General features: G+C 61.3%; 96 protein-coding genes and 4 pseudogenes (2 of these 100 cut by a window edge). 49 read left to right on the top strand and 51 right to left on the bottom strand.

Going from position 1 to position 115,343, the window contains the following annotated elements; translation table 11 throughout:
* The 13 genes and pseudogenes from hutH (E3Z29_RS04795) to E3Z29_RS04730 form a co-directional block, all read left to right on the top strand.
* A protein-coding gene (hutH, locus tag E3Z29_RS04795; protein WP_134785260.1) for a histidine ammonia-lyase crosses the window boundary here: on the top strand, positions 1-758 show its 3' portion. 787 nt of this gene lie to the left of the window's left edge; only the last 758 of its 1,545 coding nucleotides appear in the window; its start codon lies beyond the left edge, outside the window; its stop codon occupies positions 756-758.
* Positions 751-1,176 (top strand): thioesterase family protein, encoded by a 426-nt coding sequence (locus tag E3Z29_RS04790; RefSeq protein ID WP_027611337.1) that lies wholly within the window; start codon positions 751-753, stop codon positions 1,174-1,176. Before hutH (E3Z29_RS04795) ends, E3Z29_RS04790 begins: the two co-directional genes overlap by 8 nt.
* Entirely contained in the window at positions 1,173-1,775 is a 603-nt protein-coding gene (locus E3Z29_RS04785; RefSeq protein ID WP_096794707.1) for an outer membrane lipoprotein carrier protein LolA, read from the top strand. Before E3Z29_RS04790 ends, E3Z29_RS04785 begins: the two co-directional genes overlap by 4 nt.
* Entirely contained in the window at positions 1,759-4,098 is a 2,340-nt protein-coding gene (locus E3Z29_RS04780) for an MMPL family transporter (RefSeq protein ID WP_134785259.1), read from the top strand. Before E3Z29_RS04785 ends, E3Z29_RS04780 begins: the two co-directional genes overlap by 17 nt.
* Positions 4,095-5,258: a sodium:proton antiporter gene (locus tag E3Z29_RS04775; RefSeq protein ID WP_134785258.1), complete on the top strand. Its 1,164-nt coding sequence runs from the start codon at positions 4,095-4,097 to the stop codon at positions 5,256-5,258. The genes E3Z29_RS04780 and E3Z29_RS04775 overlap by 4 nt, the downstream gene beginning before the upstream one ends.
* Complete coding sequence (locus E3Z29_RS04770) at positions 5,245-6,492, top strand: NAD(P)/FAD-dependent oxidoreductase (protein ID WP_134785257.1); 1,248 nt, start codon at positions 5,245-5,247, stop codon at positions 6,490-6,492. Before E3Z29_RS04775 ends, E3Z29_RS04770 begins: the two co-directional genes overlap by 14 nt.
* Positions 6,489-7,214, top strand: coding sequence for a class I SAM-dependent methyltransferase (locus tag E3Z29_RS04765; protein ID WP_134785256.1), 726 nt, complete (start codon positions 6,489-6,491; stop codon positions 7,212-7,214). The genes E3Z29_RS04770 and E3Z29_RS04765 overlap by 4 nt, the downstream gene beginning before the upstream one ends.
* Positions 7,214-7,808: pseudogene (locus tag E3Z29_RS04755) on the top strand (hypothetical protein). The gene E3Z29_RS04765 and the pseudogene E3Z29_RS04755 overlap by 1 nt, the downstream one beginning before the upstream one ends.
* Complete coding sequence (locus E3Z29_RS04750) at positions 7,805-9,001, top strand: beta-ketoacyl-[acyl-carrier-protein] synthase family protein (protein ID WP_134785255.1); 1,197 nt, start codon at positions 7,805-7,807, stop codon at positions 8,999-9,001. The pseudogene E3Z29_RS04755 and the gene E3Z29_RS04750 overlap by 4 nt, the downstream one beginning before the upstream one ends.
* Positions 8,998-9,462 (top strand): hotdog family protein, encoded by a 465-nt coding sequence (locus tag E3Z29_RS04745; RefSeq protein WP_134785254.1) that lies wholly within the window; start codon positions 8,998-9,000, stop codon positions 9,460-9,462. The genes E3Z29_RS04750 and E3Z29_RS04745 overlap by 4 nt, the downstream gene beginning before the upstream one ends.
* On the top strand, positions 9,455-10,183 hold the full coding sequence (fabG, locus tag E3Z29_RS04740; RefSeq protein WP_134785253.1) for a 3-oxoacyl-ACP reductase FabG: 729 nt from the start codon (positions 9,455-9,457) through the stop codon (positions 10,181-10,183). Before E3Z29_RS04745 ends, fabG begins: the two co-directional genes overlap by 8 nt.
* Positions 10,183-11,409 carry a beta-ketoacyl-ACP synthase gene (locus tag E3Z29_RS04735; RefSeq protein ID WP_134785252.1) on the top strand — a complete coding sequence of 409 codons (1,227 nt, stop codon included), beginning with the start codon at positions 10,183-10,185 and terminating at the stop codon, positions 11,407-11,409. Before fabG ends, E3Z29_RS04735 begins: the two co-directional genes overlap by 1 nt.
* 25 nt (positions 11,410-11,434) lie before the next feature.
* A complete protein-coding gene (locus tag E3Z29_RS04730; RefSeq protein WP_177416186.1) occupies positions 11,435-12,475 on the top strand; it encodes a hypothetical protein in 1,041 nt (346 codons plus the stop codon).
* Here the strand turns inward: E3Z29_RS04730 and E3Z29_RS04725 are convergent.
* Complete coding sequence (locus E3Z29_RS04725; RefSeq protein WP_115985328.1) at positions 12,453-12,836, bottom strand: type II toxin-antitoxin system PemK/MazF family toxin; 384 nt, start codon at positions 12,834-12,836, stop codon at positions 12,453-12,455. The two genes, E3Z29_RS04730 and E3Z29_RS04725, sit on opposite strands and share 23 nt — an antisense overlap.
* A 208-nt stretch (positions 12,837-13,044) precedes the next feature.
* Between E3Z29_RS04725 and E3Z29_RS04720 the strand changes: the two genes are divergently transcribed.
* Positions 13,045-13,482 (top strand): hypothetical protein, encoded by a 438-nt coding sequence (locus E3Z29_RS04720; RefSeq protein WP_003220915.1) that lies wholly within the window; start codon positions 13,045-13,047, stop codon positions 13,480-13,482.
* A 104-nt stretch (positions 13,483-13,586) separates the two neighbouring features.
* Here E3Z29_RS04720 and E3Z29_RS04710 read toward each other — a convergent pair whose 3' ends face one another.
* Complete coding sequence (locus E3Z29_RS04710; RefSeq protein WP_134785251.1) at positions 13,587-14,489, bottom strand: LysR family transcriptional regulator; 903 nt, start codon at positions 14,487-14,489, stop codon at positions 13,587-13,589.
* A 118-nt stretch (positions 14,490-14,607) separates the two neighbouring features.
* On the opposite strand from E3Z29_RS04710, the gene E3Z29_RS04705 reads away from it, so the two are divergent.
* Complete coding sequence (locus E3Z29_RS04705) at positions 14,608-15,885, top strand: MFS transporter (protein ID WP_134785250.1); 1,278 nt, start codon at positions 14,608-14,610, stop codon at positions 15,883-15,885.
* A 1-nt stretch (position 15,886) separates the two neighbouring features.
* On the opposite strand, the gene E3Z29_RS04700 is transcribed toward E3Z29_RS04705, so the two are convergent.
* The 12 genes from E3Z29_RS04700 to E3Z29_RS04640 all read right to left on the bottom strand — a co-directional run bounded on the left by E3Z29_RS04700 (position 15,887) and on the right by E3Z29_RS04640 (position 32,387).
* Complete coding sequence (locus E3Z29_RS04700; RefSeq protein ID WP_098968473.1) at positions 15,887-16,399, bottom strand: cytochrome b; 513 nt, start codon at positions 16,397-16,399, stop codon at positions 15,887-15,889.
* A gap of 188 nt (positions 16,400-16,587) precedes the next feature.
* Positions 16,588-17,655: a uroporphyrinogen decarboxylase gene (gene hemE / locus E3Z29_RS04695; RefSeq protein WP_097087025.1), complete on the bottom strand. Its 1,068-nt coding sequence runs from the start codon at positions 17,653-17,655 to the stop codon at positions 16,588-16,590.
* Positions 17,656-17,897: 242 nt separating this feature from the next.
* A complete protein-coding gene (locus E3Z29_RS04690; RefSeq protein ID WP_134785249.1) occupies positions 17,898-19,316 on the bottom strand; it encodes an FAD-dependent oxidoreductase in 1,419 nt (472 codons plus the stop codon).
* A gap of 33 nt (positions 19,317-19,349) precedes the next feature.
* Positions 19,350-23,795, bottom strand: coding sequence for a glutamate synthase large subunit (gene gltB, locus E3Z29_RS04685; RefSeq protein WP_134785248.1), 4,446 nt, complete (start codon positions 23,793-23,795; stop codon positions 19,350-19,352).
* Between the two features lie 350 nt (positions 23,796-24,145).
* Complete coding sequence (locus E3Z29_RS04675) at positions 24,146-25,735, bottom strand: AAA family ATPase (RefSeq protein WP_098966820.1); 1,590 nt, start codon at positions 25,733-25,735, stop codon at positions 24,146-24,148.
* A 10-nt stretch (positions 25,736-25,745) separates the two neighbouring features.
* A complete protein-coding gene (gene aroB / locus E3Z29_RS04670) occupies positions 25,746-26,846 on the bottom strand; it encodes a 3-dehydroquinate synthase (RefSeq protein ID WP_027611317.1) in 1,101 nt (366 codons plus the stop codon).
* Between the two features lie 151 nt (positions 26,847-26,997).
* Complete coding sequence (aroK, locus tag E3Z29_RS04665; protein WP_134785247.1) at positions 26,998-27,516, bottom strand: shikimate kinase AroK; 519 nt, start codon at positions 27,514-27,516, stop codon at positions 26,998-27,000.
* Between the two features lie 4 nt (positions 27,517-27,520).
* The gene (pilQ, locus tag E3Z29_RS04660; protein ID WP_134785246.1) at positions 27,521-29,599 is read right to left on the bottom strand and encodes a type IV pilus secretin PilQ; all 2,079 of its coding nucleotides are present in this window, start codon (positions 29,597-29,599) and stop codon (positions 27,521-27,523) included.
* A gap of 13 nt (positions 29,600-29,612) precedes the next feature.
* Complete coding sequence (locus tag E3Z29_RS04655) at positions 29,613-30,140, bottom strand: pilus assembly protein PilP (protein WP_134785245.1); 528 nt, start codon at positions 30,138-30,140, stop codon at positions 29,613-29,615.
* Positions 30,137-30,760: a type 4a pilus biogenesis protein PilO gene (gene pilO, locus E3Z29_RS04650; RefSeq protein ID WP_098966813.1), complete on the bottom strand. Its 624-nt coding sequence runs from the start codon at positions 30,758-30,760 to the stop codon at positions 30,137-30,139. The genes E3Z29_RS04655 and pilO overlap by 4 nt, the downstream gene beginning before the upstream one ends.
* Entirely contained in the window at positions 30,757-31,323 is a 567-nt protein-coding gene (locus tag E3Z29_RS04645; RefSeq protein ID WP_134785244.1) for a PilN domain-containing protein, read from the bottom strand. Before E3Z29_RS04645 ends, pilO begins: the two co-directional genes overlap by 4 nt.
* Positions 31,323-32,387 carry a pilus assembly protein PilM gene (locus tag E3Z29_RS04640; protein ID WP_096794691.1) on the bottom strand — a complete coding sequence of 355 codons (1,065 nt, stop codon included), beginning with the start codon at positions 32,385-32,387 and terminating at the stop codon, positions 31,323-31,325. Before E3Z29_RS04640 ends, E3Z29_RS04645 begins: the two co-directional genes overlap by 1 nt.
* A gap of 219 nt (positions 32,388-32,606) precedes the next feature.
* Between E3Z29_RS04640 and E3Z29_RS04635 the strand changes: the two genes are divergently transcribed.
* Positions 32,607-35,051 (top strand): penicillin-binding protein 1A, encoded by a 2,445-nt coding sequence (locus tag E3Z29_RS04635; RefSeq protein WP_372241217.1) that lies wholly within the window; start codon positions 32,607-32,609, stop codon positions 35,049-35,051.
* 262 nt (positions 35,052-35,313) lie between these two features.
* Here the strand turns inward: E3Z29_RS04635 and E3Z29_RS04630 are convergent, their stop codons facing one another.
* The 3 genes from E3Z29_RS04630 to rpmE all read right to left on the bottom strand — a co-directional run bounded on the left by E3Z29_RS04630 (position 35,314) and on the right by rpmE (position 37,804).
* Positions 35,314-36,582: a malic enzyme-like NAD(P)-binding protein gene (locus E3Z29_RS04630; RefSeq protein ID WP_003220889.1), complete on the bottom strand. Its 1,269-nt coding sequence runs from the start codon at positions 36,580-36,582 to the stop codon at positions 35,314-35,316.
* Positions 36,583-36,764: 182 nt separating this feature from the next.
* Positions 36,765-37,547 carry a thermonuclease family protein gene (locus E3Z29_RS04625; RefSeq protein ID WP_134787545.1) on the bottom strand — a complete coding sequence of 261 codons (783 nt, stop codon included), beginning with the start codon at positions 37,545-37,547 and terminating at the stop codon, positions 36,765-36,767.
* A 41-nt stretch (positions 37,548-37,588) separates the two neighbouring features.
* Complete coding sequence (gene rpmE, locus E3Z29_RS04620) at positions 37,589-37,804, bottom strand: 50S ribosomal protein L31 (protein WP_007968345.1); 216 nt, start codon at positions 37,802-37,804, stop codon at positions 37,589-37,591.
* A gap of 286 nt (positions 37,805-38,090) precedes the next feature.
* On the opposite strand from rpmE, the pseudogene E3Z29_RS04615 reads away from it, so the two are divergent.
* The 10 genes and pseudogenes from E3Z29_RS04615 (at position 38,091) to E3Z29_RS04570 (ending at position 51,231) form a co-directional block, all read left to right on the top strand.
* A pseudogene (locus E3Z29_RS04615) lies at positions 38,091-40,313 on the top strand (primosomal protein N').
* Positions 40,314-40,552: 239 nt separating this feature from the next.
* Complete coding sequence (gene argS / locus E3Z29_RS04610) at positions 40,553-42,289, top strand: arginine--tRNA ligase (protein ID WP_098966806.1); 1,737 nt, start codon at positions 40,553-40,555, stop codon at positions 42,287-42,289.
* Position 42,290: 1 nt separating this feature from the next.
* A complete protein-coding gene (locus E3Z29_RS04605) occupies positions 42,291-42,998 on the top strand; it encodes an SPOR domain-containing protein (protein WP_041074932.1) in 708 nt (235 codons plus the stop codon).
* 289 nt (positions 42,999-43,287) lie between these two features.
* Positions 43,288-43,818 carry an ATP-dependent protease subunit HslV gene (gene hslV, locus E3Z29_RS04600; protein ID WP_007968352.1) on the top strand — a complete coding sequence of 177 codons (531 nt, stop codon included), beginning with the start codon at positions 43,288-43,290 and terminating at the stop codon, positions 43,816-43,818.
* Between the two features lie 55 nt (positions 43,819-43,873).
* Positions 43,874-45,211 (top strand): ATP-dependent protease ATPase subunit HslU, encoded by a 1,338-nt coding sequence (gene hslU, locus E3Z29_RS04595; RefSeq protein ID WP_007968354.1) that lies wholly within the window; start codon positions 43,874-43,876, stop codon positions 45,209-45,211.
* A 153-nt stretch (positions 45,212-45,364) separates the two neighbouring features.
* Complete coding sequence (locus E3Z29_RS04590) at positions 45,365-45,742, top strand: gamma-butyrobetaine hydroxylase-like domain-containing protein (RefSeq protein WP_098966804.1); 378 nt, start codon at positions 45,365-45,367, stop codon at positions 45,740-45,742.
* A 257-nt stretch (positions 45,743-45,999) separates the two neighbouring features.
* Positions 46,000-47,679 (top strand): class II poly(R)-hydroxyalkanoic acid synthase, encoded by a 1,680-nt coding sequence (gene phaC / locus E3Z29_RS04585; protein ID WP_027611304.1) that lies wholly within the window; start codon positions 46,000-46,002, stop codon positions 47,677-47,679.
* A gap of 224 nt (positions 47,680-47,903) precedes the next feature.
* Positions 47,904-48,758, top strand: a complete 855-nt coding sequence (gene phaZ / locus E3Z29_RS04580) for a poly(3-hydroxyalkanoate) depolymerase (RefSeq protein WP_027611303.1) — start codon at positions 47,904-47,906, stop codon at positions 48,756-48,758.
* Between the two features lie 139 nt (positions 48,759-48,897).
* The gene (phaC, locus tag E3Z29_RS04575; protein ID WP_134785242.1) at positions 48,898-50,580 is read left to right on the top strand and encodes a class II poly(R)-hydroxyalkanoic acid synthase; all 1,683 of its coding nucleotides are present in this window, start codon (positions 48,898-48,900) and stop codon (positions 50,578-50,580) included.
* A 30-nt stretch (positions 50,581-50,610) separates the two neighbouring features.
* Complete coding sequence (locus E3Z29_RS04570) at positions 50,611-51,231, top strand: TetR/AcrR family transcriptional regulator (protein ID WP_027611301.1); 621 nt, start codon at positions 50,611-50,613, stop codon at positions 51,229-51,231.
* 256 nt (positions 51,232-51,487) lie between these two features.
* On the opposite strand, the gene E3Z29_RS04565 is transcribed toward E3Z29_RS04570, so the two are convergent.
* The 3 genes from E3Z29_RS04565 to E3Z29_RS04555 form a co-directional block, all read right to left on the bottom strand.
* A complete protein-coding gene (locus E3Z29_RS04565) occupies positions 51,488-52,399 on the bottom strand; it encodes a phasin family protein (protein WP_098966799.1) in 912 nt (303 codons plus the stop codon).
* Positions 52,400-52,409: 10 nt separating this feature from the next.
* Positions 52,410-52,832, bottom strand: a complete 423-nt coding sequence (locus E3Z29_RS04560) for a phasin family protein (protein ID WP_027611299.1) — start codon at positions 52,830-52,832, stop codon at positions 52,410-52,412.
* A 244-nt stretch (positions 52,833-53,076) separates the two neighbouring features.
* Positions 53,077-53,352 carry a polyhydroxyalkanoic acid system family protein gene (locus tag E3Z29_RS04555; protein WP_003220859.1) on the bottom strand — a complete coding sequence of 92 codons (276 nt, stop codon included), beginning with the start codon at positions 53,350-53,352 and terminating at the stop codon, positions 53,077-53,079.
* A gap of 154 nt (positions 53,353-53,506) precedes the next feature.
* Here E3Z29_RS04555 and ubiE point away from each other — a divergent pair, with 154 nt between their 5' ends.
* From ubiE to E3Z29_RS29870, 11 genes and pseudogenes are all read left to right on the top strand, one after another.
* Positions 53,507-54,277 carry a bifunctional demethylmenaquinone methyltransferase/2-methoxy-6-polyprenyl-1,4-benzoquinol methylase UbiE gene (ubiE, locus tag E3Z29_RS04550; RefSeq protein ID WP_007961779.1) on the top strand — a complete coding sequence of 257 codons (771 nt, stop codon included), beginning with the start codon at positions 53,507-53,509 and terminating at the stop codon, positions 54,275-54,277.
* Positions 54,277-54,900, top strand: a complete 624-nt coding sequence (locus tag E3Z29_RS04545) for an SCP2 domain-containing protein (RefSeq protein WP_134785241.1) — start codon at positions 54,277-54,279, stop codon at positions 54,898-54,900. The genes ubiE and E3Z29_RS04545 overlap by 1 nt, the downstream gene beginning before the upstream one ends.
* Entirely contained in the window at positions 54,897-56,501 is a 1,605-nt protein-coding gene (ubiB, locus tag E3Z29_RS04540; RefSeq protein WP_134785240.1) for a ubiquinone biosynthesis regulatory protein kinase UbiB, read from the top strand. The genes E3Z29_RS04545 and ubiB overlap by 4 nt, the downstream gene beginning before the upstream one ends.
* An 80-nt stretch (positions 56,502-56,581) precedes the next feature.
* Positions 56,582-56,983 (top strand): phosphoribosyl-AMP cyclohydrolase, encoded by a 402-nt coding sequence (hisI, locus tag E3Z29_RS04535; protein ID WP_003220851.1) that lies wholly within the window; start codon positions 56,582-56,584, stop codon positions 56,981-56,983.
* Positions 56,976-57,308, top strand: coding sequence for a phosphoribosyl-ATP diphosphatase (locus E3Z29_RS04530; protein WP_007909355.1), 333 nt, complete (start codon positions 56,976-56,978; stop codon positions 57,306-57,308). The genes hisI and E3Z29_RS04530 overlap by 8 nt, the downstream gene beginning before the upstream one ends.
* A gap of 25 nt (positions 57,309-57,333) precedes the next feature.
* Entirely contained in the window at positions 57,334-57,615 is a 282-nt protein-coding gene (locus E3Z29_RS04525) for a twin-arginine translocase TatA/TatE family subunit (protein ID WP_003220847.1), read from the top strand.
* A 9-nt stretch (positions 57,616-57,624) separates the two neighbouring features.
* Positions 57,625-58,080: a Sec-independent protein translocase protein TatB gene (gene tatB, locus E3Z29_RS04520; RefSeq protein WP_134785239.1), complete on the top strand. Its 456-nt coding sequence runs from the start codon at positions 57,625-57,627 to the stop codon at positions 58,078-58,080.
* Entirely contained in the window at positions 58,077-58,868 is a 792-nt protein-coding gene (tatC, locus tag E3Z29_RS04515) for a twin-arginine translocase subunit TatC (RefSeq protein WP_134785238.1), read from the top strand. Before tatB ends, tatC begins: the two co-directional genes overlap by 4 nt.
* The gene (locus E3Z29_RS04510; protein ID WP_134785237.1) at positions 58,865-59,572 is read left to right on the top strand and encodes a 16S rRNA (uracil(1498)-N(3))-methyltransferase; all 708 of its coding nucleotides are present in this window, start codon (positions 58,865-58,867) and stop codon (positions 59,570-59,572) included. The genes tatC and E3Z29_RS04510 overlap by 4 nt, the downstream gene beginning before the upstream one ends.
* Before the next feature lie 205 nt (positions 59,573-59,777).
* Positions 59,778-60,791: pseudogene (locus E3Z29_RS29875) on the top strand (methyl-accepting chemotaxis protein); the annotation flags it as partial.
* A 30-nt stretch (positions 60,792-60,821) separates the two neighbouring features.
* Complete coding sequence (locus E3Z29_RS29870) at positions 60,822-61,694, top strand: methyl-accepting chemotaxis protein (protein ID WP_371917811.1); 873 nt, start codon at positions 60,822-60,824, stop codon at positions 61,692-61,694.
* A gap of 146 nt (positions 61,695-61,840) precedes the next feature.
* Here E3Z29_RS29870 and E3Z29_RS04500 read toward each other — a convergent pair whose 3' ends face one another.
* The 18 genes from E3Z29_RS04500 to hutC form a co-directional block, all read right to left on the bottom strand.
* Positions 61,841-62,575: an amino acid ABC transporter ATP-binding protein gene (locus E3Z29_RS04500; protein ID WP_007961769.1), complete on the bottom strand. Its 735-nt coding sequence runs from the start codon at positions 62,573-62,575 to the stop codon at positions 61,841-61,843.
* A complete protein-coding gene (locus tag E3Z29_RS04495; protein ID WP_027611292.1) occupies positions 62,568-63,527 on the bottom strand; it encodes an amino acid ABC transporter permease in 960 nt (319 codons plus the stop codon). Before E3Z29_RS04495 ends, E3Z29_RS04500 begins: the two co-directional genes overlap by 8 nt.
* A gap of 132 nt (positions 63,528-63,659) precedes the next feature.
* Complete coding sequence (locus E3Z29_RS04490; protein WP_003220833.1) at positions 63,660-64,457, bottom strand: transporter substrate-binding domain-containing protein; 798 nt, start codon at positions 64,455-64,457, stop codon at positions 63,660-63,662.
* Between the two features lie 372 nt (positions 64,458-64,829).
* Positions 64,830-67,400: a glucans biosynthesis glucosyltransferase MdoH gene (mdoH, locus tag E3Z29_RS04485; RefSeq protein WP_134785235.1), complete on the bottom strand. Its 2,571-nt coding sequence runs from the start codon at positions 67,398-67,400 to the stop codon at positions 64,830-64,832.
* Positions 67,393-69,177 carry a glucan biosynthesis protein G gene (locus E3Z29_RS04480; RefSeq protein ID WP_167734086.1) on the bottom strand — a complete coding sequence of 595 codons (1,785 nt, stop codon included), beginning with the start codon at positions 69,175-69,177 and terminating at the stop codon, positions 67,393-67,395. Before E3Z29_RS04480 ends, mdoH begins: the two co-directional genes overlap by 8 nt.
* A gap of 352 nt (positions 69,178-69,529) precedes the next feature.
* On the bottom strand, positions 69,530-69,967 hold the full coding sequence (gene dtd / locus E3Z29_RS04475) for a D-aminoacyl-tRNA deacylase (RefSeq protein WP_134785234.1): 438 nt from the start codon (positions 69,965-69,967) through the stop codon (positions 69,530-69,532).
* Positions 69,964-70,935 (bottom strand): prolyl aminopeptidase, encoded by a 972-nt coding sequence (gene pip, locus E3Z29_RS04470; RefSeq protein ID WP_003220824.1) that lies wholly within the window; start codon positions 70,933-70,935, stop codon positions 69,964-69,966. The genes dtd and pip overlap by 4 nt, the downstream gene beginning before the upstream one ends.
* 227 nt (positions 70,936-71,162) lie before the next feature.
* On the bottom strand, positions 71,163-71,966 hold the full coding sequence (hutG, locus tag E3Z29_RS04465; protein WP_096794678.1) for an N-formylglutamate deformylase: 804 nt from the start codon (positions 71,964-71,966) through the stop codon (positions 71,163-71,165).
* 10 nt (positions 71,967-71,976) lie between these two features.
* Positions 71,977-73,182, bottom strand: a complete 1,206-nt coding sequence (hutI, locus tag E3Z29_RS04460; RefSeq protein ID WP_134785233.1) for an imidazolonepropionase — start codon at positions 73,180-73,182, stop codon at positions 71,977-71,979.
* Positions 73,183-73,427: 245 nt separating this feature from the next.
* Positions 73,428-74,960 (bottom strand): histidine ammonia-lyase, encoded by a 1,533-nt coding sequence (gene hutH, locus E3Z29_RS04455; RefSeq protein WP_134785232.1) that lies wholly within the window; start codon positions 74,958-74,960, stop codon positions 73,428-73,430.
* Positions 74,961-75,076: 116 nt separating this feature from the next.
* On the bottom strand, positions 75,077-76,600 hold the full coding sequence (hutH, locus tag E3Z29_RS04450) for a histidine ammonia-lyase (protein WP_134785231.1): 1,524 nt from the start codon (positions 76,598-76,600) through the stop codon (positions 75,077-75,079).
* Positions 76,601-76,779: 179 nt separating this feature from the next.
* Positions 76,780-77,610 (bottom strand): glycine betaine/L-proline ABC transporter ATP-binding protein, encoded by an 831-nt coding sequence (locus E3Z29_RS04445; protein ID WP_047601084.1) that lies wholly within the window; start codon positions 77,608-77,610, stop codon positions 76,780-76,782.
* Positions 77,607-78,458, bottom strand: coding sequence for a proline/glycine betaine ABC transporter permease (locus E3Z29_RS04440; RefSeq protein ID WP_027611284.1), 852 nt, complete (start codon positions 78,456-78,458; stop codon positions 77,607-77,609). Before E3Z29_RS04440 ends, E3Z29_RS04445 begins: the two co-directional genes overlap by 4 nt.
* Positions 78,459-78,542: 84 nt before the next feature.
* Positions 78,543-79,511 (bottom strand): ABC transporter substrate-binding protein, encoded by a 969-nt coding sequence (locus E3Z29_RS04435; protein WP_134785230.1) that lies wholly within the window; start codon positions 79,509-79,511, stop codon positions 78,543-78,545.
* 69 nt (positions 79,512-79,580) lie between these two features.
* Positions 79,581-81,053, bottom strand: coding sequence for a cytosine permease (locus E3Z29_RS04430; protein ID WP_115988392.1), 1,473 nt, complete (start codon positions 81,051-81,053; stop codon positions 79,581-79,583).
* Between the two features lie 174 nt (positions 81,054-81,227).
* Positions 81,228-82,925 (bottom strand): urocanate hydratase, encoded by a 1,698-nt coding sequence (gene hutU, locus E3Z29_RS04425; RefSeq protein ID WP_098966777.1) that lies wholly within the window; start codon positions 82,923-82,925, stop codon positions 81,228-81,230.
* A gap of 458 nt (positions 82,926-83,383) precedes the next feature.
* Positions 83,384-83,953, bottom strand: a complete 570-nt coding sequence (locus E3Z29_RS04420; RefSeq protein ID WP_134785229.1) for a HutD family protein — start codon at positions 83,951-83,953, stop codon at positions 83,384-83,386.
* Positions 83,950-84,618: a histidine utilization repressor gene (hutC, locus tag E3Z29_RS04415; RefSeq protein ID WP_230679353.1), complete on the bottom strand. Its 669-nt coding sequence runs from the start codon at positions 84,616-84,618 to the stop codon at positions 83,950-83,952. Before hutC ends, E3Z29_RS04420 begins: the two co-directional genes overlap by 4 nt.
* 188 nt (positions 84,619-84,806) lie before the next feature.
* Between hutC and E3Z29_RS04410 the strand changes: the two genes are divergently transcribed.
* The gene (locus tag E3Z29_RS04410) at positions 84,807-86,171 is read left to right on the top strand and encodes a formimidoylglutamate deiminase (protein WP_134785228.1); all 1,365 of its coding nucleotides are present in this window, start codon (positions 84,807-84,809) and stop codon (positions 86,169-86,171) included.
* A 121-nt stretch (positions 86,172-86,292) separates the two neighbouring features.
* On the opposite strand, the gene E3Z29_RS04400 is transcribed toward E3Z29_RS04410, so the two are convergent.
* Both E3Z29_RS04400 and E3Z29_RS04395 read right to left on the bottom strand, forming a co-directional pair.
* Positions 86,293-86,862 (bottom strand): lipocalin family protein, encoded by a 570-nt coding sequence (locus E3Z29_RS04400; protein ID WP_134785227.1) that lies wholly within the window; start codon positions 86,860-86,862, stop codon positions 86,293-86,295.
* Positions 86,863-86,893: 31 nt separating this feature from the next.
* Positions 86,894-87,148 carry a hypothetical protein gene (locus tag E3Z29_RS04395; RefSeq protein ID WP_003220802.1) on the bottom strand — a complete coding sequence of 85 codons (255 nt, stop codon included), beginning with the start codon at positions 87,146-87,148 and terminating at the stop codon, positions 86,894-86,896.
* Positions 87,149-87,430: 282 nt separating this feature from the next.
* Between E3Z29_RS04395 and E3Z29_RS29865 the strand changes: the two are divergent.
* Both E3Z29_RS29865 and E3Z29_RS29860 read left to right on the top strand, forming a co-directional pair.
* Positions 87,431-88,417 (top strand): annotated as a pseudogene (locus E3Z29_RS29865) (cache domain-containing protein); the annotation flags it as partial.
* A gap of 141 nt (positions 88,418-88,558) precedes the next feature.
* Positions 88,559-89,323, top strand: a complete 765-nt coding sequence (locus tag E3Z29_RS29860; protein ID WP_371917810.1) for a methyl-accepting chemotaxis protein — start codon at positions 88,559-88,561, stop codon at positions 89,321-89,323.
* A 202-nt stretch (positions 89,324-89,525) separates the two neighbouring features.
* Here the strand turns inward: E3Z29_RS29860 and E3Z29_RS04385 are convergent, their stop codons facing one another.
* The 5 genes from E3Z29_RS04385 to E3Z29_RS04365 form a co-directional block, all read right to left on the bottom strand.
* Positions 89,526-90,128: a DUF924 family protein gene (locus tag E3Z29_RS04385; protein WP_134785225.1), complete on the bottom strand. Its 603-nt coding sequence runs from the start codon at positions 90,126-90,128 to the stop codon at positions 89,526-89,528.
* 3 nt (positions 90,129-90,131) lie between these two features.
* Entirely contained in the window at positions 90,132-91,142 is a 1,011-nt protein-coding gene (locus tag E3Z29_RS04380) for a class 1 fructose-bisphosphatase (protein ID WP_007961744.1), read from the bottom strand.
* 329 nt (positions 91,143-91,471) lie between these two features.
* Positions 91,472-92,836 carry a DUF3999 domain-containing protein gene (locus E3Z29_RS04375; protein ID WP_134785224.1) on the bottom strand — a complete coding sequence of 455 codons (1,365 nt, stop codon included), beginning with the start codon at positions 92,834-92,836 and terminating at the stop codon, positions 91,472-91,474.
* Complete coding sequence (locus tag E3Z29_RS04370; protein ID WP_134785223.1) at positions 92,833-96,429, bottom strand: DUF2339 domain-containing protein; 3,597 nt, start codon at positions 96,427-96,429, stop codon at positions 92,833-92,835. Before E3Z29_RS04370 ends, E3Z29_RS04375 begins: the two co-directional genes overlap by 4 nt.
* Before the next feature lie 256 nt (positions 96,430-96,685).
* Positions 96,686-99,136: a glycogen/starch/alpha-glucan phosphorylase gene (locus E3Z29_RS04365; RefSeq protein WP_097086973.1), complete on the bottom strand. Its 2,451-nt coding sequence runs from the start codon at positions 99,134-99,136 to the stop codon at positions 96,686-96,688.
* A 257-nt stretch (positions 99,137-99,393) separates the two neighbouring features.
* Between E3Z29_RS04365 and E3Z29_RS04360 the strand changes: the two genes are divergently transcribed.
* Entirely contained in the window at positions 99,394-99,831 is a 438-nt protein-coding gene (locus tag E3Z29_RS04360) for a YkgJ family cysteine cluster protein (protein WP_016985748.1), read from the top strand.
* Positions 99,832-100,159: 328 nt separating this feature from the next.
* Here the strand turns inward: E3Z29_RS04360 and typA are convergent, their stop codons facing one another.
* Together typA and thiI are read right to left on the bottom strand one after the other, a co-directional pair.
* Positions 100,160-101,980, bottom strand: a complete 1,821-nt coding sequence (gene typA, locus E3Z29_RS04355) for a translational GTPase TypA (protein WP_007961739.1) — start codon at positions 101,978-101,980, stop codon at positions 100,160-100,162.
* 139 nt (positions 101,981-102,119) lie between these two features.
* The gene (gene thiI, locus E3Z29_RS04350) at positions 102,120-103,574 is read right to left on the bottom strand and encodes a tRNA uracil 4-sulfurtransferase ThiI (protein ID WP_027611269.1); all 1,455 of its coding nucleotides are present in this window, start codon (positions 103,572-103,574) and stop codon (positions 102,120-102,122) included.
* Between the two features lie 328 nt (positions 103,575-103,902).
* On the opposite strand from thiI, the gene glnA reads away from it, so the two are divergent.
* From glnA to ntrC, 5 genes are all read left to right on the top strand, one after another.
* Positions 103,903-105,309 carry a glutamate--ammonia ligase gene (glnA, locus tag E3Z29_RS04340; protein ID WP_003220788.1) on the top strand — a complete coding sequence of 469 codons (1,407 nt, stop codon included), beginning with the start codon at positions 103,903-103,905 and terminating at the stop codon, positions 105,307-105,309.
* A gap of 285 nt (positions 105,310-105,594) precedes the next feature.
* Positions 105,595-106,107, top strand: coding sequence for a DUF4124 domain-containing protein (locus E3Z29_RS04335; protein WP_134785222.1), 513 nt, complete (start codon positions 105,595-105,597; stop codon positions 106,105-106,107).
* Entirely contained in the window at positions 106,104-106,721 is a 618-nt protein-coding gene (locus tag E3Z29_RS04330) for a DUF4124 domain-containing protein (protein ID WP_134785221.1), read from the top strand. The genes E3Z29_RS04335 and E3Z29_RS04330 overlap by 4 nt, the downstream gene beginning before the upstream one ends.
* A 231-nt stretch (positions 106,722-106,952) precedes the next feature.
* Positions 106,953-108,038 (top strand): nitrogen regulation protein NR(II), encoded by a 1,086-nt coding sequence (gene glnL, locus E3Z29_RS04325; RefSeq protein WP_007961730.1) that lies wholly within the window; start codon positions 106,953-106,955, stop codon positions 108,036-108,038.
* Positions 108,035-109,471, top strand: coding sequence for a nitrogen regulation protein NR(I) (gene ntrC / locus E3Z29_RS04320; RefSeq protein WP_007961729.1), 1,437 nt, complete (start codon positions 108,035-108,037; stop codon positions 109,469-109,471). The genes glnL and ntrC overlap by 4 nt, the downstream gene beginning before the upstream one ends.
* A 518-nt stretch (positions 109,472-109,989) precedes the next feature.
* Here the strand turns inward: ntrC and E3Z29_RS04315 are convergent.
* Entirely contained in the window at positions 109,990-110,430 is a 441-nt protein-coding gene (locus tag E3Z29_RS04315) for a hypothetical protein (RefSeq protein WP_098966760.1), read from the bottom strand.
* Between E3Z29_RS04315 and E3Z29_RS04310 the strand changes: the two genes are divergently transcribed.
* Positions 110,429-110,884, top strand: coding sequence for a tRNA (cytidine(34)-2'-O)-methyltransferase (locus tag E3Z29_RS04310; protein WP_003220777.1), 456 nt, complete (start codon positions 110,429-110,431; stop codon positions 110,882-110,884). The two genes, E3Z29_RS04315 and E3Z29_RS04310, sit on opposite strands and share 2 nt — an antisense overlap.
* 130 nt (positions 110,885-111,014) lie before the next feature.
* Here the strand turns inward: E3Z29_RS04310 and secB are convergent, their stop codons facing one another.
* The 3 genes from secB to E3Z29_RS04295 are packed head-to-tail and all read right to left on the bottom strand — an operon-like array spanning position 111,015 to position 112,227.
* A complete protein-coding gene (secB, locus tag E3Z29_RS04305; protein WP_027611264.1) occupies positions 111,015-111,500 on the bottom strand; it encodes a protein-export chaperone SecB in 486 nt (161 codons plus the stop codon).
* Between the two features lie 57 nt (positions 111,501-111,557).
* The gene (grxC, locus tag E3Z29_RS04300; protein WP_098966759.1) at positions 111,558-111,812 is read right to left on the bottom strand and encodes a glutaredoxin 3; all 255 of its coding nucleotides are present in this window, start codon (positions 111,810-111,812) and stop codon (positions 111,558-111,560) included.
* A gap of 1 nt (position 111,813) precedes the next feature.
* Positions 111,814-112,227 (bottom strand): rhodanese-like domain-containing protein, encoded by a 414-nt coding sequence (locus tag E3Z29_RS04295; protein WP_007961724.1) that lies wholly within the window; start codon positions 112,225-112,227, stop codon positions 111,814-111,816.
* 154 nt (positions 112,228-112,381) lie between these two features.
* Here E3Z29_RS04295 and gpmI point away from each other — a divergent pair, with 154 nt between their 5' ends.
* Both gpmI and E3Z29_RS04285 read left to right on the top strand, forming a co-directional pair.
* Complete coding sequence (gene gpmI, locus E3Z29_RS04290; RefSeq protein WP_098966757.1) at positions 112,382-113,908, top strand: 2,3-bisphosphoglycerate-independent phosphoglycerate mutase; 1,527 nt, start codon at positions 112,382-112,384, stop codon at positions 113,906-113,908.
* Positions 113,909-114,160: 252 nt separating this feature from the next.
* Positions 114,161-115,343: the 5' portion of a murein hydrolase activator EnvC gene (locus tag E3Z29_RS04285; protein WP_134785220.1), read on the top strand. 104 nt of this gene lie beyond the right edge of the window; only the first 1,183 of its 1,287 coding nucleotides appear in the window; it begins with the start codon at positions 114,161-114,163; its stop codon lies off the right edge, out of view.

Here is a 115,343-nt window from a genome sequence, read left to right as displayed (position 1 = left end):
GGCTGCGCAAGGATCTGGCGATCGACGCGCCGACCGCGCCGCTGCATCGCCTGCAGGATCGCTACTCGCTGCGCTGCGCCCCGCACGTGCTCGGGGTGCTGGCCGACAGCCTGAACTGGTTGCGTGCGTTCATCGAGACCGAACTCAACAGCGCCAACGACAACCCGATCATCGACGCCGAAGCCGAACGCGTGCTGCACGGCGGGCACTTCTACGGCGGGCACATCGCGTTCGCCATGGACAGCCTGAAAAATCTGGTGGCCAACGTCGCCGACCTGCTCGACCGGCAGCTCGCGCTGCTGGTCGACGAGCGCTACAACCACGGTTTGCCGAGCAACCTGTCCGGCGCCCCGGCGGATCGCGCCATGATCAATCACGGCTTCAAGGCCGTGCAGATCGGCACCAGCGCCTGGACCGCCGAAGCGCTGAAAAACACCATGCCGGCCAGCGTGTTCTCACGCTCCACCGAGTGTCACAACCAGGACAAGGTGAGCATGGGCACCATCGCCGCCCGTGACGCGATTCGCGTGCTGGAGCTGACCGAACAAGTCGCCGCCGCCACGTTGCTCGCGGCCAATCAGGGCGTCTGGCTGCGTGGTCGCGATGAAGACGCACGCGCGCTGCCACCTTCGCTGGCCGCCATGCACGAAGAGCTGGCCAAGGACTTCCCGCCGGTCATCGAAGACCGTGCACTCGAAGGCGAATTGCGCCTGTGTCTGCAACGTATCGCCGAGCAACACTGGAGGCTGCATGCGTAGCGCCGGAGTGCTGCACGCCGACACGGAAATCCTCGTACCGTTTTTCGACGTCGACACCATGCACGTGGTCTGGCACGGGCATTACGTCAAATACCTGGAAGTGGCGCGCTGCGCGCTGCTCGACCAGATCGGCCACAACTACACGCAGATGTCCGAGTCCGGTTACGCGTGGCCGATCATCGACCTGCAACTGCGTTATGTGCGCGGCGCGGTGTTCGGCCAGCGCTTGAACGTGCGCGCCAGTCTGGTGGAGTGGGAGAACCGCTTGAAGATCAATTATCTGATCACCGACCTGCAGACCGGTGAGCGCCTGACCCGTGCCAGCTCGGTGCAGGTGGCGGTCGAGATCAGCAGCCGCGAGATGCAACTGGCCTCACCCAAAGTGTTCACCGATGCGGTGGAAAGGATGCTGCGATGAACCTGTTCTGCAAATGCCTTGGCGCGATGGCGCTGCTCGCCGTGTCGACGCTGGCCAACGCCTTCGACCTGCAACAGCTCAGCGAACAACTGGCGAAACCGGAAGTGATCCACGGCCAGTTCATTCAGGAAAAACACCTGCGCGCGCTGCCTCAGCCGCTGATCAGCAAGGGCAACTTCGTCCTGGCGAAAAATCACGGCCTGCTCTGGCTGCTCAAGACCCCGCTGCAACAGGATTACCGCATCACCGCCAACGGCATCGCCCGTCGTGACGGCAACGCTTGGCAGTTGCTGCCGAACAAGAGCGCCGGTGCCGAACAGAACCGTTTGTTCCTCGCCGTGCTGCAAGGCGACAGCAGCGGCTTGCAGCGGGATTTCGAACTGGCCCTGAGCGGCGACGCACAGCAGTGGAAACTGACCCTGACCCCGCGCTCGGTGCTGCTCAAGCAAGTGTTCAATCAGATCAATATCGACGGCGGTGAGCTGGTGCAGACCATCGAACTGCTGGAAACCCAGGGCGACAGCACCGTGTTGCGCATGCAGGACAGTACCTCCGGTCAACCGTTGAGCGAAGCGGAGCAACATGACTTTGCCGAGTGAAAGCAGGCTGCCGTGGCTGTTCCTGATCCTGCTGCTGGCGGTCGTCGCGCTGGCCGGGTGGCAGTGGCGCGACGGTGCGCCGCTGTCGGCCAACCTCATGGAGCTGGTGCCCGGGACCAACCCTGACGCCCTCGAACTGCGCGCCGAACAGCGCATGCAGGAGCCGCTCAATCGGGAAATGCTGGTGCTGGTCGGCCACGCCGATCGCCAGCAAGCGGTGGCCATGGCTCAGACTCTGGGCGAGCAATGGCAGGCCAGCGGTCTGTTCGAAAAGGTCCAGTGGAACCTGCAGGCGGATCTGCCGGCGCTGCGCACGCAACTGCTGCAAGGGCGACTGGCGATGCTCTCGGCGGATGACCGGCAACTGCTGAGCGAGCATCCCGATGCGTTCATTCAGCAACGGGTGCAAGCGCTGTTCGACCCGTTCAACGGTTTCACCCTGGTACCGAGCCAGGACGACTGGCTGGGCCTGACCGGACGCATCCAGAACAGCCAGCCGAAACACGGCGCGGTGCAACTGGACATCGGCAGCGGCGCACTGATCGCCGATGCCGACGGCAAGCGCTGGGTGCTGCTGCGCGCGCGCACCACCGGCGATGCCTTCGACATGAACCTGCCGCTGAAAGTCGCTGATCTGCTGCAGCACAGTCGCGAGCAAGCGGCGAGAGCCGACGTGCAACTGTTGGCCGCCAGCGGTCTGCTGTACGCCGCCAACGGTCAGCAGCAAGCCACCCGCGAAATGACCTGGGTCGGCGGCGGCGCCACTCTCGGGATTCTGTTGTTGCTGCTGTTGGCGTTTCGCCGCTGGCGGGTGCTGCTGGCGTTCGTGCCGGTGCTGGTGGGCATGCTGTTCGGCGCGGTGGCCTGCGTGGCGCTGTTCGGCCACATGCACGTGATGACCTTGGTACTCGGCTCCAGCCTGATCGGCGTGGCGGTGGATTACCCGCTGCACTATCTGTCGAAAAGCTGGAGCCTCAAGCCGTGGCGCAGCTGGCCGGCGCTGCGCCTGACACTCTCCGGGCTGACGCTGAGCCTGATCACCAGCGCCATCGGTTATCTGGCGCTGGCCTGGACGCCCTTCCCGGCGCTGACACAAATCGCGGTGTTCTCTGCCGCCGGATTGCTCGGTGCCTATCTGTCGGCGGTGTGCCTGCTGCCGGCCCTGCTGAACAACGTTGAGCTGCAACCGGCGCAATGGCCGCTGCGTCTGGCCGAGCGCTTGGTGCAACTGCGCGAAAACCTGCTCGAACACGTGCGCACCCCGGTGCTGCTGGCGCTGCTGATCGCGTTCTGCGCTGGCGGTCTGGTGCAGCTGCAAAGCAAGAATGACATCCGCCAGTGGGTCGGTGCGCCACAACGCCTGACCGATGAAGCGCAGACCATCGCGCGCATCACCGGCTATCAGCCGACCAGCCAGTTCTTCCTCGTACGCGGCGCCAATCAGCAGCAACTGCTGGAGCGTCAGGCCGCGTTGAGCGAGCGTCTGCAGCAACTGGTCAACCTCGACAAACTGCAAGGCTATCTGGCCCTCGATCAACTGCTCAGTCCGCCGAGCCAGCAACAGCAGGTTCGCGAAGCGCTGAGCAAACTGCCGCAATACTGGCAGCCACTGCTCGAGCTAGGCGTACCGCTCGCGGCGTTGCAAACCGAGTTGCAGCAGTTGCAGAACCTGCCTGCCGAAGACATCGACGCGGCACTGGCCGGGCCGTTAGGCGAGCCTTACCGTACGCTGTGGCTCGGCCCGACCGCTGACGGCGTGGCGGCGATGACCAGCCTGCAAGGCCTGAACAATCCGTCACTGCTGCGGGTGCAGGCGCTGGACTTGCCGGGGGTGATGCTGGTGGATCGTCTCGGCGAATTGAACAACGTATTCGCCGCGACCCAGATCAGCGCCGCCGAACTGAAACTCGCCTCCTGCGTATTGATCGTGCTGGTGCTGATCGTGCCGTTCGGTTTCGGTGGCGCCTTGCGCATCGTCGCCCTGCCGCTGCTGGCAGCGCTGTGCAGCCTTGCCAGCCTCGGTTGGCTCGGTCAGCCGCTGACCCTGTTCAGCCTGTTCGGCCTGCTGCTGGTAACGGCGATCAGCGTCGATTACGCGATCCTCATGCGTGAGCAGGTCGGCGGTGCGGCTGTCAGCTTGCTGGGCACCTTGCTGGCGGCGCTGACGACCTGGCTGTCGTTCGGTTTGCTGGCAGTGTCGAGCACGCCGGCGGTAAGCAATTTCGGCCTGGCGGTGAGCCTGGGGCTGGCGTTCAGCTTCATTCTGGCGCCGTGGGCCGGACGTCACGTCCACCGCGCCGCAGTAGTGGAGCCGGCAGCGTGATGGTCGTCAGCTTCTGGCTGATGGCCTTGGCGCTGTTCGCTGTGGCGACCCGTATCGGTCGGCATTTCGGCCTGATCCCGATCGTCAGCCAGTTGCTGCTGGCCAGCTTCGGGTTGCCGCTGCTGATGTATTTCTGGATCGAACCGGGCTGGCAGCTCAGCGGTGCCGAACTGATTGCGCCGGTGTGGCTGAAAGACCTCTACAGCCTGAGTTTCGCGCTGTTGCTCGGGCACATTCTCAGTGATGTGATCGACCTGCGACTGGACCGCCAGAGCGTGAAAATCGCCGTGCCGAGTTTTGCCGTGCCATTTGCCTCCGGTCTGGCGGCCGCCGCTTGGTTGCTGCCAGCGCAACCGTGGCTGAACTCGCTGGCGATCGGTCTGGTGTTCGCGATCACGGCGATCCCGGTGCTGTATCTGTATTTGCGTCACATCGACTACCCGCCCGCCGCCACCCGGCGTCTGGTGCAGACCGCCATCCTCATCGACCTGACCTGCTGGACGCTGTTCGGTCTCGCTCAGGGCAGTCTGCATTTGAGCAGCCTGTTGTTGCCGCTGGGACTGGCCTGCGTGCCGCTGCTGTTGAGTCTGCTGCGCGTGCGTCGACCGCTGACCTACAGCTTCGGTTTCTTTGCGCTGCTGGTGCTGGCCGAGCACTACAAACTCAACGCGCTGATTTTCGGCATCGGTTATCTGCTGTGCATGGCCTTGCTGAAAGTGCCGCTGGTGCTGCCATTGCCGGCGCGGTGGATGAGCCGTTTGCAGACATGGATCGCGATCCCGCTGATCCTCACCTTCGGTATCGTGCAGATTGACGTGCACAGCGCCCTCGCCAGTCTCGGCGCGGTGCAATGGGCGGCGCTGCTGCTGTTGCCGATTGCCAGTAAACTGCTCGGCAACTGGCTGGGCCTGGGCTGGGCCGGTGCGTCGTTTGAAGGCGCCAGCCGCTGGCGTGAAAGCGTGCTGCTGAACATTCGCGGGCTGAGTGAAATCGTCTTTCTCAACCTGTTGCTGCAACAACAGCTGATCAGCCCGGCGCTGTACTTCGCGCTGATGCTGATGGGCCTGATCGCGACGCTGTTGCCGGCCCTGATCGGCCTGCACCGCGCGCCCCTGAAAACCACCGCCACTGCGCCCGGGAGTTCACGTGCCAACCGTTGAAATGCAACGTCGTCAGGTAGTGATCATTGGTGCCGGCCCGTCCGGCGCCATCGCCGCCGCGCTGCTCACGCGCAAGGGCCACGATGTGCTGGTGCTCGAGCGCCAGCACTTCCCGAGGTTTTCCATTGGTGAAAGCCTGCTGAGCCACTGCCTGGACTTCGTCGAAGAAGCCGGCATGCTCGACGCCGTCAACGCCGCCGGATTCCAGCGCAAGACCGGTGCTGCGTTCGCCTGGGGCGAGCGCTACAGCGCCTTCGATTTCGGCGACACCTTCAGCGCGGGCAAGCCGACCACATTCCAGGTGCAGCGCGCCGATTTCGACAAGCTGCTGGCCGATCAGGCTGAATTGCAGGGTGCCGAAATCCGCTACGGCGACGCCATCGTCCGCGTCGATTTCGATCGGGCCAGACCGCAGCTCGACGTGCTGCGCGAGGACGGCAGCGAGTACCGCGTCGAAGCGGGTTTCGTACTCGACGCCAGCGGCTACGGGCGCGTGCTGTCGCGTTTGCTTGATCTGGAAGCGCCGTCGAATTTCCCGGTGCGCCAGGCGGTGTTCACCCACGTTGAAGATCACATCGACAACCCGGCCTTCGACCGCGAGAAGATCCTCGTCACCACCCACCCCGAGCACCGCGACATCTGGTTCTGGACGATCCCGTTCAGCAACGGTCGCTGCTCGGTGGGCGTGGTGGCTGCCGCCGAACATCTCCATGGTCGCGACAGCGATCTGGACGCCTGCCTGCGCGGCTTCATCGCCGAAACCCCAAGCCTCGCCGGCGTGCTGAACAACGCGGTGTGGGACACTCCGGCGCGCACCCTCGGTGGTTATGCGGCGAATGTGAAAACCCTGCATGGCCCCGGCTTCGCCCTGCTCGGCAACGCCGCGGAATTTCTCGACCCGGTGTTCTCCTCCGGCGTGACCATCGCCATGCGTTCGGCGAGCATGGCCGCTGCGGTCCTGCACCGGCAGTTGCAGGGCGAAACCGTCGACTGGCAGCGCGAGTTCGCCGAGCCGCTCAAACGTGGCGTCGACACCTTCCGCTGCTACGTCGAGGGCTGGTACGCCGGCACCTTTCAGGACGTGATTTTTTATCAAGACAGTCAGGCGGACATTCGCCGGATGATCTGCTCGATCCTCGCCGGTTACGCCTGGGATGAACGCAACCCGTTCGTCAGCGAAGCGCGCCGCCGGTTGAAGATGATTTCCGAACTCTGTGCAAAGGACGCCCCATGAATTACTTGAGCGACAGCTACGTCGAGGAAACCCGCTTCGGTTTCTGGTTCCTGCGCAGTCACACCTGGCAGCACCATGTGCTGCGCGTGGCGATCAATGATTTGCGCGGATTGTTCAGCGAGTCGCTGCCGGCCCATCCGGTGCTGCTGGATGCTGGCTGCGGTCAGGGCAAATCGTTCCGCCATCTGCGCCAGACCTTCGCCCCACAGCGTCTGATCGGCGTCGACGCCGATCCGCACAGCTTGCAACTGAGCGCCGAAGAAGCGGCGCGGCAGGGCTTCGACGTGGAGCTGATCGGTAGCGATTGCGCGACGCTCAACGTCGCCGATGCCAGTGTCGACCTGCTGTTCTGCCACCAGACCTTTCATCATCTGGTCGAACAGGAAAAAGCCCTCGCCGAGTTCTACCGCGTACTGAAACCGGGCGGTTATCTGCTGTTCGCCGAGTCCACCGAGGCTTACATTGATACTTGGGTGATCCGCTGGCTGTTCCGCCATCCGATGCAGGTGCAGAAGAGCGCGGCGCAGTACCTGGAGATGATTCGCCAGCAGGGTTTCGAGTTTGGCGAACGCAATGTCTCGTACCCGTATTTGTGGTGGAGCCGGTCGCAGGATTTCGGCTTGCTGGAGCGGTTCGGGTTGCGCCGGCCGAAGCCGTTTGGCGAGCGTGAGGAAACGTTGGTGAATGTCGTTGCCCGAAAACCATTGGCAGGGGCTTGCTGATGCAACACTTAACCTGTGGGAGCGGGCTTGCTCGCGAAAGCGGTGGGTCAGTTGGCATTGATGTCGGATGTGCCGACGCCTTCGCGAGCAAGCCCGCTCCCACAGGGGTTGTGGTGTGGCTGGTATTGTTGCTAACGGCCCTGCTAAGTGGATGCGCCAACCAGGCGCCGCTGCCCGCGAGCAACCCGACGCTGCCGTTACCGCTGCAATTGCACATCGAACGTAATCAGGCCAATCAACGTCAGGACTGGCTGCTGGTGATCCAGCGCGAAGGCTCCGGCATCCGCCTGGTCGATGATGGATCCGCTAGGCATCCCCCAGGCGCGTCAGCAACTGATCGACGGTCGCTGGCAGGCCGACGGGCTGCTGCCGCCCAATCCGGAGGCCCGGGAGCTGTTTGCCGCGTTGCTGTTGTTCGCCCTGACCCCCTCCGGCGAACTGGCGCGCAATTATCCCGCCGCGCAGCAGCAGGGCGAGCAACGCACGCTGGCGCCGCGCTGGACGATCCGTTATGCACAACCGTTGAGTTTCCAATTGAATCTGCCCCAAGGCCCGCACTATCGGGTTTCTCCTCTCGGTGAACCGACGCCATGACTGCCTACCTCAATGCCCTCGGCGTGATCTGCGCGCTGGGCCGCGACAAGCATCAGGTCGCGCACAACCTGTTTGCCGGTGACTGCTCGGGCATGCGCCGCGAGTCCGGCTGGGTGACCGGGCGTGAGTTGCCGGTGGCGGCGGTGCACGGTGAGCTGGCGGCGATTCCGGCCGAACTGGCCGACCAGAGCAGCCGCAACAATCAACTGCTGCTGGAGGCCGCGCTGCAGATTCGCGAGGACATCGATCGGGCGATCCAGACCTATGGTCGCGCGCGCATCGGCGTGGTGCTCGGCACCAGCACCTCGGGGATCGACGAAGCCAGTCGCGGGTTGGCGCACTACCTTCGTGAGCGGCAGTTCCCGGCCGAGTACGACTATCGGCAACAGGAACTCGGCGCCCCGGCGAATTTTCTCGCCGACTGGCTGCAACTCAGCGGCCCGACCTACGTGATTTCCACCGCCTGCACGTCCAGTGCGCGGGCGTTGATGAGCGCGCAGCGCTTGCTCGATCTGGGCCTGTGCGACGCGGTGCTGTGCGGCGGGGTCGACAGCCTGTGCAAACTCACGCTCAACGGTTTCAGCGCGCTGGAAGCGGTGTCCGACGAGCGCTGCAATCCGTTCTCGGCCAACCGCAACGGCATCAACATCGGCGAAGCGGCGGTGCTGTTCCTGATGAGCAAGCAGCGCAGCGACGGCCCGGCCATTGCCCTGCTCGGCAGCGGCGCCAGCTCCGACGCGCATCATATTTCCGCGCCGGAACCGAGCGGCCGCGGCGCCCTGCAAGCGATGCAGAAAGCCTTGAGCCGCGCACAGCTGAAAGCGGCGCAAATCAGCTACCTGAACCTGCACGGCACCGCGACCCAGCACAACGATGCGATGGAAAGTCTGGCGGTCGCCACGCTGTTCCCCGACGGCGTGGCCTGCTCGTCGACCAAGCCGATGACCGGCCACACCCTCGGCGCTGCCGGCGCCCTCGAAGCGGCGTTCTGCTGGCTGAGCCTGAGCGCCGACAACCCGCAGCACGCCCTGCCGCCACACGTCTGGGACGACCAGCCCGACCCCGACTTGCCGGCGCTGAAGTGGGTGACCGCGAGCGAACGCCTGTCGTCCATTGCACCCCGCTACCTGATGAGCAACTCGTTTGCCTTCGGCGGCAACAACGTCAGCCTGATTATCGGAGACGCCCCATGAACGACTGGCCGCTCGCCGAACTGCTGCCCCACGCTGGCGACATGATTCTGCTCGACCGCATCCTCAGCTTCGACGAGGAGCAGATCCACACCCGCCTCACGGTCAAGCCCGATGGCTTGTTCAACCTGCCCGACGGCAGCCTGCCGGCGTGGGTCGGCATCGAGTTGATGGCGCAGAGCGTCGCCGCGTTCGCCGGTTGCCATGCACGGCAGAAGGGCAACCCGGTGGAGCTGGGCTTCCTCCTCGGCACGCGCAAATTCGAGTGCAACGTCGAGGCGTTTCCGGCCGGCAGTGAACTGACCATCCACGGCATCCGTTCGCTGGAAGACGACAACGGCATGGGTGTTTTCGAATGCCACATCAACGCCCCCGGCATCGAGGCCAGCGCACGCTTGAACGTGTTCCGCCCGCCGCAGCCCAGCCAATACCTTGAACAAAACAGAGAGTCGAACGATGACTGAATCCGTACTGGTCACCGGCTCCAGCCGTGGCATCGGCCGCGCCATTGCCTTGCGTCTGGCGCAGGCCGGGCACGACATCGTCCTGCATTGCCGCAGCGGCGTGGCTGAAGCCCAAGCGGTGAAGGCCGAAGTCGAAGCGCTGGGCCGCAACGCGCGCATCCTGCAATTCGACGTCGCCGACCGCGAAACCTGCAAAACCATCCTCGAAGCCGACGTCGAAACCCACGGTGCCTATTACGGCGTGGTGCTCAACGCCGGCCTGACCCGCGATGGCGCTTTTCCGGCGTTGAGCGATGACGATTGGGACGTGGTGCTGCGCACCAATCTCGACGGTTTCTACAACGTCCTGCACCCGGTGATGATGCCGATGATCCGCCGCCGCGCCGCCGGTCGGATCGTCTGCATCACTTCGGTGTCGGGTTTGATCGGCAACCGTGGCCAGGTCAACTACAGCGCCTCCAAGGCCGGGGTGATCGGTGCGGCGAAAGCGTTGGCGATTGAACTGGGCAAGCGCAAAATCACGGTTAACTGCGTCGCGCCGGGCCTGGTCGACACGGCGATGCTCGACGAAAACGTGCCGGTGGAAGAGCTGATGAAAATGATCCCCGCACAACGCATGGGCACCCCGCAAGAGGTCGCTGCTGCGGTGAATTTCCTGATGTCGGCGGAAGCCTCGTACATCACCCGCCAGGTCCTGGCGGTCAACGGAGGCCTGTGCTGATGAAGCGCGTTGTCGTCACCGGCATGGCCGGCATCACCTCGCTGGGCAGCGACTGGCAGACCATCGCCGGCAACTTCGCGGCCAACCGCAGCGGCATCCGCCGCATGGACGAGTGGGACCGCTTCAGCGAGCTCAACACCCGCCTGGCCGGGCCGATCGATGATTTTGTCGTACCGCCGCACTGGACCCGCAAGCAACTGCGCAGCATGGGCCGGGTGTCACGGCTGGCGGTGGGCGCGGCGGAACAGGCACTGGCCGACGCCGGCCTGCTCGGTGACGAATCGATCAAGGACGGACGCATGGGTGTGGCCTGCGGCTCATCCACCGGCAGCACCGACGAGATCAAGGCCTTCGGCAACATGCTGCTCAACTCGGTGGCCGAAGGCCTCAACGCCAACTCCTACGTGCGGATGATGCCGCACACCACCGCGGCCAATATCAGCATTTTCTTCGGCCTCACCGGACGCCTGATCCCGACGTCCAGCGCCTGCACCAGCGGCAGTCAGGGCATCGGCTACGCGTATGAAGCGATCAAGTTCGGACGGCTGCCGCTGATGCTCGCCGGCGGTGCCGAAGAGCTGTGCCCGACCGAAGCCATGGTCTTCGACGCGCTGTACGCCACCAGCCTGAAAAACGACGCGCCACAGACCAGCCCACGTCCGTACGACAAGGGCCGCGACGGTCTGGTGATCGGCGAAGGCGGCGGCATGCTGGTGCTCGAAGAGCTGGAGCATGCGCTGGCTCGCGGGGCGCGGATCCACGCCGAGATCGTCGGTTTCGGCAGCAACGCCGACGGCCAGCACACCACCCGCCCCGAGCAGATCACCATGCGCCGCGCCATGGAACTGGCGCTGGAAGACGCCGGGCTTGCGCCGGATGCCATCGGTTACGTCAATGGTCACGGCACCGCTACAGAACAGGGCGACATTGCCGAAACACTGGCGACCAGCAGTCTGTTCGGCGAACACATGCCGATCAGCTCGCAGAAGAGTTTCCTCGGCCACACGCTGGGGGCCTGCGGGGCGCTGGAGTCATGGTTCAGCATCGAGATGATGAATCGCGACCTGTATGTGCACACGCTCAACCTCGACGAGGTCGACCCGCACTGCGGCAAGCTCGATTACCTGCGCGGCGAATTCCGCCAGATGCATCACGAGTACGTGATGAACAACAATTTCGCTTTTGGTGGCGTCAACACCTCGTTGATTTTCCGCCGCTGGCACTGACCGCAACACGTTTGGAGTGAAGGGAATGACTCAGTTTCACCGCATCGCCGCCCTGCTGGCCCTAGCCTTTGTGCTCGGCGGTTGCACCAGCAAACCGGTTTACAACGCCAAGGAAGAGTTCTCGCCCAACCTCGGCTTCACCCAGCAACAGATGAGCCGCGCCATCGTCACCGCACTCAATGATCGCCAGTGGGTGGTGCAGTCGGTGCGCCCGGGCATGATCAAAGCGGCGATTACCGTACGCGGCCGTCACCACGCCGAAGTCGACATCCCGTTCAGCCCGACCTCGTTTGAAATCGACTACCGCAGCAGCTACGGCCTCGACGCCAAGGACGGCAAGATCCACGGCAACTACAATCGCTGGGTCAACCGCCTGCGCGACAACGTGCTCAAGGAACTGTCGATCAACCCGGACATCGAGTTCGTCAACGACTTGGGCATCGTCAAGCAAGGCGCCGACGAACCGACCTACCTGAGCTTTCGCGAGGGCGTCAAACGCGCCACCGACGCCGGCCTGCTCGACGGCAGCGTGAAGTTCTACCTGGCCGGCGAAACCCTGCCAAAACAGGTGCGCAAACTCGACACCGTCAGCAGCAGCCGCAAAACCAACGGCTCGAACAAGTCCGACACCGACGCCTGCTTCTGGGCGCTGCAGTCGGCCCTCGCCACCCTGCAGAACGCCGCGAAAAAAGCCGACGCCAACGCCGTGATCAACATCGCCAGCGTCGACCAGCGCGACCTGTACAAAGACACCGAGAAATTCCAGTGCCGCGCCGGCCTGGTGGTGTGCGAGCGTGGCGTTGCGTGGGGATTTGGCCCACGTCGATTGATTGACAGTAGAAACGACAAAGGGCGCCTTGCGGCGCCCTTTCACAAACAGGTTGGCTTGTCATCGCCCTTCCACCTGTCTGGCTCTGTGATGGCTGGTTGCCCAGGATCCTCAGAGTCTCACAAGCCCCTTTCGGGAACGCCGGCAGTATTGCCTGAAATGTCATTACCAGCAATGGATGGCAATTGGCTTCGATGCACCCTCTCAACGGCTACTACACGCCCAAGGCCTTTCTAACCGCAGTCTTGATGGCGTAAAACTCGTCTGTTGCAAGATGTGAAATCAAGTAAACACGCTTTCCGTGACGGTCTTTACTTCTGATCCTGTCCAGTCGCGCAAGACTGACCGTCGCTACCATGTCGCATTTTGCCCAGCAGGTTGAACTGGCACCTTGAAGATGGCTGGCGAGCTCCAGATGATGCTCCAGCACACAATCCGGCGCAGTTGTACTCAATGGCACCACAGTCACCAACAAACTGTTGGATCGGTGCTTGCGTATCACCACCACGGGCCTGATTTTGACCATCTCCGGTACTTCAAAACCTCTGAAATCACAGATCAGAACACTGCCCTCCTTGGGCTGATAGAGAAGTGGCATCCATGGCACTCACTAAAAAGAACTGATTTTGCGCATTTACCGCAACTTTCCCTAAAGCAGTTCCGTTACCAGAAATGTAAAGGGCTGACTCCTCTCATCACCTGAACGACAACTACACTCGTCCTGCGGCTCTCAACCATCGCCAGCCAGAACGGCGAGCCCATTGTTCGAGCACTCGCGGTTCTCTTTCACCGTCAAGGAGATGACCATGCAAGTGAAAGCCCTGATCGCCGCCACGCTCCTCGGGTTATTGCCCAGCGCCAGCCACGCCACCAACCTGATGTACATGCCGTTCGAAACCGTGCTCTCGGATGCGATTCGCGCCGGGCGGCTGGATGGCAGTGTGAAGTTCTATCTGATCGGCAATGGGCCGCAGGGCACGCAGCAGTTGTTACGCCGGGATGTGGTCAGTGATTTGCGCACCAACGGCTTCAACAAGAGTGATCACGATTCCTGCGAGTGGGTGCTGCAGTCGAACCTGATCAAGTTGCAGGCCGACGCCAAACGGGTCGGGGCGAATGCGGTGGTCAATATCGTCAGTTATTACGACCAGCATGTGCGCAAGGATTTGAATACTTATGAGTGCCGGGCCGGGGTGTTTGTGACGCGGGTGGCGTTGAAGGGGGATCTGGTGCGGTTGCCCTGAGAAATGTGGTGTTTGGGCGGGCGTCTTCGCGAGCAAGCCCGCTCCCACAGGGGACTGCATTCCAGTTGTGGGAGCGGGCTTGCTCGCGAAGAGGCCGGTAGCCATCACCCACTTGAAGGCTCAACCTTGCGCGTCAGCAGCTCGACGAACGCCTTGGCCATCGGCGATTTCTGATCCTTGCGCTGCACCAGCCACACCGCCGACACCGCCTCCGGATCGAGCAGTGGTCGATAGACCACACCGTCAATGCGCATCCGCTGATACGACGCCGGCAACACCGAAACCCCCAGCCCCGCTGCGACCAGTCCGATGATGGTCATCGCCTCACCGGCCTCCTGGGCGAAGTGCGGACTGAATCCGGCATCGCGGGCCAGACTGAGCAGTTGCGCATACAGCCCGCTGCCGTAGCTGCGCGGAAAGAACACGAACGGCTCCAGCGCCAGCGCCGAGAGGAACAGCCCTTCCTCGCTGCCTTGCGCCAACGGATGTTTGGAGCCGAGCACCGCCACCAGCGGCTCACGCATCAGCTCCACCACACTCAGCGAATCCGGTAGACCCAGCGGACGCATGATGCCGACTTCGATCGACTCATCCACCAGCGCGTCCGCGACCATGGTGCTGCTCATCTCCCGCAGGTTCAGATGCACTGCCGGGAAACGCTGGCGAAAAGCAAAAATCGCCTGGGGAATGGTCGAGTTGAACGGCGCCGACGAGGTGAAGCCAATCTTCAATTCGCCCAGTTCGCCGAGTTGCGCACGCCGGGCAACGTCCGCCGCTTTGTCGACCTGCGCCAGCACCAGTCGCGCCTCCTGCAGAAACAATCGGCCGGCCTCGCTCAGCTCGACCCGACGATTGGTGCGCTCGAACAACCGCGCGCCGACCTCTTGCTCCAACGCCTGAATCTGCTGACTCAGTGGTGGCTGAGAGATCCCCAGCACCTGTGCGGCGCGGCCGAAATGCAGTTCTTCGGCGACGGCGATGAAGTAGCGCAGATGACGCAATTCCATGGAAACCCCATTAGGTCGTTAAAGCTATCAAACAGGTCGAACAATATATTGGATAGAAACATTAGCCAGCTATATGATTTTTTCATTGCCTGCCTGGCCGTGCCCTCCGAGGTCTGATGTGAAAACCGCCGCCGCCCCTCTTGCCCATGAAGTTCCGCCTGCCGCGACGGACGATGTCATCGCCGAGCTGCAGGAGATCTACATCGAAAAAGGTACACCGATGTTCATGCGCACGGTGCTGGCGCTGTTCAGCGGCGGCTTCGCGACCTTCGCCCTGCTGTACTGCGTGCAGCCGATGATGCCGCTGCTGTCCCACGAATATTCGATCAACGCCGCGCAGAGCAGCCTGATTCTGTCGGTGGCGACCGGCATGCTGGCCTTCGGTCTGCTGATCACCGGGCCGATCTCCGACCGGGTCGGACGCAAACCGGTGATGGTCGCGGCACTGTTCGCCGCCGCGTTGTGCACCATCGCCAGCTCGATGATGCCGAGCTGGCACGGCGTGCTGATCATGCGTGCGCTGATCGGCCTGTCACTGAGCGGCCTGGCGGCCGTGGCGATGACTTACCTGAGTGAGGAAATCCACCCGCAGCACATCGGTCTGGCGATGGGCCTGTACATCGGCGGTAACGCGATTGGCGGGATGAGCGGACGCTTGATCACCGGAGTGTTGATCGACTTCGTCAGCTGGCACACGGCGATGCTGGTGATTGGCGGTCTGGCGCTGGTCGCAGCGGCGGTGTTCTGGAAGATCCTTCCCGAATCGCGCAACTTCCGCTCACGCTCACTGCATCCACGCAGCCTGCTTGATGGCTTCACCATGCACTTTCGCGACGCCGGCCTGCCGCTGCTGTTTCTTGAAGCGTTCGTGCTGATGGGCGCCTTCGTCACCCTGTTCAACTACATCGGTTATCGCCTGCTGGCCGCGCCGTACAACCTCGATCAGGTGTTCGTCGGTTTGCTGTCGGTGGTGTACCTGTCGGGCATCTACAGTTCGGCGAAAATCGGTTCGCTGGCGGACAAACTGGGGCGGCGCAAAGTGCTGTGGGCAACCATCGCACTGATGTTCGCCGGCCTTGCACTGACTATGTTCACGCCGCTGTTGCTGGTGATCGTCGGCATGCTGATCTTCACCTTCGGCTTCTTCGGCGCGCACTCGGTGGCGAGCAGCTGGATCGGCCGGCGTGCGACCAAGGCCAAGGGCCAGGCGTCGTCGTTGTACCTATTCAGTTATTACGCCGGGTCGAGTATTGCCGGCACGGCTGGCGGGGTGTTCTGGCATCTCGGCGGGTGGAATGGCATCGGCCTGTTTATTGGCGCCCTGTTGATGATCGCGCTGTTGGTGGCGTTGAAACTGGCGAAGTTGCCGCCCCTCGGTGGCAGCGCTCCCGCTTGAGTCAGAACACCATTTTTTTCAGGATTCGGCGCCCACACATTTCGTGTTTGATAACGGCTGCGATGTGTAGCGCTACTTGAACCAGTAACATCACGCACGCCCAAACATGGATGACGAAGAACCGATCAATCCACTGTAGATCGTTCAGCGGCGCCGGAATAAGAACCAGATCAAATATATTGATCGGTCGATCCATCATTAATATTCCTGTGAGCAAGACAACCGCCGTCATCAGATAAATAGACTTATGCATCCAGCTCGCCAGGCACTCCATAAAGGGCCTGGCCACCTCGCGAGAGGTATGAGAGCCTCTGACAGAAATATACAATCTCAGTATAAATACCGGAATAAATAAAGCCGTCACCGAAACATTTATAAATCCGACTATCAATTTTGTTTCCGGTGCAACTTTAATGACTGACACATAGAAGCCAGACAATAGAGCCCATAAAATTACTGCCGCAGATATCCAGTGCAAAGCAATCTGGAGACGCGAATATCCAACCCTTTTCATTGCAACCATCCTGATAAACAAGTGGCGCCATTACAAGGCTCTGAATTATCAGCGTCAACGAGAAAACCATTAACAGAAACTGCACAAAGTAAACAATCTTTACGAGCAAGGTTTATTGCACTTTCAACTTAAACATAAAAAAATCAATTACCGCCCGAACATTGCATTCGGGCGGTCGTGTCAACGTCTTACTCGTGATACTGCGCCGACAACTCGTGCACCGCACGCAGGAACGCACCGGCATGCTCCGGATCGACCTCAGGGGTGATGCCGTGGCCGAGGTTGAACACGTGGCCACTGCCTTTGCCATAGCTGGCCAGAATACGACCGACTTCAGTGCGGATCGCTTCCGGTTTGGCGTAGAGCACGGTCGGGTCCATGTTGCCTTGCAGCGCGACCTTGTCGCCGACACGGGCGCGGGCGTTGCCGATGTCGCAGGTCCAGTCCAGGCCCAGTGCGTCGGCGCCAGCGTCGGCGATGCTTTCCAGCCACAGGCCGCCGTTCTTGGTGAAGAGGATCACCGGCACCTTGCGACCGTCGTGCTCGCGGATCAGGCCGCTGACGATTTTCTTCATGTAGGCCAGGGAGAACTCCTGGTACGCCGCCGCCGACAGGTTGCCGCCCCAGGTATCGAAGATCTGCACCGCTTGCGCGCCGGCCTGGATCTGGCCGTTGAGGTACGAGGTCACCGACTGTGCCAGCTTGTCCAGCAGCAAGTGCATGGCTTGCGGGTTGTCGTATAGCATCGCCTTGGTCTTGCGGAAGTCCTTCGACGAACCGCCTTCAACCATGTAGGTGGCGAGGGTCCACGGGCTGCCGGAGAAGCCGATCAGCGGCACACGACCATTCAGCTCGCGGCGGATGGTGCTGACCGCGTCCATCACGTAGCCGAGGTCTTTGTGCGGATCAGGGATCGGCAACGCTTCGATGTCGGCCAGGGTGCTGACGACTTTCTTGAAGCGCGGGCCTTCACCGGTCTCGAAGTACAGGCCCTGGCCCATGGCATCGGGAATGGTGAGGATGTCGGAAAACAGGATCGCCGCGTCCAGTTGCGGGTAGCGGTCGAGCGGTTGCATTGTGACTTCGCAAGCGAATTCCGGATTCATGCACAGGCTCATGAAATCACCGGCCTGGGCACGGCTGGCGCGGTATTCAGGCAGGTAGCGGCCGGCCTGGCGCATCATCCACACCGGGGTGACGTCAACGGGTTGCTTGAGCAGGGCGCGGAGGAAACGGTCGTTCTTCAGGGCAGTCATGTCGGCATCCGGAAAAAAAGTGCGGGCATTTTCTCAGAGCGCGACGCAAAAGGCACGGATGCAGGTCAGCCTTTTGTCTATCGGGTCAATTTATTGCGCTGTATTGAGCGCACAGAAACCAGTGTGGGAGCGGGCTTGCTCGCGAAAGCGGTGCGTCAGTCAATACATCGGGTGACTGATACAAAGCCTTCGCGAGCAAGCCCGCTCCCACATTTCTGATCGCATTTCAGGCTGAAATGTAATCAGACGCCCAAGTAATCGAGGATCCCTTCGGCGGCATTGCGGCCTTCGAAGATTGCCGTTACCACCAGGTCGGAACCGCGCACCATGTCGCCACCGGCGAAGATTTTCGGGTTGCTGGTCTGGTGCTTGTACTGACCGTGCTCAGGCGCGACGACGCGGCCCTGGCTGTCGGTCTGGATTTCGAACTGTTCGAACCACGGTGCCGGGCTCGGGCGGAAACCGAACGCGATGACCACGGCGTCGGCCGGGATGATCTCTTCGGAGCCCGGGATCGGCTCGGGGCTGCGGCGGCCACGGGCGTCCGGTTCGCCGAGACGGGTCTCGACCACTTTCACGCCTTCAACCTTGTCTTCGCCAACGATGGCGATCGGCTGGCGGTTGTAGAGGAATTTCACGCCTTCTTCCTTGGCGTTCTTCACCTCTTTGCGCGAGCCGGGCATGTTCGCTTCGTCACGACGATAAGCACAGGTCACCGACTTGGCGCCCTGACGGATCGAGGTGCGGTTGCAGTCCATCGCCGTGTCGCCACCACCGAGTACCACGACCTTCTTGCCTTTCATGTCGACGAAATCTTCCGGCGACTTTTCAAAGCCCAGGTTGCGGTTGACGTTGGCAATCAGGAAGTCCAGCGCGTCGTAGACGCCCGGCAGGTCCTCACCGGCAAAACCGCCCTTCATGTAGGTGTAGGTGCCCATGCCCATGAATACCGCATCGTATTCGGCGAGCAGTTGCTCCATGGTCACGTCCTTGCCGACCTCAGTGTTGAGGCGGAACTCAATGCCCATGCCGGTGAAGACTTCGCGACGATTGCTCAGCACGGTCTTCTCAAGCTTGAACTCGGGAATGCCGAAGGTCAGCAGACCGCCGATTTCCGGGTTCTTGTCGAACACCACCGGGGTCACACCGCCACGCACCAGCACGTCGGCACAGCCCAGACCCGCCGGGCCGGCACCGATGATCGCGACACGTTTGCCGGTCGGTTTGACCTTGGACATGTCCGGGCGCCAGCCCATGGCGAATGCGGTGTCGGTGATGTACTTCTCGACCGAACCGATGGTCACCGCACCGAAACCGTCGTTGAGGGTGCAGGCACCCTCGCACAGCCGATCCTGCGGGCACACCCGGCCGCAGACTTCCGGCAGGGTGTTGGTCTGGTGCGACAGCTCGGCGGCCTGGAGGATGTTGCCCTCGGCCACCAGCTTCAGCCAGTTGGGAATGAAGTTGTGCACCGGGCACTTCCACTCGCAATACGGGTTGCCGCAACCCAGGCAGCGGTGGGCCTGGTCGGCCGACTGCTGGGGTTTGAACGGTTCGTAGATCTCGACGAACTCTTTCTTGCGTTGACGCAACAGTTTCTTCTTCGGATCCTTGCGCCCGACATCGATGAACTGGAAGTCGTTATTCAGACGTTCAGCCATTGTTAAAACCTCATCAAACTCTTCAGGCGCATATCACTGCGGGTTGGCACGAGTGCTGGAAAGCAACGACTTCAGGTTGGCAGCCTTAGGCTTGACCAGCCAGAAACGACGCAGGTAGTCATCAAGGTTCTCGGCGAGTTCACGACCCCACTCGCTCTCGGTTTCCTTGACGTACTCGTTCAGCACGTTCTGCAGGTGGCTGCGGTAGGCTTCCATCGCCTCGCCGCTGATCCGCTGGATTTCCACCAGTTCGTGGTTGACCCGGTCAACGAAGGTGTTGTCCTGATCGAGCACGTAGGCGAAACCGCCGGTCATGCCAGAGCCGAAGTTGTAACCGGTCTTGCCCAGGACGCAGACGAAACCACCGGTCATGTACTCGCAGCAGTGATCGCCAGTGCCTTCCACGACCGTGTGGGCACCGGAGTTACGCACGGCAAAACGCTCGCCTGCGGTGCCGGCGGCGAACAACTTGCCGCCGGTGGCGCCGTACAGGCAGGTGTTGCCGATGATGGCGCTGTTCTGAGTCTGATAGACGCTGCCCTTCGGCGGCACGATGACCAGCTTGCCGCCGGTCATGCCTTTGCCGACGTAGTCGTTGGCGTCGCCTTCCAGGTACATGTGCAGACCACCAGCGTTCCACACGCCGAAGCTCTGACCGGCCGTGCCTTTGAAGCGGAAGGTGATCGGCGCGTTGGACATGCCCTGATTGCCGTGCTTGCGCGCGATTTCGCCGGAGATCCGCGCACCGATCGAACGGTCGCAGTTGCAGATGTCCAGTTCGAACTCGGCGCCGCTGAGGTCGTTGATCGCCGACGTCGCCATGTCGACCATTTTCTCGGCCAGCAGGCCTTGGTCGAACGGCGGGTTGCGCTCGACGCCGCAGAACTGCGGTTTGTCCGCCGGGATGTGATCGCTGCCCAGTAGCGGAGTCAGATCCAGGTGGTGTTGCTTGGCGGTCTGGCCTTCGAGGATTTCCAGCAGATCGGTACGGCCGATCAGCTCTTCGAGGGAACGCACGCCGAGCTTGGCCAGCCACTCACGGGTTTCTTCGGCGACGTAGGTGAAGAAGTTCACCACCATGTCGACGGTACCGATGTAGTGATCCTTGCGCAGCTTCTCGTTCTGCGTCGCAACGCCGGTGGCGCAGTTGTTCAGGTGGCAGATGCGCAGGTATTTGCAACCCAGGGCAATCATTGGCGCTGTACCGAAGCCGAAACTTTCGGCGCCGAGGATCGCGGCCTTGATCACGTCGAGGCCGGTTTTCAGGCCGCCGTCGGTCTGCACCCGGACTTTGCCGCGCAGGTCGTTGCCGCGCAGGGTCTGGTGGGTTTCAGCCAGGCCGAGTTCCCACGGAGCGCCCGCGTATTTGATCGAGGTCAGCGGCGAAGCACCGGTGCCACCGTCGTAACCGGAGATGGTGATCAAGTCCGCATAGGCCTTGGCCACACCGGCGGCGATGGTGCCGACGCCCGCTTCCGCTACCAGTTTCACCGAAACCAGTGCCTTCGGGTTGACCTGTTTCAGGTCGAAGATCAGTTGCGACAAGTCTTCGATCGAGTAGATGTCGTGGTGCGGCGGTGGCGAAATCAGGGTCACGCCCGGCACTGCGTAACGCAGCTTGGCGATCAGCCCGTTGACCTTGCCGCCCGGCAGTTGCCCGCCCTCGCCCGGTTTGGCGCCCTGAGCGACCTTGATCTGCAGCACTTCGGCGTTGACCAAGTATTCCGGGGTGACACCGAAACGGCCGGTCGCGACCTGCTTGATTTTCGAGCTCTTGATGGTGCCGTAGCGCGCCGGGTCTTCGCCGCCTTCGCCGGAGTTGGAACGCGCACCGAGGCGGTTCATGGCTTCGGCCAGGGCTTCGTGGGCTTCCGGCGACAGTGCGCCCAGCGAGATACCGGCGGAGTCGAAGCGCTTGAGCACCGATTCCAGCGGTTCGACTTCACTGATGTCCAGCGGCTTGTCGAGGGTCTTGACCTTGAACAGGTCGCGAATCATCGACACCGGACGGTTGTCCACCAGCGAGGTGTATTCCTTGAACTTGGCGTAGTCGCCCTGCTGCACGGCGGCTTGCAGGGTGTTGACCACGTCCGGGTTGTAAGCGTGATATTCGCCGCCGTGGACGAACTTCAGCAGACCGCCCTGCTGGATCGGCTTGCGCGGACTCCAGGCTTCGGTAGCGAGGGCTTTCTGCTCGGCTTCGATGTCGACGAAACGCGCACCCTTGATGCGGCTCGGCACGCCACGGAAGCTCAGTTCGCACACTTCTTCGGACAGGCCGATGGCTTCGAACAGTTGCGCACCACGGTACGAGGCGATGGTCGAGATGCCCATCTTCGACAGGATCTTCAACAGGCCTTTGGTGATGCCTTTGCGGTAGTTCTTGAACACCTCATAGAGGTCGCCCAGCACTTCACCGGTGCGGATCAGGTCGCCCAGCACTTCGTAGGCCAGGAACGGATAGACCGCCGAGGCGCCGAAACCGATCAGCACCGCAAAGTGGTGCGGATCGCGCGCGGTGGCGGTTTCCACGAGGATGTTGGAATCGCAGCGCAGGCCTTTTTCGGTCAGACGATGGTGCACTGCACCGGTGGCCAGCGAAGCGTGGATCGGCAGCTTGCCCGGGGCGATATGGCGGTCACTCAGAACGATCTGGGTACGCCCGGCACGCACGGCTTCTTCAGCCTGATCGGCAACGTTGCGGATCGCCGCTTCGAGGCCGACGCTTTCGTCGTAGTTGAGGTCGATGATCTGCCGCTCGAAACCCGGGCGGTCGAGGTTCATCAACGAGCGCCACTTGGCCGGCGAGATCACTGGCGAGCTGAGGATCACGCGCGAGGCGTGCTCCGGCGATTCCTGGAAGATGTTGCGCTCGGCCCCGAGGCAGATTTCCAGCGACATCACGATCGCTTCACGCAGCGGGTCGATCGGCGGGTTGGTGACCTGCGCGAACTGCTGGCGGAAATAGTCGTACGGCGTGCGCACGCGCTGCGACAGCACGGCCATCGGCGTGTCGTCGCCCATCGAGCCAACGGCTTCGTAGCCTTGTTCGCCAAGCGGACGCAGTACCTGATCGCGCTCTTCAAACGTGACCTGATACATCTTCATGTATTGCTTGAGCTGATCGACATCGTAGAACGCCGAACCGTGGTCGTTGTCTTCCATGGTCGCCTGGATGCGCAGGGCGTTCTTGCGCAGCCATTGCTTGTACGGATGACGGGATTTCAGACGGTTGTCGATCGCGTCGGTGTCGAGGATCTGCCCGGTCTCGGTGTCCACGGCGAGGATCTGGCCCGGGCCGACACGGCCCTTGGCGATCACGTCTTGCGGCTGGTAGTTCCAGACGCCGATTTCCGACGCAACGGTAATGAAACCGTTGGTGGTGGTGACCCAGCGCGCCGGACGCAGACCGTTACGGTCGAGCAGGCACACCGCGTAACGACCATCGGTCATCACCACGCCGGCCGGGCCGTCCCACGGCTCCATGTGCATCGAGTTGTACTCGTAGAACGCACGCAGATCCGGGTCCATGGTTTCAACGTTCTGCCACGCAGGCGGAATGATCATCCGCACGCCACGGAACAGGTCGATGCCACCGGTGACCATCAGTTCGAGCATGTTGTCCATGCTCGAGGAGTCGGAACCGACACGGTTGACCAGCGGGCCGAGCTCTTCCAGATCCATCAGATCGTTGGTGAACTTGGTCCGACGGGCCTGTGCCCAGTTGCGGTTACCGGTAATGGTGTTGATCTCGCCGTTGTGGGCGAGGAAGCGGAATGGCTGGGCCAGCGGCCATTTCGGCAAGGTGTTGGTGGAGAAGCGCTGGTGGAACACGCAGATCGCGGTTTGCAGGCGCTGGTCACCCAGGTCCGGATAGAACGCGGCCAGGTCGGCCGGCATCATCAGGCCTTTATAGATGATGGTCTTGTGCGAAAAGCTGCAGATGTAGTGGTCGGTGTCGGCGGCGTTGGCCACCGACGAGCGACGACGGGCGCTGAACAGCTTGACCGCCATGTCCTGATCGCTCAGGCCTTCACCGCCGATGTACACCTGCTCGATCTGCGGCAGGCGCTCGAGGGCCAGTCGGCCGAGGACGCTGGTGTCGATCGGCACTTTGCGCCAGCCGATCAGTTGCAGGCCTTCAGCGAGGATCTCGCGGTTCATGTTCTCGCGAGCGGCTTCGGCCTTGGCCGGATCCTGGTTGAAGAAAACCATGCCCACGGCATATTGCTTGGGCAGTTCGACGCTGAAGTTTTCCTGGGCCATCGCCCGCAGGAACGCGTCAGGCTTTTGAATCAGCAGACCGCAACCGTCACCGGTCTTGCCGTCGGCATTAATCCCACCGCGGTGGGTCATGCAGGTCAGGGCCTCGATGGCCGTTTGCAAAAGGGTATGACTGGGCTCGCCCTGCATATGGGCTATCAGGCCGAAACCGCAGTTATCCTTGAATTCATCTGGTTGGTACAGACCTGCTTTCATAGACACTTTCTCACCAGGCTGCCTCTTTACGAGGCAAATTTCTTTTCAATTCAACCACTTGCTTGCCGCGCCGAACGTACGCCGGCTTTGCGGGGGCAAAAGGGTGGTCATTGTACACAGCGACACAGACGCTCACAAATTTGACGACGAAATGTCGCAAATCTATGTCGCATTTGTGAAAGGTTTAAAGCGATCTGCTGTGCTAGTCAAAACTTTTTTAATTTTGACTGCAACGACTCAAAGACTACTGTGACGCAGACACCACAAGGCACGCGGTCTGTAGAGACGGCGCGCACTCGTAGAAATTTTGAGGTGCTTGGAGAGGCGGCCTGGGTAAGGCCGCCGAATCTTCAGCGAGTTGTTGCCAGTTCCTGTTGGACGCTGGCGACAGTGCGAGGCCAAGGTTTACCAGCCTGAACCTTCGCTGGCAAGGCCTTGATGGCAGAAACGGCTGCATCACGATTGGCGAAGTTGCCGTAGGTGATCACGTAGAGAGGCTTGCCGTTAAGGACTTTCTTGAAATAACGGTACTCGCCGCCCTGCTCCTTGACGAAGTTCTGCGCGGTCGCTTCGGAGCTGGTGCCGAGGATCTGCACCACGTAGTTGCTGGTCGGTTGACCGGCGTACCAGCTGCCACTGGCAGCCTTGGCCACGGTAACCGGCTTCTCGGCCGGTTTGGCAGCCGCAACAGGCTTGGCCGGAGCCGGAGCCGGTTTGGCCGCTGGCGCTGCCGGAGCAGGCTTGGCGGTGGCGACCTGAGTCGGTGCCGGGGTCGGCTTGGCCGCCGGAACAGGTACTGGCGTCGGAGCCGGGCCGGCCGGAACACCTGCCGGTGGTGCGGAAGTCGTGACGGTCGGCGGCGTTGCGCTGGAGCCTTCGACAGGCACGCCGTCGTCACCTTCGGTGATACCGCCAGCAGCCTCAGCCAACGGGCCGCGCATCACCGGTTGCGAGTTGCCGACCAGCGGCAACGGCATCGGCTGGGTATTGCCGGCGAACTCGACATTCGGTGCGCCACCCTTGGCGCCCTGACCCAATGGCAGTTGTGCCTGTTCGTTGGCGGGTGCGCCGGTGGTTGGCGCCTTGTTGCGACCCGGCATCAGCCAGGCGGCGGCGACCGCGACCACAACGACGGCGGATATCGCCAATACGTGTTTCTTCGGCATGTTGAACCCCATACTTGGACGCTTGACCGCAGAGCGGCTGGCAATCATGACTTCGATCAGTGCATCGCGAGCGACCTGGTTGATGTTGCCAGGCCAACCCTCGGCGCTTTCGTGAATCTCAGAGATCTGATCCGCGGTGAAAAGTTCGACACCCCGGCCCGCACCTTCCAGCCGTTGGTCGAGATATTCGCGGGTCTCTTCTTCGGTATACGGCTGCAGTTCGATGACGTGGAAGCGCTCTTCCTCGAGGTGCAAGGCCTCCAGTTGCGCGATCAGCGACGACTCACCGAACAGGAACACATGCGGGCGACCTTCCGGTGCCCCGGCACCCAGCGCCATCAGCGCTTCGAGGGCGGATTCGTCGAGCTGCTCGGCGTCATCCACCAGCAGATAGACCTCCTGGCCGGTAAGCGCGAGTTGCACTACCTGATCCAGAATCGCGCCAACTTCGGCCTGAGCCACGTTCAGTGCCTGAGCCACCTGACGCAGCACGCCGGCGGCATCGCCAGCTCCACGGGCCGACACGACAACGCTTTGCACCGATTGCTTGTTGGTGCTGGCTACCAGCGCCTGACGCAACAAGGTCTTGCCGCTGCCCTGCGGCCCGGTGACCACCAGCAGCAACTGGCTGTAACGCGCCAGGTGGTGCAATTGCCCCAGCACCGGTTTGCGCTGGGCCGGGAAGAATTTGAAGCCCGGCACCCGCGGCGCGAAAGGGTCGTGACTTAACTGGAAATGGCCGAGGAACGCCTCGTCGGCATGCAAACTAGTCATCGGAATCTTATTAACCTTTAAGCTGAGCCAGAGCGCGGTAATCCGCTCCCAGCGTGGCCTGTAGAACCTCTTTCGGATAATCGGCGGTCACCACCGCTTCGCCCATCCGGCGCAGCAGCACCAGGCGCAGACGACCGTCGATCACTTTTTTATCAATTGCCATATGTTCGAGAAAATCGGCTTCGGTCATTTCTTCCGGCGGAATCACCGGCAGACCGGCACGCTGGAACAGACGAATGCCGCGATCACGTTCCTGCTCGCTGATCCAGCCCAGACGCGCGGACATTTCCAGCGCCATCACGGTGCCAGCGGCCACCGCCTCACCATGCAACCAGACACCATAGCCCATGTGGGTCTCGATGGCGTGGCCGAAGGTGTGGCCGAGATTGAGCGTGGCGCGCACGCCGGTTTCCTTCTCATCGGCACCGACCACTGCAGCCTTGGCCGCGCAGGAGCGCTCGATGGCATAGGTCAGGGCCTTCTGATCCAGCGCGCGCAGAGCGTCGACGTTGTCTTCAAGCCAGGTCAGGAACGGCTCGTCGCAGATCAGACCGTACTTGATGACTTCAGCCAGACCAGCGGACAGCTCACGCTCTGGCAGGGTTTTCAGGGACGCGGTATCGATCAGCACCACGTTCGGCTGATAGAACGCGCCGACCATGTTCTTGCCCAACGGGTGGTTGATGCCGGTCTTGCCGCCCACCGACGAATCGACCTGGGACAGCAGCGTGGTAGGAATCTGGATGAAATCGACACCGCGCTGGTAGCAGGCGGCGGCAAAACCGGCCATGTCACCGATGACACCACCACCGAGGGCGATGATTGTGGTGCGGCGGTCGTGACGGGCAGTCAGCAGGCCGTCGAAGATCAGTTGCAGGGTTTCCCAGTTCTTGAAGGCTTCGCCGTCCGGCAGCACCACCGAGATCACCGAGAACTGCGCAAGGCTGCGGGTCAGACGTTCGAGATAGAGCGGCGCAACGGTCTCGTTGGAGATGATTGCCACTTGCCGCCCATGGATATGCGGCGCCAGCAACTCGGGCTGATCCAACAAACCTTCGCCAATATGAATCGGGTAGCTGCGCTCGCCTAGATCGACCTTGAGTGTCTGCATGTGTCCCCACAGTGAAGATGGAAGCAGGCGTCCTGCCCTGAATTATTGGTTGTCTGCGGCCTATAGCGAATCTGACGCCGCTCGCACGCCATCCGCCACAACCTCGGCGGCTGTGACAGGACGCCGAGGATAGCGCATTTCCGGCGGCGCTTTAACGGGGTGGCAGCTGCGCCAGACGGTCGAGAATGTCGAGCACCACCATGCGCGGTGGCCGTTCGTCGGTTTCAACCACCAGATCGGCGATCTCTCGATAGAGCGGATCGCGGATCTCGAGCAGGTCTCGCAGGGTTTTCGCCGGATCGGCGGTGCGCAGCAAAGGACGATTGCGATCGCGCGACGTACGCCCGACCTGCTGCTCGACGGAGGCATGCAGATACACCACCCGCCCGCCCGCGTGCAGGGCCTTGCGGTTGGCATCGCGCATTACCGCACCGCCGCCGGTCGCCAGTACCACGCCGTCGTACGCGCACAGCTCGGCGATCATCGCCTGCTCACGGTCACGAAAGCCGGGCTCGCCTTCCTTGTCGAAGATCCACGGGATATTGGCGCCCGTGCGCAGTTCAATTTCCTTGTCGGAATCTTTGAACGGCAGGCGCAGCTCTTTGGCCAGCAACCGGCCGATGGTGCTTTTTCCAGCGCCCATCGGTCCTACAAGAATCAAATTTCGCACAGAATCAACGACTCACAGCAATCGCCTGGTTATTCATGATACGCGGAGTGAGAAATACCAGCAGCTCGGATTTTTTCTCCGAAACCACATCACGCCGGAAAAGGCGGCCAAGATACGGCACATCGCCAAGAAATGGCACCTTATCTACGACCTTGCTTTGAGTATTTGAGAAAACGCCCCCAATCACGATGGTCTCGCCGTCGTTCACCAGCACCTTGGCGTTGACCTCGTTCTTCTTGATCGGCGGTACATCCTGCACTTTGTTCAGGTAGTCCGGTTCGTCCTTGGTGACCTTGACCTCCATGATGATGCGGTTGTCGGGGGTGATCTGCGGCGTCACTTCCAGCGACAGCGAAGCCTCCTTGAACGACACCGACGTCGCACCGCTGGAGCTCGCCTCCTGATACGGAATCTCGGTGCCCTTGAGGATCTTCGCCGTCTCTTTGTCGGAGGTGACCACTTTGGGCTGCGAGACGATCTCACCGTTGCCGGTCTTCTCCATGGCGGTCAGCTCAAGATCGAGCAGCACATTGTCGGTAATGAAGGCGATGCCGATCCCCGAGGTATTACCCACCGTGCCCATGTCGACGAACGGCGAGTTGGTACTGGTACTGCCCGGTGTGCCGATGGTGGTCGACGAGCCATTGCTGACCCCCGAGGTGTTCCAGTTGCCCTTGTTCTGGATCGAACCGCCCCAGCGCACGCCCAGACTCTTGTCGTAATCGACGTTGGCCTCGACGATCCGCGCCTCGATCATCACCTGACGCACCGGAATATCCAGTTGCGCCACGATCCGCCGCAGTTCGTCGAGGCGATCCTGGGTCTGGTAGGCAATGATGTTGTTGGTGCGCTCATCGACAGTGATCGAGCCACGCTCGTCGATTTTCGCCTCGGCGCTGGTCACCGACTGGAACAGCTTGGCGATGTCCGCGGCCTTGGCGTAATTCACTTGCAGCAGCTCGCGGCGCAGCGGCGCCAGTTCGGCGATCTGTTTCTGTGACTCCAGTTCCTGGCGTTCGCGGGCGGCGATTTCGTCGGCCGGCGCCACCAGCAACACGTTGCCGATCTTGCGTTTATCCAGCCCCTTGGTTTTCAGCACCAGGTCCAGCGCCTGATCCCACGGCACGTTTTGCAGACGCAAGGTGATCCCGCCCTGCACGGTATCGCTGGCCACCAGATTGAGGTTGGTGAAATCGGCGATCAGTTGCAGCACCGAGCGCACGTCGATGTCCTGGAAATTCAGCGAAAGCTTTTCGCCGCTGTAGCTGTTGCGGTCAGCGTTGCGCTTTTGCAGGTCATCGACCGTCATCGGGCGAATGCTGACGGTCAGTTTGTTGTCGGTCTGGTAGGTGGAATAGTCGAACGTGCCGCTGGGTTCGACGGTGATGACCGCACGATCACCGGTGGCGGCAGCGTTGACGAACTGCACCGGCGTGGCGAAGTCCTTGACGTCGAGGCGCACCCGCAGCCTGTCGGGCAACTGCGTGCGAGCAAAGCTCAGGATGATCTTGCCGTCATGCTCCTGGATGTCCGGGGCGATGGTCGGGTCCGAAAGGTCAATGACCACGTTGCCCTCCCCCGCAGTGCCGCGCTGGAAGTCGACACCACGAATGGTTTTGGCGACGGGGGTATAAGCCTTCGCCGGCGCTGGAGCCGCGACCGGTCGTGGCGCAACAGCGGCTGGCCGTGGCGCAGCAGGCTTGGCGCCCTGCCCGACCACTACGAACAGATTGTTGCCCTCGACCCGCGAGGTGTAGGACGTCAGTTGCGTCAGGCTGATGATCAGGCGCGTGCGGTCGTTGGCTTCCACCACTGTGGCGGTTCGCGCGTTACCGCTGCCCAGATCGCGGGTCTTGCTCGTCAGTTGGCTGGCGACACCCGGCAGATCCAGGGCGATTCGCGCCGGCGATTCGGTGGTGTAGCCCCTGGGTTGCGGTGGCGGGCTGTCGAACGACAGCTTCAACTCGATGCGATCACCCGGTAACGCCGCGACATCCAGCGTCTTGAGGCTGGCCGCCTGAACCATCGGTGAAAGCAGCGCTATCCATAGCGAAAAACCGAGGGTGGAGAAAATCCTGTTCATTGTTCGACTTCCACTATGAGTGCTCTTTCAAAGGAATGGTGCGCGGACGTTCCAGCCAGGCGCCTTCGCCGTCGGGCACGATCTCGACCACATCGACCTGAGTGGCGCTGATGGCGACAATGCGCCCGTCGTTGCGCCCCAGGTAGTCGCCGACTTTCAACCGATGCACTGCACCCGCCCCGCGCAGCAAGGCAAAGGAGCCGCTGGCATTGGAGATCGTGCCAACCATTTCAAACTGCTCGATGTTGAAACCTTCGAGGTATTGCTTGACCCGGTTGGGGTCGGGTTTGACGTTGGGCGAGCCACGCTGCTGCCCGGCCAGATCGACGCGCACCTGGCGCGAGAACGGGCTACGCAGGTTGGCCGCGCTGTAGGTAAAGGTAGGATAGGAATGAAAGGTCGGCGTCGGCTCGATCTTGCCGGCCGGGCGCAGACGCACTTCGTTCATGTAGGCGTCGAGGTCGCTGAATTCGTCACTGCTGCCGCAACCACTGAGGCCGAGCACCAGCACTGACAAAGCGAAATAACGGATCGGGGTCATTTGTCCAACCCCTTGTCGTTATAGCGGTAGGTCTTGGCGAGAATGCTCATGCGCAGCTTCGTCCCGCCGTCGGGATTGGCCGGTGCCAGTTCGAAATCGTGCAAGGTGACGATCCGTGGCAACCCGGCGACGCCACTGACGAAGGTCGCGAGGTCGTGGTAAGCCCCGGTGACAGTGATCTGGATCGGCAGCTCGATGTAGAACGGCTGGGTCACCTCCGGCAGCAGCTTGATCTCTTCGAATTCAAGACCGCTGCCCAGCCCGGTACGGGTAATGTCCTCGAGCAATCCCGGGACCTCGGTGTCGCTGGGCAACTGCCGCAAGAGCACGCCGAAGGAGGTCTCCATCTCCTTCATCTGCTGGGTGTAGAGCTCCAGGTTGGCAGCCATGTGCGCCTTGCTGGCGAACTGCTCCTTCAAGGTGTCCTCTTCCTGACGCTTGGCTTCCAGCTGGTTTTCCATGTCGCTGATAAAAAAGTTATAGCCAAGCGCCAACACCAGCACCGCCAGCAATGCTCCCGCGATAGTTTTCACCGCGGCCGGCCAGGAGCCGATATTGCTGGTGTCCAGATCGTTGAAGTCGATGTTGCGCAGACTTTGCAGCCATTCGGACGGCTTCATTTTTCGCCCTCCGTCACGGCTGGCTGGGTCTGACGCACAGTCAGCTGAAAGACGTTGGCCTGATCCACCTGACCGGCGGTCGTCGCTTTCACCTCGTTCAAGCTGGGCGCATCGAACCAGTCGGAAGCGTCCAGATTGCGCATCAGCTCCGAGACGCGATTGTTCGACTCCGCCGCGCCACTGATCGACAGCGTCTTGCCGAGCAATTTCACGCTGGTGAAATACACCCCGTCCGGCAGCGTGCGCGCCAGTTGGTCGAAGATCCGTCCGCTGATCTGCCGGTTGCCCTGCAAGTCCTGGATGATGCGCATGCGCTCGACCAGTTGCTGGCGCCGTGCCTTGAGTTCGCTGATCTGCTTGATCCGTTCGTCGACCACGGCGATCTGTTTGCCAATGTAGTCATTGCGTGCTGCCTGCCGCTCGATGGCGGTACTGAAGATCTGATCGGCGATGAACACTGCGCCCACCGAACCGACGAACACCCCGATCAGGATCAGCAGAAAGCGTTTGCGCCGCTCTTCGCGACGTTCCTCACGCCAGGGGAGAAGGTTGATCCGCGCCATCAGTCGAAACTCCTGAGCGCGAGCCCGCAGGCAATCATCAGGGCCGGCGCGTCACTGGCCAGGGCCCCGGCGTTGACCTTGCTGCTCAAGGCCATGTCGGAAAACGGGTTGGCGACCTGGGTCGGGGTGCCCAGACGCTGTTCGATCAGCCGATCCAGCCCCGGCACCGAGGCGGTGCCGCCGGCCAGCAGAATGTGATCGACCGCGTTGTACTGCCCGGAGGCAAAGAAGAACTGCAACGAGCGCGAGACCTGCTGCACCAGAGCATCACGGAACGGTTGCAATACCTCGCTGACATAGTCGTCCGGCAGACCGCCCTGCTTTTTCGCCAGCCCGGCCTGCTCGACGGTCAGGCCGTAGCGGCGCTGGATCTCCTCAGTCAGCTGCCTGCCACCGAACAGCTGCTCACGGGTATAGATGATGCGGCCGTTGTGCAGGACGCTGAGGGTGGTCATGGTCGCGCCGATGTCCACCACCGCCACGGTCAGGCGTTCCTGCGAGGCTGCCAGTTGAGTGGCGAGCAGGCCGAACGAGCGCTCCAGCGCATAGGCCTCGACATCGACCACGCGCGCGGTCAGCCCGGCCAGCGCCAGCGCCGCTTCGCGGACTTCGACGTTTTCCTTGCGACAGGCGGCCAGCAGCACGCTGACCCGCTCCGGGTTGCGCGGCGACACGCCCTGGACTTCGAAATCGATGGCGACTTCGTCCAGTGGATAGGGAATGTATTGGTCGGCTTCGATCTTCAGCTGGTTTTCCAGCTCGTCATCGGTCAGCCCGGCGTCCATCTCGATGATCTTGGTGATCACCGCAGAACCGGCCACCGCCACCGCCACGCTCTTGAGCCCGGTGCGTGCCTTGACCAGCACCCGGGACAAGGCATGGCCCACGCCTTCGAGCTCGGCGATGTTCTTTTCGACAACGGCATTGGGCGGCAGCGGCTCGACCGCGTAGGCTTCGACCCGGTAGCGGTCGCCCTGACGGCTCAACTCCAACAGCTTCACCGAAGTGGAGCTGATGTCGATCCCCAGTAACGTATTGGTCTTTTTCTTGAAGAGTCCCAGCACTACCAATTCCCTATGACTTTCCGTGAGTTACGGACTCTGTAATACGCATTGCGTTCCTTCACCCCGTCTTGACAGAAGCGCAAATGACGCCCCCAGCAGAAAAGTGCTTATAATGCCCAGCGTTTTTTTCCGCTTTTTACTGCCGGCCCAGGCTGTTCTGTGTGTTACCGGAACCCTGTCGCCCAATTCATTCTTTGCCCTGGATGTTCAAAAGCCTTGATTCGTCTGCTGAAATTTTTCGGTTGGTCCATCGTCGCCGTTTTCTGCGGACTGCTTTTAGGTCTCAGCGGCGCGTTTCTTTACCTTAGTCCGGGTTTGCCGTCTGTGGAGGCGCTGAGAAGCATTCAGTTGCAGATTCCGCTCCGGGTCTACAGCAGCGACAACAAGTTGATCGCAGAATTTGGCGAAATGCGCCGTACTCCGATCCGTTTCGCCGACATTCCACCCAATTTCATTAATGCGTTACTAAGTGCTGAAGACGACAATTTCGCCAACCACTATGGCGTCGATCCGAGCAGCCTGATGCGCGCCGCGACCCAACTGGTCAAAAGCGGGCACATTCAGTCCGGCGGCAGCACCATCACCATGCAGGTGGCGAAGAACTTCTTCCTGACCAGCGAACGCAGCTTCTCGCGCAAAACCACCGAGATTCTTCTGGCCCTGCAGATCGAGCGGCAGCTGACCAAGGACGAGATCCTCGAGCTGTACGTGAACAAGATCTACCTGGGTAACCGCGCCTATGGCATCGAGGCGGCGGCGCAGGTGTATTACGGCAAGTCGATCCGCGACGTCAGCCTGGCGCAGATGGCGATGATCGCCGGCCTGCCGAAAGCCCCGTCGCGCTTCAACCCGCTGGCCAACCCGGCGCGCAGCAAGGAGCGCCGCGACTGGATTCTCGGACGCATGTACAAGCTCGGAAAGATTTCCGAGGCTGACTACACCGCCGCGATCAACGAGCCGCTGAACGCCAGCTATCACGTGCCGACCCCGGAAGTGAACGCACCGTACATCGCCGAAATGGCCCGTGCCGAAATGGTCGGTCGCTATGGCAGCGACGCTTACACCGAAGGTTTCCGCGTCACCACCACGGTGCCGAGCAACCTGCAGGAAATGGCCAACACCGCGCTGCACGAAGGCTTGATGACCTACGATCAGCGCCATGGCTACCGCGGACCCGAGTCGCGCCTGCCGGGCAAGACTCACGAAGCCTGGGCGACCGAGCTGACCAAGCAGCGCACCATCAGCAGCCTGGAGCCGGCCATCGTTACCCAGGTCGACAAGAATGGCTTGCAGGTGCTGACCCGTACCGGCGAAGAACACGTCGCCTGGGACACCATGAAATGGGCGCGGCCGTTCCTCAACACCAACAGCATGGGCGCCGCACCGCGTCAGCCGTCGGATGTGGCGCAGGTCGGCGATCTGATTCGCGTGCAGCGTCAGCCGAACAATTCGCTGAAATTCAGCCAGATCCCGCAGGCGCAAGGCGCGCTGGTGTCGCTGGATCCGCAGAACGGCGCGATTCGCTCGCTGGTCGGCGGTTTCGCCTTCGAGCAGAGCAACTACAACCGCGCCCTGCAGGCCAAGCGTCAGCCGGGGTCGAGCTTCAAGCCGTTCGTCTACAGCGCTGCGCTGGACAGCGGCTACACCGCCGCAACCCTGGTCAACGACGCGCCGATCGTGTTCGTCGACGAGTACCTGGACAAGGTCTGGCGGCCGAAGAACGACACCAACACCTTCCTCGGCCCGATCCGTCTGCGCGAGGCGCTGTACAAGTCGCGTAACCTGGTGTCGATCCGCCTGTTGCAGGCGATGGGTGTGGGCAAGACCATCGACTACATCACCCGTTTCGGCTTCAACAAGCAGGACCTGCCGCCGAACCTGTCGCTGGCACTGGGCACCGCGACCCTGACCCCGATGGAAATCGCTACCGGCTGGAGCACCTTTGCCAACGGCGGCTACAAGATCACCCCGTACATCATCGACAAGATCGAAAGCCGCAACGGCGACACGCTGTTCGTCGCCAACCCGCCGACCGTGCCACAGGGTGGCTCGGCGACCGATGGCATCGCGGCGCCGACACCTCAGTCGATCACCGTCAACGCCGCTCCGATTCCGGGTGAAGCACCGGGCGCTGCCACTGCGCCACAAGCGCCGGCCGTGGCCGAGCGGATCGTCGATGGCCGCACCACATACATCCTCAACAGCATGCTGCAGGACGTGATCAAGCTCGGCACAGGTCGCCGCGCACTGGCCATGGGCCGCAGCGACATCGCCGGCAAGACCGGTACCACCAACGAATCGAAGGATGCGTGGTTCTCCGGTTACAACGCCGATTACGTGACCACCGTGTGGACCGGTTTCGACCAGCCGGAAAGTCTCGGTCGCCGCGAGTTCGGCGGCACCGTGGCGTTGCCGATCTGGATGAACTACATGTCTGCCGCGCTCAAGGACAAGCCGCCGCACGTACAGCCTGAGCCGGAAGGCATCCTCAGCCTGCGGGTGGATCCGGTCAGCGGTCGTGCGGCAACGCCGAGCACGCCGGGCGCCTACTTCGAGCTGTTCAAGTCCGAAGACACGCCGCCCTCGGTGAATGAGCTGGGCAACGGCGCCGTACCGGGCAGTCCGCTGCCGGCGGATGAGCAGGCACCGATCGATCTGTTCTGATCAATGCGCCCCAAAAAGCCCCGCCTTCGAAAGAAGTGCGGGGCTTTTTTATGCCTGTGATTTTTATGTTGTCTGGGCCGGCCTCTTCGCGAGCAAGCCCGCTCCCACAGTGACCGGGTTGTAGCCAGCATTTGCGCACACCACAAAACCTGTGGGAGCGGGCTTGCTCGCGAAGAGGCACCGAAGAACACCACAAATCACACAGGCACAAAAAAGCCCCGACTCTCACAAGCCGGGGCTTTCGTTGAAGCGCTACAACGGCTTAGCCGTTGAACACGTCATCCACGCTTTTCAGCGGGTAGTTCTTCGGATACGGCAGGGTCGCCACACCGGTCTCGATCGCGGCTTTGGCCACAGCGTCGGAGATCAGGGTGATCAGGCGCTTGTCCATTGGCTTCGGAATGATGTACTCACGGCCGAATTCCAGCGGCGCACCGCCGTAGGCGTCGCACACGTCCTGTGGCACTGGCAGTTTGGCCAGTTCGCGCAGAGCGTTGGCCGCAGCCACTTTCATTTCTTCGTTGATGCGCTTGGCGCGAACGTCCAGGGCACCACGGAAGATGAACGGGAAGCCCAGAACGTTGTTGACCTGGTTCGGGTAGTCGGAACGACCGGTGGCCATGATCACGTCGCTGCGAGTGGCGTGCGCCAGTTCCGGGGAGATTTCCGGATCCGGGTTCGAGCAGGCGAAGACGATCGGGTTGGCCGCCATCGACAGCAGACCTTCAGCGCTCAGCAGGTTCGGGCCGGACAGACCGACGAACACGTCAGCGCCTTTCAGAGCATCAGCCAGGCTGCGCTTGTCGGTGGCGTGAGCGAACACGGCTTTGTACTGGTTCAGGTCATCACGGCCGGAGTGGATCACGCCGGTACGGTCAACCATGAAGATGTTTTCGATTTTTGCGCCCATGCTCACCAGCAACTTCATGCAGGAGATGGCCGCAGCGCCGGCGCCGAGGCAGACGATTTTGGCTTCCGGCAGGGTTTTGCCGGCGATTTCCAGGGCGTTGATCATGCCCGCAGCGGTCACGATCGCGGTGCCGTGCTGGTCATCGTGGAATACCGGAATGTCGCACTGCTCGATCAGAGCACGTTCGATCTCAAAGCACTCAGGCGCCTTGATGTCTTCCAGGTTGATGCCACCGAAGGTGATGGAGATGCGTTTTACGGTGTCGATGAAGGCTTGCGGGCTTTCGGAGTCGACTTCGATGTCGAATACGTCGATGCCGGCGAAGCGTTTGAACAGTACACCTTTACCTTCCATCACTGGCTTGGAGGCCAGTGGGCCGAGGTTACCCAGGCCCAGAATCGCGGTGCCATCGGAAATGACTGCAACCAGGTTGCCCTTGCCGGTGTATTTGTAGGCCAGTTCAGGATCGCGGGCGATCTCACGCACTGGTTCAGCTACGCCGGGGCTGTAGGCCAGCGACAGGTCGCGGGCGGTAGCAGTGGCCTTGGTGAGCTCGACACTCAGCTTCCCTGGACGAGGATTGGCATGATATTCGAGAGCGGCAGTTTTCAGATCAGACATTTTGGCATTCCGCTTTTTACTGTTGGACAGACTGGTCAGCGAGGATACGCGCCTCGCAAAGTCCCCACAAGACTGAGCGGTCACCCCTGTCAAGCGCCCTGTCCTACGACTTTGGGCCAAGAGCCACGGCGCACAAGGGCTGGACTGTTCACAATCGACAGAAAAAATGTCTACAATTTTTTTCAGCGCGCGCTTTGCAGCATCGACGGATCGGTCAACGGCAGCAGCCAACGCGGCTGACCCGGTTTCAACCCGCCACGCCGCGAACGGTCGACGACCCAGCCGCGAGCCTCGATCTGTCTGCCCTGCAGCGCCTGCAACCGGGCGTTGTCGAATTGTCCGACCAGATTGGGTGCAACGCGCAGTACAACCGAGTCCTGCAACTCGATCCAGATTCCGCCGCGATTGCGTTGAACCTTGCTCACACGCCCACTGACCACGGCGAAACCCGAAGTGCGGATCTGCTCCGCTTTCAGTACAGGTGACTGGCGCCACAGGCCCCGACCGGCCTGCCGGGCGCTGCGTTCGGCCGCCTGCTGACAGGCCACAAGATCGACATTCGGTGCCACCGCCACCTGAAAACCGAGGCCGTCGGCGAGCATTTGCGCTTCAAGATTGGTGCCGTTGGTGCTGTAGACATGCGCGAGGGTGCGACCGTAATGGTCTTTGGCCTGCTTGCCGGGGAGCAGACCGACCCGACCGCCGCTGTCCGCCACCAGTACTTCAAGGCGTTTGCGCGCCGCCACGGCGAAGGGTTCGTCACTGCGGCCCTGCTTGCCCAGCTCCGGCGTGTTGAGACCGATCATCCGCACACTGCGCCCATCGCTCAGGCGTAGCGTGTCGCCATCGACCACGCGCTGGACGCTGACGCTGCTGAGGCCGGCAGGCGTGGGGCAAAATGCCTGGGCAGCGGACAGCCAAATCGCGGACACAAAAAAGGCGCCCACAAGGGACGCCTTTTTCATCAGCCTGGAGAAACCGTCGAAGTTTTCCAGAATGACCAATCTTACTTCTTGGCGCCGAAGGCACCGAAACGGTCGGCGAACTTCTGAACGCGGCCACCGGTGTCCAGAGTCTTCTGCTTACCGGTGTAGAACGGGTGGCACTCGTTGCAAACGTCGATCGCCAGGGCTTTGCCGAAGGTCGAACGGGTTTCGAACTTGTTGCCGCAGCTGCAGGTTACTGCAACTTCTGGGTAATTCGGGTGGATATCAGCTTTCATGATGTCTTCCTCAGCTAGCGTGCCGCCACCCAACACTATTGTTGAATACCGCACGTAATTAGGCCGCGGATTCTACCAGACAATGTCAATCGCGCAAGCTGTCCCTGAGACCGACCGTCTGCTAGGCTCCCGGGCTTGAACGCACTCCCCTGTGGGAGCGAGCTTGCTCGCGAATGCGTTGTGCCAGTTGATGACTTCGTGCCTGACACACCGCGTTCGCGAGCAAGCTCGCTCCCACAGTTGATCTGCGCCAAGCCTCCTTTTGTGTTGATAGAGATCCCCCCGCGTGCCCGACGCCATTCTGCGCCTCGCCCTGCCTTCGCCCCTGCGCCGCCTGTTCGACTATCGGGCCCCGGCCGGGGTGCTGCGCGCCCAGTTGCAGCCGGGCATGCGCCTGCGGGTGCCGTTCGGGCGGCGGGAGATGATCGGGATTCTGGTCGAGATCACCGATACCAGCGACGTGCCGCTGGAGAAACTCAAACCGGCGTTGGCCCTGCTCGATGCAGAGCCGCCGCTGCCGCCCGCACTGTTCAAGCTGTGCCTGTGGACGTCGCAGTATTACCAGCACAGCCTCGGCGACACCTTGAGCTGGGCGCTGCCGGTGCTGCTGCGTCAGGGCGAACTGGCCGAGGGCGCGACAGGAGCGCTTCTGGTCAGTCGCCCCCGGCGCCAGCCTCGATGATCCGCGCGTCGCCCGCGCGCCACGGCAACGGGAAGCACTGGCAACACTGGCGCAGCACCCGCACGGCGTGGCCCATCAGTTGTTGAGCAAGCTGATGCTGAGCAAGGACAGCCTCGACCTGCTGCTGGCCAAGGGTCTGGTGCAAGTAGAGATTCGTCGGCACGCCCCTGGCGTGCGCCATGAACATTGGTTGGCGCAACCGGAGTTGCCGCTGAACACCGAACAACGCGCCGCTTACGAAGCGATCCGTGCCGGGTTCGACAGTTATCACGCGTTTCTCTGCTGGCCGGCGTCACGGGCAGCGGCAAGACCGAAGTCTATTTGCAACTGATCCGCGAAACCCTCGAAGCAGGCAAGCAGGCGCTGGTGCTGATCCCGGAGATCAACCTCGGCCCGCAGACCCTGGCGCGTTTCGAACAGCGCTTCAACGCGCGCATCGCCCTGCTGCATTCGGCGGTCAACGACCGTGAGCGCCTCGACGCCTGGCTCGCTGCCCGCGACGGCGAGGCCGACATTATTATCGGCACTCGCTCGGCGCTGTTCACCCCGATGAAGAACCCGGGGCTGATCATCATCGACGAAGAGCACGACGGCTCCTATAAACAGCAGGAAGGCCTGCGCTACCACGCCCGGGATCTGGCACTGGTGCGCGCGCGACAGGAAAACATCCCGATCGTCCTCGGGTCCGCCACGCCTTCACTGGAAAGCCTGCACAACGCCTACACCGGTCGTTATGGCCTGCTGCGCCTCAACGAGCGGGCCGGCGGCGCCAGGCAACCACGTTTCCTGCGGCTGGACGTGAAAAGCCGTCCGCTGGACAGCGGCATTTCCGGGCCGATGCAACAAGCCATTGGCCAGACCCTCGCGGCCGGCCAGCAGGTGCTGGTGTTTCTCAACCGGCGCGGCTTTGCGCCGACGTTGCTGTGCCACGATTGCGGCTGGATGTCCGAGTGCTCACGCTGCGATGCGCGAATGACCGTGCACCAGCGCTACGGCGAACTGCGCTGCCACCACTGTGGCAACGTCGAGCGCACGCCGCGCCAATGCCCCAAGTGCAACAAAGTCGATCTGCGGCCGGTGGGCGCCGGCACCGAACGCGCCGAAGAACGCCTGGCGATTCTGTTCCCGGACTACCCGGTGCTGCGCGTCGACCGCGACAGCACTTCGCGCAAGGACGCGATGAATCAGCTGTTCGCGACCATTCAGAAGGGTCAGCCATGCATTCTGGTCGGCACCCAGATGTTGGCCAAGGGGCACCACTTCCCCCGGGTTACGCTGGTGTCGATTCTGGATGCCGACGGCGGACTGTTCTCCGGCGACTTCCGTGCCAGCGAGCGCATGGCGCAATTGATCGTGCAGGTCGCCGGGCGCGCCGGGCGGGCTGAGGAGCCGGGCAAGGTGATCATTCAGACCCACCTGGCCGACCATCCTTTATTGGTGCAACTGACCGAGCAGGGTTACTTCGCTTTCGCCGAGCAGGCCTTGAGCGAGCGCCGGGCTGCCGGACTGCCACCGTTTTCACACTTGGCCCTGTTGCGTGCCGAAGCGCACAAACCGGGGCAGGCCGAAGGTTTTCTCGATGAGGCATGCAGCGCGGCCGAACGCTTGCTGGTCGAGCAGAATCTGAGCGGCATCGAATTGCTCGGGCCGGTGCCGGCGCCGATGGAGCGCCGAGCCGGTCGCTATCGTGCACAGTTGTTGGTGCAGGCGACAGCGCGGACGCCGCTGCATCGGTTGCTCGCCAGCTGGTTGCTGGAATTAGAGCAGATGCCGAGCGGGCGCGCGGTGCGCTGGTCGCTGGATGTCGATCCCGTGGATCTGTATTGATCTGAAAATCGCCTTCGCGAGCAAGCCCGCTCCCACATTGGATCTGCGGCGTTCACAGATTATGTGTCTGACACCGATCCCCTGTGGGAGCGGGCTTGCTCGCGAATAGGCCCGAATTGTCACCACATATCCATAAGCTGCCTGCTAAGGTTGGCAAGCCCGTCTTCGCAACGGATAATGCCCAGTTTTTCCACCCGCGCATCGATGCGCCGCCGCGCTTGCGGTCGAAAGAGAAGACCATGAAAGACACCATTCGCCAGCTGATCCAACAAGCCCTCACCCAACTCGTCAACGAAGGTGTGTTGCCTGAAGGCCTGTCGCCGGCGATTCAGGTGGAGAACGCCCGCGACAAAACCCACGGCGACTTCGCCAGCAACATCGCCATGATGCTGGCCAAGCCTGCGGGCATGAAGCCGCGCGATCTGGCGGAGAAAATCATCGCTGCGCTGCCGGCCGACGAGAACGTCACCAAGGCCGAAATCGCCGGTCCGGGCTTCATCAATTTCTTCCAGAACACCCAGGCCCTCGCCTCGCGCCTCGACGCCGCTCTGGCCGACGCTAACGTTGGTGTGCGCAAGGCCGGCCCGGCGCAGCGCACCGTGGTCGACCTGTCGGCACCGAACCTGGCCAAAGAGATGCACGTCGGCCACTTGCGCTCGACGATCATCGGCGACGGCGTGGCCCGTGTTCTCGAGTTCCTCGGCGACGAAGTGATCCGCCAGAACCACGTGGGCGACTGGGGCACCCAGTTCGGCATGCTGATGGCGTATCTGCAGGAAAACCCGATCACCAGCGACGAGCTGTCCGATCTGGAAAACTTCTACCGCGCCGCCAAGCAGCGTTTCGACGAATCCGAAGAATTCGCCGACCGCGCCCGTGGTCTGGTGGTCAAGCTGCAGGCCGGCGATGCCGAGTGCCTGGCGCTGTGGACCAAGTTCAAGGACATCTCGCTGTCGCACTGCCAGAAGATCTACGAACTGCTCAACGTCAAACTGACCATGGCCGACGTGATGGGCGAAAGCGCCTACAACGACGACCTGATCAACGTGGTCAACGACCTCAAAGCCGCCGGCATGCTGGTCGAGAGCAACGGCGCCCAGTGCGTGTTCCTCGACGAGTTCAAGAACGCCGACGGCGATCCGCTGCCAGTGATCATCGTCAAGGCTGACGGCGGTTACCTGTACGCCACCACTGACCTGGCAGCCGTGCGCTACCGCAGTGGCAAGCTGAAAGCTGATCGCGCGCTGTACTTCGTCGACCAGCGTCAGGCCCTGCACTTCCAGCAAGTGTTCGCCGTGGCGCGCAAGGCCGGTTTCGTGACCCATCCGATGGAAATGGAGCACATGGGCTTCGGCACCATGAATGGCGCCGATGGCCGTCCGTTCAAGACCCGTGACGGCGGCACCGTGAAGCTGATCGATTTGCTGACCGAAGCCCAGGAACGTGCCTACAACCTGGTCAAAGAGAAAAACCCGACACTGGCCGAAGACGAACTGCGCAACATCGCCAAGGTTGTCGGCATCGGTGCGGTGAAATACGCCGACCTGTCCAAGCACCGCACCAGCGACTACAGCTTCAACTTCGACCTGATGCTGAATTTCGAAGGCAACACCGCGCCGTACCTGCTGTACGCCTACACCCGTGTCGCCGGTGTGTTCCGCAAACTGGGCAAGGACTTCAGCGAAGTCGATGGCCAGATCGTCCTCGAAGCCGCGCACGAGCAAGAGCTGGCGGCGAAGCTGGCGCAGTTCGGCGAAGTGCTGAACAACGTCGCGGAAAAAGGCACACCGCACATCCTCTGCACCTATCTGTATGACGTCGCCGGTCTGTTCTCCAGCTTCTACGAGAACTGCCCGATCCTCGCCGCCGAGACGCCGGTCCAGATGCAGAGCCGTCTGCGTCTGGCCGCGCTGACCGGTCGTACTCTCAAGCAAGGCCTGGAACTGTTGGGCCTGGAAACTCTGGAGCGCATGTAAGTTGGCTGCCAAGAAAAAACCTGCACCCAAGCGTGGCGCCAGCCGTTACCAAGCTCCTGCAAAGCAACCGATCCCGGGCTGGCTGTGGATGGCCATCGGCCTGACGGTCGGTGCGTTCATCGTGTTCCTGATGAAACTGGAGCCAGGCAAGGGCAGCGACACGGTCAAGCGCGAGAAAGTCGAGCAGGCGCAACAGCAGAAAGCGTCGAAAATCGCCGAGGCCAACAAGACCCCGCCGAGCCCGACGCAACCGGTGAAGCCGAAGTACGACTTCTACACGCTGCTGCCGGAATCGGAAGTGATCGTGCCGCCGGATGCCGTGCCGGAGAAAACCCTGCCGACGCCACAAGTGCCGACCACGCCGGTCACCCCGGCGGAAGCGGCGAAGATCGACACCGCGCGGGCGCAGGCTGCGCTGTCAGGTATTACCCCGCCGCCAGCGCCACCGGTGGCGAAAGCGGCGCCGGTGACCAAGTTCTTCCTCCAGGCCGGCTCGTTCCGCAAAGAGGCGGACGCGGACAAGGTGCGGGCGCAGATCATTCTGCTGGGCCAGGCTGTTTCGGTTGAGTCGGGCACGGTGAAGGATGAAACCTGGTACCGCGTATTGGTTGGCCCGTTCAGCAATCGCGAGCAACTGACCACCGCACAGAAACAATTGGCCGGCAGCGGCTTCAGCAACCTGTTGTTACAACAACGCCAGAGCCGCTGATTGCCCCCCCGTGGGCAGCCTCATTCCGAGGCTGCCCACAATCCCTGTGGTGAGGGGATTCATCCCCGACCGGCTGCGCAGCAGTCGTAAATCCAGCATGCGCGGTGTGCCAGACCGGCTGCAATCGCAGGTTTCAGGGCCGCTTCGCGCCCCATCGGGGATAAATCCCCTCGCCACAGTCATCAAACACCATTCGTCTCCCATTACCCTCCCCGGTTGAAATCCTCTCCAGCACCCCCATATGAATGGGCATAAGGCACTTTCGCCCCGCTGTGTGGAGACTCTTCCCTTGACCACCATCGTTTCAGTCCGCCGCCACGGCAAAGTCGTCATGGGCGGCGACGGCCAGGTTTCTCTCGGCAACACCGTGATGAAAGGCAACGCGAAGAAAGTTCGTCGCCTGTACCACGGCCAGGTCATCGCCGGTTTCGCCGGTGCCACCGCCGACGCCTTCACCCTGTTCGAACGTTTCGAAGGCCAGCTCGAGAAACATCAGGGCCATCTGATCCGCGCCGCTGTCGAACTCGCCAAAGAATGGCGCACCGACCGCTCCCTGAGCCGCCTCGAAGCCATGCTCGCGGTCGCCAACAAGGATGCCTCGCTGATCATCACCGGCAACGGTGACGTGGTCGAACCCGAAGACGGCCTGATTGCCATGGGTTCCGGCGGCGCCTACGCGCAAGCCGCAGCCAGCGCGCTGTTGAAAAAGACCGACCTGTCGGCCCGTGAGATCGTCGAAACTGCCCTCGGTATCGCCGGCGACATCTGTGTATTCACCAACCACACCCAGACCATTGAGGAGCAGGATCTCGCTGAATAAGCCTGACGCGGCCAAAGTGCCACGGCTTGTTTCTGCTTGAGGACCGTCAATTACTATGTCCATGACTCCCCGCGAAATCGTCCACGAACTCAACCGCCATATCATCGGCCAGGACGATGCCAAGCGCGCCGTCGCGATTGCCCTGCGCAACCGCTGGCGCCGCATGCAGCTGCCTGAAGAGCTGCGCGTTGAAGTGACCCCGAAGAACATTCTGATGATCGGCCCGACCGGTGTCGGTAAAACCGAGATCGCCCGTCGTCTGGCGAAACTGGCCAACGCGCCGTTCATCAAGGTCGAAGCGACCAAATTCACCGAAGTCGGCTACGTCGGCCGTGACGTCGAATCGATCATCCGTGATCTGGCCGACGCCGCGATCAAGATGCTCCGCGAGCAGGAAATGACCCGCGTGCGTCACCGTGCCGAAGACGCTGCCGAGGACCGCATCCTCGACGCGCTGCTGCCACCGGCGCGCATGGGCTTCAGCAATGAAGAAGCACCGAGCAGCGATTCCAACACCCGTCAGCTGTTCCGCAAGCGCCTGCGCGAAGGCCAGTTGGACGACAAGGAAATCGAGATCGAAGTCGCCGAAGTGGCCGGCATCGAAATCGCCACGCCGCCTGGCATGGAAGAGATGACCAGCCAGCTGCAGAACCTGTTCGCCAACATGGGCAAGGGCAAGAAGAAAGCTCGCAAGCTCAAGGTCAAAGAAGCGCTGAAACTGGTGCGCGACGAAGAGGCCGGGCGTCTGGTCAACGAAGAAGAGTTGAAGGCCAAGGCGCTGGAAGCGGTCGAGCAACACGGCATCGTGTTCATCGACGAAATCGACAAGGTCGCCAAACGCGGCAATGTCGGCGGCGCCGACGTGTCCCGTGAAGGCGTACAGCGCGATTTGCTGCCGCTGATCGAGGGCTGCACCGTCAACACCAAGCTGGGCATGGTCAAGACCGATCACATCCTGTTCATCGCCTCCGGTGCGTTCCACCTGAGCAAGCCGAGCGATCTGGTGCCGGAGCTGCAGGGCCGTCTGCCGATCCGTGTCGAGCTCAAGGCGCTGAGCCCGGAAGACTTCGAGCGCATCCTCAGCGAGCCGCACGCATCGCTCACCGAGCAATATTGCGCGCTGCTGAAAACCGAAGGCCTGAACATCCAGTTCCAGCCGGAAGGCATCAAGCGTCTGGCGGAGATCGCCTGGCAGGTCAACGAGAAAACCGAGAACATCGGTGCCCGTCGTCTGCACACGCTGCTTGAGCGTCTGCTGGAAGAGGTGTCGTTCAGTGCCGGCGACCTGGCCAGCGCGCATGACGACAAGCCGATCCTGATCGACGCTGCGTACGTCAACAGCCATCTGGGCGAATTGGCGCAGAACGAAGACCTGTCCCGTTATATCCTGTAAGCCATACTTACAGCGGTAGCGGACCCTGTGGGAGCGGGCTTGCTCGCGAAGAGGCCGTGCCAGTCGACAGCAATGTTGGCTGACATACCGCATTCGCGAGCAAGCCCGCTCCCACATTTGAATCAGGGTCGCCCACACAACGGACGCCAGACCATGACCTCAATCCCCACCGACATCAAACTGCACAAAGCCTCGAAAACCCTGACGCTCAAATACGCGTCCGGCGAGGAGTACACCCTGCCCGCCGAATTCCTGCGCGTGCATTCCCCTTCCGCCGAGGTCCAGGGCCACGGCAAACCGATCCTGCAATTCGGCAAGCTCAATGTCGGCCTCAGCGGCCTGGAACCGGCCGGTCAGTACGCACTGAAACTGACCTTCGACGACGGTCACGACAGCGGCTTGTTCACCTGGGAATATCTCTACGAGCTGGGGCGACGCCATGACGCACTCTGGGCCGATTATCTGGCCGAGCTCAAAGCGGCCGGGAAAACCCGCGATCCGGACGAGTCAATCGTCAAGCTGATGCTCTAGTCCGAGACTCTTGCTCTTTAGAGGGCATTTTCTAAATTCATCTGTTTGAATGCTCTGCTGTGTGGCCGAGGATCGGCCTGCTTGCGAAAAAAATTAAACTCGGGTAACCAATGGAGCTGGCAAGTTCCCTGCAGTGCTCTACGACTGTAAAGCAGCTATGCAGAATTAACGGTCACCCGAGCAGTAGTACCTGGCATTCGCTGTGGAACTGCACAGCAGAAACCGGGTACTCGTCTCAGGACAATGGAGCGTCGTAGATGAGTAACAAGAATAACGATGACCTGAAGTACCAAGCCTCGGAAAATACCCTGGGGCTTAATCCCGTCGTTGGGCTGCGCGGAAAGGATCTGCTGGCCTCTGCTCGAATGGTGCTGACCCAGGCCATCAAACAACCGATCCATAGCGTCAAGCACGTGACCCATTTCGGTCTCGAACTGAAGAACGTGCTGTTCGGCAAATCGGAACTGCAACCGGCCAGCGATGACCGTCGCTTCGCTGATCCGGCGTGGAGTCAGAACCCGCTCTACAAACGTTATCTGCAAACTTACCTGGCGTGGCGCAAGGAGCTCCATTCCTGGATCGACGACAGCAGCCTGTCACCCAAAGACATCGCGCGCGGCCACTTCGTGATCAACCTGATGACCGAAGCCATGGCCCCGACCAACACCGCCGCCAACCCGGCGGCGGTCAAACGCTTCTTCGAGACCGGCGGCAAAAGCCTGCTCGATGGCCTCTCGCATCTGGCCAAGGATCTGGTGCACAACGGCGGCATGCCGAGCCAGGTCAACATGGGCGCGTTCGAGGTCGGCAAGAGCCTTGGCGTGACCGAAGGCGCGGTGGTGTTTCGCAACGACGTGCTGGAGCTGATCCAGTACAAGCCGATCACCGAACAGGTCCATGAGCGGCCACTGCTCGTGGTGCCGCCACAGATCAACAAGTTCTACGTTTTCGATTTGAGCCCGGACAAGAGTCTGGCGCGCTTCTGCCTGCGTAATAACGTGCAGACTTTCATCGTCAGTTGGCGCAACCCGACCAAGGCCCAGCGCGAGTGGGGCCTGTCGACCTACATCGATGCGCTGAAAGAAGCAGTCGACGTGGTCACCGCAATCACCGGCAGCAAAGACGTGAACATGCTCGGCGCCTGCTCCGGTGGCATCACCTGCACCGCCCTGCTCGGCCACTACGCCGCCCTCGGCGAAAAGAAGGTCAACGCCCTGACCCTGCTGGTCAGCGTGCTCGATACCACCCTGGACAGCGACGTCGCCCTGTTCGTCGACGAGCAGACCCTCGAGACCGCCAAACGTCACTCATATCAGGCCGGCGTGCTCGAAGGCAAAGACATGGCCAAGGTCTTCGCGTGGATGCGCCCCAACGACCTGATCTGGAACTACTGGGTCAACAACTACCTGCTCGGTAACGAGCCGCCGGTGTTCGACATCCTGTTCTGGAACAACGACACCACCCGGTTGCCGGCCGCGTTTCACGGCGATCTGATCGAGATGTTCAAAAACAACCCACTGATCCGCCCCAATGCACTGGAAGTGTGCGGCACGCCGATCGACCTCAAGCAGGTCACCGCCGACATTTTCTCGCTGGCCGGTACCAACGACCACATCACCCCGTGGAAGTCCTGCTACAAGTCGGCGCAGCTGTTTGGCGGCAAGGTCGAGTTCGTGCTGTCGAGCAGCGGGCACATCCAGAGCATCCTGAACCCGCCGGGCAACCCGAAATCGCGCTATATGACCAGCGAAGGCATGGCCGCCAATGCCGACGAATGGCAAGAGAACTCGACCAAGCACACCGATTCCTGGTGGCTGTACTGGCAGGCGTGGCAGGCTGAACGCTCGGGTAATCTGAAAAAAGCACCAACCAAACTCGGCAACAAGGCGTACGCGCCAGGTGAAGCATCGCCGGGCACTTACGTTCATGAGCGGTAACTGACACACCTCATCCCCCTGTGGGAGCGGGCTTGTGGTGAGGGGATTCATCCCCGATGGGTCGCGCAGCGGCCCCAAAACCTGCAATCGCGGCAACTATGATTCTCCGCGTTTGATGGTGTGCGACTGCTTCGCAGTCGATCGGGGATAAATCCCCTCGCCACAATGCCCGCTCCCACAGGGGATTGGAGGTGATATTGAGATTGACCCACAGGGCCTGAAGCATGCCGCAACCGTTCATTTTCCGTACCGTCGATCTGGATGGGCAGACCCTCCGCACCGCGGTACGCCCCGGCAAGCCTCATTTGACGCCCTTGCTGATTTTCAACGGCATCGGTGCCAACCTGGAGCTGGTGTTTCCGTTCGTCGCGGCGCTGGACCCGGATCTGGAAGTGATCGCCTTCGACGTACCCGGTGTCGGCGGCTCGTCGACGCCCAACCGGCCTTATCGCTTTCCCGGGCTGGCGAAGCTGACGGCGCGGATGCTCGACTACCTCGACTACGGTCAGGTCAACGTGATCGGCGTGTCGTGGGGCGGCGCGCTGGCGCAGCAATTCGCCCACGACTACCCCGAACGCTGCAAGAAACTGGTGCTGGCAGCGACTGCGGCCGGCGCCTTCATGGTGCCGGGCAAGCCGAAAGTGCTGTGGATGATGGCCAGCCCCCGGCGCTACATCCAGCCGTCCCACGTGATCCGCATTGCGCCGTTGATTTACGGCGGCTCGTTCCGCCGCGACCCGACCCTGGCCGCCAGCCATGCGGCGAAAGTGCGTTCGGCGGGCAAGCTCGGTTACTACTGGCAGCTGTTCGCCGGCCTCGGCTGGACCAGCATTCACTGGCTGCACAAGATCCATCAGCCGACCCTGGTGCTGGCCGGCGACGACGATCCGCTGATCCCGCTGATCAACATGCGCATGCTCGCCTGGCGCATCCCCAACGCCCAGTTGCACATCATCGACGACGGTCATTTGTTCCTGATCACCCGCGCCGAAGCCGTGGCGCCGATCATCATGAAATTCCTTGAGGAGGAACGACAGCGCGCCGTGATGCACCCGCACCCGACCCCGCTGGGCGGATAAATCACGGCGGCAGGCTTTATGCAGGGTTTTGAACAAAGTGCGCGGCAGGAAGCCGCGCAGGCAGCAACCCGTAACAGCGACTATGGTGTTCTGGTTCGGTGAGTTTGTTTTTGACCTGAAGACGAAGGAGTGTTGAGTCATGCGCGACAAACCTGCGACGGGCGTAGTGCCCAGTCCCGCCGTGTTCATCAATGCACAAAGTGCAATGACCGGCCTGCGTGGGCGGGACTTGCTCTCGACCTTGCGCAGCGTCGCCGCCCACGGTCTGCGCAACCCGCTCCACAGTGCCAAACACGCGCTGAAACTCGGCGGCCAGCTCGGTCGCGTGCTGCTCGGTGAAACCCTGCACCCGACCAACCCGCAGGACGCGCGATTCGCCGATCCGGCGTGGAGCCTCAATCCGTTCTACCGGCGCAGCCTGCAGGCGTATCTGGCCTGGCAGAAACAGGTCAAGAGCTGGATCGATGAAAGCAGCATGAGCGAGGACGACCGCGCCCGCGCGCACTTCGCGTTCACCTTGCTCAACGATGCCGTCGCGCCCTCCAATACCTTGCTCAATCCGCTGGCGGTCAAGGAGCTGTTCAATTCCGGCGGCCAGAGTCTGGTGCGCGGCCTGAGCCATCTGTTCGATGATCTGCTGCACAACGATGGCCTGCCGCGTCAGGTCACCAAGCAGGCTTTCGAAGTCGGCAAGACCGTCGCCACCACCACCGGTGCGGTGGTGTTTCGCCACGAGCTGCTGGAGCTGATCCAGTACAAGCCGATGAGCGAAAGGCAGTACGCCAAGCCGCTGCTGGTGGTGCCGCCGCAAATCAACAAGTACTACATTTTCGACCTCAGCCCGCAGAACAGCTTTGTCCAGTACGCGCTGAAAAACGGCCTGCAGACCTTCATGATCAGTTGGCGCAACCCGGACGTACGCCACCGGGAATGGGGCCTCTCGACCTACGTCGAAGCGGTGGAAGAAGCGATGAACATCTGCCGGGCGATCACCGGCGCGCGCGAGGTGAATCTGATGGGTGCCTGCGCCGGTGGCCTGACCATCGCCGCGCTGCAGGGTCATCTGCAGGCGAAACGGCAACTGCGACGGATCTCCAGTGCGACCTATCTGGTCAGCCTGCTCGACAGTGAGATCGAGACCCCGACCACCCTGTTCGCCGACGAACAGACCATCGAAGCGGCCAAACGCCGCTCCTACCAGCGAGGCGTGCTCGACGGTCGCGACATGGCCAAGGTGTTTGCCTGGATGCGGCCCAACGATTTGATCTGGAGCTACTTCGTCAATAACTACCTGCTCGGCAAGGAGCCGCCGGCCTTCGACATTCTCTACTGGAACAACGACAACACCCGCCTGCCCGCCGCGTTCCACGGCGACCTGCTGGACTTCTTCAAGCACAACCCGCTGACCCACCCGGGTGGCCTGGAAGTCTGCGGTACGCCAATCGACCTGCAGAAAGTCACCGTCGACAGCTTCAGCGTGGCCGGCATGAACGACCACATCACGCCGTGGGACGCGGTGTACCGCTCGACCCTGCTGCTCGGTGGCGAGCGACGTTTCGTACTGTCCAACAGTGGTCATGTGCAAAGCATCCTCAACCCGCCGAGCAACCCGAAAGCCAATTACGTCGAGAACGGCAAGCTGAGCAGCGACCCGCGCGCCTGGTACTACGACGCCAAACGCGTTGACGGCAGTTGGTGGCCGCAGTGGCTGGAATGGATTCAGCAGCGCTCCGGCACGCAGCACGAAACCACGTTTACCCTCGGCAACCCGAACTATCCACCGATGGAGGCAGCACCCGGCACCTACGTGCATGTGCGCTGACGCTTAACCGAACTTTTCTAAGAAGACTGGATGAAAACCCGCGACCGGATTCTCGAATGTGCTCTGCAACTGTTCAACGAAAAGGGTGAGCCCAACGTCTCCACCATGGAAGTTGCCAACGAAATGGGGATCAGCCCCGGCAATCTCTACTACCACTTTCACGGCAAGGAGCCGTTGATTCTCGGCCTGTTCGAACGCTTCCAGAACGAACTGGCGCCGCTGCTCGATCCGCCATCGGATGCCGAGCTGGCGCCAGAGGATTACTGGCTGTTTCTGCACCTGATCGTCGAGCGCCTGGCGCAGTACCGGTTTCTGTTCCAGGACCTGTCGAACCTCGCCGGGCGCCTGCCGAAACTGGCCAAGGGCATCCGCAACCTGCTCAACGCGCTCAAGCGTACGCTGGCGTCCTTGCTGGCGCGGTTGAAGGCTTCGGGGCAACTGGTCAGTGATACCCAGGCATTGGGGCAACTGGTGGAGCAGATCACCCTGACCCTGCTGTTCTCGCTGGACTATCAGCGGATTCTCGATCGCGAGGGTGAGGTCAAACTGGTGGTGTACCAGATCATGATGCTGGTGGCGCCGCATCTGCTGCCGCCGGTGAAAGTGGCGACGGAGCGGATGGCCCTGCAATACCTCGAAGATCACGAATGAAATCAAGAGCCCCTCACCCTAACCCTCTCCCAGAGGGAGAGGGGACTGACCTTATTGTCTTACGCGATACGGCGACCTGAAGAATCCAGTCGATTATGGATTCAATACGACACTTTCAGGTCGGTGTAAGGCTGAAGCATCCCCGAATCGGCCCCCTCTCCCTCGGGGAGAGGGCTGGGGTGAGGGTAAGCTTTTAAAAGCACAAACAAAAACGCCCGACCTTCACAGGCCGGGCGTTTTGTTTTGCCCTGAAAAATCAGGACTGACTGGTTGGCGTCGACGGGGTCGATGCAGCAGTCGGGGTGGCTGCCGGAGTCGGTGCAGCGGCGGAGTTCGACGCGCTGGCCGGGGTTGCCGGGGTGGCTGGCTTGGCTGCTGCGGGTGCAGCTGGCTTCGGAGCAGCGGCCTTCGGCGCGGCCGGTTTTTTCACTGCCGGTTTTTTCGCCGCAGCCGGTTTGGCCGCAGGTTTGGCAGCCGGTTTCGCGGCAGCGGTTTTCGCTGCTGGCTTGGCGGCTGGTTTGGCCGCGGACTTGGCCGCAGGTTTCGCAGCCGCTTTGGCAGCAACCGGTTTCGCGGCAGCCTTGGCGGCTGGTTTGGCAGCGGCCGTTTTAGCAGCAGGCTTGGCGGCAGCGGTTTTTGCCGCTGGCTTGGCCGCAGCTTTGGCAGCTGGTTTCGCAGCCGCTTTAGCCAGTGGCTTGGCGGCGGTTTTGGCTGCCGGTTTGGCCGCTGCGGTTTTCGCCGCGACCGGTTGGGTTTTCAGACCGGTGAGTTTCTCGATCTGCTTGGTCAAGGTCTCGACCTTGCTGTGCAGCGCTTTGACTTCATTGCGGCTAGGCACACCCAGGCGCGAAATCGCGCTGTTCAGGCGCTTGTCGAAAGCCCCTTCCAGCTCGTCCCACTTGCCCAGTGCGCGATCTTTCACGCCGCTGATGCGCGACTTGGCCGAAGAAGCGGAATCCTTGGCGGCATCGACTTTCTTGCCGACTGCCGACTTGGTGAGCTTCTCGGCTTTCTCGCCGTCTTTGACCAGTGACTCGAAGAGCTTGCTGCCGTCAGTGTCGATCTTCGAGTACACGCCTAAACCAGCCAGCCAGATTTTGCGGGAGTAGTCTTCGACTTTCCCAATCCACGAGCTGCCTTCTTTATCGGTGTTCTTTTTACCAGCCATCCCGTTCTCCTTAAGATTTACGCGCGACGCGTTCGAGCAATGCCGTCAGCTCATCGAGCTTAGCAGAGAGTGTCTCAACGTCATGTTTAGACGGAATGCCGATACGATTCAAGGCGCTTGCTACACGGGAGTCGAACGCCTTCTCGACCTTGTCGAGCTGAACTTCGACGCGACCTTTGAACGAGCTGACCTCATCCTTGGCTTCGTCGATCTCGGCATTGGCGGCTTCGAGTTTTTCGGTGACGACTCTTTTGCCTTTCTTTTCAACAGTTTGACCAGCCTTGATCAGCTCTTGAAAGTAGTCGCTGCCCTCTTGGCCGACCTTGGTGTAGGCACCCAGGCCTGCCAGCCAGATCTTGCGGGCATAGGATTTGACGTCGCTCAGAGCAGAAGTCGAAGCGTCGATTTTTTTCTTCAGAATGACTTTGGCCATGGTGCACCTCACGCGCAGAAGGTTTGAGGAACTGCCCGCAGATGTGTCGGGCTCAGGCACAAAGTAGGGAGAAAAATTAGAAACGGCACCCTAACAACTGACATAAACAGCGGGAGCACCACCAAACAAATGTGGGAGCGGGCTTGCTCGCGAATGCGATGTACCAGTCACGAGAAATGTCGACTGTTGCACCGCATTCGCGAGCAAGCCCGCTCCCACAGGAAAATTTCATTTCCGGCAGAAATCAGACCAGCGCTTTGTCCAGCGCCTTCTCGATCTCGGCTTTGATCATGCCGCTCATGGCCGACATCATGATGCCCAGTTCCACGTCGACACGGATCGAGTCGTCGGCCACATGCACCGCGCCTTTCACGCCCGAGCGCTTGAGGTTCAGGGTGTCGCCCGACCACTGCGGCTCCAGGCCATATTGATCGGAGAGTTTCTGCGCCAGCTTGTCGGCCTTCTCGCGGGCGGCTTCCTTGCCCAGGCTGTGGGCACGCTCAACACTGATTTTGGCCATCGAATGACTCCTGCTTGATGAATAGGTGACGGTAAATCTTGACCGCGTCTGCGGCAAATCGTCCCGAAGGTCGCCCATCTTACCTTTAGCCATTCCAAGACAAAGCATGGCTTGGGGATTAGAATGTCGCGCATTCTCTTTTGGTGACAGCGATATGACTGATCAGCGCAAAGGCAGCGATGCCGAACCCACCACTCACTTCGGTTTCAAAAACGTTCCGGAAAGCCAGAAAGCGGAAAAAGTCGCTGAGGTGTTCCACTCCGTAGCCGCGAAGTACGACCTGATGAACGACCTTCTGTCGGGCGGCATGCACCGCCTGTGGAAGCGTTTCGCGATCGAACTGTCTGGCGTGCGTGCAGGCAACCGCGTGCTCGACATCGCCGGCGGCACCGGTGATCTGACCAAAAAATTCTCGCACCTGGTTGGCCCGACCGGTCAGGTGGTATTGGCCGACATCAACGAATCGATGCTCAAGGTCGGCCGTGACCGTCTGCTGGATCTGGGTGTGTCGGGCAACGTCGAATTCGTTCAGGCGGACGCGGAAAAACTGCCGTTCCCGGACAACCATTTCGACTGCGTGACCATCGCCTTCGGCCTGCGCAACGTGACGCACAAAGAAGACGCCCTGCGCTCGATGCTGCGCGTGCTCAAGCCCGGCGGCCGCTTGCTGGTGCTGGAGTTCTCCAAGCCGACCAACGCGCTGATGTCGAAAGCCTACGACGCCTACTCGTTCGCCTTCATGCCGCTGATGGGCAAGCTGATCACCAACGATTCGGAAAGCTATCGCTACCTGGCCGAATCGATCCGCATGCACCCGAATCAGGAAACCCTGAAGTCGATGATGGTCGACGCCGGTTTCGACCGCGTGACCTATCACAACATGACCGCAGGCATCGTCGCCCTGCACCGCGGCATCAAGCCCTGATGTTGCTCACCGGGCTGCTCGCCAGCGTCGAACTCGGCCTCAACCGGGTGCTGCGTCTCGACAGCACGGCGCTGCCGCGGCTGGCGCATCTGACCGGCAAAGTGATTGCCGTCGATTGCCGCAGCCCGGCGCTGCAACTGTTCATCCTGCCCAGCGATGAGGGCCTGATGCTCGCCTCGAACTGGGAAACCGGCGTCGACTGCACGCTGCGCGCCCCGGCCTCGAGCCTGGTGAAACTGGCCGTGAGCAAAGACAAGACCGCGGTGCTGCACGCCCCGGAGGTCGAGCTCGACGGTGACAGCGGCGTGCTGCTGGAACTGGCCGGGGTGCTGCAGGACCTCGAGCTGGACTGGGAGTACGAACTCTCGCGCTGGCTCGGACCGGTCGCCACGCAACTGATTGGCGGTCACCTGCGCAGCCGCGCACGCTGGTATCAACAAGGATTTGCCAGCCTCAACCAGAACCTCGCCGAATACCTCGCCGAAGAATCACGCACCCTCGTCGGGCAGCGCGAAGCCGAAGCGCGATTCAGCGAACTGGACCGGATCAAACTTGATCTGGAACGTCTCGAGGCGCGTTTCGAGCGCCTTTCCCGATCCCTCGACCCAAGCGATAACGCATGAAGCTGCTTGCCGTCCGCCGTCTGTTGCGCATCCAGCGCGTCGTGATCCGCTACCGCCTCGATGACCTGCTGTTCGAGCTGCCGCTGCCCTGGTTTCTCCTGGCGCTGCGCTATGTGCTGCCGTGGCGCTGGTTCCCGCGCAAACCGCTGGAGCTGAGCCGTGGCGCGCGCCTGCGCCTGGCGCTGCAGGATCTGGGGCCGATTTTCATCAAGTTCGGACAGATTCTCTCGACCCGCCGCGACCTGCTGCCGGAAGACATCGCTGACGAGCTGATGCTGCTGCAGGACCGTGTGCCGCCGTTCGATTCGCAGCTGTCGATCAAGCTGATCGAAGAACAGCTGGGCAAGAAGATCAGCGAAGTGTTCAGCCGTTTCGACGTCGAACCGCTGGCCTCGGCCTCGGTGGCGCAGGTGCATGCCGCACAACTGAAGACCGGCGAAGAAGTGGTGGTCAAGGTGATCCGTCCGGGCCTGAAACCGGTGATCGCCCAGGATCTGGCGTGGCTGTTCATCCTCGCCCGCGCCGCCGAAAAAGTCTCCGCCGACGCCCGCCTGCTGCACCCGGTGGACGTGGTGCAGGACTACGAAAAAACCATCTACGACGAACTCGACCTGCTGCGCGAGGCGGCCAACGCCAGCCAGTTGAAGCGCAACTTCGAAGGCTCGCCGCTGCTCTACGTGCCGCAAGTCTATTGGGACTGGTGCCGGCCGAAAGTGCTGGTGATGGAGCGCATCTACGGGATTCAGGTGACGGATCTGGCGACCCTCGCCGACCAGCGCACCGACATGAAAATGCTCGCCGAGCGCGGCGTGGAGATCTTCTTCACCCAGGTGTTCCGTGACAGTTTCTTCCACGCCGACATGCACCCGGGCAACATCTTCGTCAGCACCGTCAATCCGTGGAGCCCGCAGTACATCGCGATCGACTGCGGTATCGTCGGCAGCCTGACCCCGGAAGACCAGGACTACCTGGCACGCAACCTGTTCGCTTTCTTCAAGCGCGATTACCGCCGTGTGGCGCAGTTGCATATCGATTCGGGCTGGGTGCCGGCGGAAACCAAACTCAACGAATTCGAAGCGGCGATCCGCACCGTATGCGAACCGATCTTCGAAAAACCGTTAAAAGATATTTCATTTGGCCAGGTGCTGATGCGCCTGTTCCAGACTGCGCGGCGCTTCAACATGGAAGTGCAGCCGCAACTGGTTCTGCTGCAGAAGACTCTGTTGAACATCGAGGGCCTTGGCCGTCAGCTGTACCCGGATCTGGATCTGTGGAACACCGCGCAGCCGTTCCTCGAACGCTGGATGCGCGAGCGCGTCAGCCCGAAAGCCTTGCTCGGCAACGTGCAGAGCCAGTTCGAACAGCTGCCGCACCTGGCCAACATGGCCCGCGACCTGCTCGAACGCATGTCGCAACCGCACGCCTACGACCCGCCGCCACCGTGGCACAAACGCAAGGACGACTGGTTCCTGCGCCTGCTCGGTTGCGCACATCTGGCCGGCGGCACGATCCTCGCCGCGGGTGGCCCGCTGCACGAACTGGGGCATTGGCCGGCGGGCATCATGGTGGCAGTCGGCTTGTATCTGGTCGTTCGCCGATAGCCAGTTCGCTGATCGGCTGGCACACTGTTTCAACGCCTGAACCTGACAATTGAAGTGCGGGTTCGCTGTCGGAGTCGAAGATGAAAAACTGGCTGGACGAGATCAAGTGGGACGCCGATGGCCTGGTGCCGGCGATTGCCCAGGATCACAAGACCGGGCGCGTGCTGATGATGGCCTGGATGAACCGCGAAGCGCTGGAACTGACCGCTGCGGAAAACCGTGCAATCTACTGGTCACGTTCCCGTGGCAAGCTGTGGCGCAAGGGCGAAGAGTCCGGCCACGTACAGACCCTGCATGAAATGCGCCTGGACTGTGATGCCGACGTGATCATCCTGATGGTCGAACAGATCGGCGACATCGCTTGCCATACCGGCCGTCAAAGCTGCTTTTACCGCGTCTACGAAAACGGCGACTGGAAGACAGTCGACCCGGTTCTGAAAGACCCGCACGCTATCTATTCCGCAGGACACAAACATGAGTGACACCCTGACTCGCCTGGCCGAAGTGCTCGAAGAGCGAAAAGGCGCAGCGGCCGACAGCTCATATGTAGCTAGTCTGTATCACAAAGGCCTGAACAAGATTCTGGAGAAAGTCGGCGAAGAGTCGGTCGAAACCATTATTGCCGCCAAGGACGCTGCCATCAGCGGTGACTGCAGCGATGTGATCTACGAGACTGCCGACCTGTGGTTCCACAGCATGGTCATGCTCGCCCAACTGGGGCAGCATCCGCAGGCCGTGCTGGATGAACTGGATCGTCGCTTCGGTCTGTCCGGACACGTCGAGAAAGCCTCGCGTCCGTCCGCCTGAACAATTTTTAGAGAGGAACAGCAACATGGGCATTTTTGACTGGAAACACTGGATCGTCATTCTGGTAGTCGTGGTGCTGGTGTTCGGCACCAAGAAACTGAAAAACCTCGGCACCGACGTCGGCGAGTCGATCAAGGGCTTCCGTAAAGCCATGAACGATGACGAAAAACCGGCCGCCGATCCGACCGTAACGCCTGCGCAGCCCGTTCCACCGGTGCAGCCGCAGGCCACCGCTCAGGCCAACCCGCCGCACACCATCGACGTGCAGGCGCAGAAAGTCGAAGAGCCGATCCGCAAAGACGTGTGAGACTGACAAATGTTTGGTATCAGCTTCTCTGAACTGCTGCTCGTCGGCCTCGTCGCCCTGCTGGTGCTGGGCCCCGAGCGTCTGCCGGGCGCTGCGCGCACCGCCGGCCTGTGGGTCGGCCGGCTGAAGCGCAGCTTCAACGCGATCAAACAGGAAGTTGAACGTGAAATCGGTGCCGACGAGATCCGTCGGCAACTGCACAACGAGCACATTCTGTCGCTGGAGCAGGAGGCGCGGAAGATTTTCACGCCGGTTCAGCAGGAGCCGACGCCGGTTGAGCATGTGGGTGAGCAGACGATTCACAGCCCTGCTGCCGCGACGGCGCCACCAGCACCTGCTGCCGTTGTAGCTCCGACAGAAACGGCGCAAGCCGCCGTGGAACCATCTGTTGAACACGTTGCGCCAAACGCCGCGCCGATTACACCCGCGCCTCACGACCCAACACTGCCGCCGCGAGCCCCATGAGCGATCTCCCTGAAAACGACCAGCACATGCCGCTGGTATCGCACCTCACCGAGTTGCGCACCCGCCTGCTGCGTTGTGTGGCGGCGGTGTTCATCATCTTCGCCGGGTTGTTCGCCTTCACCCAGCAGATCTACACCTTCGTCTCGACGCCGCTGCGCCAGTACCTGCCGGTCGGCGCGACGATGATCGCCACGGATGTGTCGTCGCCGTTCCTGACGCCGCTGAAGCTGACGATGATGGTCTCGCTGTTCCTCGCGATTCCGGTGATCCTGCATCAGATCTGGGGCTTCATCGCGCCGGGCCTGTACAAGCATGAGAAGCGCATCGCCGTGCCGCTGCTGGTGTCGAGCATCCTGCTGTTCTACACCGGTATGGCGTTCGCCTATTACTTCGTGTTCCCGCTGATCTTCAAGTTCTTCGCCGCCGCCACCCCGGCCGGCGTGGAAATGATGACCGACATCACCAGTTACCTCGACTTCGTGATGACGCTGTTCTTCGCCTTTGGCGTCGCGTTCGAAATTCCGGTGGCCGTGGTGCTGCTGGTGTGGATCGGCGTGGTCGACGTCAAATACCTGAAGAAGATCCGCCCGTACGTGATCATCGGCTGCTTCGTAGTCGGCATGATCCTCACCCCGCCGGACATCTTCTCGCAGACCCTGCTGGCGGTACCGATGTGGATGCTGTTTGAAATCGGCATTCTGTTCGGCGGCCTGATCAGCAAGCGCGAACGCCCGGACGAAAACCCGGCCGATGATCACAACGACCAGCCGCCAGCGACCCAGGCATGAACCTGCTGTTGCTCGAAGAGGCCGACTTCATCGCGGCCGACCGCGTCGTGCTGCGTGACCGGCGCCTGACCCACATGCAGGAAGTTCATCGCTCGGAAGTCGGGGACAGCCTGCGCGTGGGGCGCATCAACGGACTGATGGGTTCGGCTGAACTGCTGCGCCTCGAGGCTGGCGAGGCCGAGTTGCGCGTCATCCTCGATCAACCACCGCCGGCCAAGCTGCCGCTGACCCTGGTGCTGGCCCTGCCCCGCCCGAAAATGCTGCGACGGGTGTTCCAGACCGTAGCGACCATGGGCGTGTCGAAGGTGATTCTGGTCAACAGCTACCGGGTCGAGAAGAGCTTCTGGCAGACGCCGTTTCTCGAGCCGGAAGCGATTCGCGAGAACCTGATCCTCGGCCTCGAACAGGCCCGCGATACCGTGCTGCCGGAGATCATCATCGAGAAACGCTTCAAACCGTTCGTCGAAGATCGTCTGCCAGCGATCAGCGAAGGCACCCTCGGCCTGGTCGGCCATCCCGGCAATTACCCGCCGTGCCCACGTGCGTTGAGCGAACCGGTAACGCTGGCGATCGGCCCCGAAGGTGGCTGGATTCCCTACGAAATCGACCTGCTGGGCAAATCCGGCCTGCAACCGGTGCAACTGGGCGAACGTATCCTGCGCGTCGAAACCGCCGTCACCGCCCTGCTCGCCCGCCTGTTCTGACACACCGCTCCCCCTGTAGGAGCTGCCGCAGGCTGCGATCTTTTGATTTTGTTTTTTAACAGCAAGATCAAAAGATCGCAGCCTCGTTGCACTCGTCAGCTCCTACAGGAATCCGGGGTTGGCATTCAAATCGGGTTACAGATTGCCATCACCCCGCCGATACAGTCCCCATAAGTCCAATTAGTGGTCCGAGGGGAGTCGTCGCATGTACCGTTGGTTAGCCGAGAATCTTGGGAACGTCAGCGTCAAACGCAAACTGGGCATCGGTTTCGGCCTGGTGCTGTTGCTCACCCTGCTGATTACCTTTACCGGCTGGACCGGCATGGGCGGCATTATCAGCCGTGGCGACAAGCTCGGCTTCATCTCCAGCCTCAATGAACTGACCAAGGACCTGCGCCTGGCGCGTCTGGACTATGAAGCGCGTCGCGGCGAACAAGGCCCGGGCGCGGTCAACGAGTTGCTGGCCAAACTCGCCAGCGGCTTGCAAACCGCGCGTGACCTGATCGAGCAGCCCTCAGATGCGGCCATGGTCGATCAGCAACTGGCCGCTGTCGCCGAGTACAAACGTGCCTTCGCCGACATGACGCAGGCCACCGTGCAGCGTGAGGACGCACGCAGCAAGCTCGGCGCCAGTGCCGACAATGCCGTGGCCAAAGTCTCGGAAGTCGAGAAATCCATGCTGCAGGGTGACAGCGTCGCGCAATTCAACAGCGTGATCGAACTGAGCAAACTGTTGCAGCAAGCGCGCTATCAGGTGCGCGGCTACACCTACAGCGGCAAGGCCGAGGCGGAGCAGCCCGCGCTGGACGCCATCGACAATGCACTGAAAAACCTCGACAGCCTGCCGGCGAAACTGCCCGAACAGCACATCGCCAACCTGCAACAGGCCACCGACTCGATCAAGGCTTATCGCGCGGCGGTCGCTCAGTTCCGCGACTCGCAGGTGAACAATGCCAAGGCCGGGGCAACCATGACGGAGCAGGGCGACATCCTCCTCGACCTCAGCAAGAAGCTCACCGAATCACAAACCGTGGTGCGCGATACCGATGCCGCGCACGCCAAGAACCTGCTGATCATCGCCACCCTGCTGGCCGTGGCCTTCGGTTTGCTGGCCGCGTGGGCGATCACCCGGCAGATCATCATTCCGCTGAATCAAACCCTGAAGGTCGCCGAGCGCGTGGCTGCCGGCGACTTGACCCACAACCTGGTGTCGCAGCGTCGCGACGAACTCGGCCAGTTGCAACGTTCGATGCAGAGCATGACCCAAGGCCTGCGCGAGTTGATCGGTGGCATCAGCGACGGCGTTACGCAAATCGCCAGCGCTGCCGAGGAATTGTCAGCGGTGACCGAGCAGACCAGCGCCGGGGTCAACAATCAGAAGATCGAGACCGATCAGGTCGCCACCGCCATGAACGAAATGGCCGCCACTGTGCAGGAAGTCGCGCGTAACGCCGAGGAGGCTTCCGAAGCCGCCGTGGCCGCCGACCAGCAAGCCCGTGAAGGCGACAAGGTGGTCGGTGAAGCCATTGCGCAGATCGAGCGCTTGGCAGTTGAAGTCGGCCACTCCACCGAAGCCATGGGCGAACTCAAGCGCGAGAGCGACAAGATCGGCAGCGTGCTCGACGTGATCAAGTCCGTGGCCCAGCAAACCAACCTGCTGGCGCTCAACGCCGCGATCGAAGCAGCGCGTGCCGGTGAGGCCGGGCGTGGTTTTGCGGTGGTTGCCGATGAAGTGCGCAGCCTCGCCCAGCGCACGCAGAAGTCCACCGAAGAGATCGAGGAACTGATCGTCGGCCTGCAGAACGGCACCCAGCAAGTGGCGACGATCATGGACAACAGCCGCAGCCTGACCGACAGCAGCGTCGAACTGACCCGCCGTGCCGGTGGCTCACTGGAAAGCATCACCCGCACCGTCTCGGCGATTCAGGCGATGAACCAGCAGATTGCAGCGGCGGCCGAGCAGCAGAGTGCCGTGGCCGAGGAGATCAACCGTAGCGTGCTGAATGTGCGGGATGTGTCGGATCAGACGTCGGCGGCGAGTGAAGAGACCGCGGCGTCGAGTGTTGAGCTGGCGCGGCTGGGGACGCATCTGCAGATGCTGGTGGGGCGCTTCAAGGTTTGAGGTGATCCGAAAACCTCGGTTCGCTCTGAACCGAGGTGATGCATTCGCGAGCAAGCCCGCTCCCACAGTTGACCTGGTTGTCCATGCGGACGCGGTCTAATGTGGGAGCGGGCTTGCTCGCGAAAGCGGTAGGTCAGACGCTGAAATTAAAGGACCTGACGCAGAAAGGCCTGCGCCCGCGGATCCTTCGGCGCATCAAAAAACTCCGCCGGGGAAGCATCTTCCAGCAGTTTGCCGTGATCGAAGAACAGCACCCGATCCGCCACTTCCCGGGCGAAACCCATTTCGTGGGTGACGCAGACCATGGTCATGCCTTCCACGGCCAGGTTCTTCATCACATCCAGCACTTCGCCGACCATTTCGGGGTCGAGGGCCGAAGTCGGTTCGTCGAACAGCATCACTTTCGGGTCCATCGCCAGCGCCCGGGCAATCGCCACGCGCTGTTGCTGGCCGCCGGACAGGCGTGATGGATATTCCCGAGCCTTCTGCGCAATACCGACCTTTTCCAGCAACGCCAAGGCCTTGGCCTCACTTTCCTTCTGCCCACGCTTGCGCACGACTTTCTGCGCCAGACAGAGGTTTTCCAGCACGGTCATGTGCGGGAACAGGTTGAAGTGCTGAAAGACCATGCCGACTTCGCGGCGGTAGGCGTTGACGTCGGTTTTCGGGTCGGCCAGTTGCAGGCCGTCGATGCTCACCGAACCCGAGTCGAATTCTTCCAGGCCATTGAGGCAGCGCAGGAAGGTCGACTTGCCCGAGCCGGACGGGCCGATCACCACCAGCACTTCGCCTTTGGCAACGGAAGTGGTGACGTTATCCACAGCCCGAACTACCTGGCCACGGGTGTCGAAGACTTTTACCAGATCGCGGACTTCAATCACTTTGCGCGAGCCTCCGCTCAAGCCGGCTGGCGATTTTCGACAGCGGCAGGTTGATCAACAGGTACAGGCCGGCGACGCAGAACAGGATTTCGAACGGCGAGAACGAGGTGGTGATGACTTCACGGCCACTTTTCAGCAGCTCGGTGATCGCAATCACAGACACCAGCGAGGTGTCCTTGACCAGGCTGATGAACTGCCCGGCCAGCGGTGGCAGTACGCGTTTGAATGCTTGCGGCAATACCACGTGGCGCATCGACTGACCGGCGCTCAGACCGAGCGAACGCGCCGCTTCGTTCTGGCCACGGGCAATCGACTGCACCCCGGAACGGATGATCTCGGCCACGTAGGCGCCGGTAAACAGCGACAGCGCGGCGATCCCGGCGAACTCGCGGGACAGGTTCATCACCGTGCCGATGAAGAAGTAGAAGATAAAGATCTGCACCAGCAGCGGCGTACCGCGCACCAGCTCGACGTAGATGCTCGACAGGTCGCGCAGGGTCGGGTTGCTCGACAGGCGGCACAGTCCGGTGACCAGACCGATCAGCAGACCGAGTACCCCAGACACCACCGACAGCCACAGCGTGGTCCAAAGGCCCCACAGCAGCGGCCCTGCCGCCCAATGCCGGGTCACGCCCACGACGTCGCCTTCCGCCACATCGTCGCCCTGAGCGAATTGCAGGCTGTTTTCGTCGACGGTCAGGTGCTGCTCGTCACCGGCGTCGTTGCGCAGGGTGACCTGCGCGCTACCGCCCTTGCGCACCAGCTCGGTGACGGTGGAGATATCGGTGGCACGCTGGGATTCTTCGGCCTGATAGGCGAAGTACTGCGGCACGCGGTTCCAGCGCCATTCGTAGGACATCAGCGACGTGGCGTAATACAACGCGCCCGCCAGGCCGACCAGCACCAGCACGGTCAGGACGTGCCAGGGCCATTGGGCTTTTTTCTGTTTCATTGCAGGTTCCGGATTTTGTGTTGCCTGGCAGGCCCTCTTCGCGAGCAAGCCCGCTCCCACATTTGGACTGCATTTCAAATGTGGGAGCGGGCTTGCTCGCGAATGGGGCGACTCGGTCTGACTGACCCAGTGTTATTCCATGTCCTTGAGCCACTCGGTGCTCTTGAACCACTTGTCATGGATGCGATCGTACGTGCCGTCTTCGTGGATCTGGTGCAGGAAGTTGTTGATGAAGTTGATGCTGTCGTAATCACCCTTCTTCAGACCGAAGGCCAGCGGCTCGTAGGTGAACGGCTTGTCGAGGAACACCAGTTTGCCGGCGCCGACCTTGTTCACCGCGACCACGTTGTACGGCGCGTCGTAGATGAACGCGTCGGCCTTGCCATTGACCACGTCGAGCACGGCTTCCTGCTCGTTGTCGTAGCCGTGGTACTTGGCCTTGGCGATCAGCTTCTTGGCGACCATCTCGCCGGTGGTACCGAGCTTGGAGGTGATGCGGTAGTCGGCGGTGTTCAGGTCTTTATAGGACTTGATGGTGCCTTCCAGCTCCTTGCGGATCAGCAGGGTCTGGCCGACCACGATGAACGGTTCGCTGAAGTTCAGGCGCAGGTTGCGCTCCTGAGTCAGGGTCATGCCGCTGCCGATCATGTCGAACTTGTCGGTCATCAGGGCCGGGATGATCCCGTCGTAACCGGTGGACACAAGCTCGAGCTTGACGCCCATGGCCTTGGACATGGCTTTGAGGATGTCGACTTCGAAGCCGATGATCTCGCCGCGCTTGTTGGTCATTTCGAACGGCATGTAGGTCGGATCCATACCGACTTTCAACGTGCCGCGCTTGACCGCGTCATCGATTGCACCGGCGTGCGCCGCATTGACTGCAACCAGTGCCGTGACGCCGACCAGCAGCATCGACAGATACTTCTTCATCTTCAAGTCCCCAAAACCATTGCAATTGCGGCGCGAAAACCGACTGAAATGGACAAGATCGTCCGGGCGCGCCAATTCGGGGACGGATGCTAACGCACTCGATTTTTTGCACAAGGTTTTATGGACGATTTGTTTAACATTCAAAGGCCACCCCTCACCCCAGCCCTCTCCCCAGAGGGGAGAGGGGGAAAGGGAGCCGATCGGGGAAATATTCGAAAGCTAAGTTCGACTCGATTTCTCAGGTCGATGCAACTCGAATATCCAATCCGGTCAGTCCCCTCTCCCTCCGGGAGAGGGTTAGGCGGGCGGCGTTCCGATGAGGGGGCTTTTCAGCGCCATAAAAAAACCCCGCTAGTTAGCGGGGTTTCTTCATCAGGCCGGTTGCGCCTGCAAGCTCACAGGCTTGAGTGGCAACAGCGGCGCATGCGGATCGGCTTTCACCGAAGCACGCCAGGCATCCAGCCATTCCTTGTGATCTTCGGACCAGACCAGCTCGTGCAGACGCGCCAGGGCCACCGGATCGCTCAGCAGTTGCAGGCGATCATGGTTGCTCAGTGCCGCCGGGCCAGCCTTCAGGGCGTGACGTACACGTTCCTGACGCAGCCATTCGATCGGCTCGGCCTGACCGTGACGGGCCGTCGCCAGCGAGCACGCCAGGGCGTTCTGCTGCGGATCGACCACGGCGCGGATGAAGCCGTCGTTCAGCGCGTGCCAGCGGTTCTCGTGGGTGTACTGATCGGTCGCCAGCAGCGCCTGTGGCGGATTGTATTCCTCTGGGATGAGGAACAGGCTCTCGTCACGGGACTTGAGGCCCAGACCGACACGGCTGGAAATCACCGACACCGGGATCGACAGCATCAGCGAACCGACGATCGGCACCAGCCACCACAGGAAGCTCGGGTTCAGCCAGATCACCAGCAGCGCCCAGCAGAAGCCCAGCAGGGTCTGCGGACCGTGGCGCTTGACCGCCTCGCTCCATGGCGTGGAGTCGTCGTCACGCTGCGGCGAGTTCCAGGTCGCGGCCCAGCCGAGGAACGCGGCGAGGACGAAACGGGTGTGGAAAATCATCCGCACCGGCGCCAGCAGCATGGAGAAAAGCATCTCCAGCAGCATCGACAGGGTCACCTTGAACTTGCCGCCGAACTCTTTCGCGCCCTTGGCCCAGATCAGGATGATGCTCAGCAGTTTCGGCAGGAACAGCAGCACGATGGTGGTCGAGAACAGCGCGATCGCCTTGTCCGGGTGCCATTGTGGCCACAGCGGATAGAGCTGACGCGGTTCCAGGAAGTACTGCGGCTCCATCAGCGTGTTCACCGCCAGCAGCGCGGTCGACAGCACCAGGAAGAAGAACCACAACGGCGCCGACAGGTACGACATCACGCCGGTGAGGAACACTGCGCGGTGCACCGGGTGCATACCTTTGACCAGGAACAGGCGAAAGTTCATCAGGTTGCCGTGGCACCAGCGACGGTCACGCTTGAGCTCGTCGAGCAGGTTCGGCGGCAACTCTTCGTAACTGCCCGGCAGGTCGTAGGCAATCCACACGCCCCAGCCGGCACGGCGCATCAGCGCAGCTTCAACGAAGTCGTGAGACAGGATTGCACCGGAGAACGCACCTTTACCCGGCAACGGCGCCAGGGCGCAGTGGTCGATGAACGGCTTCATGCGGATGATCGCGTTGTGACCCCAGTAGTGGGATTCACCCAACTGCCAGAAGTGCAGACCGGCGGTGAACAGCGGACCGTACACGCGGGTAGCGAACTGCTGCATGCGCGCATACAGGGTGTCCATGCCCGACGCTCGCGGCGCGGTCTGGATGATCCCGGCGTCCGGCGTGGCTTCCATCAGGCGCACCAGACTGGTCAGGCACTCGCCGCTCATCACCGAGTCGGCGTCGAGCACGACCATGTACTTGTAGTCACCACCCCAGCGACGGCAGAAGTCGTCGAGGTTGCCGCTCTTGCGTTTCACACGGCGGCGACGGCGGCGATAGAAGATCTTGCCGAAGCCCTTGGCTTCACGGCAGACGTCCAGCCAGGCCTGTTGCTCGGCGACGCAGATATCGGTGTCGTTACTGTCGCTGAGGACGAAGAAGTCGAAGCGATCCAGATCACCGGTAGCGGCGACCGATTCGAAGGTGGCGCGCAGACCGGCGAATACCCGGGGCACGTCCTCGTTGCAGATCGGCATCACCAGCGCGGTACGGGCGTCTTTCGGAATCGGCTCGTTGCCCGCGCTTTTGCCGGAGATACGGTATTTATCGTGACCGGTGAGCAACTCGAGGAAGCCCATCAGCGCCGTCCAGAAACCGGCCGAGACCCAGCAGAACAGAATCCCGAACAGGATCAGGATGCTGGTTTGCAGCGCATACGGCAGCACCTGCGTGGCGGTTTGCAGCAGCGGCTGGTGCAGCACTTCGTCCAGATCGACGAACGACCAGCCCTGGTACGGCATGATGCCTTTCATGTACCAGCCGGCAACGATGGTCTGACCGAGCATCAGCAGCAACAGAATGTAGCGACGGATCGAACCTACCGTGCGCCAGCGCGCCGCCGGCAAGACGTTTTCGTCCTTCGGCGGCTGTGGCGGATTGGTGCGCCCGGTCAGGCGGCGCCAGCCACGCACCAGAATATTGGTGCGCCATGGCTCCGGCACGACTTTGGTCCGACGGATCGGCGGCGTCGCTTTCATGCTGACCCGACCGCTGGCGTCGAGCACCAGCATTTCCGCCTCTTCCAGCTCTTCGGCGGTGCTCAGGGTCAGGCGCTTGGCCACCGAAGCCTGGGCGGCTTCGGCAGGCGCGTCGAACGTCGGCGACGACAGGCGCTGGTGCAGTTCGCTGAAGGACTGGCAGCCCGCGAGTTCCGCGCGCTGCTCGTCGGTCATCGGCAGATGCGCCAGATACTCGGAAAGAGTCTCTGGCTGTACTTGAGAGTTACTCATCGGCAGGCAACTGATAGCTCCAGGTCTCGGTCAGGACTTCTTCAGTCGGTGCCGATTCCGGTGTGGCTGGGGCCGCGTTCGCAGCCGCTGGCTGCTTGGCGTCTTTGTTGGCCTTGTCCTTGGCATCTGCGGCTGGCTTGGCGTCGGCCTGTTTGGCCTCGGCTGCCTTGGCTTCCTTCTCGTCTTTCTCTTGTTGCTTGGCCGCGACCTTGTCCGCCTTGGCCACCGACGAATTCGACGCCGGTACCGAAGACTTGGCCAGATCAGCGGTGACCACTGGCTGTACCAGGGCGGCCCGCATCTCGGTGGACTTGCTCGCGTCCTTGATCTTCATCCGCAGGGTCAGGCGCCAGCCCTTGGTTTCCGGGTTGTAACGCACGCTGTTCTCGACCAGTTCGGCGTTATCGCCAACGCTGACCTGACTGCGCACGTCGGCATCCGGGGCCAGAGCCGCCAGCGATGGACCTTCGAAGTCGACCAGGTAGGCAACGCTGCCATCCGGTTGACGGATCAGGTTCGACTGCTTGACGTCACCGGTCGAACGCAGGGTCTGCTTGACCCAGGCGCTGTCAGGGGCGTGAATCGCCGCTTCGTCCATGGTCCAGTGCAGACGGTAGGCGAAGTCCAGCGGCTTGCCTGGCTCCGGCATGGTTTCCGGGCTCCAGAACGCAACGATGTTGTCGTTGGTTTCGTCGGCAGTCGGAATCTCTACCAGATCAACGGTGCCCTTGCCCCACTCGCCCTTCGGCTCGATCCAGGCGCTTGGGCGCTTGTCATAGCGGTCGTCGAGGTCTTCGTAGTGGCTGAAGTCGCGACCACGCTGCAGCAGACCGAAACCACGCGGGTTCTCGACGCTGAAGTTGCTCACGGCCAGGTGTTTCGGGTTGTTCAGCGGACGCCAGATCCACTCGCCGTTGCCGGCATGGATCGACAGACCGCTGGAGTCGTGCAGTTCACGACGGTAGTTGAGGACTTTCGACGGCTGGTTGGCGCCGAACAGGAACATGCTGGTCAACGGTGCGATGCCCAGTTTGCCGACCTTGTCACGCAGGAACATCTGCGCCTTGACGTCGACAATGGTGTCGCTGCCCGGACGCAGGATCAGGCGATAGGCACCGGTGGCGCGCGGCGAATCCAGCAGGGCGAAGATCACCAGATGCTTGTCACCCGGCTTCGGCTGTTGAATCCAGAACTCGCGGAAACGCGGAAACTCTTCGCCCGACGGCAGCGCGGTGTCGATCGCCAGACCACGGGCCGACAGGCCGTAGGTGTGGCCCTTGCCGACGACGCGGAAGTAGCTCGCGCCGAGCATGGTCATGATTTCGTCTTGCTTGTCGGCCTTGTTGATCGGGTACAGCACACGGAAACCGGCGTAGCCCAGTTGCTCAGTGGCTTTCGGATCGAACTTGAGGTCGCCGAAATCGAAGCGGGTCGGATCGTATTTGATCTCTTCGACGGTGTTCGCCGTGATTTCGTTGATTTTCACCGGCGTATCGAAGTGCATGCCCTGGTGATAGAAGGACAGCTTGAACGGTGTCTTCTGATCGGCCCACTCAGCCTTTTCGGTGAGGAAGCGGATTTTCTGATAATCCGCGAACTTCATGTCACGGAATTCGTTCGGCAGGTTGCTGCGCGGGGCTTCGAACTTCTGCCCGGCCAGCTCTTTAGCCTTGGCTGATACATCGTCAAGATTGAACGCCCAAAGCTGGCCGGCGCTGAGCAGGCACAGGAGCGCCGAGCCGGCTACCAGGGCACTTCGCATGCGTTTGGCAGACATTTTTGCTGCATTACAGGGACTAACAATCACGAGCAACCCTCGCCGAAAACAGATCAAAAAACCAACGGCCAGATTAAGTGCCTGTGGGGTTTTCGACTTTGAAAAGCCGACCTCCCAGCGCACCCTTGCCAAGTTGGCGAGCATTGTTCCGACTCCGCTGGGGCAAAATGATTCCCCAATCGGATCCAGACAAGTCTCTACCTAAGTCAAAAATGGAACAGCGAACGCTGATCCCCATAGCGCGCGATTATCTAGTAGCCCGCGTGACAACGCATCAGGGGTAACAAAGTATTTATCGCGAAAAACGCCTGTTTTCAGTCGAAAAGCCCTTGAAAAGGTGTTTCAAGGGCTTTCATGTCTGTAACAGGAAGGTTACCGGGCCATCGTTGACCAGGTGCACCTGCATATCCGCGCCGAATCTACCTGATGCCACAGTGCCATGCATCTGTTTCGCTTTGCTGAATAGATAGTCGAACAATTCCTCGCCCAATGCCGGAGGGGCTGCGGTCGAGAAACTCGGGCGCAACCCGCTCCTGGTGTCGGCAGCGAGGGTGAACTGAGAGACCAGCAGCAACCCGCCGCCCACATCCGCCAGGGACAGATTCATCTTGCCCTCGGCGTCACTGAATACCCGATAGTTAAGCAGCTTATGCAAAAGTTTGTCGGCACTGGTACGCGTGTCGTCGGGTTCGACCGCCACCAGCACCAGCAAACCCTGATCCACCGCGCCGACTGTCTCTCCCGCAACCTCTACCCGCGCACCGCGCACGCGTTGTAAAAGCCCCTTCATGCTTCTTCGGGCGGCAGGTCGAGCAAGCGACGGGCCATGTTGCTCGCGGCACGCACCAGCGCATCGGTGATGCCCGGTTCGGAGGCGGCGTGACCGGCGTCACGAATCACCTGCAGTTCGCTGTTCGGCCAGGCCTGATGCAGCTCCCAGGCGTTGTCCAGCGGACAGATCACGTCGTAACGACCGTGAATGATCACCCCCGGCAGATGGGCGATCTTGCCCATGTCGCGGATCAGTTGATTCGGCTCGAGGAACGCATTATTGGTGAAGTAGTGACACTCGATCCGCGCGATCGACAGGGCGCGCTGCGGTTCGGAGAAACGGTCGACCACCAGCGGGTTCGGCCGCAGGGTCGCGGTGCGTCCTTCCCACGTCGACCAGGCCTTGGCCGCGTGCATCTGAGCGATCTGATCGTTACCGACCAGGCGCTTGTGGAAGGCGCTGAGCAGATCGTCGCGCTCGTCCAGCGGGATCGGCGCGATGTAATCCTGCCAGTAATCGGGAAACAGACGGCTGGCACCGGCCTGATAGAACCACTCGATTTCCTGCGGACGGCAGAGAAAGATCCCACGCAGGATCAGACCGTGTACGCGCTCCGGGTGGGTTTGCGCGTAGGCCAGCGCCAGAGTCGAACCCCACGAACCGCCGAACAGCACCCATTTATCGATGCCCAAGTGCTTGCGGATACGCTCAAGGTCAGCGACCAGATCCCAGGTGGTGTTGTTTTCCAGGCTCGCATGCGGGGTGGAGCGTCCGCAGCCGCGCTGGTCGAAGGTGACAATGCGATACAGGTTCGGATCGAAATAGCGACGGCTCTGCGCGTCGCAACCGGCACCCGGGCCGCCGTGGATGAACACCACCGGCAAGCCTTCCGGCGAGCCGCTTTCATCGACGTACAGCGTGTGGGTGTCATCGACAGCCAGATCGTGCCGGGCGTGGGGTTTGATCTGCGGAAACAATGTCTGCATTGCGCGCTCCGTAAGGGGTCGAGGTCATCCCTGGGGGGACTTCTATTATTCTGCCGTCCGGCATCATAAACCCGATTTACGTCAATGAGCATGCCCGTACGCAGTCACAATTTTTCTGCTGCATACAAAACCTGTGGGAGCGGGCTTGCTCGCGAAAGCGCTGTGTCATTCAACGCATATGTTGCCTGATGCGCCGCCTTCGCGAGCAAGCCCGCTCCCACAGTGGGTTATGCGGTGTAGTGCGACTTTGCCCAGGCCAGCAGGCCCTGCAGCAACTCCTTGAGCACCACCCGCGTCGGCTCTGCCAGATCGGCGCGGTAGCGGAACGGTTCGAACTCTTCCATGTAGGTGCTCTGGCACAACTCCAGTTGCACGGCGTGGATGTTCTCGGCGGGGTTGCCGTAATGGCGGGTGATGTGGCCGCCCTTGAAGCGGCCGTTGAGCACGTGGCTGTAATGATCGTGACGGGCGCAGATGGCTTCCAGTTGCGTCGCCAATTGTGGATCGCAACTGGCGCCATTGAAGGTGCCAAGGTTGAAATCCGGCAGTTTGCCGTCGAACAGGTGCGGGATGATCGAGCGGATCGAGTGCGCGTCGAACAGCAGCGCATAGCCGAACTCGGCCTTCAACCGCGCAAGCTCTTGTTGCAGGGTGCGGTGATACGGCGTCCAGACCTGTTCCAGGTAGGTCGCGCGCTCTGCTTTCGAGGGCTCGTGCCCTTCGCGGAACAACGGAATGCCATCGAACAGCGTCGCCGGGTACAGCCCGGTGGTGGCGCCGGCATACAACGGTTTGTCATCGGACGGACGGTTAAGGTCGATGACGAACCGCGAGTATTCGGCGGCCAACGTGCTGGCGCCCAGTTCCTCGGCAAAGTCATAGAGCTGCGGAATGTGCCAGTCGGTGTCCGGCAGGCTTTTCGCGTCCGCGATCAGCCCGGCTTCGACCGCTGGCGTCAGGCGCACGCCGGCATGCGGCATGCTGATCAGCAGCGGTACGCGACCTTGTTTGAAACTCAGAACCTTATCCACAACCGCTCTCCTACAGACTTGATTCGACGCCGTGACGCACGACGCGTTTGTCCAGATCACCACCGAGCCAATAGGCCAGATCCGCCGGACGATCGATGTGCCAGGCGACGAAATCCGCGACCTTGCCGACTTCCAGCGAACCGTGGGTGTCAGCCATGCCCAGCGCTTGTGCGGCATGGATGGTCGCGCCAGCCAGGGCTTCTTCCGGGGTCATGCGGAAGCAGGTGCAAGCCATGTTCAGCATCAGGCGCAACGACAGCGCCGGCGAGGTGCCGGGGTTGAGGTCACTGGCGATAGCGATCTTGACCTTGTGCTTGCGCAGGGCGTCCATCGGCGGCAGCTGGGTTTCGCGCAGGAAGTAGAACGCCCCCGGCAGCAACACCGCGACGGTGTCGGACTTGGCCATGGCGATGGCGTCGTCTTCGTCCATGAACTCCAGATGGTCGGCAGACAACGCGTGATACCGCGCCGCCAGACTGGAGCCATGCAGCGATGACAATTGATCGGCGTGCAACTTCACTGGCAGGCCGAGTTTTTGTGCGGTGACGAACACCCGCTCGACCTGCTCCGGCGAGAACGCCAGGTATTCGCAGAACGCATCCACGGCGTCGACCAGCCCTTCGGCGGCCAATGCCGGGAGCATCTCGGCGCAGATGTGCTCGATGTAGTCGTCAGCGCGATCCTTGTATTCCGGCGGCAGCGCGTGGGCGGCCAGACAGGTACTGCGCACGCTGATCGGCAGCTCCTTGGCCAGGCGACGGATGGCCCGCAGGATCTTGCGTTCGCTGGCCAGGTCCAGACCGTAGCCGGACTTCATCTCGACCGTGGTCACGCCGTCGCGCATCAGGCTTTTCAGACGCTTGGCGGCGCTGGCGAACAGCTGGTCTTCAGTTGCTTCACGGGTGGCGCGCACGGTGCTGGCAATGCCGCCGCCCTGCGCCGCGATCTCGGCATAGCTGACGCCTTGCAGACGCTGTTCGAATTCGCCGCTGCGGTTGCCGCCGAACACCGTGTGGGTGTGGCAGTCGATCAGGCCGGGGGTCACCCACGCGCCTTGCAGATCGTTGACCGCCGGGTATTCACCGGACGGGAGCAGATTGCGCGGACCGATCCACTCGATGTGCGCACCGGACGTCACGATGGCCGCATCCTCGATGATCGAGTAGACGCCCTGCGCCATGGTTGCGACGTGGCAGTGTTGCCAGAGGGTTTTCACTGTTGGCCTCCGTTGGAATTGGTTTGGTGGGGAGCCTTCAAAAGCCCCTCACCCTAGCCCTCTCCCGGAGGGAGAGGGGACTGACCGGGTTGTTCTGTCGAGATACATCGACCTGAGAATCTTGAGCCGAACTCCGGCTCTGAAAACAATGAAGATTGGCTCCCTTCCCCTTCTCCCCCTTGGGGGAGAGGGCTGGGGTGAGGGGGATCGATTTCAGCAACAACAAAACTCCCCCTGAAAAACACTTACAAACTAGGCAGCAATTTCGCCGGAACCAATTCGCTCAAGCACCGCGAAGCCAACAGTTCAGTCGCCGCATTGATGTCCGGCGCAAAGAAGCGGTCCTTCTCATAGAACGGCACTTCGCGGCGCAGAATCGCCCGCGCCTGTTCCAGCTTGGCCGAGGTCTTCAGACCGTTGCGCAGGTCCAGCCCCTGCACCGCCGCCAGCCATTCCACCGCGAGAATCCCGCGGGTGTTCTCGGCCATTTCCCACAGGCGCTTGCCGGCGGCCGGAGCCATCGACACGTGGTCTTCCTGGTTGGCCGAGGTCGGCAGGCTGTCGACCGAATGCGGATGGGACAGCGCCTTGTTCTCGCTGGCCAGTGCTGCGGCGGTCACCTGAGCGATCATGAAGCCGGAGTTGACCCCGCCATTGGCCACCAGGAACGGCGGCAGCTGCGACATGTGCTTGTCCATCATCAACGAGATACGGCGTTCGCTCAGCGAGCCGATTTCAGCGATGGCCAGGGCCATGTTGTCGGCGGCCATGGCCACCGGCTCGGCGTGGAAGTTGCCACCAGAAATCACATCGCCTTCAGCGGCGAATACCAACGGGTTGTCGGAGACGGCGTTTGCTTCGACCACCAACACTTCAGCGGCCTGGCGGAACTGGGTCAGGCAGGCACCCATGACTTGTGGCTGGCAACGCAGCGAGTACGGGTCCTGAACCTTCTCGCAGTTCTGGTGCGAATCGGACACTTCGCTGCGCTCGCCGAGCAGATCGCGATATGCGACTGCAGCATCGATCTGGCCTTTCTGGCCACGAGCGGCGTGAATACGTGCGTCGAACGGCGAGCGCGAACCGAGCACCGCTTCCACCGTCAGACCGCCAATAGCCAGCGCGCCGGCAAACAGGTCTTCACCTTCAAACAGACCGCGCAGGGCAAATGCGGTAGACACTTGAGTGCCGTTGAGCAGTGCCAGACCCTCTTTCGCCGCCAGGGTCAGCGGGGTCAGACCAGCGACTTTCAGCGCTTCGGTAGCTTCCATCCACTCGCCTTTGTAACGCGCCTTGCCTTCGCCCAGCAGCACCAGCGACATGTGCGCCAGCGGCGCGAGGTCACCGGATGCACCGACCGAACCCTTGAGCGGAATATGCGGATAAACCTCGGCGTTGATCAGCGCGATCAGCGCGTCGATCACCACGCGGCGGATGCCGGAGAAACCACGGCTGAGGCTGTTGACCTTGAGCACCATGATCAGGCGCACCAGCTCATCGCTGATCGGCTGGCCGACGCCGGCGGCGTGCGACAGCACCAGCGAACGCTGCAGGTTTTCCAGGTCTTCGCTGGCGATGCGGGTCGACGCCAGCAGGCCGAAACCGGTGTTGATGCCGTAGGCAGTGCGGTTCTCGGCGAGGATCTGCTCGACGCAGGCGACGCTGGCCTCGATCTGCGCCGCAGCACTGTGGTCGAGGGTCAGCTTGACCGGTTGCTGATAGACATCACGCAGTTGGGCCAGGCTCAGTTGGCCGGGAATCAGGTTCAGCGCAGTCATTAAAATGCTCCTTTTGAACATTGTTATTAACTACCAGTCGCTCCGGAGCATTCCGTTATCCGTCGTTTCTCGTCTTGTGGACGATCCGCGCCTTGGCACGCTGGTATGGGTAGTTGTCAGTGCAGATTCGGTAATACGTTGTGCAGCGCATTCGGGTGTTTCAGAACGCTGGCGGCGGCGGCGATATCCGGCGCCAGCCAGCGATCCTGATCGTAGGCCGGGACGGTTTCACGCAGCAGCCGCCACGCCCGATCAGTGCCCGCGCCAAAGCGCTGCTCCTTGAGGAATTCAAAGGCCTGCGCCGCCAGCAGGTACTCGATGGCGAGAATCTGCGTGCAGTTTTCCAGGGCGCGGTGCAGCTTCAGTGCAGCGCTGGTGCCCATGCTCAGGTGGTCTTCCTGCAGGCCCGAGGTGACGTAGTTGTCGAGCACTGCCGGCTGCGCCAGTTGGCGATTCTCGGCACATAGCGAAGCGGCGACGTATTGCACGATCATCATCCCGGAGTTCACCCCCGGGTTGGCCACCAGAAATGCCGGCAGACCGCTGACGTGCGGGTTGACCAGACGATCGAGGCGGCGCTCGGCAATCGAGCCGATTTCAGCCATGGCAATCGCCAGCAGATCCGCTGCCATCGCCACTGACTGGCCGTGCGGGTTGGCCTGCGACATCACCCGGAAGTTGTCCGGCGTGCCCAGCAGCAACGGGTTGTCGGTGCAGCCGTTGAGTTCGGCTTCGACTTGTTTGATCGCGTGCTCCAGTTGGTCGCGCGCCGCACCGTGTACCTGCGGGATCGAACGGATGCTCAGCGCATCCTGAGTACGAATGCCTTTGCTCGTCGCGATCACTTCACTGCCATCGAGCAAGGCGCGCAGGTTGCTACCGACCTGCTGCATGCCGGGGTGCGGCTTGAGCGCGATGATCTCGGCATCGAACGCGGCGATCTGCCCACGCTGCGCTTCGAAGCTCATGGCGCCGATCACGTCGGCCCATTGCACCAGACGCGTCGCGTCGGCAATCGCCAGGCAGCTGAGGCCGGTCATGCACGGCGTACCGTTGACCAGGCACAAGCCGTCCTTCGCGCCGAGTTGCACCGGTTGCAGGCCTTCTTCGGCCAGCGCCTGTTGCGCCGAAGTGATCTGCCCGCGATAGCTGACATTGCCCACGCCCAGCAGCGCGATGCCGATGTGCGCCATGTGCGTCAGGTAACCCACCGAACCTTGCGACGGAACCTGCGGGGTGATGCCGCGATTGAGCAGCGCCAGCAACGCTTCGACCACCCGCCGGTGAATGCCGGATTTGCCGTGGCTGTAGTTGTGGATTGCGGCGCAGATGATCGCGCGGGTCTGCTCATCAGGCAGCACCGGGCCGACGCCGCAGGCGTGGCTGAGCAAGGTGTTGCGTGAGAGCTGGCTGAGTTGTTCGTCCTTCAGCGAAACGTTGGACAGACCACCCAGACCGGTGTTGACGCCATAGGCACGCTCGCCGCTTTCGACGATGCGCTGGACGATGCCCTGAGCGTTTTCGATGCGCGCCCAGGTTTCGCTCGATAACTCCAGTTGCGCGCCGTGACGGGCGACGGCGACCACGTCCTGCCAACGCAGGGGGTTGCCGGTGATGATGATTTTTTCAGCCTGGGACATCTAAAACCTCATACCAATTCTTTGATACAAAACCTGTGGTGAGGGGATTTATCCCCGACGGGCTGCGCAACAGCCCCAAAACCTGCAGCCAGGATGTTTCAGGTGCACCGCATGCAATGTTTGGGGGCGGCTTCGCCACCCATCGGGGATAAATCCCCGCGCCACAAAGGCAATCCATTTCAGACTACTGCCGCCCGCCGCTGCACGAACCGGTCGACATACTCGTCCGCCGGCGAATGCAGGATCTCCCTTGGCGTGCCGACCTGAATCAGGCGGCCATCCTTGAGGATCGCGATGCGGTTGCCGATGCGCACGGCCTCGTCGAGGTCGTGGGTGATGAAGACGATGGTCTTGTGCAGGGTCTTTTGCAGCTCCAGCAACTGGTCCTGCATCTCGGCGCGGATCAGCGGATCCAGCGCACTGAACGCTTCGTCCATCAGGATGATATCGGTGTCGGCCGCCAGTGCCCGGGCCAGGCCCACGCGCTGGCGCATGCCGCCGGAGAGCTGGTGCGGGTATTTGTTTTCGTAACCTTTGAGGCCCACGGTGTTGATCCAGTGCAACGCGCGTTCAGCGCACAGTTGCTTGCTTTCACCGCGCACTTTCAGGCCGTAGGCGACGTTCTCGATCACGGTCTTGTGCGGCAGCAGGCCGAAGCTCTGGAACACCATGCTGATCTTGTGCCGGCGAAATTCGCGCAGCGCTTCCATGTCGTATTGCAGGATGTCCACGCCGTCGACCAGGATCGCGCCGCTGGTGGGGTCGATCAGGCGATTGAAGTGGCGCACCAGGGTCGATTTGCCGGAGCCGGACAGGCCCATGATCACGAAGATCTCACCGGTGCCGATGCTCAGCGACAGGTCGTTGACCCCGACCACGCAACCGGTTTCGTTCAGCACCTGATCCTTGGTCTTGCCCTGGCCGACCATCGCCAGTGCGTCCTTGGCGCGGTTGCCGAAAATCTTGAAGACGTTTTTGACTTCGATCTTGCTCACGGTTGCGTTGTTCATTTGCTCACCTCATGCCGTGGCCGACCGTACGCCTGAGTAATGCGGTCGATGACCACCGCGAGAATCACGATCGCCAGACCGGCTTCGAGGCCGCGTCCGACGTTGAGGGTCTGAATCCCCACCAGCACATCTTCACCCAGGCCACGGGCGCCGATCATCGAGGCGATCACCACCATCGACAGGGCCATCATGGTGGTCTGGTTGATCCCGGCCATGATGCTCGGCAGGGCCAGCGGCAGTTGCACGCCGAACAGTTGCTGCCAGCGGTTGGCACCGAAAGCGTTGATCGCTTCCATCACTTCGCCGTCGACCTGGCGGATGCCCAGATCAGTCAGGCGGATCAGCGGCGGCGCGGCGTAGATCACCGTGGCGAAAATCGCCGGGACTTTACCCAGACCGAACAGCATCAGCACCGGAATCAGGTACACGAAGCTGGGCATGGTCTGCATGATGTCGAGCAGCGGCATCAGCACCGAACGCAATCGATTGCTGCGCGCCGAGAGAATCCCCAGCGGTATGCCGATCAGCACCGATATGATCGTCGCGACCATCATCAGCGCCAGGGTCTGCATGAGTTTGTCCCACAGGCCGACAGCACCGACGAGGAACAGCAGACCGACGATGACAGCGGTGGTCAGCACTTTGCGCGTGGCGTGCCAGGCGACGACGCCGACGATCGCCAGCATCAACCACCACGGCGCCGCACGCAGCAGGCCTTCGAGGTTGACGATGGCCCACAGCAGCGTGTCCGAGATGTGGCGGAACACATCACCGTAGTTGGTGACCAGCGAATCGACCCAACCGTTGACCCAGTCGGCGATGGAAAAGGTAAAGCTTTCGGGAAACATAAGCGGCTCTCAATCAGAAATCTCAATCAAGCGATTTACGGCATATCTCCCGGCCAGCCTCACGGTTGACCGGGAGGTATCGACCTACAGCGCCGCGTCGATTTTCTTGGCTGCGTCGTCACTGACCCACGCGTGCCAGACCTCAGGATGTTCCTTGAGGAAGATTTTCGCCAGTTTTGGCGACTCGATACGTTCCTTCGCCATGCGGCCCAGGTTCTGGTTCAGCAGGTCGATCGGCAGGTTGACCTTTTCCAGCACGGCCACCAGTTCTGGCGCCTGCTCGTGGAAGGTTTTCGACAGGCCGACCTTGATGCTCACGCTTTTGTCGACGCCCGGTTTTTCTTCGAGTTTGACCGCGTCGATCTGGCCCATCAGCGGGGTTGGCGACCAGTAATAAAACAGGATCGGCTCGCCACGCTTGTAGCTCGACAGCACCGCCGCATCCAGCGCAGGTCCTGTGCCCGGGCGGAAGTTGGTGTAGCTGTTTTCCAGACCATAGCTCTTGAGCATTTCGCTGTTGTCCAGCTCGCAGGTCCAGCCCGCCGGGCAGTTATAGAAACGGCCCTTGGACGGCTCTTCGGCGTCTTTGAAAACAGCCGCGTACTTGCCCAGGTCGGCGATGTTTTTCAGGTCCGGGGCTTTTGCCTCGATCTTGCGTTTGGCGTCGCCTTCGATCACGTAGCGCGGCACGTACCAGCCTTCGATAGCGCCGACGATCGGGGCGCCGACACCGACGACCTTGCCGGCCTTCTCGGCCTTGTTCCAGACTTCGCTGCGGCCGACCCATTCTTCGGCGAACACTTGAATGTCGTTGCTGCTCAGGGCGTTCTCCATGGTGATGGAGTTGCCCGGCAGGCTGTCGGTCTTGCAGTCGTAACCTTTCTCCAGCACCACTTGCAGCACGTCGGTCAGCAGCATGCCGCTTTCCCAGTTCAGACCGGCGAATTTCACCGGTTTACCGGACTCGCACCAACCGGCTGCCTGAGTGGCACCGGCACTGGCCAGCAGGCCCATGGACAACAGTGTGGTGAGCAGGGTCTTGTTCGATTTCATTGTTGCGACGCTCCTAATCATGAATTGGCTTACGGCAGTCAAGAGGCATCCAGCCCTGTCCACGTCCAATCAGGCCTGCGCCGCAGCGCGCCCGGCCCCACTTTTTTCAGGTGGTACAACGCTGTTCTGCTCGACCGGCAGAATCAGTTGATCAGGCACCGAGCCGTGCCATTTTTTTGCGCACACGTAATAGAGGGCAGCAGGCAGCACCAGACCGATGATCCAGGAGATATCCACATCACCGAGGGCAGCCACCAGCGGGCCGGTGTAGAACTTGGTGGAGATGAACGGCAGTTGCACCAGCACGCCGAACACATAGACGCTGATCCCGAGCAGGTTCCAGCGCCCGTAGCGACCGTTCGGATCGGCCAGCGCCGGCACGTCGTAGCGCTCGCGGGTGATGCAGTAGTAGTCGACCAGGTTGATCGCGCTCCATGGCGTGAAGAACGCCAGCAGGAACAGGATGAACGACTTGAACGCACCGAGGAACGAGTGCTGACCGAGCAAGGCGATCAGGGTTGCCGCGCCGACGATCACCAGCACGAACACCAGACGCTGCATACGCGTAACGGTCAGGTGCCCTTTGAAACCACTGATGATGGTGGCGATGCACATGAAGCTGCCGTAGGAGTTCAGCGTCGAGATGGTCACCTTGCCGAAGGCGATGCTGAAGTACAGCAGCGCCGCCGTGGCACCAGTGCCGCCCAGTCCGACGATGTAGGCCACTTCGTGACCGGCAAACTGGCCGTTGGCCGAAGCTGCCGCGAACACGCCGAGGACCATCGCCACCTGCGCGCCGATGACCGAACCTGCGCCAGCGGCAAAGAAGGTTTTCACCGAGGAAACCTTGCTCGGCAGGTAACGCGAATAGTCAGCCACATAAGGGCCGAACGCGATCTGCCAGGACGCCGCGAGCGACACCGCCAGCAGGAAGCTGCTCCAGCTGAAGTGACGGATCTGCAACAGTGCGCCCACGTCCACCTGGCTCAGCAGACGGCTGAACAGATACACAAAGGCAATCACGCCGATGACACTGGCAACCCGGCCGATCCAGTGGATCACCCGATAACCGAGCACCGTGACCACTACGATGACACTGGCGAACAGCAGGATGCCGACGGTGTCGCTGACGCCAAACAACTGGCCCAGCGCCTGGCCGGAAAGCACCGTACCGGTGGCGGTGAAGCCCAGGTACATCAGGCACACCAGCACGATCGGGATCGCCGCGCCGTAGACGCCGAATTGCACGCGGCTGGAAATCATCTGCGGCAGGCCCAGTTTCGGCCCTTGCGCCGCATGCAGCGCCATCACGCCACCGCCCAGCAGTTGACCGATCAACAGACCGATCAACGACCAGAACACATCACCGCCCAGCACCACGGCCAGGGCCCCGGTGACAATCGCGGTGATTTGCAGATTCGCACCCATCCACAGGGTGAACTGGCTCAACAGACGACCGTGTCTTTCCGCTTCCGGGATGTAGTCGATCGAACGCCTTTCGATCAACGGTTTGTTGCCTGCACGATCGGGGGTTACAGCCATGATTCAACCTCTGTGGATTGTTATTCGAGTTCACTGAGCGTCTTGCGCGGGCGGCTTTTGGTGGGAGCGGGCTTGCTCGCGAAGGGGCCGGCACATTCGAAACATGTGCTGACTGATCCAACGCGTTCGTGAGCAAGCCCACTCCCACCAAAAGCATTTCCCACAGAATTGCGATTATTTGCCGGTAATCATCGGCAGGTTCAGCCCCTGCTCCTTGGCGCAGTCGATAGCGATCTGGTAACCGGCATCGGCGTGACGCATGACACCGGTGGCCGGGTCGTTGTGCAGGACGCGGGCAATGCGCTCGGCCGCTTCGTCGGTACCGTCGCAGACGATTACCATGCCCGAGTGCTGGGAGAAGCCCATGCCCACGCCACCGCCGTGGTGCAGGGAAACCCAGGTCGCGCCGCTCGCGGTGTTCAGCAGAGCGTTGAGCAGTGGCCAGTCGGACACGGCGTCGGAACCGTCCTGCATCGATTCGGTTTCGCGGTTCGGGCTGGCAACGGAGCCGGAGTCGAGGTGGTCGCGACCGATCACGATCGGGGCCGACAGCTCGCCGCTGCGCACCATTTCGTTGAACGCCAGACCGAGCTTGGCGCGCAGGCCCAGACCGACCCAGCAGATACGTGCCGGCAGACCCTGGAAGCTGATGCGCTCACGGGCCATGTCCAGCCAGTTGTGCAGGTGCGCGTCGTCCGGGATCAGCTCTTTGACTTTGGCGTCGGTCTTGTAGATGTCCTGCGGGTCACCCGACAGCGCCGCCCAGCGGAACGGACCGATGCCACGGCAGAACAGTGGGCGGATGTAGGCCGGTACAAATCCTGGGAAGTCGAACGCGTTCTCCACGCCTTCTTCTTGCGCCATCTGACGGATGTTGTTGCCGTAGTCGAAGGTCGGAATGCCTTGTTTCTGGAAGTCCAGCATCGCTTTGACGTGGACGGCCATCGACTGCTTGGCGGCCTTGATCACAGCGGCCGGCTCTGTCTTGGCGCGGGCGCGGTATTCGTCCCAGGTCCAGCCCGCCGGCAGGTAGCCATTGAGTGGGTCGTGGGCGCTGGTCTGGTCGGTGACCATGTCCGGGCGCACACCGCGCTTGACCAGTTCCGGCAGAATTTCTGCCGCGTTGCCCAGCAGCGCGATCGAGATCGCCTTGCCTTCAGCGGTGTATTTGGCGATGCGCGCCAGGGCGTCATCGAGATCTTTGGCCTGCTCGTCGACGTAGCGGCTTTTCAAGCGGAAATCGATGCTCACCTGCTGGCATTCGATATTCAGCGAGCAGGCACCGGCCAGGGTGGCCGCCAGTGGCTGAGCGCCGCCCATGCCGCCGAGGCCTGCGGTCAGCACCCACTTGCCTTTGAGGTTGTCGTTGTAGTGCTGGCGGCCGGCTTCAACGAAGGTTTCGTAGGTGCCCTGAACGATGCCTTGGCTGCCGATGTAGATCCAGCTGCCGGCGGTCATCTGGCCGTACATGGCCAGGCCTTTGGCGTCGAGTTCGTTGAAGTGTTCCCAGCTCGCCCAGTGCGGCACCAGGTTGGAGTTGGCGATCAGTACGCGCGGGGCGTTGCTGTGAGTCTTGAACACGCCGACCGGTTTGCCGGATTGCACCAGCAGGGTCTCGTCGTCGTTCAGATTGGTCAGGCTCTCGACGATTTTGTCGTAGCACTCCCAGTTGCGCGCAGCGCGACCGATGCCACCGTAGACCACCAGCTCTTTCGGGTTCTCGGCCACTTCCGGATCGAGGTTGTTCATCAGCATGCGCAGCGGCGCTTCGGTTAGCCAGCTCTTGGCGGTCAGCTTGTTGCCGCGTGCAGCGCGGATCTCGACGTCACGTCTCTTTGTATAAACGGCAGTTGTAGGCTTATTGTCAGTCACGAAAAAGACTCCTCAGCGATCAATTCAAACCAACCCTGGCAGTGGGCAAGCAGCCTGCGCGCCTCAATGCGCGACAAGCGAATCAGTGGACGCTGCGGACTTATACGCATACGTCTTTACTTGTACATACAAGCATATGCAATCAAGCGGCCAACTTGCTGGAGGGGCGCTCAAGAAAAATTGCGGACAGGGCTGCGGAGCGCCTGAGACAAGGGTTACGGCGTGGATGAAAATTTTTGCGGGGAGGAATTGAGGATTTGGCGGATCGTTACGAACCCGTGGTTTTGCGCCACGCTGGGGCGTTCGGTAACAAGTTGGTGCGCCGAGGGAAACAGGAATTGAAATGCAATTGTGGTGAGGGGATTTATCCCCGATGGAGCGCGTAGCGGTCCCAAAAGGTCTGCTGCGCCGCCATCGGGGATAAATCCCCTCACCACAGGAGTGTTACCAGAGTTGGATCAGCGCGCGGTCAGCTCAATCACGCAGCACCCGGCATTGACGGCCACTTCAACCAGCCCGGTGTTACCGTCCAGTTGCAGGCAATCATGGCGGCCGAGTTGCGCAGTGTTGTCAGCAACCTGCACTTGCAGCAGCTCACTGACACTGAACACCAGCACCGTCGCCGCCGAGCTGAAAAACCGCTGCTCGCCTTCCAGCCACTGCAACCGCGCGCTGTAACGCTGTGGCGCGTAGATCAGGTTGAAGTCGCGGATCGCACCACCGAGCAAAGTGCAGGACACCTGGCTTTCGCCGCTGAACGCAAACGGATCCAGCGGTAACAATGGGCGAGTGTCATCGCCGTCGACACACAGGGTCATGCCATCGCCCTGCAGCACCGTAATCACTCGCTGGTAACCAGCAAAAGTCGAGAATCCACCGGACTCGGCAATGTCGGCAATCGACAGGCGCCAGCCGAAACCATCGAGGCCGGCACCCGCATCACGGGTAATCTCTTCGGTGCTGCCGCCGCCGTTTTTCCACGGCATGCGCGGGTAACCCTCGGCGCGTAAAACCTTCAAACCATTCATTTATGAAAGCGTCCTTCCAGACGATGACGGGAACCTGGGTGAATCAAACGCGCGGCGGTCACCGGCTGACGCCCCGACCACGTACGGCGACGGATCAGCAGGCACGGCTCACCTTTTTCGATCTGCAGCAGCTTGCACTCGGACGGCTCAGCGAGGATCGCTTCGACCACATGCTCGCCTTCGGTCAGTGGCGCGACCTGATTGAGATAGGCGTAAGGCGTCTGCAGGGTGAAGTCCTGCTTGAGGTATTCCGGGGCGACCAGCGCGTTGACGAAGCGGTCTTCGATTTGCACAGGAATGTCGTTTTCGTAATGCACGATCAGCGAGTGGAAGACCTTCTGCCCTTCGCGCATGTCCAGCGCCAGCGCGCGCTCGGAGCCCGCAGCCTCTTCTTCGAGGGTGATCACCTGACAAGTGTGGCGATGGCCACGGGAGGCGATTTCATCAGCGATGTTGTGCACTTCGAACAACGCAGACTGGCTCTTCGGTTCAGCGACAAACGTGCCTACACCTTGCATGCGCACGAGCAGGCCGTCGGCGGTCATTTCACGCAGCGCGCGGTTGATGGTCATGCGGCTGAAACCGAGCTGGCTGACCAGTTCGCTTTCCGATGGCACGCGGTAGTGCGGTGGCCAGTTACCGCTGTCGATCTGCTGGGTGATCATCTGTTTGACGCGGGCGTACAAGGGCGCCGGACTGTCGCCCAGGTTCGCGGCCAACGGAGAGACTGGAGGCGGAGTCGGCACGGTTGATCCCTGTTCATTGGATGAAGGTTGCTAGCTTGCCGGAGTTTACCGGGCAGGCAAACGTCTGTATATGTATATACAAATAACACACGATGGGGTGCTGAACCATGTCCGCTTTCTTTGCCGAACGCGCGCTGCTGCCTAACGGATGGGCCAACAATGTACGTCTTGAGGTCAGCGCCGATGGCGTGCTGACCCGGATTCAGGCCGATTCCACTGCAGACGGCGCCGAACGGCTGAGCGGTCCGCTGCTGTCGGGCATGCCCAATCTGCACTCCCACGCCTTCCAGCGCGCGATGGCCGGGCTGGCGGAAGTGGCCGGCAATCCCAACGACAGTTTCTGGACCTGGCGTGACCTGATGTATCGCCTCGTCGGAAAAATCAGCCCGGAGCAGCTCGGCGTGATCGCCCGTCAGCTGTACATCGAAATGCTCAAGGCCGGTTACACCTCGGTTGCTGAATTCCACTATGTACACCACGACAATAACGGCCAGCCGTATGCCGATCCGGCCGAACTGGCACTGCGCATCAGTCAGGCAGCGAGCGAAAGCGGCATCGGTCTGACTCTGTTGCCGGTGCTTTACAGCCATTCCGGATTCGGCGGCCAAACGCCCAATGATGGGCAGCGCCGCTTTATCAACAGCACCGAAAATTACCTGAATCTGCAATCGCGCTTGCAGCCATTACTGGCTCAGCAAAAAGCGCAGTCGCTGGGTCTGTGCTTCCACTCGCTGCGCGCGGTCACCCCGCAACAGATCAGCGAAGTGCTGGCCGCCAGCGACAAGCAGTGCCCGGTGCACATTCACATCGCCGAACAGCAGAAGGAAGTCGATGACTGCCTGAGCTGGAGCGGTCGCCGTCCGCTGCAATGGCTCTACGAAAACACCGAGGTCGATCAGCGTTGGTGCCTGGTTCACGCGACCCACGCCAACCCGGAAGAAGTCACGCTGATGGCCAAGAGTCGCGCCATCGCCGGCCTGTGCCTGACCACTGAAGCGAATCTGGGCGACGGGATTTTCCCGGCGGTGGATTTCCTCGCTCAGGGCGGACGCATGGGCATCGGTTCCGACAGCCATGTGTCGCTCAGCGTGGTCGAGGAATTGCGCTGGCTGGAATACGGCCAGCGTCTGCGCGATCAGCGGCGTAACCGGTTGTATGGCGCGGATCAGCCGATGGTTGGGCGCACGCTGTATGACGCGGCGCTGGACGGCGGCGCCCAGGCTTTGGGACAGCCGATTGGTGCGCTGCAAGTCGGCAAACGTGCGGACTGGATCGTGCTCGATGGCAATGATCCGTATCTGGCCACCGCCAGTGGTGACGGGATTTTGAATCGCTGGCTGTTCGCTGGCGGAGATCGCCAGGTGCGCGATGTGCTGGTCAATGGTCAGTGGGTGGTGCGCGATGGACGGCACGCGGGCGAAGAGGAAAGCGCACGTGCCTTCACCCAGGTTCTGCGCGAACTTTTAGGCTGACACAAAACAAAAATGTGGGAGCGGGCTTGCTCGCGAAAGCGGTGTATCAGTCGATATTTCAGTCGACTGACACGCCCTCTTCGCGAGCAAGCCCGCTCCCACATTTGATTTGTGGTGACCTTTAGTTCGAAGTCTTCGCCATCTGCCGATCCGACGCCCGCCAGATCAGTCGCGTAGTGTCGTAACCCTGCTGCCGCGCCTTGCTCAGCAACTCCTCACGCACTACGCCATTGACCGTTGGCGTGCGCGACAGCAACCACATGTACTTGCGACTCGGGTCGCCGACGATGGCGGTCTTGTAGTCGTCGCTGACGTACAACACCCAGTATTCGCCTTTCGCCACACCCGGAATCAAGCGCGAGAACCAGGTATCGAACTCGACCCACAACTTGTCGGTCTTGCCCGGCACCTGTGGATAAGCCTTGCCTTTGGCTTCTTCCCACTGCCAGTCGGAGGTCAGGCAGCGATTGAGCACATCGACATTGCCGTCGGGTCTGAGCGAGTAGTGGGCTTCGGACTGCGCGCAGTTGCGCTGGAAGTACATCGGCAGGCGCGCCAGTTCATACCAGGTGCCCTGATAACGCTTGAGATTGACACTGTGAGCCGTCTTGGGCGCCAGCGGATCTTCACCGTGGGTGGCGCAGCCGGCCAGTACCAGGCCGGCAAAAAGGACGAACAATATCCGCTTCATTATTTTTCTCCCGTGGGCGCATAGCCCCGGTTTACTTCAGGCCTTGGCCGGAAAACATCAGCACTTTGTCACCGGCGTACTGCACGCTGATAAAGCTGTTTTTGTCGCCCCAGGTGCAACTGGACATGCCGAGCGCACCCGAACAGTCGGTGGGTTTGCCGAGCAGCGTCTCAACCTCGGCCTTGGCCATGCCGGCCGAAAGCTTGGAATAGTTTTCCTGATTGACCTTGCTGCACGCGGCCAACAGCACGCAAAAAGTCAGAAGGGCGATAGATCGCAGCGACATGAAGTAACTCCTGGAGCGGAAGGGGGATGGCATGGTGCCAACCAGAAGCTTAGAAGAGAAAACCCTCATCTGGTTCCCTTCAGAAATGGCTATTTATCGCTCCGCTCGTCTGGCATTTACCGGTAAATCAGACACTTTGTGCGGCTATTGAGCATTTCGTCGCATTTCATCAAAGACGCCTAATCTTTGGCGCGCGGCGGTCGAAAAAAGAGCAGCGCAAAGCCCCCGAGTGTGGCAAATTGCCGCCCTTTCTCGACCAGCCCCTTCGCGGTAGTTCATTCGATGACCAGAAACATGAAATTCAGCCACAAGATCTTGTTGGCTGCCGCCCTCGTGGTGGCCGTTGCGTTCGCCTGTTTCATTTTGTTCAACGACTATCGACAACGCGAAGCCCTGAACAGCAGTACCGAAGCCTCGATGCAGGAACTCGGCAGCCTGACCACCAGCAACATCCAGACCTGGCTGGAAAGCCGCATCCAGTTGCTGCAATCGCTGTCGCAGCAGGTCGCCGCCGACGGCAGCGCCCCGGCCAGCCTCAAGCGCATCATCGACCTGCCCGCCTACACCGGCAATTTCCAGCTCAGCTACTTCGGCGGCGCTGACGGCGTGATGTTCTCGGTGCCCGCCGGCAACCGCGCGCCGGACTACGACCCGCGCGCCCGTGGCTGGTACAAGGCAGCCAACAGCGCCCAACAGACCATCGTCACCGAACCCTACATCGCCGCGTCGTCGGGCAAACTGGTGATCACTGTCGCCACCCCGGTGCAGCGTCAGGGCCAGATGATCGGTGTGGCCGGCGCCGACATCGATCTGACCAGCGTCAGCGCAATCATCAACTCGCTCAACTTTGGTGGCCACGGCCATGCGTTCATCGTCAGCGCCGATGGCAAGATTCTGATTCACCCGGACAGCAAACTGGTGCTCAAAACCCTCGCCGAGGCTTATCCAAACGGCGCACCGAAAGTCAGCCCGGGCCTGAAAGAAGTCGAGTTCAACGGTAAGACACAACTGATCTCCTTCACCCGCGTCAACGGCGTGCCATCGGCCGACTGGTACGTGGCGCTGGTGCTGGACAAGGACACCGCATTCTCGATGCTCAGCGAATTCCGCACCTCGGCGCTGATCGCCATGGTGATCGCCGTGGTGATCATCATCGCCCTGCTCGGCATGCTGATCCGCGTGCTGATGCAACCGCTGCTGACCATGGGCCGCGCCATGCACGACATCGCCGAAGGTGAAGGCGACCTGACCAAGCGTCTGGTGATCCACGGCCATGATGAATTCGGCGCGCTGGGTCTGTCGTTCAACCGCTTCGTCGAACGTATTCACACCTCGATCAGTGAAGTGTCCTCGGCCACCGGCCAGGTCAACGAAGTCGCCCTGCGAGTGGTCGCCGCATCGAATTCGTCGATGTACAACTCCGATCAGCAAGCGACCCGCACCAACAGCGTGGCCGCGGCGATCAACCAGCTCGGCGCCGCCGCTCAGGAAATCGCCCAGAACGCCGCCCTCGCCTCGCAGCACTCCAGTGATGCGCGCAGCCTGGCGGTCGACGGCCAGCAGGTTGTGGATAAAACCATCCACGCGATGCAGCAGTTGTCGGCAAAAATCAGCGACTCCTGCGGCAACATCGAAACCCTCAACAGCAACACGGTGAACATCGGGCAGATTCTGGAAGTGATCACCAGCATCTCGCAGCAGACCAACCTGCTGGCGCTAAACGCTGCCATCGAAGCGGCCCGCGCCGGTGAGGCTGGCCGTGGTTTCGCCGTGGTCGCTGACGAGGTGCGCAACCTCGCGCACCGCACCCAGGATTCGGCGCAGCAAGTGCAGAAGATGATCGAAGAACTGCAAGTCGGCGCGCGTCAGGCCGTGAGCATCATGACCGAGAGCCAGCGCGAGAGCGAAAGCAGCGTCGGCATCGCCAACCAGGCCGGCGAACGCCTGGGCAGCGTGACCCAGCGCATCGGCGAGATCGACGGGATGAACCAGTCGGTGGCTACCGCGACTGAGGAGCAGACGGCTGTGGTCGAATCGATCAACGTCGACATCAACGAGATCAACACGCTGAACCAGGAAGGTGTGGAGAACCTGCAGGCAACCTTGCGCGCTTGTTCGGATCTGGAGCAGCAGGCGGCCCGATTGAAGCAGCTGGTGGGTAGCTTCCGGATCTAAGATCAAGAGCCACCCCCTCACCCCAGCCCTCTCCCCCAAGGGGGCGAGGGGGGGGAAGGGAGTAGATCTTCAAGCTTTTCAAACCTGAGTTCGACTGGATGCTTCAGGTCGACGTATAGCGACAAAACACCTCGGTCAGTCCCCTCTCCCTCCGGGAGAGGGTTAGGGTGAGGGCTGGTTGTTGAGGTTGCCGAGAATCGTTCTAAAAACGCGAACCTGGCTCTTTCAAAAACGCCAACTCCTCAGCTGTCGACTCCCGCCCCAACACCGCATTGCGATGCGGAAACCGTCCAAATCGTGCAATCACCTTCCGATGCCGCTCGGCATAGTCCAGATTGTCGGCAAACACCGCCCGCTCGGCTTCCGGCTGTTCAGCTACCAGATCGATAAAGCGCGAAACGGCTTCGTTCTGCACCGCGAGGTTTTCGCAGTGTTCGAACACCAGATAAATGAATACCCGCTGAATCGGCTTCAGTTGCCGGTCGAAGTCCGCTGCAATGCCTTGGGCGACGAGTTTCTGCGCGCGCAGATCACCGGAAAACGCTTTGGGCGTGTCGCGAAAAATCATTCGCGGCAGTTGATCGAGCAGCAGCACCACGGCCAGCCAACCTTCGGGACGTTGCGTCCACTCGGTCAATTCGCCAGCGAGGGCCTGATCGACAAAGACCCCGAAACGCTCACGCGCTTCGAGGTCTTGGCTGTCTTTCTTGCCGAACCACAACTTGCCCTTGTCAGCCGCAATCTCGTCCGGTGATTCGCTTTGTCCGAACCACCAATCGAGCAACGGCTGCCAGGGCGCGGTCATGGCTTATTCCTTGTGGTAAGCCGTGGCGCGGGCGACTTCTTCTTTCGAGCCGAGGAACACCGCCACGCGCTGGTGCAGGCCTTCGGGCTGAATGTCGAGGATGCGTTGGTGACCGTCGGTGGACGCGCCGCCGGCCTGTTCCACCAGGAACGACATCGGGTTGGCTTCGTACATCAGACGCAGTTTGCCGGGCTTGGATGGCTCACGGCTGTCGCGTGGGTACATGAACAGACCGCCACGGGTCAGGATGCGATGCACGTCGGCCACCATCGCCGCGACCCAGCGCATGTTGTAGTTCTTCTTCAGCGGGCCTTCTTCGCCGGCCAGCAGTTCGCTGACGTAGCGTTGCACCGGGGCTTCCCAGTGGCGCTGGTTGGACATGTTGATCGCGAATTCCTGGGTGGTTTCAGGAATGGTGATGTCTTCGTGGGTCAGTACGAAGCTGCCCATTTCGCGGTCCAGGGTGAAGCCTTTGACGCCGTCGCCCAGAGTCAGCACCAGCATGGTCTGCGGGCCGTAGATCGCGTAACCGGCGGCAACCTGCTGGGTGCCTGGCTGCAGGAAGGCTTTTTCGTTCAGCGGCTCGTTCTGGCTCAGGTATTCGTTCGGGCAACGCAGTACCGAGAAGATGGTGCCAACCGGAGCGTTGATGTCGATGTTCGACGAGCCGTCCAGTGGGTCGAATACCAGCAGGTAAGCGCCTTTCGGGTATTTGCCCGGGATCTGGTAGGCATTGTCCATTTCTTCGGACGCCATGCCGGCCAGGTGACCGCCCCATTCGTTGGCTTCGAGCAGGATCTCGTTCGACAGCACGTCGAGCTTCTTCTGCACTTCGCCTTGGACGTTTTCAGTGCCCATGCTGCCCAGAACACCACCCAGGGCGCCTTTGGACACGGCGTGGCTGATCTCTTTGCAGGCACGCGCCACCACTTCGATCAGGAAGCGCAGATCGGCAGGAGTGTTATTGCTGCGGGTCTGCTCAATCAAATAGCGACTCAGGGTAACGCGGGACATGGACGGCTCCGGTGGAATGGGGGGCTAAAAACCCGCGCAGTTTACAGGGAGTCTGAAAACGTAGCGAGCGATGACGCCCGGTAACGTGCATTGGGGCGCAATTGCTTGTATCAGACGTGAACGGGTCGAGAGAGTTCAGGCACCGGATTGAGCGTAGTTCGAAACGGGACGGGTGGTGCATGCGGATCCGCGACCGATCTGAAACTATTGGTGGTCGATCGGCCGCCTTCGCGAGCAAGCCCGCTCCCACAGTTGACCGAGTAGCCCTGCTGGACGCGATCAATGTGGGAGCGGGCTTGCTCGCGAATGGCGCGCAGCGCCAGCCATGCTCAGGAATTGGTCGGCGGCTTGCGCAACAGGCTCGCCGCCATCGCCCCGAGGAACACCACACTCACCAGCAACACCGCCCACAGGCCGATCTTCTTCCAGTTGGTCTCGGCTACCGCCGTCGTGGTTGCCGGCGTAGCCTGTGTGGCAATCACTTCACCCTGCACCGAGGCCTTGCCCAGCGTCGCGAGTTTTTCCGCTTTGAAATCCGGAATCAGCGTGCTCAGCGGCAGGTTCGCGGTTTTCACCGTCGGATTGCCCAGCGCCAGGCTGTAAGGCCCGTCACCCCGTGCGAGGAAAATCACCTGGGTCGCCCGCACCGCGTACTTCAGGCTCGGTGCCTGCTCACCCAGACCGCCGCCACGCTCATCCACGCTCAGTTTCAGCTGCTGCACAGTCTGCCCGTACAACTGCAATTCGTTTTGCACCATGTCCTGACCGTTCTGGGTCAGGCGATACAGCAAACCGTTGCTCAACGTCTGCCACGGCAGGCTGCTTTCGCGGCGGCCCGCGAGCGTCACCGGCGCCAGACTGTTCGGTTGTTTCAGCTCGACCTGCACCCGCTCGACATTCAGACCCATCGGCAACTGCCAGGTGTACTCACCGGACTTGGTGCTACTGCCCGCCAGCGCTTGCGACCAGACCAACGGCAGCGGCACGTTGCGTGGATCGCTGCTTTTCAGTTGAGCGGACGTGAGGATTGGCGCCGAGGTTGGCGCATCCCACAGCAGACGCAGATAGCGCGCCGATTGCCCCGGCAGCGTCACTTCGTGCTGTTCGATGCGTTCGTCGGAAAAGGTCAGGCGCGCCACCTGCCCCTCGCCCCACGCCTGCCAATGCTGCAAATCATCACTGGCCTCGATGCTGAAACGCTGGAAGCCGTCACGCTCGCTGGTCCAGTCGAGAATCAGCTGCTGCAGCGGCGCCTTGATCGCACTGGCATCGAGCAGCCAGCCACGCAGCACTTCTTCACCGGCCTCCAGCTGAGTCGACGGCTGCACTTCCACCAGTGTGCCGGTGGTGGTCGATTGCACGCGCACGTTCGGCGCTCGCTCGCTGGCGTCGGCGGCGTTGTACAAGGGGAACCACTTCACTTCATGCAACTGCCCGTCGTCGCGGGTCTGCGCCGATTCCCGGGTCAGGGCGTAGGCCTGTGGTTCGCCGGCGGCGTTGAACACGCGCAGGTCGCTGAGATCGGTCTGGCGGGCCTGCAATTGCGCGCTCAGCGGCAGATCGAGGCGATACCACGGGCCGTTGCCGCTCACCGTCAGCGGCACCTGCGTGGCGAAGTCCGCCGGTTTTTCCTGCGCGCCAGCAGCCATCACCACGCCCAACGCCAACCACCCCAGATTCAGCATGCGACTCAAGATGAAACTCCTTCGGTATCCGGCACGGGTTTGTCCGCCGCCGGTTCGGCTTCGACACGTTTCGGTGGCAGCGGTGCGAAATAGCCCACCACCAGCAGCAACACGCCGACGCCGATAAACGAGACGATCCGGGCCAGTCCGCCACGGTTGCTCAATTCGACAAAAATCAGTTTGGCCACCACCAGCGCAATCAACGCCGCGCCGATCAGCCACACTTCGCGACGGTGACGCAGATGGCCGCCGATCATCAGACCCAACGCCATCAGGGTCCAGACGATGGACAACCCGGCCTGCACCAGCATCGATTCGAGCAGCAGATCCAGCTCGAACGGAATGCCCGCCCAATGGTGCGCAGCGCGGGTCACCAGCGCGGTGCAGAAGGCGAATAGGGAGACCCCGGCGACCAGTTGCGTGGCGTACTCGGCGTAATCCTTGCGCAGGGCAAACTGCGTCACCGCATGACGCGACCACACGTAAACCCCGAACAGGGCGAACAGCAGGCCCAATTCCAACGGGTTGATCAGCGGCACGTACGGCAGCGGTTCGGCGTTACCGTCGCTGACGCCGTTGGCCAGCCAGAACCACGCCAGCATCAGCACTGCCAGCGGCGCGGCGGCGTACAAACGATATTCCCGCGGGAATGCCGCCACCGGCCATGGCCAGCTGCGCGGAGCCGCCGCCAACAGCAGATACAGGCTCGGCAGGATCGCCCAGCCCAGCCAGCGCCACGCGTTGTATTGCTCGGACAACAGCAGCAGACCGTAGCGCAGCTCCAGCGCCAGTACGCCGATCAGCAGCCAGCAACCCAGCACATGCGCAGTGCTCAAGGCCCGAGCCGGCAGCATCGGCGCCAGACGCCGCAGGCTGAAGAAATGCACGGCGAACACCAATACCCACGCCAGCCAACCGAAATTCGCCGCTGGGTGATAACGCGCATGCCACGCCGCCAGCAACACCAGCCCCGCCGCCGGAATCAGCAAGGTGCAGAGCAGGCCTAGCGCCGGCCATTTCAGGCGCAGCGCCAACAATGTCCACAGCGCCACACTCAGCGCGGCAATCAGCAGCAACAGCGTCGCCTGCAGATTCAGCGGCGCAAAACGCAGCACCTCACTGACCCACGCCAACGCCCACCAACCGGCGCCCCACACCAGCAGCACTTCGGACAGGCGTTGCAAACTCAGCGCATCGAACGCCGAGGCGTGATTGCCCAGTTGCAGACGCCAGGCACCGACCAGCGCGGCCAGCCCCAATACCAGCGGCGTCCAGAAACCGCCATGGGCCAACGGCCGCAAACCTTCGCTGGACAGCGGCCCGAGCAACTCGGGGCCGGCCAACAAGAACGCCGTGCCACCGATCAACTGCAACAACAGGCCGAAAACAAAACTCACGCGCTGCTTGAGGTACAGGCTCAGCCAGATGATCAGCAATCCGCTGGCCGCCCACACTGCACTCGCGGTTTGCCACGGCAGCACGAACAACACCGCCAGATTGATCAGCACCAACCCCGCCAGCAACACCACCGACAAGCCACGCAGCAGCCGCACATCGCCGCGCACCATCTCGTCGCGCGCCGCCAGCAGCATCCCTCCGATCAACGCCAAACCGATCACCGATGCGCTGAGCAAACCGGTCCACCCGGCGCTGAACACGGCCGCCGAATCCTCGCCCGCGCCTTGCAGACGCAACAGGAACAGCGCACCACCGAGCAACTGCACAGTGAAGGCGGTGAACAGGAACGTGCGCGATTGCAGGCGCAGGCCGACGAACAGGGTCACCAGTCCGGCCAAAGCCCAACTGATCGCTGTCGCCTGAACCAGGAAAAACAGCGGCGCCAACAGGTACAGGAAGGTCAGACCCAGCGCCGCCAGCACCGGCAAGCCCTGGCGCTCCCACGGCGAAGCCTGTTCTGCCGAGGCTTTGCGCAATTGATAGAAACTGAACAGCAGTGCGATGCCGAGCATCAACGCTCCCAGCGGTGCGCCGTCGAGCAGGCTGCTTTCGCCAACCCGCAACTGACTGAGAAAGGCCAGCGCCGACCCCAGTTGCAGCAGCAGGGCAAACGCCCGGGCGAACGGCCGATGCTGACGCAGGCCGAGCCAGAAAATCCCCGCGCCCTCCACTGCCCACGCCGCCGAAGTCCAGCGCGCATCGAGGCCCAGCGGGATCGCCAGACTGGCGAAAATCACCCCCAGCGCCAGACAGGTTTCACCCAGCAACAAAGCGCGGCCGCCCATCAACACCCGGGCCAGGCCCATGTAGATCACGCCCAGTGCGAGTGCGCTGAACGCGGCGGCGAACTCCAGGTGCTGCACCAGCGCAAACTGCAGACCGAAGCCCACGATCGGCGGGCCGAACAGCATCGTGCCGTCGACGTAGTCGCCCTTGCGCGCCGACCAGTGCAGCAGCGCCTCGCGATCGCCGTCTGCTGGCGCATCGGGCATGTCGAGCAACTTGCGTCGGGCGAACAACAGGCCGATGCCCAGGTACATCAGGAAGAACAGAATCAGGAACGGCTCGGTGCTCCACAGCAGCTCGGGCGCATAGGAGCGCAGGCCCCAGGCGAAGCCGATACCGAACGTGCCGACGAACCCGATCAGGTTAAGCAGGCGCCACGCCTTGAACCAGGCAATGGCGAGAATGCCGGCATTGAGCAACGCGAAATAGCTGAACAGCGCGACATGGTTACCCTCCCCGGTCGAGGTCAGGATCGGCGCGGCGAAACCGCCCAATGCTGCAGCCGCCGCCAGCCCCAGCGCATCCTGAGTGATGGCGAGAATCGCCGAGAACACCGTGACCGCCACCAGCAAACCCAGCGCGGCGGACGGATCGAGCAACGGATGCAGACGCATCGCCGCAAACACCGTCAGGTACAGCACCGCGATCCCGGTGCCCTGCAGAATCAGCGCATAACTGCTGTTGCGCGTACGCAGCCACCAGCCCAGTGCCAGCAAGGCCAACGCCGCTGCCGCAACACCGGCATAACGCAATTCGATTGGCACTACCATGCCCTCGGTGGCGTAGCGCAGCAGGAACGCCAGACCGAAAAACAGCAGCACCACGCCAACCCGCAGCACGGTGTTGCCACCGAACAGCCAGTTACGCGCAGCGCTGATGCCACGCTCGATCAGGTTCGGGCCACGAGGTTCGGCAGGCTGTGCCGGCGCTGTTGGCTCGTCGGTAACAGCATCCAGACGCCAGACATCCGCCGGTAGCGGCTGGCTGGTTTCGCTGGCAACGGTAGACATCGGTTCGATTTCGGGTGGCAGTTCCCAGACCAGATCCGGCGTGGGGAAGGATGATTGTTCGGCGACGATGATCGGCTCAACGATGGCGTCCGGCATCGGCGCCACGCTCGGCGGTGTGGTGCGCACGCTGGCACCTTCAAGCAGAAACAGACGCTGCTCGACGGCTTGCAGGGCGACCTTGGCCTGTTCCAGTTGACGCTGTTGGTCGGTGGCCAGCGAGCCAAGCCGGGCGATACGCAGCGTTTGCCCGATCGCCAGCCCGAGCAGTGCACCGAGCAGCGCGGCACTGAACGACTCGTCGAGCAGCCAGCCGAGCAGCAACCCGATCAACATGAACATCCATTGCATGGTCGATATCCCTAAGCGGCCCCGAGGCGGGGCAATCCCGACAGTTGCTTCAGTCTAGGCAAAATCCAATGTGGGAGCGGGCTTGCTCGCGAAGGCGTTGTGTCAGTCGATATCCAGTTGACTGATACAACGCCTTCGCGAGCAAGCCCGCTACCACAAGGGGTCTTATGCTGACTGACACATTCGGTAAACCGGCGCTCAGTATATCGATCCGGCCCAACAAACGTTGGGCCTTACGCACATTTGTTGCAGAAAATCACTCCAGTGCCTTCCAGATATCCGTGGCGTACTCGCGAATCGTCCGGTCGGACGAGAACCAGCCCATCCGCGCCGTGTTGAGCACCGCCGAACGCCACCAGTTGTTGGAATCGTGCCAGTGCGCATCGACGCGTTTTTGCGCTTCCCAATAGGAATCGAAGTCGGCGCAGACCAGGAAGCGGTCGTAGTCCACCAGCGAATCGATCAATCCGGTGTAACGCGACGTGTCATCTGGCGAGAACACGCCACTGCGGATCGCTTGCAGCACGTCGCTCAAACGATGCGACGCGGCGATGTCCGGCGCGGCGCTGAACTCGTGGTTCTGCTTGCGCGCTTCAACCTGCTGAGCGCTGAGGCCGAAGATGAACATGTGCTCGGCACCGATACGCTCGCACATTTCCACGTTGGCGCCATCGAGGGTGCCGATGGTCAGCGCACCGTTGAGGCCGAACTTCATGTTACTGGTGCCCGAGGCTTCGAACCCGGCCGTGGAAATCTGCTCGGACAAGTCCGCCGCCGGAATGATGCTCTCCGCCAGGCTGACGTTGTAGTTGGGCAGGAACACCACTTTCAGCAAGCCGCGTACGGTCGGGTCGTTGTTCACCACCCGGGCGATGTCGTTGGTCAGTTTGATGATCAGTTTGGCCTGGTGATAACTGGCCGCCGCTTTACCGGCGAAGATTTTCACCCGAGGTACCCAGTCGACTTCAGGCTCGGCGCGGATTGCCTGATACAGCGCCACGGTGTGCATCAGGTTGAGCAACTGGCGCTTGTATTCGTGGATCCGCTTGACCTGCACGTCGAACATCGCCGCCGGATTGACCGCGATCCCCAGCCGCTCGTGAATCAGATAGGCCAAGGCCTTTTTGCTGTGCAGGCGCTGTTCGGCGAAGGCTTTGCGGAAGGCGGGTTGCTCGGCGAACGGTTCGAGATCGAGCAAGCGTTCTTCCGGGTTATCCAGCACCTCCGGGCCGAGGGAGTCGACCAGCATCGAGGTCAGCTCGGAGTTGGCCTGGAACAGCCAACGGCGGAAGGTGATGCCGTTGGTTTTGTTGTTGATCCGTTCCGGGTAGAGCTTGTGCAGTTCGGCGAATACTGTCTTGCGCATCAACTGCGTGTGCAGCCCGGACACGCCGTTGACGCTGTGCGAACCGAGGAACGCGAGGTTGCCCATGCGCACCCGGCGACCGTTGTCCTCTTCGATCAGCGACACCGCGCGCAGCACGTCGAAATCGTGAATCCCTTTGGCCCGCAGCGAGTCGATGTGCTGGGCGTTGATCAGATAAATGATCTGCATGTGCCGCGGCAGCATGCGCTCCATCAGGCCGACCGGCCAGGTTTCCAGCGCTTCGGGCAACAGCGTGTGGTTGGTGTACGACAAGGTATCGACGGTGACTTGCCACGCCGCATCCCAGGCCACGTCGTAGACGTCGACCAGTTGCCGCATCAATTCAGCAACGGCAATCGAAGGGTGGGTGTCGTTGAGCTGGATCGCCGCGTGATCGCCCAGGGTCAGCACCGAGGTGTGCATGTTGCGATGGCGACGCAGCAAATCCTGCAAGGAAGCGGCGACGAAGAAGTATTCCTGGCGCAGGCGCAGTTCCTGCCCGGCCTCAGTGCTGTCTGCCGGGTAAAGCACGCGAGAAATACTTTCAGCGCGGGCGACTTCGGCGACGGCACCCAGGTGGTCACCGGCGTTGAAGCGCTCCAGGTGCAGATCTTCCATGGCTCGCGCACGCCACAGCCGCAGGGTGTTGACGCTCGCCCCGCGCCAGCCGACCACTGGCGTGTCATAGGCAATCGCGCGCACGGTTTCCGCAGGCGACCAGACCTGTTTGGTCTTGCCGCTGGCATCGGTGACGGTTTCGACGCTGCCGCCGAAGCCGATCGAGTACACCACTTCCGGACGTTCGAACTCCCACGGGTTGCCGAAATCCAGCCAGTGCTCGGTCTGCTCCTGCTGCCAACCATCGACGATGGCCTGCCGGAACAGCCCATGCTCGTAGCGAATGCCGTAGCCGTGCCCGGCGATGCCAAGGGTCGACATGCTTTCCATGAAGCACGCCGCCAGACGGCCGAGGCCGCCGTTGCCGAGTGCCGCGTCAGGTTCCAGCAGGCGGATGCGTTCGAGATCGACGCCCAGTTCGGTCAGCGCTTCACGCGCGACGTCGAGCAGGCCGAGATTGCTCAGGCTGTCGTAGAGCAAACGGCCGATGAGAAATTCCAGCGAGAGGTAATACACCCGTTTCTGGCCTTTGCGGTAGATCTGCCGGGTGTGGTCCATCCAGTGTTCGACCATGTGGTCGCGCGCCGCCAGGGCAATGGCTTCGAACCAGTCATGGTCGAAAGCGTGATCCGGGTCTTTACCCACTGCATAGGTGAGCTTGGTCAGGACGGCATCGCGGAATGCGGCCACCTCTGCTTCGCGAACTAGTGGTTCTTGAGTCATCGATAGGACCTCGAGCGAGCGGGGAATTGTCTGAGCCTAGACGGTCTGACCGACGGTAGAGGCGCTGGTTCGGCAGTTTTTCCGAAGTCGGTGAGATAGCCCGGCATTACCTTGGCGAGTGGGCTAATGAATGCAGGGGCCGTGCCGGACTGAATGACATTTGCGCGGCATTTGCAAAAAACTGGCGAAAGGTTGTTCAAAAATCCACCAGTCCCGGTATGATCGCGCGCCCTGATGCACACGCCTGGTAATTCCCGATGATGAAGCCCAACCTGATTGCCGCCGCCGAGATCGACCGTCTCGATACGTGGGCCAAATATTCGGCCCCGATGTGCGGCTCTTGTGTCTCCAGCTGCTGCACCCTGCCGGTCGAGGTCAAGATCAAGGACCTGGTACGCATCGGCGTGGTTGACGAGTTCGAACTGGGTGATCCGCCGAAGAACATCGCCAAGCGCCTGCAAAAGGAAGGGCTGGTCGAGCGCTTCAACCAGAAGTCGGGGATCTTTACTCTCCAGCGCATGAGCAACAACGATTGCTACTACCTGGATCGTAAGAGCCGCCTGTGCACCATTTATGACAAGCGCCCGGACACTTGCCGCAACCACCCGAAAATCGGCCCGCGGCCGGGGTATTGCGCGTACAAGCCGAAAGAAGTCGAGCGGGTGCAGAATTTCCGCGCGATTGAGAAGTTCTAAAAGCTTACCCTCACCCCAGCCCTCTCCCGGAGGGAGAGGGGGCCGACCGAGGTGTCTGGCGCCATACATCGACCTGAAACACCCAGTCGATTATGGATTCGATAAAGCCCCACCAAATCGATTATGGATTCAGCAGAATTCTTGCAAGTCGGTGCATCTCACGAATATCCCCCATTCAGTCCCCTCTCCCTCCGGGCGGTCCGACGTTTCGGGAGGGCTAGGGTGAGGGGCTTTTGATCTTCAAGGCTCAATCCACATTTCCCCCAGACAAACAAAAACGCCCCCGGTCTCGCGACCGGGGGCGTTTTTTTTCAGCCTGGGCTAAATCTTATGCCTTGGCTTTCTTGGCAGCGCGGGTACGCTCGCTTTCGTCCAGGATCTTCTTGCGAAGACGGATGGACTTAGGCGTGACTTCGCACAGCTCGTCTTCCTGGATGTATTCCAGAGCCTGTTCCAGAGTGAAGCGAACAGGTGGTACCAGAGCGATGGTTTCGTCTTTACCCGAAGCACGCATGTTGTCGAGCTTCTTGCCTTTGGTAGGGTTCACACCCAGGTCGTTGTCGCGGCTGTTCTGACCAACGATCTGACCGTTGTAGATCTCCTGGCCGTGTTCTACGAACAGCTTGCCACGAGCCTGCAGGGTTTCCAGCGAGTAGGTCAGGGCCTTGCCGGTTTCAACCGAAACCAGAACGCCGTTCTGACGGCCGGACATGTGGCCCGACTTCACTGGCGCGTAACGATCGAAGATCGAGGTCAGGATGCCAGCACCGTTGGTCAGGGTCAGGAACTGGTTACGGAAACCGATCAGACCGCGAGCAGGGATGTTGTATTCCAGACGAACACGGCCCTTGCCATCCGGCACCATGTTGCTCAGGTCGCCCTTACGCAGACCCATCTCTTCCATGACCTTGCCCTGCGATTCTTCAGGGATGTCGATGGTGACGTTTTCGAACGGTTCCTGCTTCACGCCGTCAACTTCACGGATGATCACTTCAGGACGGCCCAGGGCCAGCTCGAAGCCTTCGCGACGCATGGTTTCGATCAGTACCGAGAGGTGCAGCTCACCACGGCCGGAAACCTTGAACTTGTCAGCCGAGTCGCCTTCTTCAACGCGCAGTGCAACGTTGTACAGCAGCTCTTTGTCCAGACGATCCTTGATGTTACGGGAGGTCACGAACTTGCCTTCTTTACCGCAGAATGGCGAATCGTTTACCTGGAAGGTCATGGAAACGGTTGGCTCGTCAACGGTCAGCGGCTTCATCGCCTCGACGGTGTTGATGTCGCACAGGGTGTCGGAGATGAACAGCTCGTCGAAGCCGCTGATGCAGACGATGTCGCCGGCTGCTGCTTCTTCAACGTCAATGCGGTGCAGACCGTGGTGACCCATCAGCTTCAGGATACGACCGTTGCGGCGCTTGCCGTCGGCGCTGATCGCGACAACCGGGGTGTTCGGCTTGACGCGACCACGAGCGATACGGCCAACACCGATAACACCCAGGAAGCTGTTGTAGTCCAGAGCGGAGATCTGCATCTGGAACGGACCGTCACGGTCAACGGCCGGAGGCGGAACGTGGTCGACAACTGCCTGGTACAGCGCAGTCATGTCTTCGCCCATGGCGGTGTGATCCAGACCGGCGATGCCGTTCAGGGCCGAAGCGTAAACAACCTGGAAGTCCAGTTGTTCTTCGGTAGCACCGAGGTTGTCGAACAGGTCGAAGATCTGGTCCAGAACCCAGTCCGGACGCGCGCCTGGACGGTCAACCTTGTTGATGACCACGATTGGACGCAGGCCGGCTTCGAACGCCTTCTTGGTCACGAAACGGGTTTGCGGCATAGGGCCGTCTTGAGCGTCAACCAGCAGCAGAACGGAGTCAACCATCGACATTACGCGTTCTACTTCGCCGCCGAAGTCGGCGTGGCCCGGGGTGTCCACGATGTTGATGTGGTAGCCGTTCCAGTTGATGGCGGTGTTTTTCGCCAGAATGGTAATACCGCGCTCTTTTTCCTGGTCGTTGGAGTCCATCACGCGCTCGTCGTTGAGCTCGTTGCGCTCCAGAGTGCCGGATTGACGCAGGAGTTTGTCTACCAGGGTGGTCTTACCATGGTCAACGTGGGCAATGATGGCGATGTTACGTAGATTTTCGATCACTTGTGTATCTCGATCAGAGGATTCGGTTTGCTGACAAGTCTTGGCAGCGATTAACAGTAGTGTCCGGCATGGCCGTTACAGCTTGACGGCGGTGTCGGGGGGCCGGTGACGCAGGCCACAGGCAAACAGCCCCGGGCACTTAGCTCGGTCGATAAACGCGCACATTGGCATGCCCCTCACTGAGCAAATGGTGAGCATGCAGGCGACTCATCACGCCTTTGTCGCAATACAGCAGGTACTGGCGAGTCGGATCCAGCTCCTTGAAACGAGCGTTCACTGCGTAGAACGGCATCGTCTGTACTTCTATGCCGGCAAGTTCCAGCGGGTCATCCTCGGCCGCATCCGGGTGACGGATGTCGATAACGATCTGACCGGCCAGCGCTTCGCCGACTTCTTCGATCTGCAAGTCCTGGCCCAATTCGTCGATCACTCGATCGATCGGCACCAGTTTGGCGTTTTCGAGCGCACGCTCGAGAACCGCCATGTCGAATTCTTTCTCTTCGTGCTCAACACGGTGGCGCTTGGCGGCAGTCTTCGGATTGACCGAGATGACCCCGCAGTACTCCGGCATGTGCCGGGCGAAATCGGCGGTGCCGATCTCGTTGGCCGTGTCGATGATGTCCTGCTTGTGCGCAACGATCAGTGGGCGCAGGACCAGTTTGTCGGTCACGCAGTCGATCACCGACAGGTTCGGCAGCGTCTGGCTCGATACCTGGGAGATCGCTTCGCCGGTGACCAGCGCGTCGATGTGCAGCCGGTCGGCGATGGCCGACGATGCGCGCAACATCATACGCTTCAATACGACGCCCATATGACTGTTATCGACTTTGCCGAGAATTTCGCCCAACACTTCTTCGAACGGAACACTGACAAATAGCACGCGTTGCGAGCTGCCGTACTTCTTCCAGATGAAATGCGCGACTTCCATCACGCCCAATTCGTGGGCACGCCCGCCGAGATTGAAGAAGCAGAAATGCGCCATCAGGCCGCGACGCATGATCTGGTAAGCGGCAACCGTCGAGTCAAAGCCGCCGGACATCAATACCAGCGTCTGCTCCAGGGCGCCGAGCGGGTAACCGCCGATGCCGTTGTGCTGGCTGTGGATGACAAACAACCGTTGGTCGCGAACTTCGATGCGAACTTCGATTTCCGGGTCTTTGAGGTCGATTCCGGCGGCTCCGCACTCACGACGCAGCTTGCTGCCGACGTATTTTTCGACGTCCATCGAGCTGAACGGGTGCTTGCCGGCACGCTTGCAGCGCACCGAGAAAATCTTCCCGGCCAGTACATCGCCGTAGTGCTGTTTGCACTTCTCGGTGATGTCGTCGAAGTCGCCCAGCGGGTACTCGTCGATCTGCAGAAAATGCGCGACACCCGGGGTGCAGGTCAGGCGCTCACCCATCTCTTTCAAGGCTTTGGGGTCGGTAACGCGGGTTTCCAGCTCGAGATTGTCCCACACACCGTTCACCACCACGGCCGGGTCCAGATCGCGGAGCACGGCACGGATGTTCTTGGCCAGCTGGCGGATGAAACGCATCCGGACAGGGCGGCTTTTGATGGTGATCTCGGGGAAGACTTTTACGATTAGTTTCATGAAAACAGCGCGCGCAGGGCCAGCCGAAAAAGGGGGGCGCGGATTATAGCGGAAATTGCTCAAGGTTTAACCAGTTAATATGCAGAAGGTTTCACTTGCACCAAAACGGGTCATTTCTGATTTGAAGCGCTACATTAAGGGGCGAGATTTTCGCCTTTACGTCGCTTTGCAGTGCTCAAAGCGTGAAATTGGGGCAAAAAACCCATGCTGGGGCACTGGCATGCAATTTGCTCCCTTGTGAGGCAGGTTGCCTTGGCAGAGTATCTGCGCCGGCATCACCCCTATTAAGGGCATCCACTACCAAGCCCTAAGCCACCCGGAGGACACTATGTCGAAGTCGGTTCAACTCATCAAAGATCATGACGTCAAGTGGATTGATCTGCGCTTCACGGACACCAAAGGCACTCAGCACCACGTGACCATGCCGGCTCGCGATGCGCTGGAAGACGACTTCTTCGAAGTCGGCAAGATGTTCGACGGTTCCTCCATCGCTGGCTGGAAAGGCATCGAAGCCTCCGACATGATCCTGCTGCCGGACGACGATACTGCCGTTCTCGATCCGTTCACCGAAGACGCAACCCTGATCCTGGTTTGCGACATCATCGAACCGTCGACCATGCAAGGTTACGATCGCGACCCGCGCGCCATCGCTCACCGCGCCGAGGAATACCTGAAGACCACCGGTATCGGTGACACCGTCTTCGCCGGTCCCGAGCCAGAATTCTTCATCTTCGACGAAGTGAAGTTCAAGTCCGACATCTCCGGCTCGATGTTCAAGATCTACTCCGAACAAGGCTCGTGGATGTCCGACCAGGACATCGAAGGCGGCAACAAAGGCCACCGTCCTGGCATCAAAGGCGGCTACTTCCCGGTTCCGCCGTTCGACCACGACCACGAAATCCGTACTGCCATGTGCAACGCACTGGAAGAGATGGGCCAGACCGTTGAAGTTCACCACCACGAAGTGGCGACTGCCGGTCAGAACGAAATCGGTGTCAAGTTCAACACCCTGGTGAAGAAAGCTGACGAAGTTCAGACTCTGAAATACGTTGTCCACAACGTTGCCGACGCTTACGGCCGCACTGCGACCTTCATGCCGAAGCCACTGTACGGCGACAACGGCTCGGGCATGCACGTACACATGTCCATCGCCAAAGACGGCAAGAACACCTTCGCTGGCGAAGGCTATGCCGGCCTGTCCGAAACCGCCCTGTACTTCATCGGCGGTATCATCAAGCACGGTAAGGCCCTGAACGGCTTCACCAACCCGGCTACCAACTCCTACAAGCGTCTGGTGCCAGGTTTCGAAGCGCCGGTAATGCTGGCCTACTCGGCCCGCAACCGTTCCGCCTCGATCCGTATTCCTTACGTCAACAGCCCACGCGGCCGTCGTATCGAAGCACGCTTCCCGGATCCGGCTGCCAACCCGTACCTGGCTTTCGCAGCACTGCTGATGGCCGGTCTGGACGGTATCCAGAACAAGATCCACCCAGGCGATGCCGCTGACAAAAACCTGTACGACCTGCCGCCTGAAGAGGCGAAAGAGATCCCACAAGTTTGCGGCAGCCTGAAAGAAGCCCTGGAAGAGCTGGACAAGGGCCGTGCGTTCCTGACCAAGGGCGGCGTGTTCTCCGACGACTTCATCGACGCTTACATCGCGCTGAAATCCGAAGAGGAAATCAAAGTCCGCACCTTCGTACACCCACTGGAATATGAGCTGTACTACAGCTGCTGATCCGGTAGCGCCGCGCTACGCGGCGTGACAAAAAGAGGCCTCCTTCGGGAGGCCTTTTTATTGCCCACGATTTATGAAACTACGCAAAACCCCTGTGGGAGCGGGCTTGCTCGCGAAGGCGTCGTGTCAGCCACCATCACCTTCAATGACCGACCGCATTCGCGAGCAAGCCCACTCCCACAGGGATTTTTGGCGTCTGAATGATCTCCGGATATGTCCCGGGTTGGGCCAACCGCCGCACCTGGCCTATGCTGCACCCCATCGCTTTCTTTCCCGGTCGATTTCATGGGTCGCACCTTTCTCTACATCCTGCTGCTGATCGCCCTGCCCGCCGCCGCGCAGATCTACAAGTACACCGATGCCAATGGCAACACGGCTTACAGCGATCACTCGCCGGACGGTGTTCAGGCGCAGCCGGTCGAGTTGCCGCCACTCAACCGCGTCGAGCCACAGGCACCGAGCGCGCCAGCGCCTTCAAGCACCGACACACGCCCCGCGGCACGCAGTGCCTACGAGGTGCTGGAGCTGACCGGCCTGCCCAGCGAAGAAGCGCTGCGCGCCAACAACGGCACCTTCACTGTCAATGTGCTGATCAAGCCGCGCCTGCAGGCACCGCACCAATTAAGGCTGATCCTGGACGACGCGCCTTACGGCCAGCCGAGCAACGTACCGATCCTGCAACTGGTGAATGTCGATCGTGGCGAGCATCGTCTCGCGGTGCAGGTGATCGACGGCGAAGCGATCATCCAGCAGAGCCCGGCGGTGGTGTTCACCGTACAGCGGGTGCACAAGCCGTGAGAATTTTCTGGCTGATCCTGTGCCTGTTCGCCCTGCCCGTTTCGGCAGAGGTCTTCACCTATGTCGACGCGCAGGGCAATCGCGTCTACACCGACCAGCCGCGCGGCAACGCCAAGCGCGTACCTATCGCCACCAGCAATCGCATGTCAGCCAACCCTACGGCTGCTGTACCAATCAGCACTGCGAAAAAGGTCGCGGAACAACCACCGTTTCACTACGACATGCTGCGCATCCTGATCCCCGAGCCGGATGCGACCCTTCGCAGCAGCGCGGGCGAGGTGATCGTCAGTGTCACCAGCGAACCTGGCTTACAGCAGGGCCATCGCTATCGCCTGCTGCTGGACGGCCAGGCCACTGGCGAGCCGGGACTGAGTCCGGTATTCCCGCTGAGCAACATCGACCGCGGCAGTCACAACCTGTCGGTGGAAATCCTTGATGAGCAGGGTCGCACTGTCGAGCGCACCGCCAACCAGCCGTTCCACATGCTGCGCATCTCGCTGGCGCAGAAACGCCAGGTCAAACCCTGCGTCAGCGAGGACTACGGCGTGCGCCCGGAATGTCCGCTGAAAGACAAACCCGCCGAAGAAAAAAATCCCTTCCTGCGCTTCTTCTAACGCCATTCAGCTTTACGCACTATATTGGTGCAATAGGCTGCACCGTACCCAGATTCCAACCCATTTTGGTTCGAAACTTCCCGTTCGAGCTGGCATCCTGCCACGCAAACGAGCGTCAAACGCCTGTTTCACGGGTTGAACGCTTCTTTTCGGAGCCTTGGTTTGGTTTTTGCATTTTCCGTTTAACGACGCCTGCTTCTTGCGCACGCTCCGCCCCCAAAAGAGGCTCCGATGACTATTAGCGACGCAATCCACCGTTTGCTGCTCGACAACCTGACCACCGCCACCATCCTGCTCGACGCCGAACTGCGCCTCGAATACATGAACCCGGCGGCCGAGATGCTGCTGGCCATCAGCGGTCAGCGCAGCCATGGGCAGTTCATCAGCGAGTTGTTCACCGAGTCCACCGAGGCGCTCAACTCGCTGCGTCAGGCGGTCGAACAGGCACACCCTTTCACCAAGCGCGAAGCGATGCTCACTGCCCTCACCGGCCAGACCCTGACCGTGGACTACGCAGTGACGCCGATCCTCAGCAACGGCGCGACCATGCTTTTGCTTGAGGTGCACCCACGTGATCGCCTGCTGCGGATCACCAAGGAAGAGGCGCAACTGTCCAAGCAGGAAACCAGCAAAATGCTGGTGCGTGGTCTCGCCCACGAGATCAAGAACCCGCTCGGGGGCATCCGTGGCGCCGCGCAGTTGCTGGCCCGCGAATTGCCGGAAGACAGCCTGCGCGACTACACCAACGTGATCATTGAAGAGGCCGACCGTCTGCGCAATCTGGTCGACCGCATGCTCGGCTCGAACAAGCTGCCGTCGCTGGCGTTGTGCAACGTTCACGAAGTGCTCGAACGCGTCTGCCAACTGGTCGAAGCGGAAAGCCAGGGCTGCATCACCTTGGTGCGCGACTACGACCCGAGCATTCCCGACGTATTGATCGACCGCGAACAAATGATTCAGGCCGTACTGAACATCGTGCGCAACGCCATGCAGGCGATCAGCAGCCAGAACGAGCTGCGTCTGGGCCGCATCAGCCTGCGCACCCGGACCATGCGCCAGTTCACCATCGGCCACGTCCGCCATCGCCTGGTGACAAAAATCGAGATCATCGACAACGGCCCGGGGATCCCTGCAGAACTTCAGGAAACCATCTTCTTTCCCATGGTCAGCGGCCGCCCGGACGGTACCGGGCTGGGCCTGGCCATCACCCAGAACATCATCAGCCAGCACCAGGGCCTGATCGAGTGTGACAGCCACCCCGGCCACACCACGTTCTCGATCTTTCTGCCACTGGAACAAGGAGCCACATCGACATGAGCCGTAGTGAAACCGTGTGGATCGTCGATGACGACCGTTCTATCCGTTGGGTTCTGGAAAAGGCCTTGCAGCAGGAAGGCATGACCACGCAGAGCTTCGACAGCGCCGATGGCGTGATGAGTCGTCTGGCCCGTCAGCAGCCTGATGTGATCATTTCCGACATCCGCATGCCGGGCGCCAGTGGCCTCGACCTGCTGGCACGTATCCGCGAACAGCACCCACGGCTGCCAGTGATCATCATGACCGCGCACTCCGACCTCGACAGCGCCGTTGCGTCTTATCAGGGCGGCGCTTTCGAATACCTGCCGAAGCCGTTCGACGTCGACGAGGCGGTATCGCTGGTCAAGCGCGCCAATCAGCATGCGCAAGAGCAGCAAGGCCTGGAAGTGGTGCCGGCGCTGACCCGCACTCCGGAAATCATCGGCGAAGCGCCGGCGATGCAGGAGGTGTTTCGCGCCATCGGCCGCTTGAGCCACTCCAACATCACCGTGCTGATCAACGGCGAATCCGGCACCGGTAAAGAACTGGTGGCCCACGCCCTGCACCGCCACAGCCCGCGCGCGGCCTCGCCGTTCATCGCGCTGAACATGGCGGCGATCCCCAAGGACCTGATGGAATCCGAGCTGTTCGGCCACGAGAAAGGCGCATTCACTGGCGCGGCCAACCTGCGTCGCGGACGCTTCGAACAGGCTGACGGCGGCACGCTGTTCCTCGACGAAATCGGCGACATGCCGGCCGATACCCAGACCCGTTTGCTGCGGGTGCTGGCCGACGGCGAGTTCTATCGCGTTGGCGGGCATGTGCCGGTCAAGGTCGACGTGCGGATCATTGCTGCAACTCACCAGAATCTGGAAACCCTGGTGCATGCCGGGAAATTCCGTGAGGACTTGTTCCACCGCCTCAACGTGATCCGCATCCACATCCCGCGTCTGTCTGATCGTCGCGAAGACATCCCGACCCTGGCCAAGCACTTCCTCAGCCGCGCTGCGCAAGAACTGGCGGTGGAGCCGAAGCTGCTGAAAAGCGAGACCGAGGAATACCTGAAGAACCTGCCATGGCCGGGCAACGTGCGGCAGCTGGAGAACACCTGCCGCTGGATCACCGTGATGGCCTCCGGGCGCGAAGTGCACATCAGTGACCTGCCACCGGAATTGCTGAGCCTGCCGCAGGACTCGGCGCCAGTGACCAACTGGGAGCAGGCGCTGCGCCAGTGGGCCGATCAAGCGTTGGCCCGTGGCCAGTCGAGCCTGCTCGACAGCGCGGTGCCGGCGTTCGAGCGGATCATGATCGAGACCGCACTGAAGCATACGGCCGGTCGCCGGCGTGATGCGGCGGTATTGCTCGGCTGGGGGCGTAATACCCTGACGCGCAAGATCAAGGAATTGGGGATGAAGGTGGACGGTGGGGATGATGATGAGGGGGATGAGGGCTGATCAACCACGCCCCCTCTGAGAGTGGGTTGCTCACGAAAGCGCTGTTCATGAAACGTATCAGTGACTGACGCGACGCCTTCGCGAGCAAGCCCGCTCCCACAGTGGCCCCGCCGTGCACCAACCTAATGCACTTTGACCCGTGATCGGGCATCGCAGCCGGTGCAAAAACCATCCAGGCAAGACTGAAAAAACCGACCAGTAAAAACTCGAAAGCCCCGATTTATGGGGCTTTCGCGCATCTGAATCTTTTTTCTGTTTCGAAATACTAAAACTGGCACGCGCCCTGCAATAACCCTCACAGGTGATTCGATTCACCACCCGTTTCGGGGACCTTGGTACAGGCAGGCCGGGGATTCCCCTCTTTACACCGGGTTCAAACCGCAACGCGGCGAACCCATCCTTTTGGGATCCTTGGTACAGGCAGGCCGGGGGTTCCCTCTTTACACCGGACCGACGCTCTCAGCGAAGTCCACCCCGTTTTGGGAGCCCTGGTACAGGCAGGCCGGGGATTCCCGCTTTTATTGCTCCCGGAGATGGATCTCCAGCCGCCAGCGGTCATCGACCTTGCTCCCGGCCCACTCCCCTTGCAGCGGCCGCGCCGCCAGCACCGTCAGCAACAACCCACCGTCACTCACGCGCGTTCGCCAGTTCACGTCCTTGCCGTTGAGCTTGAGCTGACCCTTTTGCGCCTTGCCCTCTGCCTGAAACAACAGGGCCACGGTGCCATCGATGATTTCACCGTGCAGCTTCGGTTCGTTGTTGAACCACACCACCAGGCCGTCACCGGTCACGTCGACCTGCTGCAGCACGCTGGGGTCCGGCGTGGTCAGGCGACCGATCATCAAACCGACCATCACGCCGACAATCGCCAGCGAACCGATCACCCGCGGGAATAGTTTCGAACGCGGGTCGGCTTGCGGCGTAGAATGCGCGTCATCTTTACCTTCGGAGCCGTGCATGTTTCACGTCATCCTTTTTCAACCAGAAATTCCGCCGAACACCGGCAACGTTATCAGGCTGTGCGCCAACAGCGGCTGCCACCTGCATTTGATCGAACCGCTGGGTTTCGAGATGGACGACAAGCGCTTGCGCCGGGCCGGTCTCGACTACCACGAATATGCCACGTTGCAGCGCCACGCCGACCTCGCCAGTTGCCTGGAAAGCCTCGGCAACCCACGGCTGTTCGCGTTCACCACCAAGGGCTCGCGGCCGTTTCACGACGCCGCGTTCGTCCCGGGCGATGCGTTCATCTTCGGCCCGGAAAGCCGTGGCCTGCCGCCGGAAGTGCTCGACGCCCTGCCCGCCGAACAGCGCCTGCGTCTGCCGATGCGTGAAGGCTGCCGCAGCCTGAACCTGTCCAACACCGTGGCGGTGGCCGTGTACGAAGCGTGGCGGCAGAACGACTTCAAATAAGTGCACATAACAAATGTGGGAGCGGGCTTGCTCGCGAAGGCGTCGGATCAGATGACATTGATGTCGCCTGACACTGCGCTTTCGCGAGCAAGCCCGCTCCCACATTGGACTTGCGTCGTCGCTCAGATACTTACTGAACGGTCGGCGTCTCGCCAGCTTCCTGCATGCGCTGCAGTTCTTGTGCGTACAGAGCGTCGAAGTTCACCGGCGCCAGCATCAGGGCCGGGAACGAACCACGGGTCACCAGGCTGTCCAGGGTTTCGCGAGCGTACGGGAACAGGATGTTCGGGCAGAACGCACCCAGAGTATGGCTCATCGAAGCCGCATCGAGGTTCTTGATCAGGAAGATACCGGCCTGTTGCACTTCAGCGATGAAGGCCACTTCGTCGCCGTTTTTCACGGTCACGGACAGGGTCAACACGACTTCGTAGAAATCGCCTTCCAGCTCTTTCTGACGAGTGTTCAGGTCCAGGCCGACGGTCGGGTCCCACTGCTGGCGGAAGATCGCCGGGCTTTTCGGGGCTTCGAAGGACAGATCGCGTACGTAGATGCGCTGCAAGGAGAATTGCGGTGCGGTTTCTTCTTCGCTGGCTGCAGTGTTCTGTTGGTCAGTCATCTCAGATCCTTTCTGATCTTGGGTCTTTTAGGGATTGCTGTACGTGGGTGCAGCCGTTCAGGCCTTGAGCAGCGCGTCGAGCTTGCCGGCGCGCTCCAGGGCATACAAATCATCACAACCGCCGATGTGCTTTTCGCCGATCCAGATCTGCGGCACGGACGTGCGTCCGGCCTTCTGGCTCATGGCAGCACGAATCTGCGGCTTGCCATCGACCTTGATCTCTTCGAAGGCCACACCTTTGTTCACGAGCAATTGCTTGGCTCGCACGCAATAAGGGCAGTAATCGCTGGAGTAGACGATGACTTCGCTCATATCACTTCACCAGCGGCAGGTTGTCGCCTTTCCAGCTGGAAATCCCGCCGGACAGCTTGGCGGCAGTGAAGCCGGACTTCATCAGCTCGCGAGCGTGGGTGCCAGCGGTCTGGCCCAGGGCGTCGACCAGAATGATGGTCTTGGCCTTGTGCTTTTCCAGCTCGCCGGTACGCGCAGCCAGCTTGTCTTGAGGAATGTTGATCGCGCCAACGATATGGCCGGCGGCGTAATCTTTCGCCGGACGGATGTCAACCACCACGCCTGCGTCCTTGTTGACCAGTGCGGTCAGTTCGCCGGTGCTCAGGCTTTTACCGCCGCCCTGCATCGTGTGCGCCAGCAGCAGAGCCAGCAGTACGACGAAGATACCGACAAGAATGTAGTGGTTAGTGGCAAATTCAATCAGGTGAGCAACCATCGAAGGAGGTTCCAGGGCGTTAAAATGTCGGCCAGTATACACAGCCACTATGGTGGGCCAAACCCCGTCCGGCGGTGACGTGGTCGGAACTAAGCATTAAACTCGCCACTCCCTTTTCCATCGCCCTCTTCTTTATTAGCCACGAGTGGATTCCATGACTACCACGCCTAAACCTTTGGTCCTGATGATTCTCGACGGCTTCGGTCACAGTGACAGCCACGAATCCAATGCCGTGTATGCGGCGAAGAAGCCTGTGCTCGATCGTCTGTGGGCCACGGTGCCGAACGGCCTGATCTCGGGCAGCGGCATGGACGTCGGCCTGCCGGACGGCCAGATGGGCAACTCCGAAGTCGGCCACATGAACCTCGGCGCCGGGCGCGTGGTGTATCAGGACTTCACTCGCGTGACCAAAGCGATCCGCGACGGTGAGTTCTTCGACAACCCGACCATCTGCGCTGCCGTGGATAAAGCCGTGGCCGCCGGCAAAGCCGTGCATTTCATGGGTCTGCTGTCCGATGGCGGCGTGCACAGCCACCAGGATCACCTGATCGCCATGGCCGAACTGGCCTTCAAGCGCGGCGCCGAGAAAATCTACCTGCACGCCTTCCTCGACGGTCGCGACACGCCACCGAAAAGCGCCGCGTCGTCAATCGAACTGCTCGACGCGACCTTCCAGGCGCTCGGCAAGGGCCGCATCGCCAGCCTCATCGGTCGCTACTTCGCGATGGACCGTGACAACCGTTGGGACCGCGTATCTCAGGCCTACAACCTGATCGTCGACGGCAACGCCGAATTCAACGCCGCCACCGCTCAGGAAGGCCTCGACGCCGCCTACGCCCGTGGCGAGAGCGACGAATTCGTCAAAGCCACCACCATCGGCGAGCCGGTCAAGGTCGAAGACGGCGACGCCGTGGTGTTCATGAACTTCCGCGCCGATCGTGCCCGCGAGCTGAGCCGAGTATTTGTCGAAGACGATTTCAAGGAATTCGAGCGAGCGCGCCAGCCAAAAGTGCAGTACGTGGGCTTGACCCAATACGCCGCCAGCATTCCAGCCCCTGCAGCCTTTGCTCCGGGCAGCCTGGAAAACGTGCTTGGCGACTACCTGGCAAAAAACGGCAAGACTCAGCTGCGCATCGCCGAAACCGAAAAATACGCGCACGTGACCTTCTTCTTCTCTGGCGGCCGCGAAGAGCCGTTCCCGGGTGAAGAGCGCATCCTGATCCCGTCGCCGAAAGTCGCCACCTACGACCTGCAACCGGAAATGAGTGCACCCGAGGTCACCGACCGCATCGTCGACGCCATCGAGCATCAGCGTTACGACGTGATCGTGGTCAACTACGCCAACGGCGACATGGTCGGCCACAGCGGCGTGTTCGACGCTGCGGTAAAAGCCGTGGAATGCCTGGACACCTGCGTCGGACGCATCGTCGAGGCGCTGGAAAAGGTTGGCGGCGAAGCGTTGATCACCGCCGACCACGGCAACGTCGAAAAAATGGCCGATGAAGAAACCCACCAGGCGCACACCGCGCACACCACCGAGCCGGTGCCGTTCATTTATGTCGGCAAGCGTGACCTCACGGTCCGTGAAGGCGGCGTACTGGCGGACGTGGCACCGACCATGCTGATGCTGTTGGGTCTGGAGAAACCGGCGGAAATGACTGGTACCTCGATTCTGGTCTGAACGAATCCATAAAACGCCGCAAAACCCTGTAGGAGTGAGCCTGCTCGCGATAGCAATCTGACAGTCGACTACTCTGTTGAATGTGAGAACACCATCGCGAGCAGGCTCACTCCTACATTTGTTTATGGTGGCTTCAAAGATTATTTTCAGCTGTATCTCCAGCCAGTTATCACACAAGCCCAATTGGGCGTTTTTTTTGCAGCCTCGGGCGGGCATACTAGGCCGTCCATTACCCTGGTGCCGCCCGCCTCTATGCTCCGCGTCCTGATCGCCCTCGCTCTGACCTGCCTGCTCCAACCGGCCTTCGCTGACGAGCGCGCGCAAACCCAACAGCAGCTGGATGCCACGCGTCAGGACATTGCCGAGCTGAAAAAGCTGCTGGGCAAGCTGCAGGAAGAAAAGTCCGGTGTGCAGAAAGAGCTCAAGGGCACCGAGACCGAGATGGGCAAGCTCGAGAAGCAGGTCGATGCCCTGCAAAAAGAGCTGAAGAAAAGCGAATCCGAGCTGCAGCGACTCGATGCGGAGAAAAAAAAACTCCAGAGCGCGCGCACTGAACAACAGCGACTGATCGCCATCCAGGCCCGAGCGGCCTACCAGAACGGCCGTCAGGAATACCTCAAGCTGCTGCTCAATCAGCAGAATCCCGAGAAATTCGCCCGCACCCTCACCTATTACGATTACCTGAGCCAGGCCCGCCTGGAGCAGTTGAAGAACTTCAACGAAACCCTGCGCCAACTGGCCAATGTCGAAAAAGACATCGCCATGCAGCAGGCGCAATTGCTGGTGCAGAAAAGCAGCCTCGACAGCCAGCGCGACGAGCTGGAAAAAGTCCGCAAGGAGCGCCAGCAAGTCCTCGCCAAGCTCAACGATGACGTGAAAGCCCGCGACCAGAAACTGGCCGCCCGCGAGCAGGATCAGGCAGACCTGTCTAAAGTCCTTAAAACCATTGAAGAAACCCTGGCCCGTCAGGCCCGTGAGGCAGAAGAAGCGCGGCAGAAAGCGCTGATCGCCCAGCAGGAAGCGGAAAAAAAGCGTTTGCGTGAGGCGCAGGCTGAAAACAGCGACGCCCCACGAAAAACCGTCAAATCAACCCCCGGCGCGCTGGTGTCCAGCAGCGGTGAGACCTTCGGTGGCCCTTTTGCTGCAACCCGGGGAAAACTTCCGTGGCCGGTTGATGGTCGATTGCTGGCACGCTTCGGCGAAAGCCGTGGCGACGATGCCCGCACCAAGTGGGATGGCGTGATGATCAGCGCCGCTGCCGGCAGCCAAGTGCATGCCGTGCATGGCGGGCGTGTGGTGTTCGCCGACTGGTTGCGTGGCGCCGGGCTGCTGGTGATCCTTGATCACGGCAATGGTTATCTGAGTCTTTACGGTCACAACCAGACACTGCTCAAGTCGGCCGGTGACGTGGTAAAAGCCGGTGAGTCGATCTCCA

The organism is Pseudomonas sp. S150 (genome assembly GCF_004526365.1).
Taxonomy (GTDB): Bacteria; Pseudomonadota; Gammaproteobacteria; order Pseudomonadales; family Pseudomonadaceae; genus Aquipseudomonas; species Aquipseudomonas putida_A.
The sequence above is the reverse complement of the archived record's forward strand: the minus strand, read 5'-3'. Positions and strand labels throughout refer to the sequence as shown.

What these genes read in the sequence shown, in the direction of transcription:
- E3Z29_RS04790 (WP_027611337.1), top strand. Translation starts at nt 751, where the DNA reads ATGCGTAGCGCCGGAGTGCTGCACGCCGACACGGAAATCCTCGTACCG.
- E3Z29_RS04785 (WP_096794707.1), top strand. Translation starts at nt 1,173, where the DNA reads ATGAACCTGTTCTGCAAATGCCTTGGCGCGATGGCGCTGCTCGCCGTG.
- E3Z29_RS04780 (WP_134785259.1), top strand. Translation starts at nt 1,759, where the DNA reads ATGACTTTGCCGAGTGAAAGCAGGCTGCCGTGGCTGTTCCTGATCCTG.
- E3Z29_RS04765 (WP_134785256.1), top strand. Translation starts at nt 6,489, where the DNA reads ATGAATTACTTGAGCGACAGCTACGTCGAGGAAACCCGCTTCGGTTTC.
- E3Z29_RS04750 (WP_134785255.1), top strand. Translation starts at nt 7,805, where the DNA reads ATGACTGCCTACCTCAATGCCCTCGGCGTGATCTGCGCGCTGGGCCGC.
- E3Z29_RS04745 (WP_134785254.1), top strand. Translation starts at nt 8,998, where the DNA reads ATGAACGACTGGCCGCTCGCCGAACTGCTGCCCCACGCTGGCGACATG.
- fabG (WP_134785253.1), top strand. Translation starts at nt 9,455, where the DNA reads ATGACTGAATCCGTACTGGTCACCGGCTCCAGCCGTGGCATCGGCCGC.
- E3Z29_RS04735 (WP_134785252.1), top strand. Translation starts at nt 10,183, where the DNA reads ATGAAGCGCGTTGTCGTCACCGGCATGGCCGGCATCACCTCGCTGGGC.
- E3Z29_RS04730 (WP_177416186.1), top strand. Translation starts at nt 11,435, where the DNA reads ATGACTCAGTTTCACCGCATCGCCGCCCTGCTGGCCCTAGCCTTTGTG.
- E3Z29_RS04725 (WP_115985328.1), bottom strand. Translation starts at nt 12,836, where the DNA reads ATGCCACTTCTCTATCAGCCCAAGGAGGGCAGTGTTCTGATCTGTGAT.
- E3Z29_RS04720 (WP_003220915.1), top strand. Translation starts at nt 13,045, where the DNA reads ATGCAAGTGAAAGCCCTGATCGCCGCCACGCTCCTCGGGTTATTGCCC.
- E3Z29_RS04710 (WP_134785251.1), bottom strand. Translation starts at nt 14,489, where the DNA reads ATGGAATTGCGTCATCTGCGCTACTTCATCGCCGTCGCCGAAGAACTG.
- E3Z29_RS04700 (WP_098968473.1), bottom strand. Translation starts at nt 16,399, where the DNA reads ATGAAAAGGGTTGGATATTCGCGTCTCCAGATTGCTTTGCACTGGATA.
- hemE (WP_097087025.1), bottom strand. Translation starts at nt 17,655, where the DNA reads ATGACTGCCCTGAAGAACGACCGTTTCCTCCGCGCCCTGCTCAAGCAA.
- E3Z29_RS04690 (WP_134785249.1), bottom strand. Translation starts at nt 19,316, where the DNA reads ATGGCTGAACGTCTGAATAACGACTTCCAGTTCATCGATGTCGGGCGC.
- gltB (WP_134785248.1), bottom strand. Translation starts at nt 23,795, where the DNA reads ATGAAAGCAGGTCTGTACCAACCAGATGAATTCAAGGATAACTGCGGT.
- E3Z29_RS04675 (WP_098966820.1), bottom strand. Translation starts at nt 25,735, where the DNA reads ATGACTAGTTTGCATGCCGACGAGGCGTTCCTCGGCCATTTCCAGTTA.
- aroB (WP_027611317.1), bottom strand. Translation starts at nt 26,846, where the DNA reads ATGCAGACACTCAAGGTCGATCTAGGCGAGCGCAGCTACCCGATTCAT.
- pilQ (WP_134785246.1), bottom strand. Translation starts at nt 29,599, where the DNA reads ATGAACAGGATTTTCTCCACCCTCGGTTTTTCGCTATGGATAGCGCTG.
- E3Z29_RS04655 (WP_134785245.1), bottom strand. Translation starts at nt 30,140, where the DNA reads ATGACCCCGATCCGTTATTTCGCTTTGTCAGTGCTGGTGCTCGGCCTC.
- pilO (WP_098966813.1), bottom strand. Translation starts at nt 30,760, where the DNA reads ATGAAGCCGTCCGAATGGCTGCAAAGTCTGCGCAACATCGACTTCAAC.
- E3Z29_RS04645 (WP_134785244.1), bottom strand. Translation starts at nt 31,323, where the DNA reads ATGGCGCGGATCAACCTTCTCCCCTGGCGTGAGGAACGTCGCGAAGAG.
- E3Z29_RS04630 (WP_003220889.1), bottom strand. Translation starts at nt 36,582, where the DNA reads ATGTCTGATCTGAAAACTGCCGCTCTCGAATATCATGCCAATCCTCGT.
- E3Z29_RS04625 (WP_134787545.1), bottom strand. Translation starts at nt 37,547, where the DNA reads ATGAAAAAGGCGTCCCTTGTGGGCGCCTTTTTTGTGTCCGCGATTTGG.
- rpmE (WP_007968345.1), bottom strand. Translation starts at nt 37,804, where the DNA reads ATGAAAGCTGATATCCACCCGAATTACCCAGAAGTTGCAGTAACCTGC.
- argS (WP_098966806.1), top strand. Translation starts at nt 40,553, where the DNA reads ATGAAAGACACCATTCGCCAGCTGATCCAACAAGCCCTCACCCAACTC.
- hslU (WP_007968354.1), top strand. Translation starts at nt 43,874, where the DNA reads ATGTCCATGACTCCCCGCGAAATCGTCCACGAACTCAACCGCCATATC.
- E3Z29_RS04590 (WP_098966804.1), top strand. Translation starts at nt 45,365, where the DNA reads ATGACCTCAATCCCCACCGACATCAAACTGCACAAAGCCTCGAAAACC.
- phaC (WP_027611304.1), top strand. Translation starts at nt 46,000, where the DNA reads ATGAGTAACAAGAATAACGATGACCTGAAGTACCAAGCCTCGGAAAAT.
- phaZ (WP_027611303.1), top strand. Translation starts at nt 47,904, where the DNA reads ATGCCGCAACCGTTCATTTTCCGTACCGTCGATCTGGATGGGCAGACC.
- phaC (WP_134785242.1), top strand. Translation starts at nt 48,898, where the DNA reads ATGCGCGACAAACCTGCGACGGGCGTAGTGCCCAGTCCCGCCGTGTTC.
- E3Z29_RS04570 (WP_027611301.1), top strand. Translation starts at nt 50,611, where the DNA reads ATGAAAACCCGCGACCGGATTCTCGAATGTGCTCTGCAACTGTTCAAC.
- E3Z29_RS04565 (WP_098966799.1), bottom strand. Translation starts at nt 52,399, where the DNA reads ATGGCTGGTAAAAAGAACACCGATAAAGAAGGCAGCTCGTGGATTGGG.
- E3Z29_RS04560 (WP_027611299.1), bottom strand. Translation starts at nt 52,832, where the DNA reads ATGGCCAAAGTCATTCTGAAGAAAAAAATCGACGCTTCGACTTCTGCT.
- E3Z29_RS04555 (WP_003220859.1), bottom strand. Translation starts at nt 53,352, where the DNA reads ATGGCCAAAATCAGTGTTGAGCGTGCCCACAGCCTGGGCAAGGAAGCC.
- ubiE (WP_007961779.1), top strand. Translation starts at nt 53,507, where the DNA reads ATGACTGATCAGCGCAAAGGCAGCGATGCCGAACCCACCACTCACTTC.
- E3Z29_RS04545 (WP_134785241.1), top strand. Translation starts at nt 54,277, where the DNA reads ATGTTGCTCACCGGGCTGCTCGCCAGCGTCGAACTCGGCCTCAACCGG.
- ubiB (WP_134785240.1), top strand. Translation starts at nt 54,897, where the DNA reads ATGAAGCTGCTTGCCGTCCGCCGTCTGTTGCGCATCCAGCGCGTCGTG.
- hisI (WP_003220851.1), top strand. Translation starts at nt 56,582, where the DNA reads ATGAAAAACTGGCTGGACGAGATCAAGTGGGACGCCGATGGCCTGGTG.
- E3Z29_RS04530 (WP_007909355.1), top strand. Translation starts at nt 56,976, where the DNA reads ATGAGTGACACCCTGACTCGCCTGGCCGAAGTGCTCGAAGAGCGAAAA.
- E3Z29_RS04525 (WP_003220847.1), top strand. Translation starts at nt 57,334, where the DNA reads ATGGGCATTTTTGACTGGAAACACTGGATCGTCATTCTGGTAGTCGTG.
- tatB (WP_134785239.1), top strand. Translation starts at nt 57,625, where the DNA reads ATGTTTGGTATCAGCTTCTCTGAACTGCTGCTCGTCGGCCTCGTCGCC.
- tatC (WP_134785238.1), top strand. Translation starts at nt 58,077, where the DNA reads ATGAGCGATCTCCCTGAAAACGACCAGCACATGCCGCTGGTATCGCAC.
- E3Z29_RS04510 (WP_134785237.1), top strand. Translation starts at nt 58,865, where the DNA reads ATGAACCTGCTGTTGCTCGAAGAGGCCGACTTCATCGCGGCCGACCGC.
- E3Z29_RS29870 (WP_371917811.1), top strand. Translation starts at nt 60,822, where the DNA reads ATGCAGAGCATGACCCAAGGCCTGCGCGAGTTGATCGGTGGCATCAGC.
- E3Z29_RS04495 (WP_027611292.1), bottom strand. Translation starts at nt 63,527, where the DNA reads ATGAAACAGAAAAAAGCCCAATGGCCCTGGCACGTCCTGACCGTGCTG.
- E3Z29_RS04490 (WP_003220833.1), bottom strand. Translation starts at nt 64,457, where the DNA reads ATGAAGAAGTATCTGTCGATGCTGCTGGTCGGCGTCACGGCACTGGTT.
- mdoH (WP_134785235.1), bottom strand. Translation starts at nt 67,400, where the DNA reads ATGAGTAACTCTCAAGTACAGCCAGAGACTCTTTCCGAGTATCTGGCG.
- E3Z29_RS04480 (WP_167734086.1), bottom strand. Translation starts at nt 69,177, where the DNA reads ATGTCTGCCAAACGCATGCGAAGTGCCCTGGTAGCCGGCTCGGCGCTC.
- dtd (WP_134785234.1), bottom strand. Translation starts at nt 69,967, where the DNA reads ATGAAGGGGCTTTTACAACGCGTGCGCGGTGCGCGGGTAGAGGTTGCG.
- pip (WP_003220824.1), bottom strand. Translation starts at nt 70,935, where the DNA reads ATGCAGACATTGTTTCCGCAGATCAAACCCCACGCCCGGCACGATCTG.
- hutH (WP_134785232.1), bottom strand. Translation starts at nt 74,960, where the DNA reads ATGACTGCGCTGAACCTGATTCCCGGCCAACTGAGCCTGGCCCAACTG.
- hutH (WP_134785231.1), bottom strand. Translation starts at nt 76,600, where the DNA reads ATGTCCCAGGCTGAAAAAATCATCATCACCGGCAACCCCCTGCGTTGG.
- E3Z29_RS04445 (WP_047601084.1), bottom strand. Translation starts at nt 77,610, where the DNA reads ATGAACAACGCAACCGTGAGCAAGATCGAAGTCAAAAACGTCTTCAAG.
- E3Z29_RS04440 (WP_027611284.1), bottom strand. Translation starts at nt 78,458, where the DNA reads ATGTTTCCCGAAAGCTTTACCTTTTCCATCGCCGACTGGGTCAACGGT.
- E3Z29_RS04435 (WP_134785230.1), bottom strand. Translation starts at nt 79,511, where the DNA reads ATGAAATCGAACAAGACCCTGCTCACCACACTGTTGTCCATGGGCCTG.
- E3Z29_RS04430 (WP_115988392.1), bottom strand. Translation starts at nt 81,053, where the DNA reads ATGGCTGTAACCCCCGATCGTGCAGGCAACAAACCGTTGATCGAAAGG.
- E3Z29_RS04420 (WP_134785229.1), bottom strand. Translation starts at nt 83,953, where the DNA reads ATGAATGGTTTGAAGGTTTTACGCGCCGAGGGTTACCCGCGCATGCCG.
- hutC (WP_230679353.1), bottom strand. Translation starts at nt 84,618, where the DNA reads ATGATCACCCAGCAGATCGACAGCGGTAACTGGCCACCGCACTACCGC.
- E3Z29_RS04410 (WP_134785228.1), top strand. Translation starts at nt 84,807, where the DNA reads ATGTCCGCTTTCTTTGCCGAACGCGCGCTGCTGCCTAACGGATGGGCC.
- E3Z29_RS04400 (WP_134785227.1), bottom strand. Translation starts at nt 86,862, where the DNA reads ATGAAGCGGATATTGTTCGTCCTTTTTGCCGGCCTGGTACTGGCCGGC.
- E3Z29_RS04395 (WP_003220802.1), bottom strand. Translation starts at nt 87,148, where the DNA reads ATGTCGCTGCGATCTATCGCCCTTCTGACTTTTTGCGTGCTGTTGGCC.
- E3Z29_RS29860 (WP_371917810.1), top strand. Translation starts at nt 88,559, where the DNA reads ATGTACAACTCCGATCAGCAAGCGACCCGCACCAACAGCGTGGCCGCG.
- E3Z29_RS04385 (WP_134785225.1), bottom strand. Translation starts at nt 90,128, where the DNA reads ATGACCGCGCCCTGGCAGCCGTTGCTCGATTGGTGGTTCGGACAAAGC.
- E3Z29_RS04380 (WP_007961744.1), bottom strand. Translation starts at nt 91,142, where the DNA reads ATGTCCCGCGTTACCCTGAGTCGCTATTTGATTGAGCAGACCCGCAGC.
- E3Z29_RS04370 (WP_134785223.1), bottom strand. Translation starts at nt 96,429, where the DNA reads ATGCAATGGATGTTCATGTTGATCGGGTTGCTGCTCGGCTGGCTGCTC.
- E3Z29_RS04365 (WP_097086973.1), bottom strand. Translation starts at nt 99,136, where the DNA reads ATGACTCAAGAACCACTAGTTCGCGAAGCAGAGGTGGCCGCATTCCGC.
- E3Z29_RS04360 (WP_016985748.1), top strand. Translation starts at nt 99,394, where the DNA reads ATGATGAAGCCCAACCTGATTGCCGCCGCCGAGATCGACCGTCTCGAT.
- thiI (WP_027611269.1), bottom strand. Translation starts at nt 103,574, where the DNA reads ATGAAACTAATCGTAAAAGTCTTCCCCGAGATCACCATCAAAAGCCGC.
- glnA (WP_003220788.1), top strand. Translation starts at nt 103,903, where the DNA reads ATGTCGAAGTCGGTTCAACTCATCAAAGATCATGACGTCAAGTGGATT.
- E3Z29_RS04335 (WP_134785222.1), top strand. Translation starts at nt 105,595, where the DNA reads ATGGGTCGCACCTTTCTCTACATCCTGCTGCTGATCGCCCTGCCCGCC.
- glnL (WP_007961730.1), top strand. Translation starts at nt 106,953, where the DNA reads ATGACTATTAGCGACGCAATCCACCGTTTGCTGCTCGACAACCTGACC.
- ntrC (WP_007961729.1), top strand. Translation starts at nt 108,035, where the DNA reads ATGAGCCGTAGTGAAACCGTGTGGATCGTCGATGACGACCGTTCTATC.
- E3Z29_RS04310 (WP_003220777.1), top strand. Translation starts at nt 110,429, where the DNA reads ATGTTTCACGTCATCCTTTTTCAACCAGAAATTCCGCCGAACACCGGC.
- E3Z29_RS04315 (WP_098966760.1), bottom strand. Translation starts at nt 110,430, where the DNA reads ATGCACGGCTCCGAAGGTAAAGATGACGCGCATTCTACGCCGCAAGCC.
- secB (WP_027611264.1), bottom strand. Translation starts at nt 111,500, where the DNA reads ATGACTGACCAACAGAACACTGCAGCCAGCGAAGAAGAAACCGCACCG.
- grxC (WP_098966759.1), bottom strand. Translation starts at nt 111,812, where the DNA reads ATGAGCGAAGTCATCGTCTACTCCAGCGATTACTGCCCTTATTGCGTG.
- E3Z29_RS04295 (WP_007961724.1), bottom strand. Translation starts at nt 112,227, where the DNA reads ATGGTTGCTCACCTGATTGAATTTGCCACTAACCACTACATTCTTGTC.
- gpmI (WP_098966757.1), top strand. Translation starts at nt 112,382, where the DNA reads ATGACTACCACGCCTAAACCTTTGGTCCTGATGATTCTCGACGGCTTC.